This is a genomic window from Mucilaginibacter glaciei, from assembly GCF_014773245.1.
GTDB lineage: Bacteria > Bacteroidota > Bacteroidia > Sphingobacteriales > Sphingobacteriaceae > Mucilaginibacter > Mucilaginibacter glaciei.
This window is the reverse complement of sequence record NZ_JACWMX010000007.1, coordinates 57,531-172,873: the sequence shown is the minus strand read 5'-3', so window position 1 is coordinate 172,873 and position 115,343 is coordinate 57,531. Positions and strand designations below refer to the sequence as shown.

The 115,343-nt window shown below is 43.5% G+C and carries 107 protein-coding genes and 1 tRNA gene (2 of these 108 cut by a window edge); 58 read left to right on the top strand and 50 right to left on the bottom strand.

The genetic code is table 11. The features are described from left to right. Positions 1-1,809, bottom strand: the 5' portion of a protein-coding gene (locus IDJ76_RS17065; RefSeq protein ID WP_191164804.1) for a BamA/TamA family outer membrane protein. The gene continues 765 nt to the left of window position 1, outside the view; 1,809 of the gene's 2,574 nt are visible here — the first part of the coding sequence; it begins with the start codon at positions 1,807-1,809; its stop codon lies beyond the left edge, outside the window. Positions 1,810-2,019: 210 nt separating this feature from the next. Here IDJ76_RS17065 and IDJ76_RS17060 point away from each other — a divergent pair, with 210 nt between their 5' ends. The 8 genes from IDJ76_RS17060 (at position 2,020) to IDJ76_RS17025 (ending at position 12,595) form a co-directional block, all read left to right on the top strand. Beyond that, entirely contained in the window at positions 2,020-2,943 is a 924-nt protein-coding gene (locus IDJ76_RS17060) for a ChbG/HpnK family deacetylase (protein WP_191164802.1), read from the top strand. Positions 2,944-3,120: 177 nt separating this feature from the next. Next, positions 3,121-4,023: a helix-turn-helix domain-containing protein gene (locus IDJ76_RS17055; RefSeq protein WP_191164800.1), complete on the top strand. Its 903-nt coding sequence runs from the start codon at positions 3,121-3,123 to the stop codon at positions 4,021-4,023. A gap of 81 nt (positions 4,024-4,104) precedes the next feature. Further along, entirely contained in the window at positions 4,105-4,944 is an 840-nt protein-coding gene (locus IDJ76_RS17050; protein WP_191164798.1) for an SDR family NAD(P)-dependent oxidoreductase, read from the top strand. Between the two features lie 151 nt (positions 4,945-5,095). Next, positions 5,096-6,139, top strand: a complete 1,044-nt coding sequence (locus tag IDJ76_RS17045) for an NAD(P)-dependent alcohol dehydrogenase (RefSeq protein ID WP_191164796.1) — start codon at positions 5,096-5,098, stop codon at positions 6,137-6,139. A 184-nt stretch (positions 6,140-6,323) separates the two neighbouring features. Beyond that, positions 6,324-8,714, top strand: coding sequence for an ABC transporter permease (locus IDJ76_RS17040; protein WP_191164794.1), 2,391 nt, complete (start codon positions 6,324-6,326; stop codon positions 8,712-8,714). A 53-nt stretch (positions 8,715-8,767) separates the two neighbouring features. Further along, positions 8,768-8,929 (top strand): hypothetical protein, encoded by a 162-nt coding sequence (locus tag IDJ76_RS17035; protein WP_191164792.1) that lies wholly within the window; start codon positions 8,768-8,770, stop codon positions 8,927-8,929. Between the two features lie 3 nt (positions 8,930-8,932). After that, complete coding sequence (locus tag IDJ76_RS17030) at positions 8,933-9,601, top strand: NAD-dependent epimerase/dehydratase family protein (RefSeq protein WP_191164790.1); 669 nt, start codon at positions 8,933-8,935, stop codon at positions 9,599-9,601. Positions 9,602-9,736: 135 nt separating this feature from the next. Further along, entirely contained in the window at positions 9,737-12,595 is a 2,859-nt protein-coding gene (locus IDJ76_RS17025) for a M16 family metallopeptidase (protein ID WP_191164787.1), read from the top strand. Between the two features lie 72 nt (positions 12,596-12,667). Here IDJ76_RS17025 and IDJ76_RS17020 read toward each other — a convergent pair whose 3' ends face one another. The 4 genes from IDJ76_RS17020 to IDJ76_RS17005 all read right to left on the bottom strand — a co-directional run bounded on the left by IDJ76_RS17020 (position 12,668) and on the right by IDJ76_RS17005 (position 14,820). Further along, a complete protein-coding gene (locus IDJ76_RS17020) occupies positions 12,668-13,312 on the bottom strand; it encodes an START domain-containing protein (RefSeq protein WP_191164786.1) in 645 nt (214 codons plus the stop codon). A 62-nt stretch (positions 13,313-13,374) separates the two neighbouring features. Then, the gene (locus IDJ76_RS17015) at positions 13,375-13,818 is read right to left on the bottom strand and encodes a hypothetical protein (protein ID WP_191164784.1); all 444 of its coding nucleotides are present in this window, start codon (positions 13,816-13,818) and stop codon (positions 13,375-13,377) included. 18 nt (positions 13,819-13,836) lie between these two features. After that, the gene (locus IDJ76_RS17010; protein WP_191164782.1) at positions 13,837-14,280 is read right to left on the bottom strand and encodes a KTSC domain-containing protein; all 444 of its coding nucleotides are present in this window, start codon (positions 14,278-14,280) and stop codon (positions 13,837-13,839) included. A 174-nt stretch (positions 14,281-14,454) separates the two neighbouring features. Further along, positions 14,455-14,820 (bottom strand): DUF1304 domain-containing protein, encoded by a 366-nt coding sequence (locus tag IDJ76_RS17005; protein ID WP_191164780.1) that lies wholly within the window; start codon positions 14,818-14,820, stop codon positions 14,455-14,457. A 169-nt stretch (positions 14,821-14,989) separates the two neighbouring features. Here IDJ76_RS17005 and IDJ76_RS17000 point away from each other — a divergent pair, with 169 nt between their 5' ends. Beyond that, on the top strand, positions 14,990-15,562 hold the full coding sequence (locus IDJ76_RS17000; protein ID WP_191164778.1) for a sugar O-acetyltransferase: 573 nt from the start codon (positions 14,990-14,992) through the stop codon (positions 15,560-15,562). Positions 15,563-15,600: 38 nt separating this feature from the next. Here IDJ76_RS17000 and IDJ76_RS16995 read toward each other — a convergent pair whose 3' ends face one another. Next, the gene (locus tag IDJ76_RS16995; protein WP_224746382.1) at positions 15,601-16,134 is read right to left on the bottom strand and encodes an OmpA family protein; all 534 of its coding nucleotides are present in this window, start codon (positions 16,132-16,134) and stop codon (positions 15,601-15,603) included. Between the two features lie 328 nt (positions 16,135-16,462). On the opposite strand from IDJ76_RS16995, the gene IDJ76_RS16990 reads away from it, so the two are divergent. Both IDJ76_RS16990 and IDJ76_RS16985 read left to right on the top strand, forming a co-directional pair. Beyond that, positions 16,463-18,865: a PAS domain-containing protein gene (locus tag IDJ76_RS16990; protein ID WP_191164776.1), complete on the top strand. Its 2,403-nt coding sequence runs from the start codon at positions 16,463-16,465 to the stop codon at positions 18,863-18,865. 71 nt (positions 18,866-18,936) lie between these two features. Further along, on the top strand, positions 18,937-20,184 hold the full coding sequence (locus IDJ76_RS16985; protein ID WP_191164774.1) for a sensor histidine kinase: 1,248 nt from the start codon (positions 18,937-18,939) through the stop codon (positions 20,182-20,184). Here the strand turns inward: IDJ76_RS16985 and IDJ76_RS16980 are convergent. Beyond that, complete coding sequence (locus tag IDJ76_RS16980) at positions 20,171-21,055, bottom strand: alpha/beta fold hydrolase (protein WP_191164772.1); 885 nt, start codon at positions 21,053-21,055, stop codon at positions 20,171-20,173. The two genes, IDJ76_RS16985 and IDJ76_RS16980, sit on opposite strands and share 14 nt — an antisense overlap. An 84-nt stretch (positions 21,056-21,139) precedes the next feature. On the opposite strand from IDJ76_RS16980, the gene IDJ76_RS16975 reads away from it, so the two are divergent. Continuing rightward, positions 21,140-22,231 carry a phosphotransferase enzyme family protein gene (locus tag IDJ76_RS16975; protein ID WP_191164769.1) on the top strand — a complete coding sequence of 364 codons (1,092 nt, stop codon included), beginning with the start codon at positions 21,140-21,142 and terminating at the stop codon, positions 22,229-22,231. On the opposite strand, the gene IDJ76_RS16970 is transcribed toward IDJ76_RS16975, so the two are convergent. Further along, positions 22,232-22,456 (bottom strand): hypothetical protein, encoded by a 225-nt coding sequence (locus IDJ76_RS16970; protein ID WP_191164767.1) that lies wholly within the window; start codon positions 22,454-22,456, stop codon positions 22,232-22,234. It lies immediately after the preceding gene. Positions 22,457-22,514: 58 nt separating this feature from the next. Here IDJ76_RS16970 and IDJ76_RS16965 point away from each other — a divergent pair, with 58 nt between their 5' ends. From IDJ76_RS16965 to IDJ76_RS16940, 6 genes are all read left to right on the top strand, one after another. Continuing rightward, a complete protein-coding gene (locus tag IDJ76_RS16965) occupies positions 22,515-23,123 on the top strand; it encodes an alpha-ketoglutarate-dependent dioxygenase AlkB family protein (protein ID WP_191164765.1) in 609 nt (202 codons plus the stop codon). A 217-nt stretch (positions 23,124-23,340) separates the two neighbouring features. Next, positions 23,341-23,814: a DUF4920 domain-containing protein gene (locus IDJ76_RS16960; RefSeq protein WP_191164763.1), complete on the top strand. Its 474-nt coding sequence runs from the start codon at positions 23,341-23,343 to the stop codon at positions 23,812-23,814. Between the two features lie 179 nt (positions 23,815-23,993). After that, the gene (gene uxaC, locus IDJ76_RS16955) at positions 23,994-25,403 is read left to right on the top strand and encodes a glucuronate isomerase (RefSeq protein WP_191164761.1); all 1,410 of its coding nucleotides are present in this window, start codon (positions 23,994-23,996) and stop codon (positions 25,401-25,403) included. Then, positions 25,404-26,444: a sugar kinase gene (locus IDJ76_RS16950; protein WP_191164759.1), complete on the top strand. Its 1,041-nt coding sequence runs from the start codon at positions 25,404-25,406 to the stop codon at positions 26,442-26,444. Next, positions 26,441-27,100, top strand: coding sequence for a beta/alpha barrel domain-containing protein (locus IDJ76_RS16945; protein WP_191164756.1), 660 nt, complete (start codon positions 26,441-26,443; stop codon positions 27,098-27,100). The genes IDJ76_RS16950 and IDJ76_RS16945 overlap by 4 nt, the downstream gene beginning before the upstream one ends. A 74-nt stretch (positions 27,101-27,174) precedes the next feature. Next, on the top strand, positions 27,175-27,405 hold the full coding sequence (locus IDJ76_RS16940) for a VF530 family protein (RefSeq protein ID WP_191164754.1): 231 nt from the start codon (positions 27,175-27,177) through the stop codon (positions 27,403-27,405). A 37-nt stretch (positions 27,406-27,442) separates the two neighbouring features. Here IDJ76_RS16940 and IDJ76_RS16935 read toward each other — a convergent pair whose 3' ends face one another. Further along, on the bottom strand, positions 27,443-28,759 hold the full coding sequence (locus tag IDJ76_RS16935; protein WP_224746381.1) for a DEAD/DEAH box helicase: 1,317 nt from the start codon (positions 28,757-28,759) through the stop codon (positions 27,443-27,445). Positions 28,760-29,140: 381 nt separating this feature from the next. Between IDJ76_RS16935 and fucP the strand changes: the two genes are divergently transcribed. Continuing rightward, positions 29,141-30,421: an L-fucose:H+ symporter permease gene (fucP, locus tag IDJ76_RS16930; protein ID WP_191164752.1), complete on the top strand. Its 1,281-nt coding sequence runs from the start codon at positions 29,141-29,143 to the stop codon at positions 30,419-30,421. Positions 30,422-30,432: 11 nt separating this feature from the next. Continuing rightward, on the top strand, positions 30,433-31,221 hold the full coding sequence (locus IDJ76_RS16925) for an SDR family oxidoreductase (RefSeq protein ID WP_191164750.1): 789 nt from the start codon (positions 30,433-30,435) through the stop codon (positions 31,219-31,221). Between the two features lie 187 nt (positions 31,222-31,408). Here the strand turns inward: IDJ76_RS16925 and IDJ76_RS16920 are convergent, their stop codons facing one another. Further along, positions 31,409-32,623 (bottom strand): BaiN/RdsA family NAD(P)/FAD-dependent oxidoreductase, encoded by a 1,215-nt coding sequence (locus tag IDJ76_RS16920; RefSeq protein WP_191164748.1) that lies wholly within the window; start codon positions 32,621-32,623, stop codon positions 31,409-31,411. Here IDJ76_RS16920 and IDJ76_RS16915 point away from each other — a divergent pair. The 3 genes from IDJ76_RS16915 (at position 32,622) to accC (ending at position 35,399) form a co-directional block, all read left to right on the top strand. Further along, positions 32,622-33,248, top strand: a complete 627-nt coding sequence (locus tag IDJ76_RS16915) for an NADH-quinone oxidoreductase subunit A (protein WP_191164746.1) — start codon at positions 32,622-32,624, stop codon at positions 33,246-33,248. The genes IDJ76_RS16920 and IDJ76_RS16915 overlap by 2 nt on opposite strands. Next, positions 33,238-33,717 (top strand): NADH-quinone oxidoreductase subunit B, encoded by a 480-nt coding sequence (locus IDJ76_RS16910; RefSeq protein ID WP_191164744.1) that lies wholly within the window; start codon positions 33,238-33,240, stop codon positions 33,715-33,717. The genes IDJ76_RS16915 and IDJ76_RS16910 overlap by 11 nt, the downstream gene beginning before the upstream one ends. 203 nt (positions 33,718-33,920) lie before the next feature. Further along, complete coding sequence (gene accC / locus IDJ76_RS16905; RefSeq protein WP_191164742.1) at positions 33,921-35,399, top strand: acetyl-CoA carboxylase biotin carboxylase subunit; 1,479 nt, start codon at positions 33,921-33,923, stop codon at positions 35,397-35,399. A gap of 155 nt (positions 35,400-35,554) precedes the next feature. Here accC and IDJ76_RS16900 read toward each other — a convergent pair whose 3' ends face one another. Continuing rightward, positions 35,555-36,010: an NUDIX domain-containing protein gene (locus IDJ76_RS16900; protein WP_191164740.1), complete on the bottom strand. Its 456-nt coding sequence runs from the start codon at positions 36,008-36,010 to the stop codon at positions 35,555-35,557. A gap of 84 nt (positions 36,011-36,094) precedes the next feature. Between IDJ76_RS16900 and IDJ76_RS16895 the strand changes: the two genes are divergently transcribed. The 3 genes from IDJ76_RS16895 (at position 36,095) to IDJ76_RS16885 (ending at position 38,836) form a co-directional block, all read left to right on the top strand. Next, complete coding sequence (locus tag IDJ76_RS16895; protein ID WP_191164738.1) at positions 36,095-36,592, top strand: SRPBCC family protein; 498 nt, start codon at positions 36,095-36,097, stop codon at positions 36,590-36,592. Between the two features lie 41 nt (positions 36,593-36,633). Beyond that, complete coding sequence (locus tag IDJ76_RS16890; protein WP_191164721.1) at positions 36,634-38,184, top strand: glycoside hydrolase; 1,551 nt, start codon at positions 36,634-36,636, stop codon at positions 38,182-38,184. Positions 38,185-38,251: 67 nt separating this feature from the next. Beyond that, positions 38,252-38,836: a riboflavin synthase gene (locus IDJ76_RS16885; RefSeq protein WP_191164718.1), complete on the top strand. Its 585-nt coding sequence runs from the start codon at positions 38,252-38,254 to the stop codon at positions 38,834-38,836. Here IDJ76_RS16885 and IDJ76_RS16880 read toward each other — a convergent pair. Further along, a complete protein-coding gene (locus IDJ76_RS16880; protein WP_191164716.1) occupies positions 38,833-39,984 on the bottom strand; it encodes a tetratricopeptide repeat protein in 1,152 nt (383 codons plus the stop codon). The genes IDJ76_RS16885 and IDJ76_RS16880 overlap by 4 nt on opposite strands. Positions 39,985-40,074: 90 nt before the next feature. Here IDJ76_RS16880 and IDJ76_RS16875 point away from each other — a divergent pair, with 90 nt between their 5' ends. Beyond that, the gene (locus IDJ76_RS16875) at positions 40,075-40,365 is read left to right on the top strand and encodes a hypothetical protein (protein ID WP_191164714.1); all 291 of its coding nucleotides are present in this window, start codon (positions 40,075-40,077) and stop codon (positions 40,363-40,365) included. Between the two features lie 155 nt (positions 40,366-40,520). Here the strand turns inward: IDJ76_RS16875 and IDJ76_RS16870 are convergent, their stop codons facing one another. Together IDJ76_RS16870 and hscA are read right to left on the bottom strand one after the other, a co-directional pair. Continuing rightward, positions 40,521-41,495, bottom strand: a complete 975-nt coding sequence (locus IDJ76_RS16870) for a hypothetical protein (protein ID WP_224746380.1) — start codon at positions 41,493-41,495, stop codon at positions 40,521-40,523. Positions 41,496-41,556: 61 nt separating this feature from the next. After that, positions 41,557-43,413: a Fe-S protein assembly chaperone HscA gene (gene hscA, locus IDJ76_RS16865; RefSeq protein WP_191164712.1), complete on the bottom strand. Its 1,857-nt coding sequence runs from the start codon at positions 43,411-43,413 to the stop codon at positions 41,557-41,559. 287 nt (positions 43,414-43,700) lie between these two features. Here hscA and IDJ76_RS16860 point away from each other — a divergent pair, with 287 nt between their 5' ends. Continuing rightward, complete coding sequence (locus IDJ76_RS16860) at positions 43,701-46,529, top strand: TolB family protein (protein WP_191164710.1); 2,829 nt, start codon at positions 43,701-43,703, stop codon at positions 46,527-46,529. Between the two features lie 77 nt (positions 46,530-46,606). Here the strand turns inward: IDJ76_RS16860 and IDJ76_RS16855 are convergent, their stop codons facing one another. The 3 genes from IDJ76_RS16855 to IDJ76_RS16845 all read right to left on the bottom strand — a co-directional run bounded on the left by IDJ76_RS16855 (position 46,607) and on the right by IDJ76_RS16845 (position 49,074). Further along, positions 46,607-47,371 carry a copper homeostasis protein CutC gene (locus IDJ76_RS16855; protein WP_191164708.1) on the bottom strand — a complete coding sequence of 255 codons (765 nt, stop codon included), beginning with the start codon at positions 47,369-47,371 and terminating at the stop codon, positions 46,607-46,609. A gap of 101 nt (positions 47,372-47,472) precedes the next feature. Then, positions 47,473-48,495: a N(4)-(beta-N-acetylglucosaminyl)-L-asparaginase gene (locus IDJ76_RS16850; protein ID WP_191164706.1), complete on the bottom strand. Its 1,023-nt coding sequence runs from the start codon at positions 48,493-48,495 to the stop codon at positions 47,473-47,475. 144 nt (positions 48,496-48,639) lie between these two features. Beyond that, a complete protein-coding gene (locus IDJ76_RS16845; RefSeq protein ID WP_191164704.1) occupies positions 48,640-49,074 on the bottom strand; it encodes a putative signal transducing protein in 435 nt (144 codons plus the stop codon). A 56-nt stretch (positions 49,075-49,130) separates the two neighbouring features. On the opposite strand from IDJ76_RS16845, the gene IDJ76_RS16840 reads away from it, so the two are divergent. The 3 genes from IDJ76_RS16840 (at position 49,131) to IDJ76_RS16830 (ending at position 51,049) form a co-directional block, all read left to right on the top strand. Next, positions 49,131-50,087, top strand: a complete 957-nt coding sequence (locus tag IDJ76_RS16840) for a helix-turn-helix transcriptional regulator (RefSeq protein ID WP_191164702.1) — start codon at positions 49,131-49,133, stop codon at positions 50,085-50,087. Between the two features lie 62 nt (positions 50,088-50,149). After that, positions 50,150-50,581: an SRPBCC family protein gene (locus IDJ76_RS16835; RefSeq protein ID WP_191164700.1), complete on the top strand. Its 432-nt coding sequence runs from the start codon at positions 50,150-50,152 to the stop codon at positions 50,579-50,581. A gap of 9 nt (positions 50,582-50,590) precedes the next feature. Next, positions 50,591-51,049: a GyrI-like domain-containing protein gene (locus IDJ76_RS16830; RefSeq protein WP_191164698.1), complete on the top strand. Its 459-nt coding sequence runs from the start codon at positions 50,591-50,593 to the stop codon at positions 51,047-51,049. A 23-nt stretch (positions 51,050-51,072) separates the two neighbouring features. On the opposite strand, the gene IDJ76_RS16825 is transcribed toward IDJ76_RS16830, so the two are convergent. From IDJ76_RS16825 to IDJ76_RS16815, 3 genes are all read right to left on the bottom strand, one after another. After that, positions 51,073-52,407, bottom strand: coding sequence for a dihydroorotase (locus IDJ76_RS16825; protein ID WP_191164696.1), 1,335 nt, complete (start codon positions 52,405-52,407; stop codon positions 51,073-51,075). Positions 52,408-52,410: 3 nt separating this feature from the next. Then, positions 52,411-52,698, bottom strand: a complete 288-nt coding sequence (locus IDJ76_RS16820) for a type II toxin-antitoxin system VapC family toxin (protein ID WP_191164694.1) — start codon at positions 52,696-52,698, stop codon at positions 52,411-52,413. A gap of 116 nt (positions 52,699-52,814) precedes the next feature. After that, a complete protein-coding gene (locus IDJ76_RS16815) occupies positions 52,815-53,045 on the bottom strand; it encodes a hypothetical protein (RefSeq protein WP_191164692.1) in 231 nt (76 codons plus the stop codon). Positions 53,046-53,161: 116 nt separating this feature from the next. Here IDJ76_RS16815 and IDJ76_RS16810 point away from each other — a divergent pair, with 116 nt between their 5' ends. The 8 genes from IDJ76_RS16810 to IDJ76_RS16775 all read left to right on the top strand — a co-directional run bounded on the left by IDJ76_RS16810 (position 53,162) and on the right by IDJ76_RS16775 (position 62,492). After that, a complete protein-coding gene (locus IDJ76_RS16810; protein ID WP_191164690.1) occupies positions 53,162-54,520 on the top strand; it encodes a DEAD/DEAH box helicase in 1,359 nt (452 codons plus the stop codon). Beyond that, on the top strand, positions 54,486-54,797 hold the full coding sequence (locus IDJ76_RS16805; protein ID WP_191164688.1) for a hypothetical protein: 312 nt from the start codon (positions 54,486-54,488) through the stop codon (positions 54,795-54,797). The genes IDJ76_RS16810 and IDJ76_RS16805 overlap by 35 nt, the downstream gene beginning before the upstream one ends. A gap of 12 nt (positions 54,798-54,809) precedes the next feature. After that, entirely contained in the window at positions 54,810-55,139 is a 330-nt protein-coding gene (gldC, locus tag IDJ76_RS16800) for a gliding motility protein GldC (protein ID WP_191164686.1), read from the top strand. A 7-nt stretch (positions 55,140-55,146) separates the two neighbouring features. After that, positions 55,147-55,554 (top strand): hypothetical protein, encoded by a 408-nt coding sequence (locus tag IDJ76_RS16795; protein WP_191164683.1) that lies wholly within the window; start codon positions 55,147-55,149, stop codon positions 55,552-55,554. A gap of 103 nt (positions 55,555-55,657) precedes the next feature. Then, on the top strand, positions 55,658-59,092 hold the full coding sequence (locus tag IDJ76_RS16790; protein ID WP_191164681.1) for a response regulator: 3,435 nt from the start codon (positions 55,658-55,660) through the stop codon (positions 59,090-59,092). A gap of 1 nt (position 59,093) precedes the next feature. Then, complete coding sequence (locus IDJ76_RS16785) at positions 59,094-59,930, top strand: CheR family methyltransferase (RefSeq protein WP_191164679.1); 837 nt, start codon at positions 59,094-59,096, stop codon at positions 59,928-59,930. Beyond that, positions 59,920-60,516: a chemotaxis protein CheB gene (locus IDJ76_RS16780; RefSeq protein ID WP_191164677.1), complete on the top strand. Its 597-nt coding sequence runs from the start codon at positions 59,920-59,922 to the stop codon at positions 60,514-60,516. The genes IDJ76_RS16785 and IDJ76_RS16780 overlap by 11 nt, the downstream gene beginning before the upstream one ends. Positions 60,517-60,545: 29 nt before the next feature. Then, positions 60,546-62,492: a hybrid sensor histidine kinase/response regulator gene (locus tag IDJ76_RS16775; RefSeq protein WP_191164675.1), complete on the top strand. Its 1,947-nt coding sequence runs from the start codon at positions 60,546-60,548 to the stop codon at positions 62,490-62,492. Here the strand turns inward: IDJ76_RS16775 and IDJ76_RS20865 are convergent. From IDJ76_RS20865 to IDJ76_RS16765, 3 genes are read right to left on the bottom strand one after another with little or no spacing between them, the layout of a single operon-like run. Further along, on the bottom strand, positions 62,476-62,826 hold the full coding sequence (locus tag IDJ76_RS20865) for a methylated-DNA--[protein]-cysteine S-methyltransferase (RefSeq protein WP_394367931.1): 351 nt from the start codon (positions 62,824-62,826) through the stop codon (positions 62,476-62,478). The two genes, IDJ76_RS16775 and IDJ76_RS20865, sit on opposite strands and share 17 nt — an antisense overlap. A 3-nt stretch (positions 62,827-62,829) precedes the next feature. Beyond that, entirely contained in the window at positions 62,830-62,964 is a 135-nt protein-coding gene (locus IDJ76_RS21045) for a hypothetical protein (RefSeq protein ID WP_262892232.1), read from the bottom strand. A gap of 6 nt (positions 62,965-62,970) precedes the next feature. Further along, positions 62,971-63,780, bottom strand: a complete 810-nt coding sequence (locus IDJ76_RS16765; protein WP_191164673.1) for an SDR family NAD(P)-dependent oxidoreductase — start codon at positions 63,778-63,780, stop codon at positions 62,971-62,973. Positions 63,781-63,940: 160 nt separating this feature from the next. Between IDJ76_RS16765 and IDJ76_RS16760 the strand changes: the two genes are divergently transcribed. The 5 genes from IDJ76_RS16760 (at position 63,941) to IDJ76_RS16740 (ending at position 68,586) form a co-directional block, all read left to right on the top strand. Then, positions 63,941-64,624 carry a heme exporter protein CcmB gene (locus IDJ76_RS16760; RefSeq protein ID WP_191164671.1) on the top strand — a complete coding sequence of 228 codons (684 nt, stop codon included), beginning with the start codon at positions 63,941-63,943 and terminating at the stop codon, positions 64,622-64,624. An 88-nt stretch (positions 64,625-64,712) separates the two neighbouring features. Beyond that, a complete protein-coding gene (locus tag IDJ76_RS16755; RefSeq protein WP_191164669.1) occupies positions 64,713-65,885 on the top strand; it encodes a carboxypeptidase-like regulatory domain-containing protein in 1,173 nt (390 codons plus the stop codon). Between the two features lie 255 nt (positions 65,886-66,140). After that, the gene (ccsA, locus tag IDJ76_RS16750) at positions 66,141-66,806 is read left to right on the top strand and encodes a cytochrome c biogenesis protein CcsA (protein ID WP_191164873.1); all 666 of its coding nucleotides are present in this window, start codon (positions 66,141-66,143) and stop codon (positions 66,804-66,806) included. 1 nt (position 66,807) lies between these two features. Then, a complete protein-coding gene (locus IDJ76_RS16745; RefSeq protein ID WP_191164667.1) occupies positions 66,808-67,038 on the top strand; it encodes a CcmD family protein in 231 nt (76 codons plus the stop codon). Positions 67,039-67,149: 111 nt separating this feature from the next. Beyond that, on the top strand, positions 67,150-68,586 hold the full coding sequence (locus IDJ76_RS16740; protein ID WP_191164664.1) for a Glu/Leu/Phe/Val family dehydrogenase: 1,437 nt from the start codon (positions 67,150-67,152) through the stop codon (positions 68,584-68,586). Positions 68,587-68,743: 157 nt separating this feature from the next. Here IDJ76_RS16740 and IDJ76_RS16735 read toward each other — a convergent pair whose 3' ends face one another. After that, positions 68,744-69,391: an NAD(P)-dependent oxidoreductase gene (locus tag IDJ76_RS16735; protein WP_191164662.1), complete on the bottom strand. Its 648-nt coding sequence runs from the start codon at positions 69,389-69,391 to the stop codon at positions 68,744-68,746. Between the two features lie 619 nt (positions 69,392-70,010). Between IDJ76_RS16735 and IDJ76_RS16730 the strand changes: the two genes are divergently transcribed. Continuing rightward, entirely contained in the window at positions 70,011-70,421 is a 411-nt protein-coding gene (locus IDJ76_RS16730) for a cytochrome c maturation protein CcmE domain-containing protein (RefSeq protein WP_191164660.1), read from the top strand. Positions 70,422-70,431: 10 nt separating this feature from the next. Next, positions 70,432-72,897: a cytochrome c biogenesis protein CcsA gene (ccsA, locus tag IDJ76_RS16725; RefSeq protein WP_191164658.1), complete on the top strand. Its 2,466-nt coding sequence runs from the start codon at positions 70,432-70,434 to the stop codon at positions 72,895-72,897. Between the two features lie 92 nt (positions 72,898-72,989). Here the strand turns inward: ccsA (IDJ76_RS16725) and IDJ76_RS16720 are convergent, their stop codons facing one another. Together IDJ76_RS16720 and IDJ76_RS16715 are read right to left on the bottom strand one after the other, a co-directional pair. After that, positions 72,990-74,045: a proline iminopeptidase-family hydrolase gene (locus tag IDJ76_RS16720; RefSeq protein WP_191164655.1), complete on the bottom strand. Its 1,056-nt coding sequence runs from the start codon at positions 74,043-74,045 to the stop codon at positions 72,990-72,992. Between the two features lie 159 nt (positions 74,046-74,204). After that, positions 74,205-75,029, bottom strand: coding sequence for a DUF817 domain-containing protein (locus tag IDJ76_RS16715; protein WP_191164653.1), 825 nt, complete (start codon positions 75,027-75,029; stop codon positions 74,205-74,207). Positions 75,030-75,206: 177 nt separating this feature from the next. Here IDJ76_RS16715 and mutS point away from each other — a divergent pair, with 177 nt between their 5' ends. The 3 genes from mutS (at position 75,207) to IDJ76_RS21040 (ending at position 78,790) form a co-directional block, all read left to right on the top strand. After that, on the top strand, positions 75,207-77,816 hold the full coding sequence (gene mutS, locus IDJ76_RS16710) for a DNA mismatch repair protein MutS (RefSeq protein WP_191164651.1): 2,610 nt from the start codon (positions 75,207-75,209) through the stop codon (positions 77,814-77,816). A 216-nt stretch (positions 77,817-78,032) separates the two neighbouring features. Next, positions 78,033-78,635, top strand: coding sequence for a C40 family peptidase (locus IDJ76_RS16705; RefSeq protein ID WP_191164649.1), 603 nt, complete (start codon positions 78,033-78,035; stop codon positions 78,633-78,635). A 32-nt stretch (positions 78,636-78,667) separates the two neighbouring features. Next, entirely contained in the window at positions 78,668-78,790 is a 123-nt protein-coding gene (locus IDJ76_RS21040) for a hypothetical protein (protein WP_262892231.1), read from the top strand. Here the strand turns inward: IDJ76_RS21040 and IDJ76_RS16700 are convergent, their stop codons facing one another. Both IDJ76_RS16700 and IDJ76_RS16695 read right to left on the bottom strand, forming a co-directional pair. After that, positions 78,791-80,704, bottom strand: coding sequence for a DUF3857 domain-containing protein (locus IDJ76_RS16700; RefSeq protein ID WP_191164647.1), 1,914 nt, complete (start codon positions 80,702-80,704; stop codon positions 78,791-78,793). Beyond that, positions 80,704-82,683 (bottom strand): DUF3857 domain-containing protein, encoded by a 1,980-nt coding sequence (locus tag IDJ76_RS16695; protein ID WP_191164645.1) that lies wholly within the window; start codon positions 82,681-82,683, stop codon positions 80,704-80,706. The genes IDJ76_RS16700 and IDJ76_RS16695 overlap by 1 nt, the downstream gene beginning before the upstream one ends. Before the next feature lie 119 nt (positions 82,684-82,802). On the opposite strand from IDJ76_RS16695, the gene IDJ76_RS16690 reads away from it, so the two are divergent. Then, positions 82,803-83,828, top strand: a complete 1,026-nt coding sequence (locus IDJ76_RS16690; protein ID WP_191164643.1) for a 3'-5' exonuclease — start codon at positions 82,803-82,805, stop codon at positions 83,826-83,828. 67 nt (positions 83,829-83,895) lie between these two features. On the opposite strand, the gene queG is transcribed toward IDJ76_RS16690, so the two are convergent. Further along, a complete protein-coding gene (gene queG / locus IDJ76_RS16685) occupies positions 83,896-84,801 on the bottom strand; it encodes a tRNA epoxyqueuosine(34) reductase QueG (RefSeq protein WP_394367930.1) in 906 nt (301 codons plus the stop codon). A 178-nt stretch (positions 84,802-84,979) separates the two neighbouring features. On the opposite strand from queG, the gene IDJ76_RS16680 reads away from it, so the two are divergent. Both IDJ76_RS16680 and IDJ76_RS16675 read left to right on the top strand, forming a co-directional pair. Further along, entirely contained in the window at positions 84,980-85,348 is a 369-nt protein-coding gene (locus IDJ76_RS16680; protein WP_191164639.1) for a SpoIIAA family protein, read from the top strand. Between the two features lie 21 nt (positions 85,349-85,369). After that, positions 85,370-85,660: a hypothetical protein gene (locus IDJ76_RS16675; RefSeq protein ID WP_191164637.1), complete on the top strand. Its 291-nt coding sequence runs from the start codon at positions 85,370-85,372 to the stop codon at positions 85,658-85,660. A 48-nt stretch (positions 85,661-85,708) separates the two neighbouring features. On the opposite strand, the gene IDJ76_RS16670 is transcribed toward IDJ76_RS16675, so the two are convergent. The 16 genes from IDJ76_RS16670 to IDJ76_RS16595 all read right to left on the bottom strand — a co-directional run bounded on the left by IDJ76_RS16670 (position 85,709) and on the right by IDJ76_RS16595 (position 105,443). Further along, positions 85,709-86,182 carry a nuclear transport factor 2 family protein gene (locus IDJ76_RS16670; protein WP_191164635.1) on the bottom strand — a complete coding sequence of 158 codons (474 nt, stop codon included), beginning with the start codon at positions 86,180-86,182 and terminating at the stop codon, positions 85,709-85,711. Positions 86,183-86,263: 81 nt separating this feature from the next. After that, positions 86,264-87,169 (bottom strand): polysaccharide deacetylase family protein, encoded by a 906-nt coding sequence (locus IDJ76_RS16665; RefSeq protein WP_191164633.1) that lies wholly within the window; start codon positions 87,167-87,169, stop codon positions 86,264-86,266. A gap of 97 nt (positions 87,170-87,266) precedes the next feature. Continuing rightward, positions 87,267-88,433 carry a Gfo/Idh/MocA family protein gene (locus IDJ76_RS16660; protein WP_224746377.1) on the bottom strand — a complete coding sequence of 389 codons (1,167 nt, stop codon included), beginning with the start codon at positions 88,431-88,433 and terminating at the stop codon, positions 87,267-87,269. Between the two features lie 4 nt (positions 88,434-88,437). After that, the gene (locus IDJ76_RS16655) at positions 88,438-90,720 is read right to left on the bottom strand and encodes a GH92 family glycosyl hydrolase (protein WP_191164631.1); all 2,283 of its coding nucleotides are present in this window, start codon (positions 90,718-90,720) and stop codon (positions 88,438-88,440) included. Positions 90,721-90,809: 89 nt separating this feature from the next. Next, the gene (locus tag IDJ76_RS16650; protein WP_191164629.1) at positions 90,810-92,309 is read right to left on the bottom strand and encodes a RagB/SusD family nutrient uptake outer membrane protein; all 1,500 of its coding nucleotides are present in this window, start codon (positions 92,307-92,309) and stop codon (positions 90,810-90,812) included. A gap of 21 nt (positions 92,310-92,330) precedes the next feature. Continuing rightward, positions 92,331-95,753, bottom strand: coding sequence for a TonB-dependent receptor (locus IDJ76_RS16645; RefSeq protein WP_224746376.1), 3,423 nt, complete (start codon positions 95,751-95,753; stop codon positions 92,331-92,333). Positions 95,754-96,005: 252 nt separating this feature from the next. Further along, positions 96,006-97,211 carry a FecR family protein gene (locus IDJ76_RS16640; protein ID WP_191164627.1) on the bottom strand — a complete coding sequence of 402 codons (1,206 nt, stop codon included), beginning with the start codon at positions 97,209-97,211 and terminating at the stop codon, positions 96,006-96,008. 101 nt (positions 97,212-97,312) lie between these two features. Next, complete coding sequence (locus tag IDJ76_RS16635) at positions 97,313-97,900, bottom strand: RNA polymerase sigma factor (protein ID WP_191164625.1); 588 nt, start codon at positions 97,898-97,900, stop codon at positions 97,313-97,315. Between the two features lie 167 nt (positions 97,901-98,067). Further along, the gene (ruvB, locus tag IDJ76_RS16630) at positions 98,068-99,090 is read right to left on the bottom strand and encodes a Holliday junction branch migration DNA helicase RuvB (protein WP_191164623.1); all 1,023 of its coding nucleotides are present in this window, start codon (positions 99,088-99,090) and stop codon (positions 98,068-98,070) included. A gap of 97 nt (positions 99,091-99,187) precedes the next feature. After that, the gene (locus tag IDJ76_RS16625; RefSeq protein WP_191164621.1) at positions 99,188-99,925 is read right to left on the bottom strand and encodes a polyprenol monophosphomannose synthase; all 738 of its coding nucleotides are present in this window, start codon (positions 99,923-99,925) and stop codon (positions 99,188-99,190) included. A 123-nt stretch (positions 99,926-100,048) separates the two neighbouring features. After that, positions 100,049-101,542, bottom strand: coding sequence for a POT-type proton-dependent oligopeptide transporter (locus IDJ76_RS16620; RefSeq protein WP_191164619.1), 1,494 nt, complete (start codon positions 101,540-101,542; stop codon positions 100,049-100,051). 108 nt (positions 101,543-101,650) lie between these two features. Then, a complete protein-coding gene (locus IDJ76_RS16615; RefSeq protein ID WP_191164617.1) occupies positions 101,651-102,580 on the bottom strand; it encodes a hypothetical protein in 930 nt (309 codons plus the stop codon). Positions 102,581-102,623: 43 nt separating this feature from the next. Beyond that, positions 102,624-103,802, bottom strand: coding sequence for an acetyl-CoA C-acyltransferase (locus IDJ76_RS16610; RefSeq protein WP_191164615.1), 1,179 nt, complete (start codon positions 103,800-103,802; stop codon positions 102,624-102,626). Positions 103,803-103,887: 85 nt separating this feature from the next. After that, positions 103,888-104,055 carry an Arc family DNA binding domain-containing protein gene (locus IDJ76_RS16605; protein ID WP_191164613.1) on the bottom strand — a complete coding sequence of 56 codons (168 nt, stop codon included), beginning with the start codon at positions 104,053-104,055 and terminating at the stop codon, positions 103,888-103,890. Positions 104,056-104,059: 4 nt separating this feature from the next. Continuing rightward, positions 104,060-104,584: a hypothetical protein gene (locus IDJ76_RS16600; RefSeq protein ID WP_191164611.1), complete on the bottom strand. Its 525-nt coding sequence runs from the start codon at positions 104,582-104,584 to the stop codon at positions 104,060-104,062. 1 nt (position 104,585) lies between these two features. Then, positions 104,586-105,443, bottom strand: a complete 858-nt coding sequence (locus IDJ76_RS16595) for an SPFH domain-containing protein (RefSeq protein WP_191164608.1) — start codon at positions 105,441-105,443, stop codon at positions 104,586-104,588. A 114-nt stretch (positions 105,444-105,557) separates the two neighbouring features. Here IDJ76_RS16595 and IDJ76_RS16590 point away from each other — a divergent pair, with 114 nt between their 5' ends. From IDJ76_RS16590 to IDJ76_RS21030, 6 genes are all read left to right on the top strand, one after another. Next, complete coding sequence (locus IDJ76_RS16590; RefSeq protein WP_191164606.1) at positions 105,558-107,624, top strand: HD family phosphohydrolase; 2,067 nt, start codon at positions 105,558-105,560, stop codon at positions 107,622-107,624. Between the two features lie 81 nt (positions 107,625-107,705). Next, positions 107,706-107,795, top strand: a tRNA-Ser gene (locus IDJ76_RS16585). 301 nt (positions 107,796-108,096) lie between these two features. Next, on the top strand, positions 108,097-108,318 hold the full coding sequence (locus IDJ76_RS21255; RefSeq protein WP_394367929.1) for an Arm DNA-binding domain-containing protein: 222 nt from the start codon (positions 108,097-108,099) through the stop codon (positions 108,316-108,318). A gap of 305 nt (positions 108,319-108,623) precedes the next feature. Further along, positions 108,624-108,761, top strand: a complete 138-nt coding sequence (locus IDJ76_RS16580) for a hypothetical protein (RefSeq protein WP_191164604.1) — start codon at positions 108,624-108,626, stop codon at positions 108,759-108,761. A 126-nt stretch (positions 108,762-108,887) separates the two neighbouring features. Next, complete coding sequence (locus tag IDJ76_RS21035) at positions 108,888-109,148, top strand: ATP-binding protein (RefSeq protein ID WP_317173975.1); 261 nt, start codon at positions 108,888-108,890, stop codon at positions 109,146-109,148. Between the two features lie 2 nt (positions 109,149-109,150). Further along, positions 109,151-109,345, top strand: coding sequence for an ATP-binding protein (locus IDJ76_RS21030; protein ID WP_262892230.1), 195 nt, complete (start codon positions 109,151-109,153; stop codon positions 109,343-109,345). 831 nt (positions 109,346-110,176) lie between these two features. Here IDJ76_RS21030 and IDJ76_RS16570 read toward each other — a convergent pair. From IDJ76_RS16570 to IDJ76_RS16550, 5 genes are all read right to left on the bottom strand, one after another. Next, positions 110,177-111,583: an exosortase Y-associated Wzy-like protein gene (locus tag IDJ76_RS16570; protein ID WP_191164602.1), complete on the bottom strand. Its 1,407-nt coding sequence runs from the start codon at positions 111,581-111,583 to the stop codon at positions 110,177-110,179. A gap of 27 nt (positions 111,584-111,610) precedes the next feature. Beyond that, entirely contained in the window at positions 111,611-112,375 is a 765-nt protein-coding gene (locus IDJ76_RS16565) for a glycosyltransferase family 4 protein (RefSeq protein WP_224746375.1), read from the bottom strand. Between the two features lie 396 nt (positions 112,376-112,771). Then, on the bottom strand, positions 112,772-114,070 hold the full coding sequence (locus IDJ76_RS16560; RefSeq protein ID WP_224746374.1) for a glycosyltransferase: 1,299 nt from the start codon (positions 114,068-114,070) through the stop codon (positions 112,772-112,774). A 10-nt stretch (positions 114,071-114,080) separates the two neighbouring features. After that, positions 114,081-114,839 carry a hypothetical protein gene (locus IDJ76_RS16555; RefSeq protein WP_191164598.1) on the bottom strand — a complete coding sequence of 253 codons (759 nt, stop codon included), beginning with the start codon at positions 114,837-114,839 and terminating at the stop codon, positions 114,081-114,083. Then, positions 114,818-115,343: the 3' portion of a hypothetical protein gene (locus IDJ76_RS16550; protein ID WP_191164596.1), read on the bottom strand. 431 nt of this gene lie beyond the right edge of the window; 526 of the gene's 957 nt are visible here — the last part of the coding sequence; its start codon lies off the right edge, out of view; the stop codon is at positions 114,818-114,820. The genes IDJ76_RS16555 and IDJ76_RS16550 overlap by 22 nt, the downstream gene beginning before the upstream one ends.

Genomic DNA, 115,343 nt, shown 5'->3' with positions numbered 1-115,343 from the left:
ATTAGGGATGGCTTTATTAAGCACGGTTTGATTGCCCAGGCCAAAGAAGTTCAAGGTATTATCGGGCGCTTGGATATTGGCGTTGAGCAACAGATCGGCCTTGCCGATGGCTGCTATCCACTCGCCGTTATATTTAATCCGGAACGCATCTGTAGCAAATGAATGTGTTATCAATAATTGCTGTGTGCTGCTGTAAGGCAACTTGCGGAAACCATCTTTTTTGGTGTATTTGGCACCAACGCCCAGTAAAAACCCATCATCTACGTTCAAACCCGCGGTAGCCAAAGGTTGCCAAATGTTATAAAGGTTGGTAGGTACGAATTTAGTATTCATCGTATCGGCAGATAGGTGGGTGTTTAACCGGCCCGCGTCGCCCTCAATTTTTGTGGCCTTATCATCGTAAATACTCACCGCTTTGTTTGCCGATAGCACGTTGTAAGTATTATTGCCCTTGCCGCCAACTATCCTTATTTTGATAGGCGACCGGTTGCTGTTGATCACAATATGGTCATCGCCATCGCCGGTATAAAGTCTTAGCTCCTGCGTTATGTCGGGGTTATAAGTCAGGGAGAAAAGCGTGTCGCCAACTTGTTTGTTTTTAAACTTGTTGATGGCTACATGCAGGCTACCATTGGTTTTTCCTGTAATAGTTATCTGCTCATCTTTATTAGTAGCGCGCAAGTCGACTATGCGGTATATAAAGTGGTAATAATCGCTCATGGCCCGGGGGATCTGGTCGCGGCGACGTTTTAGTTTGTTCAGTAATTCATTATGCCTAAACCCATACACTTCTTTGGGCAAGCGGCGCAAGCCCTCTTCTAATACCGCATCTGTTTCGGCGGCGGTAAATTCGTTTACTATCTTCATCCATTCGGCATAGCTCATCTGCGCATCGGGCAGTGGGTTTACAAAACGGGTTTTTGCCAGCCAGTATTTTGCTGTAGGAATGTCGGCCTTAAAATCGCCTAACAAGGGGTTGATGAATGACAGTGCTGCAAAATCCGGCAGCAGGCCTTCCTCCAGGTGGAAAACCTGGTCGCGGTCGCGGGGTACACCCGTGTATAATTTTTGTCCCTTGCCCGTTTTCTCCTCCTGCCAGCGCCACTGGTCCTCATGGCGGTCCCAGTCGCCAAGCAGCATATCCAGCATCCGGGCACTTAAAATTGCTTTCCCGTCCAGTCGGTTATCATAATCTTTTGCCAGGTTAGCCAGTGTCTTTTCCGTATTGTCAGATTTTCCCGTTGGCTCCCGTTCCTCCAGCAGGCAAACCGTTCCGGCAAATGCTTTTCTGTATTCGCCAAGTGCGTTATCATCGGCAACCACGCCAATTACAGGGTTGGCATGTGGTACGTTGGCCGCAGCGGCCAGGGGCGGCACCACTAATGCCGAGTAGGGGTGCTGCCCGCTCAGTGCATCATTTATCCAATCAACCGCGAAGGTGTTTTGCAAAGGCAGGGGCAAGAGTTTGTCGGGTGTTTTCTCCACACTGCGCAACACCCATTCTCGGCCGCTTTTATCAACCAGCCTTAAAGATTTAGATTGCATCCCGCCGCCTTCTTTAACAGGTGTCAGCCCTCCGTACAATTCAGATATTTTTATAATGGGCAGTTTAACCGGGGTGGCCCATTCTTTACGATAGTTTGCGCCAAACAGCCAGCGGTGAAAGCTACCAACGTTATTATAAACAGGGTGCACTTTAATAATTGTGCTATCCTTAAATGTTGCCTGGGCGAAAGGCTGTAGTTGCTGCGCCCGACTTAAAAGACTCGCAAAAACCAGAAGTAGCGTACCGGGTAAATTTTTTAACATTGTGCAGGTGGCTTATACAAATATCAGTTTTTAAATAGCTTACAACTATACTTGAACTGAAAAATCTGAACACAATTGCATTTGGTTGACTTAAAACAGATAGCTATTTAGCTGCATTACTTTGTAATTAAGTTTTTATTGTTTTAATTTTCTAAATTACCTCCTGTAATGCTGCATTCAGCGGCGTAATCAATAACAAATAAACTTTATATGAAAATTAAAGGCTTACTATGCGCCGGAGTGTGTTTGATAATGTTGACTGCGGGTGCTGCCAAAGCACAGCGCGCGGGTAAGCTACCACAACTGCTATTGAGGTTAGATGATATCGGCATGAACCACTCTGTAAATGTGGCCATGCAGCAGGTTGCTAAAACGGGCATGCCTTTTTCTGCATCGGTGCAATTTGCCACGCCCTGGTACCAGGAGGCTGTAGAGATCTTAAAGAAAAACCCACAGGTGAGCGTGGGGGTACACCTAACGCTGACATCCGAATGGAAAAATTATCGCTGGGGGCCGATAACCGGGCGTACCGTTGTACCGAGTTTGGTAGATTCGGTAGGCTATTTCATGCAGTCGACCGGTGACTTTGCCAAAAGCGGTTATAAAATGAAAGAGGTTGAAGTCGAGCTATCCGCACAAATAGAGAGGGCATTGAAGTCGGAGTTGAAGATAACCTACATTGATCCGCACATGGGTGTGGCATTATCTACACCGGCAATGCGCACCATGACCGAGCGCTTGGCACGCAAATACAAACTGGCTATATCAACACTAAGCGAAGTTACCTATTATAAAGAAACGTACCTGGAAATGTGGGGCGAACCGGTGGCCACTAAGAAGTCGGCATTTTTAAAATATGTAGCAAGCGGACTGAGCGCTACCCGCCCCAACCTTGTGGTGATCCATGTAGCACAGGTGGGCCCGGAGATGGATGCTCTGTTTGATATGAATGCCAGCGAAATGAATACCAAAGAAGGTAAGCCCCTTACCAGCCTGCACCGACAAACAGAATTGAATATGCTGCTCTCGCCGGAGTTTAAGGCAATGGTTGGCAAGAGGTTCCAACTGATCAATTACGATCAGTTATTGGCAGGGCAGGATCTCAGCATTTTGAAGCCATCAAATAACAGGTAAGCAGACATAATTAAATTTGCTCGTTAACTAAAGTAAATGGCATTATTTAGCCTGATTTTTTAAGTAATTGTCTATTACAATGCCGAAGTTTAGTAGAAAACCTTTAAAAATTAGAGATAATTAAAGATTTTTAGAGGTGTTTTTAGATGTTGATGTTTGAATTGTGTAACTTTGTATATGCCAACTACAGAGACCCTCGAAGATTTTTATAAACAAAAGTTTAACTGGTTACCCGAAAACCTGGGGCAGGAGATAGGACACTTCAATGTTTTCAGGTTAGAGGATTGTTATATGCCCGGCGCTAAACCCATCGTATATGCCCGCAGGGATTTTTACAAAGTCAGTCTGATTAGGGGTAAGAACACTATCCATTATGCAGATAAAAGCATTGAGGTTGATGGCAGTACGCTGGTGTTCTTTAACCCGCTGGTGCCCTACACGTTTGAGCATACCGATTCTGTACGGTCGGGGGCGTTTTGTATCTTTAAAGAGGCTTTCTTTACCGCCATGATGCGTAATAGCATCCATGAGTTGCCTATGTTTATGCCCGGAGGCAGCCCAACATATGCGCTTAATGAAGAACAGGATAAATATGTTGCCGATTTGTTTGATAAAATGTTGAACGAGATCAAATCTGAGTATCGCTTTAAGTATGATCTGCTGCGTAATTACGTTACCGAGCTGATGCACTACGCTTTAAAGATCCAGCCGCAAGAAACGCTTTACAAACACCCCGATGCTAACTCGCGCATAACCGCCATCTTCACCGAGTTATTAGAGCGGCAGTTCCCCATAGAGACACCTGCGCAACGCTTCAGCCTGCGCTCGGCCAAAGATTTTGCCGATCAGCTTTCGGTACACGTTAACCACCTGAACAGGGCTATTCGCCAAACTACGGGTAAAACTACTACTACCCACATCTTTGAACGCCTCACCACAGAAGCAAAAGCCCTGCTTAGGCACACCAACTGGAATGTGGCAGAAATAAGCTACAGCTTGGGTTTTGAAGAACCGGCCCATTTCAATAACTTTTTCAAAAAACAAACCAGTACAACGCCGTCTTCTTACCGAGTTGTTTGAATTTTGTAATAATTGGTTTGAATGATGTAAACGCTCTTGTACCTTGTAATAGTACTTTTGTTGAACAAAAACATCAGTATAATGCAAAGCAAAAAAACATGGTTCATTACAGGCGCATCAAAAGGTTTTGGCCTTAGCCTGGTAACGCAATTATTGGATGCCGGACAAAATGTAGCGGCCACATCACGTAATTTACCGGGCCTGGTTGATGCGGTTGGCATTGCAGGCGATAATTTTTTGCCAATTGAAGTAGACCTTGCTAACGAAGACAGCGTAGGATGCGCGCTTCATCAAACAAAAAAAGCGTTCGGCAGGATAGATGTTGTGATCAATAATGCAGGTTATGGGATAGGCGGCAGTATTGAAGAATTAACCGACAAAGAAACCCGCGACAGTTTCGATATCAACGTGTTTGGTACATTGAACGTTATCCGCAATGTGATGCCTTATATGCGTTATCAGCAAAGCGGGCACATTATTAATATTTCCTCTATTGCAGGTATTGCCCCGGCTACAGGCTGGTCGGTTTACGCGGCTACTAAATTTTCGGTTATAGGTCTGTCCGAAGTTTTAGCGGCCGACGTAAAAGAGTTCGGCATCAACGTTACTGTAGTTGCACCCGGTGCTTTCCGTACCAGCTTTTTAACACCGGAGTCTATCCTTATCGCCAAAAACCAAATTGAAGATTACAAAGCGGTACGTGCCATTAACGAACGATATTTAAAAATGGATGGCCAGCAAGCCGGCGATCCTGAAAAGGCAGCAGCCGCAATTATTGATGTGGCGAATGAAGAAAACCCACCGATGTATTTATTGTTGGGTGGCGACTCTTATGACAGGGCCATGAGCCAACTGGATAAACTGGAAAAGGAATTCCGTTTTAATGAAGAGCTTTCGCGCTCAATGGCATACAGTGCTTGATTATCGATTGACCTTTTAAAACGAGAGTATACCACCCGTAAACGGTCGGTTAGCGAAGGATTTTAATTTTTATTTTGACAAACTCCCGATAGAATTTGGGGTTTGTAAGAATGTATATTTGACACACAAAAACTTAAAAAACAAATACAAAATGATTTCAGTAAAAGGATACGCGGCACAAGATGCCGAAACCGATCTTGCACCATGGGACTTTCAACGCCGTGAGGTGGGGCCGCATGATGTGCAATTCGATATTTTATTTTGTGGCGTTTGCCACTCCGATCTACACCAGATCAAAAATGATTGGTTCCCCGGGATATTCCCTATGGTGCCCGGTCACGAAATTGTTGGACGTGTAGTTAAAGTAGGCGACCACGTTACCAAATTTAAAGTGGGCGATTTAGCCGGTACCGGTTGTATGGTAGATTCTTGCCAGGTTTGCGAAAACTGTAAGCAGGATCTGGAGCAGTACTGCCTGGAAGGTAACACGCAAACTTACAATGGAATGGAGCGTGATGGTTCATCGCCAACCTACGGTGGTTACAGCAATAGCATTGTGGTACGCGAGGAATTTGTGCTGCATATTTCTGACAAGTTAGATTTGGCAGGTACCGCACCGCTACTTTGCGCAGGTATCACAACCTACTCGCCTTTACGCCACTGGAAAGTTGGAAAAGGCCACAAATTAGCCGTTTTGGGATTAGGTGGTTTAGGCCACATGGCAGTTAAGTTTGGTGTTGCTTTTGGTGCAGAGGTTACGGTTTTAAGTACATCTGCAAGTAAAGAAGAAGATGCTAAAAAATTAGGTGCACACCATTTTGTGGTTACGAAAGACCCTGCGCAGGTTGAAGCTGCTAAAGGCACATTCGATTTTATATTGGATACCGTTTCTGCCGAGCACGATTTTAACATGTACCTGGGTTTATTAAGAACTAACGGTGTTCATATTTGCGTTGGCGTTCCGCCTAAACCGGCAGAAATTGCTGCGTTCAGCCTGTTAGGTGGCCGTAAAAGCTTAGCAGGATCTGGTATCGGTGGTATAGCTGAAACTCAGGAAATGCTTGATTTTTGCGCCGAGCACAACATCGTTTCTGATATCGAAGTGATAGACATGAAGGATATTACAGCATCTTACGAACGTATGGTTAAAGGCGATGTACGCTATCGCTTTGTAATTGATATGGCAACTTTATAAGCAGCTATTCCATTGATTAAAAGGCGGGTAACCAACGGGTTGCCCGCCTTTTTTTGTATCAGCACCGCACAGCGGGTGTAACGTATCCGAACAGTAAAAATTTGTTGTTGTTTTAATTAATTGATTTTGAGATGTTTATATTATGGCATAGCTTTGGTAAGCCAAGTTAATCAACTCTAAATATATGATCATCAATCAATTGAGGTTCGCGTTCAGGAATTTGATCCGTACCAAAACCTTTACGGCTATTAATATTGGCGGGCTGGTAATCAGCATTACTGCGGTTATATTAATGTCGTTATACATTGAGAATGAATTGAGTTTTGATAAATACCATAAAAACGCGGCAAATATTTACCGCGTGGTTGATGATAAAAAAACCAACGCGCTCATGCAACATGGTGCCGGCTCTCCGGGCCCTTTAGCACCGGCTTTACTAAATGATTTCCCGCAGATAAAAGAGGCTGTAAGAATCATCAGTGCCGAAGCGCTGGTGAAGTATGAAGATAAGCTTTTTGAGGAAAGGCACTTATACTTTGCCGACCCACAGATATTTAAGGTGTTTGACCTGCCAATGATCAGTGGTAATATAGCGACTGCGTTGGTTAACCCGATGAGTATTGTTATCACGGAGACAACGGCACACAAGTATTTTGGTAATACCGAAGCTGTAGGCAAATCACTTATATTAAATGGGGAAAATTTAAGCGTTACCGGAGTAATTAAAGATGTGCCTGCTACATCACACCTTAGTTTCGATATCCTGATATCGATGGCTACCGCAGTGAAAAAAGACTCGGGTTACGACTGGTTGTTTACCAATTGGTACTCCAATAACTTTTACACCTATATTTTACTGCCTGATGATTATGATGCTAATAATTTGGTAAACCAGTTTGATGCCTTTGCTACCCGGCATAAAGCCAATACCGGCAGTACCACGCACCATTATAACCTGGAAAAATTAACAGATATTTATCTACATAGCGACCGGGAAAACCAGGCTGGTAAAACGGGAAATATAAACAGTCTATACGTTTTTGCGGCCATTGCGCTGTTTGTTTTGCTGATCGCCTGTATCAATTTTATTAACCTTTCTACTGCCCGCAGTGCTGAACGCGCCAAAGAGGTAGCTATAAAAAAAGTGAATGGAGTAAGCCGCGCAGCTTTAATCAGCCAGTTTTATATCGAATCTTTTTTAATGGTAGGTGTGGCGTTAATCATTGCGTTGTTGGCGGCCTACATGATAATGCCTGCATTTAACACTTTCGCGGGCAAATCCATTGTGTTTAACCTGTTAACGCCCATACATATTGCAGCCTTGCTAAGTATTTTGATTACAGTAGGGTTTCTATCGGGTAGTTATCCGGCGTTTGTGCTATCGGGATTTAATCCTGTTGCCGCTTTGAAAGGCACATTGCGTTCATCAACATTTAGTATCGGCATTCGTAAAGGCCTGGTTGTTTTTCAATTTGCTGTTTCCATCATTCTGATCATCAGCAGTATCGTCGTTTATAGTCAACTGCAATTTATGCAAAAGCATGATCTGGGCTTTAAACCATCGCAAACGCTTGTGCTCAATTTTGAAGGTGACGGTTGGGTGAAAAAGCAAAGCCAACTAATAAGTAATGAATTGCTGCGTATAAAAGGAGTAAAGGCGGTTACGGCGTCGTCAGATGTGCCGGGCAATATAACTTCGGGTGGTTGGTCTATGGAATTTGCCAAAAGAACCGGCGACACGATACATGCAGAGTTGCCAATAATTTTAACCGACTTTAATTTTATGAGGCAATATGGCGTACCGATGGTAGCCGGGCGGGCGTTATCTAATCAGTTTGCTGCCGATACCGTGGAATCAATGATCATTAATGAAAGTGCCCTGCGTAAATTAGGCTTTAAAAATGCCGACGAAGCCATTGGCGTTAAGGTGGGGATGTACCCTAATGATGCCCGCGTAATTGGTGTTTTTAAAGATTTTCATTTCGAATCATTACAAAAGCAGATCGGCCCGTTAGCTATGCGGATAATGCCCGACAAGTTCCGGGTGTTTTCTGTTGAAATGAATACGGCCGATGTGAAAACCACGGTACATGACATTGAAAAGCTCTGGAAAAAAATGGTACCGCAAAGGCCGCTGGAGTATAGTTTCCTGAACGAAAGTTTTAACCGTCAATATGAAGCCGAGATCAAATTTGGGCAAATGTTTGGCGTGTTTACAACTCTTGCTATCAGTATAGCATGCTTTGGGCTGTTTGGGCTGGCGCTTTTCAGCGTTAAACAACGCAGAAAGGAGATAGGGATCCGCAAGGTGATTGGCGCATCCGTTATGCAGATAACCGCGCTACTGTCAAAGGAGTTCGTTAATCTGGTATTGATTGCCATCGTGATTGCCTGCCCGATAGCTTTACTCGTAATGAATAAGTGGATCCAGGCATTTGCCTACAGGATTGAGATCGGCTGGTGGATCTTTGCACTTGGCGGGTTCATCGCCATCGTCATTGCTTTGAGTACAATTAGTTATCAGGCAATTAAGGCTGCTATTGCCAACCCCGTAAAAAGCTTGCGGAATGAGTAATTTGTAAAAGAAGTTATTTAGTTATTACATTTGATTTCAAATTAGCAATCAGCATGAGAATATTTGCCGCCCCCATAATGGCTATCATCTTTTTAGGATGGGTATTTTATATTGCCTTTATCACCAAAACGATTAAGAAGCACAAGAACGAAGTGTTTGCCGGCTTCTTTTTTATGGCGATTTGGGCGGTGATCATCGGTTTGATATTCATTTAAAATATGGGAGTTAAACTAATCCTTACCGGCGCAACGGGTTTAGTGGGCGAGGGCGTTTTGCTGGAATGCCTTCAGCATCCGCAGGTTGAAAGTGTTTTGATAGTTAACCGTAAGCCATACAAAGGGGTTCCAAACGCGAAGCTGAAAGAAGTAATAGTGGCCGATTTTTTTAAATTGGAGAATGTTAGCGATCAATTAAAGGGTTACGATGCATGTCTGTACTGTGCAGGTGTAAGCTCGAATGGCGTTAATGAAGCAGATTATACACGGATTACGGTAGATATCCCTTTACACTTTGCCAATGTGCTATTGGATCTTAATCCGGGTATGATATTTAGCCATGTTTCGGGCAGCCATACCGATGGATCTGAAAAAGGCAAAATAATGTGGGCACGTGTTAAAGGCAAAGTAGAGAACGCCCTTATGAAGCTGCCCTTCAAAAACGTATATAACTTTCGCCCGGGTTTTATGAAACCAACCGCGGGGCAGCAAAATATAAAAGGCTATTACAAGGTGATCAATTGGTTATCGCCGCTATTAAAATTGGTTTTCCCGGGCCAGTTAAGCACTATGCGAGAGGTAGGCCTTGCTATGATAAACAGCGTATTAAGGGGCTATGCAAAGCAGGTATTAGAAGTTGTTGATATAAAAGCACTTGCCAAATCAGCATAGCATACACCCTCAGTCACAAATCTGTTACATAAACTTGATTTATAGGTAAACGCTACCAACTAAACGGCTTAATTTCCTAATATTATACCTTTCTTCTGTCAGGGAAGTAAGTTCTCACATATAAAAAAACTATAAATGATCAGATCTTTAAAAATTGCGCTGCTGATTCCGTCGGTGGTATTCATGGCTTTGACCGCCAACGCCCAAACGGCCACCGGGCCCAAGTTGGTAGAAACGGTTACCCGCAAAGGGACCGAATTGGTTATCCCTTACCAAAAGTATGTATTAGCTAACGGTTTAACCGTGATTTTAGCCGAGGATCATTCCGATCCTTTAGTGCATGTGGATGTAACCTATCACGTAGGTTCGGCCCGCGAAGAAATTGGTAAATCGGGCTTTGCCCACTTCTTTGAGCATATGATGTTCCAGGGGAGTGATCATGTTGCCAATGGCGATCACTTTAAAATTATTACTGAGGCCGGCGGTACGCTGAACGGATCTACCAACCGTGACCGTACTAACTATTACGAAACTGTGCCTGCTAACCAATTAGAAAAAATGCTTTGGTTAGAGAGTGACCGTATGGGTTTTTTGCTTGATGCCGTTACCCAGCAAAAATTCGAGGTACAGCGTGCCACTGTAAAGAATGAGCGTGGCCAGAACTACGATAACCGCCCTTACGGCTTAGCAAGCGAATACACCTCAAAAAACCTATATCCTTACGGCCACCCATATTCATGGTTAACTATTGGTTATATCGAAGAATTGAATAAAGTAGGTGTGAATGACCTGAAGAATTTCTTTTTGCGCTGGTATGGCCCTAATAACGCAACCGTAACCATTGGCGGCGATTTAAACCCTAAGCAAACATTAGCATGGGTGCAAAAATATTTTGGCAGTATCCCGCGCGGCCCGGTTGTAAAAAACATGAGCTTGCCTGCGCCGGTATTAACTGCCGACAGGTACGTTTCTTATACCGATAACTACGCCAAATTACCTTTACTATCTATCACTTATCCGGGCGTTAAGCTTTATGATAAAGATATGTCGGCTTTGGATGCCCTATGCGAAATTATAGGCCAGGGCCGTAACTCTATCTTCTACAAAAATTTTGTAAAAACACGCAAAGCTGCGCAAGCAACAATGAGTTCACAGAATTCTGAACTGGCCGGCGAGGTAAGTGTACGCGTGGTTCCTTTCCCCGGCCAGACATTGGCTGATGCTAAGAAATTGGTTGATGAGTCTTACGCTGAGTTTGAAAAAACAGGTGTGAGTGATGACGCATTGGTGCGCTTTAAGGCAAGTGCGGAAGCAAATGCTATCAATGGCCTGTCGAGCGTGAGCGGCAAAGTATCTGCTTTGGCGCAGGCACAGTACATGACCGGTAACCCAAACCAGATAGCCCGCGAACTGGCCGATATCCGCGCGGTTACTAAAGAAGATGTGATACGTGTTTACAATCAATATATAAAAGGCAAACCGGCGGTGTTATTGAGCGTATTGCCAAAGGGCGGTGCCATTGCACCCATTGCTGCCGATAACTTTACTGTAAACACAGCGGGGTACAAAGCGCCTGATTACGGGTACAATGGCTTAAGCTATAAGAAAGCTACCGATAATTTTGACCGTAAGCCTAAGCCGGGTGTAGGTGCTAACCCTGCTATTAAAGTTCCTGCCATCTGGACAAGCACTACAGCAAACGGCATAAAAATTATCGGAACTCAAAACAGCGAGATCCCTTCAATAGCTATGCAGATAGCCATTAAGGGTGGCGGTTTATATGCGGTAACAAACCCTTCAAAAGCGGGTTTGGCAGGCATAGTAGGCCGGATGATGAACGAGGATACTAAAACCTACACTGCCGAGCAGTTTAATTCTGAAATGGATAAGTTAGGCAGCAATATCAGCGTATTTGGGAGTGCAGAGGATATGATCATCAGCGTATCAACTCTCACTAAAAACCTGCCTAAAACAATGACCCTGTTACAAGAGCGTTTGCTGAACCCTAAGTTTACCCAGGATGCGTTAGACCGGATCAAGAAGCAAGCTATCGAAGGTTTAAAACAAGCTAAAACGCAGCCGGCGGTTGTAGCATCAAACGTGTATAATAAAATACTTTACGGGACGGATAATGTGCGTACCTACGCCACCGGCGGTAACGAGCAAACTTTAGCGGCTATCACTTTGCAGGATGTGCAGGACTTTTATGATAACTACTTCACGCCGTCACAAACCCGTATTGTAGTGGTAGGCGATGTTAACCAGGGTGCAGCCCGTGGCAACCTGGCTTTCTTAAACACCTGGAAAGATAAAAAGGTAACCATCCCGGTTTTAACAGAAGGTAAGACGTTTGGTAAAACTACCCTTTACATGGTAGATGTACCAAACGCGGCGCAGTCAGAGATCCGCATTGGTTACTTAGATAAACTAAACTATGATGCAACCGGAGACTATTATAAATTGGGTATAGCCAACTACATCTTAGGCGGCGCGTTTAATAGCCACATTAACCTTAATCTTCGCGAGAAAAAAGGCTGGACCTATGGCGCACGTTCGGGCTTTAGCTCGGGTAATTTTGGTGGCGATTTCACCGCGTCGGCAGGTGTGTTGCGCGCTGCAACAGATAGTTCTGTTGTTGAGTTTATGAAAGAGATCCGTAACTATCAGGCTACCGGTATCACGCCGGATGAATTGAAGTTCACCCAAACTTCGATAGGGCAGAGTGATGCACGCCGCTATGAAACCAACGGACAAAAAGCTGCATTCCTGTCACGGATCTTAGAATATGATCTGAAGCCCACTTATGTAGATGAGCAGAACAAGATCTTATCAACCATTACCCCGGCAGAGATTAATCAGTTAAATAAAAAGTATTTAAATACTGATAACATGATCATATTGGTTGTTGGTGACAAGGCGACAATATTACCCGGCTTGCAAAAGTTAGGTTACCCCATTGTTGAGTTGGATGCCGATGGCAATATGAAAAAGTAAGCAATCGCGATAGCAATAAAAAAAGCCTTCCTGTTAATTCAGGAAGGCTTTTTTGTGTTTATATATCGGGTATTAATTTTTAATAAACGATAGATTCGCATTCCTATACTCAGGTTTTTTGAGTTGGCTACGTAATGCTTTGAAGCTTTGTAGCGGCCCTTCAGACGATAACAAGTTAACCGCCCAGGCGGGAAGGTTACCGGCCGGGTCAACATTCAGCGTATATTCAACTTTCACTTCATTTTTTTCAACAGGGGTTATCAGCCATTTGCCTTTCGAGTTGGCTATACGTACAATGCCGGTTTTAGGGCTAACCATTCCGGGCACAGCGGGGCCGTCAACAATAACCACTTTGGTTGCCGGATCTTGTGTAACGGTAAGATGCGCAACAAAGTCACGGTTCTCTACCGGCCAGGGCAAACTCACTTCAGAGTAATAGTAAACTTCAGATGGCGATACCTGTTTTAGTAGCGTGCATGATTTGGTATGATAAACCCATTCGGTACAGGTTTTAACATCAAGCAGCACCGCAACAATTTGTGATAGGTTTGCCTGGAAATTACACTCCACCCGTAAGGCCTTTACTTTTGAATTCTCTACCGGGCTGGAGTAAACTTTAATCCCGTCGTGGTCGTTCTTTAACGTCCAGGTGGTTTGTGCGCCGGCTATGGAAAAAACCAGCAGCAACAGTAATAATATAGCGGGGCATTTAAACATATAGCATTATATACCACAAAAATAATTATCCGGTTTTAGCGATATGTCATCGGCAAACCATCTTAAAATTTTTCGATCTGCTTGTTTATCCTGCGCGATTGCACATAAAGGATGCCGGAAAATACCAGAATATAAACTGATGCGAAAGCAACGTTTTTGCCGTTAGGGAACTTGTAATCCGTTAAATAGATCTCGCGGGGGAAGTAATTGCGATAGTAAATTTCCAGGTGGTTATTTACGTCGATGTGTTTTTTAGCGTAGTTGGTGCCAATATTATCTACATAGCTTACCACGTTGTTATTTATAAAATCGTTGTGGTAAACCATTGTCGCCTTGTAAGGCTGCGGCAGTTTCTTGTTTACCTCTACACGCACCACCATGGCGGTAGCAATTTGTTTTGTATTAATAAAAACGACGGTGTCTGCCAGGTATAAAATGCCTATTAGGGTAAGTAAGCCTTCTGCGATGAACAGTAATAAATTGCCTCGGCGTTTTAAAAAGTCCATCACAGAAGGTTTTTAGTATTAGGCAGTGGCAACCAAACGGTTAACGCTACGGTAAACATACTCATTATAAATATGCCTGCGGGCAAACCTGCCCGGCGAATCTGCATTTACTAGTTTTACGTAAACGGCCCTTGGCACGTCAAAATATTCGTATGTATTACCGTCTGTAAACACAACCTTTAATACTTGCTTTTCAAATTCAAAATCGGCAATAGCAGCGTTAGTAGTAGTTTCGGTATATTCGGCTATTGACTGCGCACGGGTTTCGGGAGCAATGCTTACCAAAAAATGATAAGCTTCGATAATGGTTTTGCTTTTTTCTTCGGCCTCTACACGGCTTTCGTCCTGAAATTTATCGGGGTGCCAGGTTTTCATCAGGCTGCGGTAAACCAGTTTAAGTTCTTGCAGTTCGGCTGCTTCTGCTACACCTAAAAGCTTGCGGTAATCAACTATTTTTTTCATCTATATTATGCTTATCTTTATTCAATTAGGTTAAATTCAATCAACCGGTCAAATAAGCCGCGAAGTTACGCTTTTCTTAGCAAATATTATTTGAAGTAGTTGTAATAAAAATTTATTGTTTTTAATTTAAAAGTTTTATTTGTCTAAAATGCCCATTCAAACATCCTGATCATATTATAGAATCGCCAACACTGCTATTAAGGCGATAATAGCCGGTAAACTTTGCTTAATTAGTATCGATTTCCCCGCGGTAAACCCGCCGTAAAGAGCCGCAACAACCACGCATCCTAAAAAGAAAAGGGCTATGTTTTTACTCCAAATTAGATCTTTGATCATTAAAGACCATATTAACCCTGCTGCTAAAAACCCATTATAAAGGCCCTGGTTGGCGGCCAGCGAACGGGTCGGCTCAAAAAGCTCGGTAGGGAGAGACTTGAATGTTGCCTTGCCTTTGGTGGTCCATGCGAACATTTCTATCCATAAAATATAGAGATGTTCTACAGCAACTACGGCAATCATTATTTGCGCAAAAAGTTTCATGGTGAATAATTTAGATGCACCAAATTAACACAATTCCTTCAATTATGATGCGGTTTGGGTTGTGATATTGGTGGCCACTACAAAGTAGTTGGACAGGAGGATGCTTACTAAAGATTTTTAGCGGATTGTTTTATACAGAAATTAAAAAATGATTGTAGCTTTAGGGACCATGAAGACCGAAAAACAAAAAATGATCGATGGCGAATATTATATTGCCAACGATGATGTACTGGCCAGTGAACGTGCAGCGTGTAAAGCTTTGCTCAAAAAACTCAATGTTGACGAGTACGTAGTAGGACAAGGCACCAGGGACATATTGGAGCAATTGATACCTAACGCCCCAAAAAGCTTATACATCGAACCACCCTTTCACTGCGATTACGGTTACAACATTACCTGCGGCGAAAATGTATATTTTAATGTGAATTGCGTAGTACTTGATGTAACGCATGTTAAGTTGGGTAATAACGTGTTTTGCGCCCCGGCGGTACAGATTTATACAGCAACCCATCCGTTGGATGCGGTATTGAGGCGCACTAAGGAAAACGGCAAGCCCGTAACTATTGGTGATGATTGCTGGATAGGCGGTGGCGCGGTAATATGCCCGGGTGTAACCATAGGCAACCGCTGTGTAATAGGGGCAGGCTCGGTAGTTATCAAAGATATCCCCGACGATTCATTGGCTGCAGGTAACCCGGCAAGGGTGATCCGAAAAATAGAAACGCAGGATAGGCTGATTTAAACAAAAAACCCTTACCTGCACCGGCTAGGGTTTTTTGTTTATTGTTTTTTGATCTCCACCCGCCGGTTAAGCATCCGGCCAGCTTCGGTTTTATTGTCGGCAATCGGTTTGCTTTCACCAAAGCCCTTTGCGATTAATATATCGGCGTTAACACCCGTATTTACCAGGTAGGTTTTTACCGAATTGGCACGCTCGACAGATAAGGTCATATTGTGCTCATCTGTGCCCTCTGCGCTGCTATTACCATTCAGCACAAATTTAACCGAAGGGTCTTTTTTCATTTCGGCTGCTGCCTTATCTAAAATAGGGTATGCCTCTGTTTTTAAGATGCCGGAGTTAAACTCAAACTGTATGTTTTTAAAATTGTAGTCGGGTTTATCAATGGGCGGCGGAGCGGGTTGCGCCGTAGCAGATTGATCAGGTTGTGGCACAGGTTTGGGTGCGGCAGCAGGTGCAGGTGTTTCTACAACCGGCGCAGCTTTTTGTACTACTTTTTTTGATTTGCACGCCGGTAATGCTGCCATGGCGCATACTACAGCAACCGGGAAAATGTAAGCTCTTAATTGTTTCATGATATGTTTGGTTTGATCAAATATATAGGATTAAACGGTGCAAAGCCCAAATAGGTATAAAAAGCATCGAATATGGATCGGTATCATTAATTTACCAGTTGAAATTAACCCAAGTTCAGCATAGCTATTATACAGTTTAACAGTATACAATATTTTGTTGTTACAACTAACGGCTATTTAAACATTGGCGGGCACAATTGTTGTGCACTAATGTTTTTTTAATAATTTTACGCTCTCTCCCCCTAAAAAATTTAACTATTGCCGTCCGGCAGTAAGAAATTCCTGCTTTTCAATATTTTATTCAAAGATTCACGCATTTATAGAGTTAATGAGCACCTTTCCGAGCAATTTTAGTAACGAATTATTACTTGATATTTTAGCACAAACCAATACCGCTACTGCTATTCACAGTACCGATGAGATGATCATCGAAACGGCTAACGATGCGATGATAGCTATTTGGGGCAAGGACAGGGGCGTTATAGGTCTGCCAATTGAAGAGGCCTTGCCCGAGTTGAAAGGCCAACCGTTTCTGGGATTGCTGCAAAACGTATTGCATACCGGCGAAACTATATCTGGCACCGATACCCGTGCCGATCTGGTAGTTAATGGTGTTTTACAGCCATTTTATTTTGATTTTGAATACCGTGCAATAAAAGATAAGGACGGTAAACCTATATGTGTTTTACACACTGCCCTTGATGTAACCCAGCGCTATCTTGGCCGACAGCGTGAATTGGAACTGGAAAGTGAACTTCAGGCTACTAACGAAGAATTGGCCGCAGCTAACGAGGAGTTGGCCGCGCAGAATGAAGAAATGGCATCAACCAATGAAGAATTGGTGGCTACCAACGAAGACCTGAGTAATTCGAGGCAAAGTTTATTGCAGGCTAACACCAGCCTTGCACAAAGTGAATTGCGGTTCAGGAGCATTGTTGACCAGGCCCCGGTAGCCATATGTGTATTGGTAGGCCGAAATTTAATAATCGAAGCTGCAAATGATACTATTCTTAGTCATTGGGGTAAAACGAAGGCTGTTATAGGCTCGCCTATGGCCGAAGCCATCCCTGAATTAAGTGGTCAGGGATTCTATGGGCTGTTAGATTATACCTATACTACCGGCGAAGTTTACCGGGGTACCGAAGTAAAGGCTGTTTTGAAGCACGAAGGCAAAATGATAGATGGCTATTACAGCTTTATTTATCAGCCGCTAAAAGATTATAACGGGAAAATAACCGGGCTAATCATCGTGTCATCTGACGTTACGGAACAGGTTTTATCCCGTCAGAAGCTCGAACTGAGCACAAACAGGTTAAATAGTATGGTGATGACCGCCCCCATCGGGATGACGGTTATCAAGGGGCGCGACCTCGTTGTAGAAATCGCCAATAAACCCATGTATGATCTCTGGAGCCGCACTCCGGAACAAGCCATAGGCAATAAATTACTCGATGTTTTCCCGGAGTTGAAGGATCAGCCATTCCCTAAAATGTTGTTAAGCGTGTTCGATACAGGCAAACGTGTTTCTGTACCAGAGATTCCCGCCATAATTTCGACGTCTGATGGGAGGATGGAGGAATATTTTGTTGATTTTGCTTATGACCCGTTATATGACCTTGAAGGGAATGTAGAAGCTATTTTGGCCACCGTAATTAACATTACCGAGCAGGTAAAAGCCCGCGAAGAGTTGCAAAAAGCGAAAGATACACTGAAACAGGCGATAGAGTCTGCGGATATTGGTACCTGGAGTGCCGACATGGCTACAGGTTTGCTTACCCTGTCTGAACAAGCTAATCAACTGCACGGCGTACCTGAAGGCAAAACCATTACGCTGGAGCAAGCAATGACCACTGTTACACCTGAATATATTGACAAGGTAAACCATGCGATGAGAGCGGCAATAGATACGCACGAAAGCTTTGATATCGAGTACATCATTAATCCGCTCGATGGCAGTAAGCCAAGATGGTTAAAATCTACCGGTAAAGCCTATTATGATGATGAGGGCCAGGTTATTACAATGTCCGGAACGATGATGGATATAACCCAGAGAAAAGAAAAAGACCAGCAAAAAGACGATTTTATCAGTATTGCCAGCCACGAGTTAAAAACGCCGGTAACCAGCCTGAAGGCAGCCCTGCAATTGCTGGATAAGATGAAAGGTAACCCTTCTCCTGTTATGCTGCCCAAACTGGTAGAACAAAGTAACCGCAGTATGGACAAGATAAGCACCCTGATAGAAGACCTGCTTAACCTGAGCCGTATGAACGAGGGGCAGCTAAAACTGGAAAAATCCAGATTTAGTGTACAGGAGTTACTGGACCAATGTTGTAATCATGTGCGTGTAGCAGGTAAATACGAATTGATAACGCAAGGTGATGAGGATGTTGTTGTATTTGCTGATGAGCATCGCGTAGATCAGGTTATCGTAAATATGGTGAATAATGCGGTCAAATATGCGCCGAATTCGCTGAAAATAATTTTAGACATTGAGAAGCAGGAAAAAGCTGTTAAAATCTCTGTGACAGATACAGGTCCGGGTATCCCAAAAGAAAAACAAGAACACCTTTTTGAGCGTTATTACCGTACTGATGCAGCCGGGTACCAAAACTCAGGTTTAGGTTTAGGGCTGTACATAAGTGCCGAAATTGTACGTAAACATGGTGGTGAAATAGGCGTAGATAGTGAAGTTGGCAAAGGCACAACCTTTTGGTTTACATTGCCATTATAGCAAGTAAATTGGTCGTAATAAAACCATCTGCCCTTTAATTAAGTATATTTGTAAAATTAATTAATCGATACTTGAGTATAACAGCCGCTTACCCATTACCAGAAAATGAAGACGAGCGTTTAGAAGCGCTGGAGTCATATCATGTTTTAGATACCACGCCGGAAGAAGATTTTGATGAGCTTACTTTACTGGCTTCAGAAATTTGCCAAACGCCAATTGCGCTCATCAGCCTGATTGATGATAAGCGCCAGTGGTTTAAATCGCATTATGGATTAGCCATAGACGAAACCCCTAAGGAATACGCCTTTTGCGCCCATGCCATCGTAAACCCCAATGAGGTTATGGAAATTAAAGATAGCCGCCTGGATGCCCGTTTTGCAAATAACCCATTAGTTACCGGCGACCCACACGTTATATTTTATGCCGGTGTACCTTTACTAAACGAAGACGGCCATGCGTTAGGCTCGCTTTGCGTAATAGATAACAAACCAAAAGAACTTACGGCAGGCCAAACCAAAGCGCTGAGGGTTTTGGCCAAACAGGTTTTAGCCCAGATGGAACTTCGGCGTAAAATTGCAAAGGTTGAAAAGGCCAATGCTGAATTACTGGAAACCAACGCTTTTATACAGAAATTCGCATCGACTGCCGCACATGATATTAAAAACCCGTTAAGTAGTATTATGCTTACTTCGCAGGCATTACAGGCACGCTTGGCTACCACCGGCGATACACGCAGCCGCAGTTTGGCGGATATGACCTATAACTCCTCTAAAAAATTGTTGACCCTTGTTGATGAGATGTTGCAGTATTCTAAAGCGCCGGCATCATTGTTATCTAATCAGCAAAGTTTTGAACTGGGTACTTTGCTGTTCAAAGTAGCAGAACTAATCAGTATCCCCCCTGGGTTTAAGTTAAACTATCCTAATGGTGAAAATAACCTCGTTTGCTCATCCGTAGCATTAGAACAGATTTTTCTCAATCTCATTAACAACGCGGTTAGGTACAATGATAAAGACCGTGGTATTATCAATATCACTTTTGAGGAAACCGGCGATTTTTATAATTTTAAGGTAGCAGATAACGGTATGGGTATTGCGGAAAAGAACCTTGCAAAAATCTTTCAGAAAGAAGTGACCTTAAACGTAATAGACCGCTTTAATGCCAAAGGCACTGGCTTAGGGCTGCATACGGTTAAATCTCTTGTAGAAAAACTAAAGGGTACAATCACCGTAACCTCGCGCACGGGCGAGGGTACGACATTCGCTTTTTCCATTAAAAAGAATGTCAATGTCGACGAGGATGAACTTAACGCTTTTTAAGGTCGGCCATTACCTTATCTAATTGCTTATTAAACTCATCGGGTTTCTCAACCATAGGGAAATGCCCGGTGGCATGTACTTTAAATAATTTGAACGGGATCTTTTTTGCACTAAGGCCGGTAGTATCAGTTGGCTGATAATCACTGTTGATCAGGTAAAGCATCTTTTTAGCCTTCAAAAGTTGGTCGCCTTCATTAAAATCATCCCAAGCCAGGCTTTTTATCGCTACGGTGCTATCTGTATGGGCAACGTCATTTAATATCCTTTCTCTTATCGCTTTACTGGTTGTCTTGAAAAAAAGTAACTGATTAAACCATTCAAAGGCAAATTTCTTAAAGTTCTTTTTCATGGCGGCGATGGCTTCCGCATATTCTTTTTTTGCCTTGGAAGTATCGCCGGTTGGTGCCACACCCGCCGATTTAAAATTATCTACACCTACCAGGGCGATAACGTTCTCCGGCGCGTCTATCGCCCCTTGTAAAATAATATCGCCCGCCATGGAGTGGCCTATTAGTACAACTTTTTTGAGCTTTAGCTGATTGATCACATTTTTAACATCCGCACCAAACGCCCGGGTATTAAATTCCTCCCTGTTCTTGTCAGATTGGCCGTAGCCGGGGAGGTCGATCGTGATGACCCTATACCTGCTGCCAAAATGTTTTACCTGGTCGGCCCAGTAAGTTTTATTAATAGCCCAGCCATGCACAAATAGCAGAGTGGTATCGCCGCTGCCGGTATCTGTATAATCTATATTTACATTGTTGCTTACTATGTTTACTTTAGCCTTTGAAACGTTTTGCCGCTGCGGGTTGCCGCAGGTAAATAATACCAGGCCGAGAAGTGATACAAATAGTCGCTTTAATAAATTCATGGTTAGCGTTTTAAATTTCACAACGATACAAAAAAAGGTTTTACAAAGTATAGTTTTAACTTAGTTTAACAGATAATCAGTAATATGCCAGCATCGCCGGATATAGAAAATATCATCAGCCAGTTTAATATTCAAGGTAGCATCGCTCAAATTAAGGTGGTCGATACCGGCCATATTAACGATACCTATCATCTGCAAAACGCCGATGCTATGCAACCCGATTATCTGCTGCAACGCATCAACCACGCCATATTTAAGAACGTGCCAGGATTGATGGATAACATCCGGCAGGTAACCGAGCACCTGAAGGCAAAGTTAGCGCCCGAACAGGCAGATACGCACACTATGACCATTGTTAAACTACACGATGGCAGCCTTTTTCTTAAAGACCACCTGGGTAATTACTGGCGGATATTTCATTTTATAAAAGGCACAAGAAGTTATGATCTGGTAACAACCACGCAGCAGGCTTTTGAGGGCGGTAAGGCATTCGGTAGATTTCAAAGTATGTTAACCGATCTGAATCCCGACCTGTTGCAGGATACCATCCCCGATTTCCATAATATGGAGCACCGGCTGGATCAATTGGAAGAAGCCTTGAATAATAACCTCGCCGGCAGGGCGAAGGGCATAAGCGCCGAATTGGAATTCATTAATGAGCATGCCGACGAGATGTGCGGCATTTTATATTTGGGCAACGCAGGCCGCCTGCCGTGGCGCATTACCCACAACGATACCAAGTTTAACAATGTACTGCTGGATGCCAGCGACCGTGCCCAGTGCGTGATTGACCTGGATACGGTAATGCCGGGTTACGTTGCCTATGATTTTGGCGATGCTATCCGCACCATCATCAACACAGCAGCAGAGGATGAAGTTGATCTAAGTAAAATCGACTTGAATATCCTCTTTTTTGAAGACTACACCAAAGGGTATTTTGAGAAGGCCAGGAGTTTTTTAACCGATATGGAAGTGCAATCATTACTGTTGGGGGTGTTTATGCTGCCCTTTATCCAGGCTGTGCGTTTCATTACCGATTATCTCAACGGTGATATCTATTTTAAAATCAATCATACCGAACATAACCTTCAAAGGGCACGCGCGCAAATACAACTGATTAGGAAACTGGAAGAAAATAAAGAAGATTTAAGAGGAATTATTAATTCATACAGATAATTAATCCCAAACAATATACCACGTGCCTTCGTCGCTTTTTGCATAGCTTAGGCCATCGCTCATCTGATGTACATCCCGGTCTTCTGCAGGGTTAAAATAGTTTTTGCGTTCATAGATGCGCATGCCGCCATTTTCGCGTTGCAAAAAGGCTATTAATGCGTTCATCGCCGGGCCTATTTCATGCAGCCATTGGGCATCGCCCTCCTTTACAAATGCTGAACTCATAATTATTAGTTTTGATCTTTTGATACAACACTTTTTATGCCGAAAACGTTAAATACTAATGGAACAGTTGAGCATTTTTGATGGTGGGCTGCAAAGCCCTAAACTACCTTCCGAATTGATGGATTACCGATCCGGGTTTTTCACAAAAGAGGAGGGGAGCGAATTAGTGCCGCTTTTAAAAGAAAACATTAGATGGAGCCAGGAAACTATCCGGATGTACGGCAAGCTGCTTAATACCCCGCGCTTAACCGCCTGGTATGGCGATAATAATAAAACATACGCCTACTCTGGCAAAAGATACGACCCTTACCCCTGGACTAAAGAATTGCTTTTTATCAAACATCGCGTGGATGCTGCATGCGGCGTCACATTCAATAGCGTGTTGTTGAACCTGTACCGCAACGGCAATGATTCGGTTGCCTGGCATGCCGATGATGAGCCCGAATTAGGCAGCAACCCCATTATCGCGTCGGTAAGTTTTGGGCAGGTAAGGCGGTTTGATGTGCGGCATAATGATGACCGTAAACTAAAGTATTCCGTAGATTTAGAGGATGGCTCATTGTTAATTATGAAGGGCGATCTGCAACACAACTGGCAGCACCAGATCCCTAAATCTGCCAAGGCAATGAGCGAGCGGATCAACCTTACTTTTAGGATAATTAACTAATGACAAGTTGTCAAAACCTTAAAATGGGCATTAACTTAAAAGAAATGTAAATATTTAAGTAATTTATATTCTGTTACTTGTATCGATTATATAAATGCAATGATGAACTATATTAAATTATACTGGCCGATACATGCATTTGGTTCTGTTAGTTAAACATCGTTAAAAATTTCGGTAATTTATCGCTAAGTTTGTATTGCACACTAAAAGAATCAGCATGAAAAAAATAATCCTTTTGGCCGTCGGCCTTGGTTTCGGTACCATAGCCTTTGCTCAAACAACCATCACTCCGGCAGGGGCTGGCATCACTTACGGTAAAACCTTGACCGCAGACAATTCCGTAAGTACCGAAGTGCTCAATTCAACTCTTAGCAAGGATTCTGTTTATACCGGCAAGATCACCGGTACGGTAGTTGAGGTTTGCAAAAAGAAAGGTTGTTTTATGAAGATAGCCCAGGTGAAGGGTGCGCCTATTATGGTGCAGTTTACAGATTACGCCTACTTTATGCCGCAAAACATTGTGGGCAAAACGGTAGTGGTTGAGGGTAAGGCCAAAGTAAAAGAAACCTCGGTAGCCCGCTTAAAGCATTACGCCGCCGACGCCGGTAAAAGCATAGAAGAGATAGCAATGATCAGCGAGCCTAAAAAAGATATATCTATTATGGCCGATGGTGTTTTGGTGGTAAAATAAACCTTCGATTGAAATTTTTGAAAGGCCTGTAAGCTTAGCTTTTGGGCCTTTTTTGTTTACTCATACTTCTACGCTGTGTATTTTGTACAAATCCACTACAACGATTTCGACAATAGTTTTGGGTGCTTTGGCAGATTAATCCTATAATTACAGTTTCCTTGCCAAATTATAAACCCGTTATGAAAAACTTCCTTGACCAGGATTTTTTGCTGCAAACAGAAACTGCTAAACGCCTCTATCATGAGTTTGCAGCCGATATGCCCATTATCGATTACCACTGCCATTTACCGCCCGACCAGATAGCCAATGATATCAATTTTGAAAATATCACATCGGTTTGGCTTAACGGCGATCATTATAAATGGCGGGCCATGCGGGCCAATGGGGTAGATGAAAGTTACATCACCGGCAATAAGAGTGACAAAGAGAAATTTGAGCAATGGGCGGCAACCGTACCCTACACACTGCGCAACCCGCTATACCACTGGACACATTTAGAGCTGCGCCGTTACTTCGGGATCGACTCGCGACTGATGCCGGGTACAGCTGATTATATTTACAACGATTGCACCGCCAAGCTGCAAAGCCGCGACTACAGTGTGCGCAAACTTATTACCGGGCGTAACGTGGAGGTGATCTGTACGACTGACGACCCGCTGGATAGCCTAGAGCACCACCAAAAGATAAAAGAAGACGGGTTTGATTTAAAGGTATTGCCCGCGTTCAGGCCGGATAAGGCCATGTATTGCGACGATACCAAGGCAATGAATACATATATTGCCCAATTAGAGGTGGTGGCTGATACGGTAGTAAACAGCTTTGAAAGCTATCTGCATGCACTGAAGAAACGCCATCACTACTTTGCCGCAAATGGCTGCTGCGTATCCGACCACGGATTGGAACGCATGTATGCCGATGATTATACCGACAATGAGATCGTAGCAATCTTTGCCAAAATACGGACCGATCAGGTTTTAAGCCCGGTGGAGCGCGGAAAATTCAAATCGGCCATGCTGTATAACTTCGCCGTTTGGGATCATGAAAAGGGCTGGGTACAGCAATTCCATATTGGGGCCATCCGCAACAACAGCTCACGCGGCTTAAGGCTTTTGGGGCCTGATACAGGCCGCGATTCCATCGGCGACTTTTTACAAAGCCGCAACCTTGCCCGCTTTTTAGATAAACTGGACAGTGAGGACAGGCTCACCAAAACCATCATCTACAACATTAACCCGGCAGATAACGAAATGATAGCTACCATGGCCGGCAACTTTAATGACGGCTCGATAGCGGGCAAGATCCAGTTTGGTTCGGCCTGGTGGTTTTTGGATCAGAAGGACGGGATGATCAAGCAATTAAACGCGCTATCTAACATGGGGCTTTTGAGCAGGCTGGTAGGGATGCTGACAGATTCGCGCAGTTTCCTTTCCTTTCCGCGGCATGAATATTTCCGCCGGATCTTGTGCAATTTATTAGGTGATGATATTGAGAATGGCGAACTGCCCAACGACTTGCAATGGACGGGCAAGATAGTGCAGGATATTTGCTATTACAATGCCAAAAACTACTTTGATTTTGATAAGAAATAAATGAGCGGGTTACTTCAACAAAACTATAAAGAAGGGGCCGTGCTGTCATTTGGTGAACTGCTGTTGCGCATCGTGCCCGATGCCGGTGGCGAATGGTTAAATGATAACGTGCTGCCGTTTTTTATTGGCGGTGCCGAATTGAATGTGGCTACGGCTTTGGCCTTGTGGGATGTGCCTTCTAAATATTTTACAGCCCTGCCGCAGAATGGCATGTCTGCACAGATCGTTGAATACCTCAGTCGAAAAAATATCGATACTACGCCGGTTTACTATCAGGGTAACCGGGTAGGTTTGTACTACCTTACCAAGGGGAAAGACCTGAAGCATGATGCCCTGATCTATGACCGGGCCAACTCAGCATTTGCCGATCTGCAACCCGGGATGATCGATTGGGATAAGGTGTTAGACGGTGTTACCTGGTTTCACTTTAGTGCGATTTGCCCTGCAATTAATCAGCAGGTGGCGGATGTTTGTATGGAGGCTTCAAAAGTAGCTTCCGAAAGGGGGATCACCATTTCAATCGATTTAAATTATCGCTCCAAGTTATGGCAGTATGGTAAACATCCTAAGGATGTTATGCCAGAGTTAGTGAAGTATTGCGACGTGATTATGGGCAATATTTGGGCCGCCGAACAGATGCTGGGAATAGAGGTATTAGGCGATATACATGAGAGCGGCCAAAAGAGTATTTACCTGAAAGAGGCCTTGTCATCGTCAGAAAGGATCATGGCAGAATATCCAAAATGTAAGGCAGTTGCCAATACCTTCAGGTTTGATGCCACTGGCGATATCGACTACTACACCGCGCTGTATTATGAAGGTGAATTTTACAATTCGCAAGAATACCACGCCACTGAATTTGTTGCCAAAGTAGGCACCGGCGATTGTTTTATGGCCGGGCTGATCTACGGCTTTTACAATAACCTGGGCCCGCAGGAAACGTTAGAATATGCAACTGCTGCAGCTTTCCAGAAGTTGTTCATTGCCAGCGATGCCACCACACAAACTGCCCAGCAAATCACAAACACCATAAAAGCATGAAGAGTAAAGAAACCGTTTTAGACAGCATTTTAACACAGGGGATGCTGCCCTTGTTTTTTTACGAAGATGCCGATGTAAGTTTAGAAGTGATCCGTACGCTTTATAAAGCAGGGGTTAGGGTGCTGGAATATACCAACCGTGGTAAGGAAGCCTTGGGCAACTTTGAGTTTATCAGCAAGATCGTCAAAAAGGAAATCCCCGATCTGCACTTGGGGATAGGCACGATTAAGACTGAAGGAGAGGCAGAACGATTTATTAATGCAGGTGCCGATTTTATTGTGTCGCCGATTATCGATGCCGGTGTAGCCCGCGCTGCCGAGCGCTATAAGATGCTTTACATACCCGGTTGTATGACACCTACCGAAATTAATTTAGCGCAAAGCCAGAAGGCCGCCCTGATCAAGATCTTCCCGGCTAATATTCTGGGCCCGGCCTTTATATCATCTATCCGCGAGCTATTCCAGGGGCAGTTATTTATGCCGACGGGAGGGGTAGAGATAGAGGTAGGCAATATCTCCGAATGGTTCCGTTCCGGGGTTTGTGCGGTAGGCATGGGCAGCAAGCTCATTAGCAAGAACGTGCTGGATAACAGGCTATACGATCAGTTATATAACGATACGGTTAAGGCTTTGGAATTGGTACAGTTGAGTAAATAGCAACAACTTGGCATGGCATTGCCCCCTTGCTTATCCGTTTCATAAAGCCTCAATTAAAATCGTATTTTCGCCCTATGGAGCAACCCAAATCAAAAGATCCGTTACACGGTAAAACTTTAGAAGCTATCCTGAACGCCCTTGTTGCGCATTTGGGCTGGGGCGAAATGGGTTACCGCATCCGGATCAATTGCTTTTTGGATAACCCTAGCGTTAACTCCAGTCTTAAATTCCTGCGTAAAACGCCCTGGGCCCGTAAAAAGGTAGAGGATCTGTATATCGAGTGCAGTAAGGATATGCCTGCGTAACAAAAGAGCCACAATGTCTTGTGGCTCTATAAATTTCTTAATGTTTCTTTTTATTATTCAATTTCGCTTTATATCCCGAGCTAAAATTATAAGTCTTTGAATTTTCAGGCTTCTTTTCGTGGAATGCTGCACCCGGCTCGTATTTGTTAGGGTCGGCTTTAACAGGTTTTTTGGCCGCTTCTTTTTCGGCTTCCTTTTGCTTGCGTTCCTTTTCAATTACCAATTCTTCAGGTAATTCGGCGCGCTGCATTTTTTGGCCGGTAGTATATTCAATTTTAACTACCTGGTCCAGTTCCAGGTCGGTCACAAAGGTCAACGCAAGCGTTTCATCTTCCGCATTAACATCGTGGTTGCTTACATGCTCGATATAAACAGCTTTATCCGCAGGCAAATCCAAATGGATAATGAAAGGGATATTTTGCAGGTCGATGCTTTCGGTGTTTTCGTTCGCTACGATCAGTACGCGCAGACTGTCGTCCGCTTTAAACTCGCTGATATCCTTTACCAGGTTATACTCAAAATCGGTAGGGTTTAATATAGCTACCGCGTTATGGATGCGGTTTTGCAGGCTCTTGTAAACGGTCTCGGCAGTTTGGCGGGTGTTGGCAAAAACTACCGTTTTGGTGAACAGTTCCTCATCGTACATGAACAAGTTCAGCAAGTTAACCTTGGTGCCAAAGTTAGGCACATGGTATAACATCTGCGGATGCATAGGTACTTGCTGGTCAGGTAGTTCTTCTACTTCAATTGTAGTAGGCAAATGCATGAAAGGGGCGATCATTTTCTCCAGCTTGTCATGCAAAACCTCGCTAAACACCAGATGTTGCGCCCTACCGATGCTGTTGGCTAGTTCCACTACAGGTAACTGTAAACCTTTCTTTACTATCTGGTGGGCATCGTCTACAACCAATAATTCAACCTTGTTCAGGTTCAAGCCTAACTTCAGGTAAATAGCACGTGCACGGTCGGGCGTTGCAATTACGATGTCGGCACCATCGGCCAGTTCGTCCATCTGCTGCTCGGTACCTGTACCGGCATGCAGCGTAACAATGGTCAGTGATTTATTTTGGTTCAGCCTGTCAAACTGGGCTACAATTTCAAAGATCTTTTCCTGGTCGGGTGCTAAGATCAGCACGCGCGGTACACCTTCGGCATCGTGGTTAAAACGGTTGATCGTGCTGATCACGTAGGTGGTTGTTTTGCCACACCCTTCAGGGCCGATGCCGATCACATCCTGACCGCCGGTAATGCGGCCCAGCGTTTTTAACTGGATCTCTTTCGGGGTATCAAACCCTGCTTCAACAACCGATCTTACTAATAGCTTTTTAAGCTTAAACTTTTCTGCCCACACCATTTAAAAAATATAAAGAGTGCAAAGATACCAAAACCATATTGCTTTTAAGGAATGAGGCTCAATGCGCCAACACGGCGGCCTCACGGAGATTAAATTGTTACTCAGCTTGTAACTATCCAACTCACACAGCCTGCTTTTCCTAAAATCAATGCTCTTTTTTATGTAAACCCATGTATTTTATAATTTATTGATTATCAAATATATATGAATTTAATTTATTGAAATATGTAAACCTTTGTAAACCCAATTTCGGCAAAATGGCTTCAATGACATTCGCTACTTAACTGACAGTCACTTTGTTTTCTGTAAGATGCCACCGAAATACAGGCTGGAAATAAATTAAAGTGCTATATTGAGCGCACCAATTTATGCTTATAACTAATGTCTAAAAATAACACGTTCACAGCGGTTGCACTTATAACCTCGCTGTTCTTTATCTGGGGTTTCGCATTGAATTTGAACCCGATCCTGATCCCGCACCTCAAAAAAGCCTGCCAGTTATCAGATTTTCAGTCATCGTTGATCGACTCTGCATCTTATATCGCCTACTTCCTGCTACCAATCCCTGCGGCGCAATTCATGAAAAAATACGGGTACAAAGGTGGTATTATTATTGGCCTGCTGCTATTCTCGGTGGGTGCATTATTGTTCTACCCGGCTGCTGCGGTTCGTAATTACGCTTTCTTCCTGTCGGCCTTATTTGTAGTATTCTCGGGCATGGCGTTTTTAGAAACTGCCGCTAATCCGTTGATAACCTTAATTGGCGACCCCAAAGGCGCAACCCAACGGATTAACTTCTCGCAATCGTTTAACGGACTGGCGGCTACCGTAGCACCCCTAATGGGTGGTACCTTTATCCTGTCGGGTAAAACGCTTACAGCCGCCGAAGAAAAAGGCATGTCGGCAGCGCAACTTAATGAATATTTAAATAAAGAGGCATCATCCGTTCAGGTTCCTTTTCTTGTGATCAGTATCGTAGTGTTTTTGGTTACCATAATGGTTTGGCGCACTACCTTCCCGGTTGTCAAGGAAGAAAGCAGCGACGAAGTTTTGGACGAAAAACGTTCGTTAGGATCGCGCATTGCGGAGTTATTAAAGGATAGGAAGCTCATGTCGGGCGTGTTGGCTATATTCTTTTATGTGGGCGGGCAGGCCTGCGTAACCAGCTTTTTCATCCGCTTTAGCGAGAAGGTTGCGCAGATCTCTGAAAAGGATGCTTCGCAAATTTACCTGCCACTGGCTTTTGCAGGCTTTATGGCGGGCAGGTTTATCGGCACCTTTTTGATGAAGTATTTTAGCCCTGTAAAATTGCTGGTTACCTACAGTATTATAAATATATTTCTGATCATATTGGCTGTTAATTTAAGCGGCATGGCGGCGGTTTACACGCTGATGGCGGTTTGGTTCTTTATGTCTATTATGTTCCCGACGATATTCTCGTTAAGCATCCGCGATTTGGGTGCCAAAACCAAACTGGGCTCGTCGCTGGTTATCATGGGTATAGTTGGCGGTGCGATTATGCCGCCGGTTATGGGGCGAATATCTGACGCATCTAACATCCAGCTGTCTTACCTGGTGCCGGGCGTTAGTTTTATCATGATCTTATGGTTCGCTGTAAATAATTTGAAGGTGAAGAAGGTGGCTATTGTAGCCGGCCATTAATCAGAATAAAAATGAACTTGAATTTAACTGATAAGATATTTATAGTAACAGGTGGTGCTAAAGGCATTGGCGAAGGAATTGTACATGCGTTAGCTGCCGAGGGTGCTATCCCGGTGATCATTGGCAGGAGCGAGGCAGATAACCTGAAAGTAGTTAACGAGATAAAAGCCCTCGGGTTTAAATCCGATCAGGTTGTTGCAGAGTTAACTGACCCAAATGCGTGTGAAAGATCTGTAAAGCAGATAAGTGATAAATATGGCCGTATTAACGGCGTGGTAAATAATGCCGGCGTTAACGATGGCGTAGGTTTAGAAAGCGGCGATTACGACAGCTTTATAGCATCCCTGCATAAAAGCATGGTACATTACTACCTGATAGCGCATTACTCTTTACCAGCCTTGAAAATATCAAAGGGCAGCATTGTCAATATTACATCAAAAACTGCCGAAACCGGCCAGGGAAACACGTCGGGCTATGCGGCATCAAACGGTGCCCGTAATGCGTTAACCCGGGAATGGGCGGTAGAATTGCTCAAATATGGCATCCGCGTAAATGCGGTTGTTGTTGCAGAATGCTGGACACCCTTATACGAATCATGGATAAGTACTTTGCCAGATCCTGATGCGAAGCGAAAAGAGATAGAGGCGAAGATCCCACTGGATAACCGCATGACCACTACAGAAGAAATAGCTAATACCGTAGTATTTCTACTGTCCGACAGATCAAGCCATACAACCGGGCAATTAGTTTATGTCGATGGAGGATACGTGCATTTGGACAGGGCGATAAGCGCGTTGTAATTAACTTCAAAGCCACCATGTCATTGTTAGGACATGGTGAAAATAAGTAAACATTCTGTCATTGCGAAAAGCGCAGCGAATGTGGCAATCTCAGCATATCCGTTTGTGCTCTGAGATTGCCGCGCTATCGCTCGCAATGACAAATAATCTTAAATGTTCGTTTGTAAAAACTACCGGGCGACTTACCCTATAAATTCTGCGCTATCACAAAGCCGCTTGCCCAGGCCCACTGAAAATTGTAGCCACCCAGCCAGCCGGTAACATCCACGCATTCACCACCGAAAAACAGCCCCGGTACTTTTTTAGCTTCGAGGGTTTTAGACGATAGCTCGTTGGTATCAACACCGCCGGTCATTACTTCGGCCTTATCGTAACCTTTGGTGCCGGCTGGCTTTACCTTAAACTCGTGCAGTAACAGGCTGATGTCTTCCAGTTCCGTTTTGGTTAATGATGCCAAGTTTTTATCTGCCGGGATATAATCAACCAACGCCTCGGCAAACTTGCGGGTAAACAAGCCGGAAAGGTAGGCTAACAGCATTTTTTTACCGTTTTGTTCGCGTTCCTGCAAGATCAAGTTCACTATATCTTTTCCGGGGAGCAGGTCGATGTAAATATGTTCGCCGGGTTTCCAGTACGACGAGATCTGCAATACTGCCGGGCCGCTTAAGCCCCAATGGGTAAACAAAATATTTTCTTCAAAGCTGGCCCTGTCATTCCATACCCGGCAAAAGATACTATTGCCCGATAGTTGCTCATACCAGGGCAGGTCTTTACCCGTAATGGTTAACGGTACCAGGGCAGGAGAGGTTTCGGTTACCTGCATAGCAAATTTACGGGCCACGCGCAGTCCAAAATCTGTAGCACCCATCTTTTGGATGGGCAGCCCACCGCTGGCAATGACCACTTTTTGGGCGGATAATATCTGTTGTTTATCGTTACGGGTTACAGTTACGCTAAACCCATCTGCCGTTTGCTCAACAGCGGTAACTTCGCTGTCACACCAGATCTCCTGGTCCAGATCGGCACAAAGCTCGGTAAAAACGTTCACTATATCTTTGGCCTTATCACTAACCGGGAACAGCTGGCCAAGCGTTTTCTCTTTACCCTCAATGCCGTACGTCTCAAAAAAAGTCACTGTATCATCCACCGTATATTGTGCTAATGCCGACCGGGAGAAATGTTCGTTTTGGGAGATGAATTGTTTGTGCGTAGCATACAGGTTGGTATAGTTACATCGGCCGCCGCCGCTTATCAGTATTTTGGCGCCCACTTTGTCGTTCTTTTCCAGTATCAGGGTACGCTTGCCTAAAAAGCCTGCCTGTACCGCGCACATCAGTCCGCAGGCGCCGCCGCCAATTATTATAGCATCAAAGTGTGATTGTTTTGTTAAATTTGCTGTCATGGATGATGTTTCGCAAATATCAGAATTTGGAAAGATACTTATCTTTTTAATTACAGGTATCATACTGGTGTGTTTACTGTTTGTAACCAACAGGATATTAGCGCCTAACCATCCCAATTACGAAAAGCAAACCACTTACGAGTGCGGCGAAGAACCTACCGGCAGCGCCTGGTTACCCTTCAACTCGCGCTTTTATGTAATCGCACTGGTGTTTTTACTGTTCGATGTCGAGATGGTGTTTGTCTTCCCCTGGGCCACGGTTTTTGGTAACCGCGAGTTATTACAGATAGATGCGCGCTGGGGTTGGGTAGCACTAACGGAGATGTTCATTTTTTTAGGCATCCTGATCTTGGGCCTGGTTTACGTTTGGCGCAAAGGCGACCTGGACTGGATAAAACCGAATGTGATCACCCCGAAAACCGATACGCAAGTACCGCAATCCTTATACGAGCAATTAAACAGGGAGCAGAGTGATTTTAAGGTGCGCAATTTTAGTTTAGAGTTAGCGGCACCGGTTGCTGTTAACGCTCCGGTGGTCGCTGCTGCGGCAACGTCCGAAACTGCGACCCCGATCAAAAAGCCTATGTTTAAACCATCATTTAAAAAGCCAACTAATGACGCCTGACCTGACTAATGAAAGCGGTGGTATAGTGATCACTAAAGTAAACGACCTGATGAATTGGGCGCGTTTATCATCTTTATGGCCTTTAAGTTTTGGGATTGCCTGCTGCGCGATAGAAATGATGGGTTCAATGGCATCAACTTATGATCTGGATAGGTTTGGCGTTTTCCCGCGGCCATCGGCACGCCAGGCAGATGTAATTATCATTGCGGGCACGGTTACCTTTAAAATGGCCGAACGCATTAAACGCCTGTACGAGCAAATGCCCGAGCCTAAATATGTGATCTCGATGGGCTCATGCTCTAACTGCGGCGGCCCATACTGGCAGCACGGTTACCATGTGGTAAAAGGTGTTGACAGGGTGATCCCCGTTGATGTATATGTACAAGGCTGCCCGCCCCGCCCCGAGGCTTTGATCGGCGCTATCTTAGAACTCCAAAAGAAAATTGAACAGGAACAGTTGATAGGGTAGGTAAACCTTCTACCGGTTGCTAACAACTGTAAGTAAACTTATGGTGGCGCGATCGTTTCAGCGTCTGAAAATCAACACACTGGTTAGCAAGTGTTCATGTATGTTCACGGTGTTCATGGTGTGAACGTAAACACTATTGCCATAATTCCGCGTCCCGCAAAGAGCATTTCTTTTTTGCACTTAATCCGTTACATTTGTTACCTATGCAAAAAATACTTGTAGCCAACAGGGGTGAGATCGCTTTACGCGTTATGCGTTCAGCGCGCGAAATGGGGATCAAAACAGTGGCCGTCTATTCGGCTGCCGATAGGAACGCCCTGCACGTCCGTTATGCCGATGAGGCCGTGTTTATCGGCGAAGCACCATCTAATCAATCCTATTTGGTCGGAGATAAGATCATTGCCGCCTGTAAACAAACCGGCGCCGAAGGTATCCATCCCGGTTATGGTTTTTTAAGCGAGAATGCCGCTTTTGCAAGGCAGGTGCGCGAGGCAGGTTTGATCCTGATCGGCCCCTCGCCCGAGGCGATGGAGGTTATGGGTAACAAACTATCCGCCAAGGCTGCTGCCTTAAAATACAACATCCCGATGGTACCCGGCACCGAAGAAGCCATCACCAACATTGCTGAAGCAAAACTTCGCGCGGTAGAAGTCGGTTTCCCTATCCTGATCAAAGCCGCCGCGGGTGGTGGTGGTAAGGGGATGCGCATCGTGGACACCCCTGCCGATTTTGAAGAACAAATGAACCTTGCCGTATCTGAGGCTACATCCGCCTTTGGCGATGGTTCGGTATTTATAGAGCGTTACGTATCATCGCCAAGGCATATCGAGATCCAGGTGCTGGGCGATACGCATGGTAATATCGTACACTTATTTGAGCGGGATTGCTCGGTACAGCGCCGACATCAAAAAGTAATTGAAGAAGCGCCATCATCTGTATTAACGCCCGAAATTCGCGAACGGATGGGCAAATGCGCCGTAGATGTTGCGCGTTCGGTTAATTACACCGGAGCTGGTACCGTGGAATTTATAATGGATGAAAAGCTCGACTTTTTCTTCCTGGAAATGAATACCCGCTTACAGGTGGAGCATCCGGTTACAGAACTGATCACGGGTATCGACCTGGTGAAGGAGCAGATCCGCATTGCCCGTGGCGAAGCCATCAGTTTTAAACAGGAAGATCTGCACATTAGAGGGCACGCGATGGAGTTGCGGGTATATGCCGAGGATCCCGATAATAATTTCCTACCCGATATTGGCACCCTGCAAACCTACGTTACGCCAAAGGGACCCGGTGTAAGGGTAGACGATGGCTTTGAGCAAGGAATGGAGATCCCGATCTATTATGACCCGATGATAGCCAAGCTAATCACCTACGGTAAAGACCGCACCGAGGCTATAGAGCGTATGATCAGGGCTATTGACGAGTATATCATCACCGGTATCACTACTACCTTGCCGTTCGGTAAATTTGTCATGCAGCACGAGGCCTTCACCTCTGGTAATTTCGATACGCACTTTGTGAAAAAATATTTTACGCCCGATTCCCTGCAAACCGGTAACGAATCAGAGGCTCTAATAGCAGCTTTGTTAATGGAAAAATTACTGGGTACTAAAAAAATGGCAGTTGCTGAAACTGCTGAAGTTGCTGAGAGTAACTGGGTGAAGAACAGGAGGGGGTAAAGACTGTTTTTTTTGATAAATGGGTTTACAAAGGTTTACACATTTTCATAATTTTTATACTTAATATCCTGACTGTTAATTATTTATAAAATAGGCGGGTTAACACTTCTGTTAGGAGTATCGCGTCTGGAAGGCACTCTTAAAACACGATTAAATTAAACTAACTCTTTCAACTCCTCAATCAACCTTACCTGCCCGGGATTGATCTTTATTTTAGCGGTTTCCAGATCGAACCAGTCCGCGCGGTCAACCTCTTCAAAACTGGCTAGTTTGCCAGATTTTGGCGGCCATTCCATTTCAAACAAGTTGCTTTTAATATTGGTATGATCCAAATCGCCGACTACCGCCCAGGCATGTATCACTTTTCCGCTTTTTTGTTTGACGGGTTTTAACGGGACAAAATCGCCGGTAATTTCTTGTCCGGTTTCCTCAGCAAATTCACGCCTGGCAGCCAGCAGGGGTTCTTCATCATCAGTATATTCACCTTTGGGAATGCTCCAGGCGCCATCATCTTTATTTTTCCAGAACGGCCCGCCGGGGTGCACCAGAAAAATTTCTGTTTGGCCGCTTACTATCCGGTATAAGACAATTCCCGCGCTTTGCTTTGGCATATAATTGATTTTAAAGGCAAATTAGCAAAACACAAAGTATATTGGTTAGTTTTACTCCTATAATCCAATAAAAATTTTATTGCTATGCAAGATACCCGGTGGAATGAATTTAGACTCTGCGGCGACTATAATGTGGATCTGCGCAGCCTGTACATGGCCTGGGCCACACCCGCCGGGCTCGAGAAATGGTTTTTACGTAAAGCCGATTTTTTTACCGTTCCGCTGCGCCAGCGTGCAGCCGATGAGCAGATTATGAAGGAAGATACATACACCTGGTATTGGCATGGCTTTAATAACGATACGCTGCAAAAAGGCAGTATATTGGAAGCCAACGGGCAAGACTTAATTAAATTTACCTTTAGCGGCGACAGCGTAGTTACCGTTAAATTTTCTACCCGTAACGGGCTTACCATTATCGATTTGACGCAGGATAATATCCCCGAAGAAAGTGACCCTAAAAAAAATCTGCTGGTGCAATGCCAGATAGGGTGGACATTTTACCTGACCAATCTTAAATCGGTTATGGAGGCCGGTAAAGATCTGCGCAATAAGCGGGTGGAATTGGATAGTTGTTTTAAATAGCCTGCCATACTTGTCATGTCTAGATAAACTGATATTTTTATATGCTTCATCTGCTATTATTGACGTTTTTAACGGCGTTTAATAATCCTAAAGCCCCTGCGGATACGACTATTATCGTTACGATTAATACCGGCAAGCGGGCACAGGTAATTGACAACATCGGTGCTTCGGGATGCTGGTTTTCTGAAGGAATTGGAAAATACTGGCCGGAGCAAAAACGTGAAAAAATAGCACAATTACTATTCAGCCGTAAACAGGATGTAAAGGGCAATCCCGAAGGGATAGGCCTTTCGGCCTGGCGTTTTAATATTGGCGCGGGTACCGCCGAGAAGGGCGATAGCAGTGGTATTAAAGATTTTAGAAAACGGACGGAATCATTCCTGAGTAAGAATGGCACCTATGACTGGAGCAAACAGGCGGGTTATCAATTCTTTTTAAAAAAAGCGCATGCTTATGGCGTAGAAAATCTCATTGCGTTCGTTAATTCACCTCCCGTGCAGTTCACAAAAAATGGCCTGGGTTTTAAACTTGAAAAAGATTATCACTCAAACTTAAAGCCCGGCGCCTATGACGCTTACGCGGAATTCCTATCCAACGTGATCAGGCATTTCGACCGCAAGGGGCTTCATTTCAGCTACATTAGTCCGGTAAACGAGCCGCAATGGGATTGGGCCGATAAGTATATGCAGGCCAAGCAGGAGGGCTCGCCATGGAAAAATGATGAAATATACCAGGTTGTTAAAACGCTTGATAAAAGCCTTACGCAAAACCATCTCGACACAAAAATATTAGTTACCGAGGCAGGGATGCTCAATTACCTCTATTCGGGTAGTACGGGTGCGTCTGCCCAGATACAACAGTTTTTTAAACCGGGCAGTGCGTTATATATGGGCAATTTAGCGCATTTGCCTAAAATAATTGGCGGCCACAGTTACTTTTCGGAAGGTACCGACAGTAATATGGTTGCTGTGCGCAGCCACCTCGCAGATACCGCGAAGTATTATGGCGTTAATTATTGGCAAACGGAATACTCCATGCTGGGCGACGGTTACAAGGATGGAAATAAAGGTAAACGTACGGCAATGGATTGCGCTTTGTTTTTAGCAAAAGTGATCCATAACGATCTTACTATTGGGAACGCTACTGCCTGGCAGTTCTGGAACTCATACGAGCCTGGCGGCGCCGATTTCGATACACGCTATTACCTAATAGCACTAAACCCTAAACCTGATTTTAAGGACGGCGAATTTACGGTAACCAAGAATTTATGGGCATTAGGGCACTACAGCCTGTTTATCCGTCCAGGCATGCAAAGGGTATCGGTACAAACTGATGTAAAGCAGGGGCTAATGTTTTCTGCTTACATTCACCCAAAAACAAAAAAGCTGGTAGTAGTGGGCATCAATTACGGCACATCGTCGGTACGAATAAAACTCAACCTGGAAAATACGGTGAAGAAATATCCAGCTTCATCAGTGTACCTAACTACTTCCGATAAGGCTGTTAACATGCAGCGTTTAGCAGGCAAAATAAACAATGCAAATGGCTTTACCTTACCTGCCCGGTCTATCGCCACTTTAGTAGCACCATAAATATCATATAAATATCTTCTTTATGAACCCGGGCAAAATCAGTGATTAAAAAAGTTAATTTTGCGGCATGTTTACAGGAATTATTGAAACCTTGGGGAAAGTCACCGACCTGCGGCAGGATCAGGGTAACCTGCATATCACCGTGGAATCATCCATCACCCAGGAATTAAAGATCGATCAGTCGGTAGCGCATAATGGCGTTTGTTTAACCGTTATTGCCTTGGGCGATGGTACGCATACGGTTACAGCCATTGAAGAGACGCTGAATAAAACCAGCATCGGCGACCTTAAAGTTGGCGAACCGGTAAACCTGGAACGCTGTATGCAAATGAATGCCCGTTTAGATGGGCACATTGTTCAGGGGCATGTAGATCAAACCGCTATCTGTACGGCATTTAACGAGCTTGAGGGCAGCTGGGAATATACATTTGAATATGATGCAGCGGTGGGTAATATAACTGTCGAGAAAGGCTCGATCTGTGTGAACGGTATCAGCTTGACAGTAGTTAATTCCGGCCCCAACTTTTTTTCGGTAGCCATTATTCCTTATACTTATGAGCATACCAACTTGCACAATGTGCGGGTGGGTACCAAAGTGAACCTTGAATTTGATATTATAGGTAAGTATGTGGCAAGGTTAATGCACCGCTAACGTGCCAGCATCGCTATCCTGCTTTTTGAATAATCTATAAAGCTCTTTTGTTTCTCAACAGGTGGTTTGGTAGCTAAGTATAGCTTATAATACTTAACCGCGTTCTTTTTATCCTTTAAGTTTACATCATAAAGGCTCGCCATCGAGTAGTAGATCATCGCATTTTTATCATCAAACTGTATGCTTTTCTGATATGCTAAAGATGCTTTTTTATATTTAAACAACTTCTCGTTACTATCGGCAATTTCACCATAGTAAGCCGCTACATTAGGAGACACGCCTTCGTTAATAGCCAACCCCATTTTTGCTATAGACATTTTAAAATCTTTTAATGCCTTATAGGCTAACGCCCAATAATAGTAACTGGTTTCGTTATGGGCTATTGCCGCCATATCGGCAAAGATAGAAGCACTGCAGTCGTAATTTTTAATATTATAGTAGGCAACCCCCAGTTTGGTCATCACCATGCCCGAGTTGTTACCCGCCTTAACAAGTTTCAACCCGGTCTCAACGGCTTCGGGCCATTTTTTTTGCGCATATACTAACCGGAGTAAACTATTTAGCAAAATGATATTTTCTGGATCGGTGGCTATAGCCGCATTCAAAACTTTTTCTGCATTGCCCGTAAATTTCATATCCACGTAAACGTCGCTCAGGTCCGATGCTACATCTGCCTCGGCAGGGTTAAGTTTGTTGGCCCTTTGTAAGTAATTAATAAACTGCGGAATGTCGGCTTTATCTTTAGCAATGCCTGCCAGTTGCTTATATACCATAAAGTTGGTTGTATCACGCTCAATAATTTTTTTATAAAATGTTTCGGCTTTTAAGGTATTGCCCCGGCGCAGGTTTAAACTACCCAGACTGTATAATACCGAAGTATTGGTAGAATCGGCATTATATATTCGTTGATAATACCCTTCCGCATCTGCCAAACGCCCGGCCATGTTTGCTGTATAAGCTAATTGGGCCAGGGGTTTTAATTCGGTAACCGGCTCGGCATATATTTTTTTGAGATAATCTGCTGCCTCTGCAAAACGCTGGTTCTGGTAATAATCTAACAGTAAAGCGTCGTCGGCTTTAGGGGCTTGTTGCGCAAAAGCACCAACAGAAATTAAAAAAAAGAGCAGGGTATAAAAGATAGATCTCATCTAACTAAGTTATTAGTTAGATGAGATATTTCCAAATTTTAAACAATTTTATATTTAATGCGTTAAGGTTATATAAAAATTAAGATACCTATGGATAAGTTAAGAAAATTTGAATTGATGGAGAAGATCGTCCATGAATTAGAAGATCTGAAAAATAGTAACCAGGCGTTAATACAGAAGATTGCAAAAATCGAAGTAGATAACATCGATCTTGGAAATAAGAGATTAGAAAAGGACCTGCCGGATATGCACCAGCGTATTGCAGATAACCTGGATACTATTGCAAGTATCCTGGAAGATTTTGCCAACCAAACTGAAGAGTACAGCGACAAGAACAATATCGCTGCATTGAAAGAACAGGAAGAGATCAGCAAGCTGTAATAGGTTTCGCTTAAATAGGAAAGCCCTTCAGTAATGAAGGGCTTTTTTTATGGTATTGTGTCATTGCGAGCGATAGCGCGGCAATCTCAGCATATCCGCTTGTCCTATAAGATTGCCACGTCGCTTCGCTTCTCGCAATGACATTGTTATAAGTTTTATTGATACTGAATATACATAGGCGCCGGCTTTAAGTCTAACACTTCTTTGGGTGTCATCATTCGCTTAGGGGCATTCTTGATATCGTTTTTGTAGAATAATTTAAAACCAGTAAACTGAACCGGTTCACCGGCTACGTAATATTTGTAGGTGCCTTTCTTTAACTCCGGGCCGCCCCAGCCATCCATATCCATCACGAATTGTACATTGTTGCGAAGTTTCACATCCTGGTAGTTGGTTACCATGCGTTTGGTAAAGCGGTGCACCACAAAGATCTTGGGCGGCAGGTTATATTTTACGCACAGGTCGCTTAAATATTTACTTACAAAGTTAATATCTGCCGCATCAAAAGTGCCAATCCGTTTACCGGGCACGCTGCCTTCTTTCATAGAGAATTCTGGGTCGATACCGAAATGCACGTTAGGCATCTTAAGATATTTTTCCAGCATCGGCAGTTCCTTTTCTACGGTGCTAAAACCAACCTGTATATCCAGAAATACCAACGCATTAATCGGTTTAGCCATCTCTATCACCTTATCTAATTGGCTGAAGGGCATTCGTAGGCTATGTAAACCATTACGGCCGGCATCTGCCTGCGCGGTGATGCATACATAATGTAATGCAGGTTTGACCGGTGTAGCCGGGTCGGCAGCTTGCCAGTTCTTTACCTCGGCCATTAACTTATCGCGCATTACAGATGGCTCGTACTGGCCAAGTGCCCCCATGTTTTTCGAGTACATATTACCGTAGTAAGCCACAACCCGGTAAAAGGGCAGGATGGCACCCGGCAAAGGATACGGTGCTTTTTTTACCGGCCATTTGCCTGTTTTATCGCCATTTGCCATACGTTTCATTAACGAATCGTAGCGGGCGGTATCAAGGGTGGTTCTTAAAGTGCTGTCTTTTTGTGCGGATGCTGTTAGCGATGAAGCACAAACGGATAAGAGCAGGGCAATACGGAGAGTGTTTTTCAAGTAAGTTGGGTTAGATGTTGTAATAACTTTGATCGGCAAAATAAGTTTCTATCAGTGCCATTTATTCTATACTCTTACCCTTCATGGCGGTAGCTATCGCTACGTCCATCACACGCTCGGCAAATGGGCGGGTATAGTTATTAAGATTGTCTATTTTATTATGGATCAGGTCTTTATCACCGGTACTTAAAGCAACTTTTAAGGCCTCTACATGGATATTGGTTTCGCTTATTTCTTCTGCATTCAACAAGGTGCCGTTCTTTTCCATGAAACGCTCTACCTGGTAAATGATCTGTTCGGCTTCTGTTTTAGCTTCGATGAGCATACGGGCGCTAACATCATCCTTAGCGTGGGTGATGCTGTCCATCAGCATTTGCTCCACCAGGTCGTCATTTATACCGTACGCCGGTTTTACTTCAACTTCTTGTTTAACGCCGCTCCGCAGCTCTATGGCCTGGATCTTCAAGATCCCGTCGGCATTTAGTATGAAGTTGATATCCACCTTAGGGAAACCTGCAGGCATCGATGGGATGCCCTTCAATTCAAATTCGGCCAGTTTACGGTTCTCGCTGATCAGGTCGCGCTCGCCCTGGTAAACGGCAATTTTCATATTTACCTGCCCGTCTTTTGATGTGGTGTATTGCCTGCCGGCTTTAGTCGGGATCTTAGAGTTACGGGGGATAATAGTATCCATTAAACCGCCCATTGTTTCGATGCCCAAAGATAACGGGGTAACATCTAACAATAAAATATCGCTGCGGTTACCGGCTAAAACATCAGCCTGAATGGCGGCACCTAGGGCAACAACTTCATCAGGGTTAACCGCATCGTGCACCGGGCGACCGAAAAATTCTGACACCATTTTTTTAACCAATGCGGTGCGGGTACTGCCGCCTACCATGATTACTTCGTCTATCTGGTCGATGGTTAGCTTTGCATCCTTTAACGCGTTTTGGCAACTATCGATGGTTTGCTGTACTTTGGGCAGGATCAGGTCCTCGAAAGTGTTTCGGTCAATAGTACACCAGATCTCGCCAATTTGCTGGTTAAAGATGCTTTGGTGGGCGAATGACTTTTTAGCCTCCTCCGCCTTTAAACGGAGTTGCTGGGTCAGTTCGCGGTTTTGCGCTAATTCGGTTTTATCTATGTTGTTTTTTTCTATCCAGTAATCGGCAATGGCACGGTCGAAGTCATCGCCGCCTAAAAAGGTATCACCATTGGTGGATAGTACTTCAAAAATACCGTTTTGGATCTGCAGGATAGAAACATCAAAGGTGCCACCGCCCAGGTCATAAACCGCCACGGTTTTTGTTTCTTCGGGGTTTAAGCCAATGCCATAAGCCAGGCTGGCGGCGGTAGGCTCGTTCACAATACGTAACACATCCAAACCGGCAAGTTTACCTGCATCGCGGGTGGCTTGGCGCTGCGAATCATTGAAATAAGCCGGCACAGTGATCACCGCGCGATTAACCGGTGTTTTTAAGGCATGCTCGGCACGTTCCTTTAATTCTTTCAGGATAAGGCCGGACAGTTCGATAGGTGTATAAAATTTATCGCCTACCTTTATCTTCACCAGGCTTTCGCTATCGTCATCAATGATTTTATAGGAGAAAAAGTTCTGGTAATTCTTTACATCTGCATAGGAACGACCCAAGAGGCGCTTAACCGAGAACACGGTATTTTGCGGATCGGTAATTAAAAAATCTTTAGCCTCGTTACCAACTTTTATCTCGCCTGTACTTCCAAAATGGACTATCGAGGGTACCAAAACACCTTTGCCCGTATCATTTATAACTTTAGGGTTTTTGTCGGGATCTATAAAAGCAACCAGCGAATTGGTAGTCCCCAGGTCAATGCCTACAATAATATCTTCTTTTTGTATAGAACCCGTTGCCAGGTTGATGGAAACTTTAGCCATAATAATAGTGCAAAGCGCAAATGTACTTAGTTTTAATAACGCGAATGTCATCTGAATCAGAATTTTCAGGATTGAAAAATTACAGGATGTTATTCTGAGGAACGAGGAATCTTCTGTATCTATTCGTTGCGTACTACTCATTGGAAGATGCTTCGCTATCGCTCAACATGACAACCTAATTAAATTAAGCTATGTAGCATCTATTCTGAAAATTATAAAATTCTGTAAATTTTGATTCAGACAAAATTCCGTAAATTCTGATCTGTATTTATTACTTTCATATCCTGATGAATAACCCCGCCTTATTTAAGCTGTTACTGCCGTTTTTGTTGGTTTGTGCTACTGCCGTTAAGGCGCAGCAATTTGGGGGCAACCCGCCATCCATCAAATGGCAACAGGTAAATACACTGGCGGCCAGGGTGATATTTCCGCAGGGGTTAGATACCGCTGCATTACGCGTTGCAGATGTGATACGGCGCTTAAACCCCGTAATCAAACCTACTATTGGCAGCAAACAACGACAGATCAGCATTGTACTGCAAAACCAAACTACGGTATCAAACGGTTATGTGGGGCTGGCACCATTTCGCAGTGAGTTTTACTTAACGCCATCGCAAAATAGTTTATCTATAGGCAGCCTGCCATGGCCCACCCAACTGGCCATTCACGAGTTCAGGCATGTGCAGCAATACAATAATTTCAATATAGGGCTATCGCATGCTTTGAAAGTTGTTTTTGGCGAGGGCGGACAGGCCCTGGGGAACGATCTTACCATTCCCAACTGGTTTTTTGAAGGAGATGCGGTTTATAATGAAACCCTCGTAAGCGAACAGGGCAGGGGGCGGCTGCCTTATTTTTTTAATGGTTATAGGGCTTTATGGACTAATGGGCGCAATTACAGCTGGATGAAACTGCGCAATGGATCATACCGGGATTATGTGCCCGATCATTACCCGATGGGTTATATGCTGGTGGCTTATGGCCGCGAGCAATACCCCGCCACGTTTTGGAAAAATGTTACCCATGCAGCCGCCTCTTTCGACGGTTTATTTTACCCTTTTCAAAAAGCTGTTAAAAAATATTCGGGTGATACTTACAGCCGCTTCCGTAACAAGGCCTTCGACCATTTCAAAAAGGAATTTAAAAGTGACGAGGCCGATAGCAGTTATCAAAAAAATCAGCATTTTATAGCTAACCAACAATACCCGGCCTATGTGAATGACAGCACGCTTGTTTACTTAAAAACAACGTACAGAGAGATCCCCAAATTTGTGTTGCAAACCGGACGTATTGAAAAGGACATCAGCGTGCAGGACATCGTTACCGATAATTATTTTACCTACCGTGGCGGTAAAATTTTATATGCTGCCTACCGGCCCGATGTGCGTTGGGGATACCGCGATTATAACGAGTTGGTGGTGCTGGATGTAAACACCGGGAGAGAACGCCGCATTACCCGCAAAACCAAATACTTTGCACCGGCCTTTAGTAACGATGGTAAAACGATTGTGGCCGTACAGGCAAACACAACGGGCAAAAGTGAACTACATTTATTGGATGCGGTGAGCGGTAAACTTTTAGCCGTATTACCCAATCGTGACGGTTTGTTTTATACCTATCCCCGGTTTTACGGTGATGGGCACGTGATCTCGGCGGTGCGTAACACCGATGGCAAGATGTCGCTTGTGCTTACGGATATAAAAACAGGCGCAAATAAATATTTATTGCCATTTAGTTATGCGCCTATTGTTTACCCAACGGTACAGGGCGATTTGGTTTATTTTACCAAAACATCCGGCGCAGCCGATAAGCTATACGCCCTGTCCCTAAAAAGTAATCAGCTGTTTGCAGTAACAGGCCTGCCGCAAAAAGATGCAATCGGTTTTTATCAGCCTGCTTTAACACCAAACAAACTGGCCTGGGTGGGTTTCACCGCTTTTGGCTATCAAATTAACCAGATCAATAATGACAGGATCCAACTATCATTAATAAATAATGATGTTGCAGCACCACTGTCTGATATCGGGATATCCAGATTGGAAAAGGATTCGGCCACTAATTTATTGGCTAAGGTAACCGACACGCCGTTGCCAATTACCAAATACAGTAAAGCGCACGGCTTGTTTAACTTTCACAGCCTTATCCCCAATATTAACGACCCTAACTACTCGCTGGCCATAGTAGGCGAGAATGTTTTGAATACTTTTCAATCGCGCCTTGCTTTTAATTACAATCGTGACGAAGGTTATAAAAGGGTAGGCTATAATGCGGCCTATGGCGCGCTGTTCCCTTATATCGTCGCCGGTGCCGATTATACCTTCGACAGACGGAGCTTTTTCAAAGGCAACAGTATTTATTATAACGAAACCGACCTGCACGCCGGCCTGCAGGTGCCCCTTAACTTTACAGCGGGCAAGCAGGTTACGGGTTTAACTTTAGGGAGCGATGTTTATTTTAGCCGTAATAGTTTCCAGGAAGCTTTTCGCAGCCAGTTTAAAGACAGGCAGTATACTTACCTGAATAATTACCTAAGCTTTAGTAACCAGATCCAACAGGCCAAACAGCAAATAAACCCCCGCTTTGCCCAAAGCATCAGCTTGAACTACAAAACGGCGATATCCAGCATTACCGCTAATCAGTTTTTAGCTACGAGCGCGTTTTATTTCCCGGGACTGGCTATCAATCATAGTTTGGTGATCAGTGCCGCGCACCAGCAAAAGGGGCAAAGCAATGCCATCGGTTTTTCTAACGATTTCCCGTTCTCAAAAGGTTACGGAGCCGAGAATTTGACCAACATGAACAAAGTTGGGCTGAGTTATCATTTCCCTATTGCTTATCCTGACGCAGGCGTAGCCAACCTGGCGTATATACTGCGTTTACGCGGATATTTGTTTTACGACCATACCCATGCCACAAGTAACCAGTTCACGCTTAACGGGGCGCCGTTCAAGGCAAATTTTCGTTCGGCGGGGGCGGCGGTGTTTTTTGATACCAAGTGGTTTAACCAGCAGTCCATTTCGTTTGGGGTAAGGTACAGTTACCTGTTAGATCCTGATTATTTTGGCGGGAACGGCAAGAACAGGATAGAATTGGTATTGCCGGTGAGCATATTTTAGTTAGTGAATTAGCGGATTAGTTAAATCGTGATTGGTAAACTGTGTCTGACTAATTGTGTTTCACTACTCACTACTCACTAACTATTCGCCGCTTCAATTATAGCTCTTACCCGCTCTGCGCTGGTTACATCTAAAGCATATTCATCGCCAATGCCGTCACTTAGTAGGATGTGGTCATTTTTGTATTCCATATTGCCGGGGATGCTGATCCGGGCCGACGAGTGCACCTCAGTAACGCCGGTAAAATGTACCAGGTCAGCAACGTTATTTTCGCTTACGCCACTGCCGGGCATAATAATAATGCGGCCTGCTGCCTTCTCAACCAAATGTAATAAAGTGGTAGCCCCTTCCATAGCAGTGCTTTTGCCGCCCGAGGTAAGTATGCGGTCGCAACCCAGTTCAATAACGTCTTCAAGGGCCGTATATTGATTAGCACACATATCAAACGCCCGGTGAAACGTAACGCTTAACCCGCCCCGTTTGGCAATGCTCAATAACTCCGCGCAGCGGGGCTTGTCAATTGTTCCATCTGCGTTAAGCATACCTATTACTACGCCATCGCAACCTGCATCGATACAGTTTTTGATGTCGGCCTTCATGATCTCAAACTCCAGGCCGGTATATAAAAAGTCGCCCCGCCGCGGGCGGATCAGTGCAAACAGTTTAATGTGCAGATTTTTACGCGCCAGCACCAATTGGCCGTGTGATGGGGTAGTGCCGCCCTCGGCCAGGTTTTCGCACAGTTCTACGCGTATGGCGCCCCCATCTTGCGCTGCTATGGCCGATGTTACCGAATTGGCGCAAACCTCGAGCTGTACAGCCGCTTTTTGTTCATTGTTCATAGATGAAATCGTGTTCTTGCAGCAATGAAACTACAATTTGAGTAATATGTTTAGCGCAGCTATTGTTTTAAACTGAAAGCTATTGAAGGTTAACTGCAGTGTTATTTCTTTTCGTCTTTGTAAAAGCTTTTGCCGGGAATCAGCGTGTCCTGGCTTTTTGAATCGCAAACGGCAAAACTGAAACCTTCCTGTATGGCATAAGCGCCGTATTCACCTTTTTTGTTAATAGCTAAAAAGCCTACCTGGATCTCTTTCGCAGTAGTCGGTTTCTTTTTAATGATGCGGTTAACGGCCTCTTTACAGGCATCCTCGGGCGAGTAGCCTTGGCGCATCAGTTCCACCACCAAAAAGCTGCCTACATTACGGATAACCTCTTCTCCCACACCGGTTGATGTTGCGCCGCCTACTTCGTTGTCTACATATAAACCTGCACCAATGATTGGGCTATCGCCCACACGGCCATGCAGTTTAAAGGCCATGCCGCTGGTAGTACAAGCCCCGCTGATGTTACCTTTCGCATCAATCGCCAACATCCCGATGGTGTCATGGTTATACTTACCACCCGGGCGGTGTTGTGCATTCTCTATATTCATTTTAGGCGAATACTCTGCCTTTAACAGCCATTTTTTCCACTCTTTTTCAGATTCGGGGGTGAGTAATTTTTCACGTTTAATACCCTGCTCCACCGCAAACTGCGATGCGCCGTCGCCCACCAGCATTACATGCGGTGTTTTTTCCATCACCAAACGGGCAACGGTTATCGGGTGGGCTATATCTTCCATTGCCGCTACCGATCCGCAATTACCAAACTCGTCCATAATGCAGGCATCTAAGGTTACACGCCCATCGCGGTCAGGATAGCCTGCACGGCCTACGGTATGATTTTTCATATCGGCCTCTGGGATCTTTACCCCGGCTTCAACTGCGTCTAAAGCGCGGCCGCCTTTTGACAGTGTTTTCCAGGCTTCTTTATTGGCCTGGATGCCAAAATCCCAGGTGGATATCACGATGGGCAGGTTGGGTGCAGCAACCAGATCGGCAGCTTTTACTGTGTTGTATTTAGACAGAGCAGTGACCGAGGCGGTTACAGCTGAAAGTTTAAGAAATTTACGGCGATTAAACATGGGGCTAATATAAAGGTGTGGCAATATACAAGTTTTAATGTATCAGCTTTGATACAAAAATGGGCAACAGCCAATCCCCTCTAATCTCCCCCGTAAGAGGAGATTTCTTTTAAAAGCGCTCGGGGAGGGTTTAGGTAGCGCTCTCTATTCAAAATCCTTACCGCAATTAAAGCAGTGCCAGGCTTTGTTAGTATAAAATGGCCAAACTGATAACAACAATATAAAAATGGCATTAACCCAATGTACTTTCTTTTCGGTAGCAGAGCCGTAACGTACATCTGTAGAGCCGCAATAAGGGCAAATAACCGGGCTATCGCTGGTATCTTCCTCGTGCGATTCTGCTATCAGCGCATCATCTTCTTCCAGTATCTCGCGGCAACGCTCCAGGTCGCGCTCAAATATCTTAAGCTTAATGCCACCTGCTGCCTGGTTGTAAATGGGGTTGGCGCTCAAAAAGTTTTCGTCGGCTATAAAGCAGGGGATATCGTTATCCTCCAGTTTGCTGCGGATAGTTTGGGCCAGCATTGGGTCGTAGTAGCTGGCGTAGGTGATTATCTTGTCCTGTGGTTCTGTTGCCATGGGTTTTATATTCAAAAGATATACGAAGGTAAAAGGTTTTTTATTTAATTTGAGGCATGAACCGCATCGACCGCATCTCTGCCATATTGATCCAGCTGCAATCGCGCAGGGTGGTTAAGGCAAGTGATATCGCCGCGCGGTTTGATATTAGCCTGCGCACGGTTTATCGCGATGTTAAAACGCTGGAAGAGGCAGGCATCCCCATAATAGGGGAAGCCGGGGTGGGCTATTCTATTATGGATGGTTACCGTTTGCCGCCCATAATGTTTACCCGCGAGGAAGCCACCGCTTTTTTAACTGCCGAGAAGTTTGTAGAGAAATTAACCGACGAATCTACAGCGGCGCAGCATAAATCAGCCATGTACAAAATTAGGGCGATATTGAAAACCGCAGAAAAGGATATGCTGGAAAGTATGGATCATAACATCCAGGTGCTGAAGAGCCGCCCGCAAAGCGCAATCAATAATAACGACCATATCCAAGCCATCCTAAACTGTATCTCGCACAAAACTGTGATTTGTATCGACTACCTGGCCGGCTACACTCAGCAGCAAACCAAGCGCGAGATAGAACCGGTTGGCATTTTTTACCTGGATAGCTTTTGGCACCTGATAGCCTACTGCCGCATGCGTGCCGATTACCGTGACTTCCGGACGGACAGGATCAGCTCTCTTACCGAATTAGATAAAAAGTTTGAAGGTAAGCATCCAACTTTAAAGGCCTACATTGCCCAAACTGCGCACGAGAAAAAGCTGGAAACGGTAGTAATGAAAGTTAACAACAGAGTACTGCCTTACATAGCCGAACAGCGTTATTATCACGGTTTCGTGTCCGAAAAGAAGATCAGAGATCAGGTAGAGATGACCTTCCTGACCACGTCTATCGAGGGCTTTGCACGCTGGTTCATTATGTTTGGCGATGAGGGGGAAATTGTTAGTCCGCCGGAGCTTAAGGAGCGGGTAAGGATAATTGCCCAAGGCATCCTCGATAAAACAACCAATATTTCCCTTTAAAATTTCCTGCTGACATACTGTTGTCATTAAGCTTTGTTTTTTTGCAGCAAACAACATTCACAATGGAAAAATTAACTTTATCAACCGAGGTAACTTTCAACGCTACCGCAGCCCAGGTTTGGAAAGGCCTCACTAATTACGAGATGGTGAAAACCTATTTCTTTGGCACCGAGCTCAGATCCGACTTTAAAAAAGACAGCCCTATTACCTTTAGCGGCGAATGGGACGGTAACAAATATGAGGATAGGGGAATTATCTTAGAGGTGATCCCGGAAGAGTATTTAAAGTATACCTACTGGAGCAGCATGAGCGGCACAGAAGATAAGCCGGAAAACTACGCGAACGTGAGCTACGCGCTTAACGAGGCAGACAGCGTTACCATCCTCACCATCACTCAGGATAATATTAAGGACGAAAATGCAAAAGAGCACTCCGAAAATAACTGGCAGATGCTGATGGGCGAATTGAAAAAGTTATTAGAACTACCAAGCTAAACCCACACCATGCAAAACGAAACAGAATATCTGCCTATGTTTTTTGTGGCCGGGTTAGCGGTGCGTACCCTAAATAAAGATGGGCAGGCCGGAAAAGATATTGGCCAGCTTTGGCAAAAACTGATGCAACCCGCTATTGCCGATAAACTACACAAGAAGGAGGGTAACGAGGTGTATTGTGTTTACACAGATTACGAATCTGACCATACCGATTACTATACCGCCATTTTGGGCTACAAAGTAAGCTCGATAGCGTACTTGCCCGAGGGCTTTATAGGTAAAGCCATCCCGGCAAGTAAATACGAAGTATTCACAGCTGATGGAGAGTTCCCTGCAAATATTGGCGCTACGTGGCAGCATATTTGGCAAAGCAATTTAAACCGCACCTATACCGCCGATTTTGATGTTTATCAGTTAAAAGAGAAATTTGAGGATACCGAGTTTAAGATCTATGTGGCGGTAGATTAATCAGCTAACTTTTAAAATAATGATTAGCGGGCAAAGGTTATCCTTTGCCCGCTTTTGTCGTTTGCTAAAGCACCATTCTCATAAGCCAGGTTGCCGGATACGATGGTGCTTACCACCTTTGATTTAAAGGTACTCCCCTCAAACGGCGACCAGCCGCAACTATACAGGATATTGCTTTTCTCTACATGCCATGGTTTGTTTAGGTTAACCAGCACGAGGTCAGCATAATATCCCTCACGGATAAAGCCACGCTTTTCTATCTGGAAAATGGTGGCTACGTTGTGCGCCATCTTCTCGGCAATTTGTTCTAATGTTATTTTACCGTGGTGATAAAGTTCCAGCATAGCGGTTAACGCGTGCTGTACTAAGGGGCCACCGCTTGGTGCTTGCAGGTAGGGTAATGATTTTTCGGCAATAGTATGTGGGGCATGGTCTGTTGCTATCACATCTATGCGTCCATCCAGTACGGCGGCTAAAATGCCGTTGCGGTCTGCTGCAGTTTTAATAGCCGGGTTCCATTTGATCAGGTTACCTTTTTCAGCGTAATCCTCATCACTAAACCATAAATGATGGATGCAGGCCTCGGCAGTTATTCGCTTGTCAGCCAATGAGATATTATTGCTGAATAAATGCGTTTCGCGTTCTGTCGAAATGTGCAAAATATGCAGGCGGGTGTTATGCTTTTTAGCCAGTTCTACCGCCATAGATGACGACAGATAGCACGCCTCGGCACTTCGGATCTTTGGATGCAACCTCACCGGGATATTATCTCCCAGCAGTTGTTTGTAATGGCTAAGGTTGCTTTGTATCGTGGCCTCATCCTCGCAATGGGTCGCGATCAGCATGGGGGAATTGGCAAAAAGGTGTTCCAGCGTGGTGGGATTATCTACCAGCATATTCCCGGTTGATGATCCCATGAATACCTTGATACCGCAAACGTTCCTGATGTCCGTACGTAACACCTCGCTCAGGTTATCGTTGGACGCCCCCATAAAAAAGGAGTAATTAGCCAGCGAGTTACGGGCGGCAATGTCATATTTATCCTGAAGTAACTCTTGTGTTAGCGCATTAGGCATCGTATTGGGCATCTCCATAAAGGAAGTTATCCCACCCGCTACAGCCGCGCGGCTTTCGGAATGGATGTTACCCTTGTGCGTTAATCCAGGCTCACGGAAATGTACCTGATCGTCTATACAACCCGGGAATAGGTGAAGTCCTTCTGCATTGATCTCTTTATCAGCCTTTAAATCTATAGAGCGCTCGATCCGATCGATCAAACCATCCGTTACCAATACATCGGCAATAAATTGTTTGTTTTCGTTTACAACTGTAGCGGCTTTGATGAGGATGGTAGGCATAGATCAAGGTTTTATTCTTGGGGTAGAATTAGCGGTTAATTGTTGTGCGTCGTACGGGTTGAATAATCTAAGACCAGCAACGCGTTTAAAATCTGCAGTATCTCGGGTAATTAATGTATGATCATAAACCAATGCTGTAGATGCTATTATGGCATCGGGCATTTTTATTTTCATTAATTTTGTAATCTCGATTGTCTTATCCACAATGGCTTCATCAAGATTAATGATTTGCGAGTAATAAACGAATTGTCCCATTTTCTTTTCTTTTTCAGGTTCTCCGTTATATCCCAAAACTTCGATTTTGGTAACTACCGAAAAAATTAAAGCCTAATAAAATATCGTGTCGAGAACTTTAAGTTGTGCGTTTTCGAAATGTTCTGCCAAATAATCGATTAAAACATTGCTATCTACAATGTATCCCATTCGGCTCTGCTTTGGTTAACATGATCATGCATCAATTTCGAACTTTTTTCAGATAAAAATCCGCGTAGCTGCGATGGTTTAGGTTTACTTACAAGATCACCATTCTTCACGTCTTCAATCTCAAAAGCAATAACCTCTATAAGCTTACCCACAAGGTCGTCCGGTAAGGAAATTGTCAAGTTATTTTGATCCGATTTAAGTATGGTGCGTATCATAACACAAATATATTCATTATTAAACGAATAGTAAAACCTGCCGGTTTTTATCTATTACTCTTTCATCTTTCCATCCTTAATCCATTGTCCTCAACAAAAACCTTATCTTTGCGGCTATGGCTGTAACTTTTGAAGATTTTAATTTTAACCGGCAGATCCTGAACGCCATTGCTGATGCCGGTTATACCGAAGCTACGCCGATACAACAAAAAGCCATTCCGCCGATAATGAACGGGCAGGATGTGATGGGCATTGCACAAACTGGCACTGGAAAAACTGCCGCCTATGTCTTGCCTATTTTAATGAAGCTGAAATATGCGCAGGGTAGCAGTCCGCGGGCGTTAATCGTATCGCCAACGCGCGAACTGTCCATGCAGATAGAGGAGAATATTCGTGCATTTGCTGCCAATACCGATTTAAGGGTGGTGGTACTTTTTGGTGGCTTAGGCCCTAAAACCCAGATAGAGAACATCAACAAAGGTGTTGATATCATAGTGGCTACCCCCGGCCGTTTCCTTGATATTTACATAGCAGGGCACATCGTTACCAAAACTTTACAGGTGTTGGTATTGGATGAGGCTGATAAGATGATGGATATGGGTTTTATGCCGCAGATAAACCGCATTTTAGAGGTAGTACCTGTTAAACGTCAAAACCTGCTGTTCTCGGCTACTATGTCTGACAAGATCCAGGAGCTATCGCATAACTTCCTGGAATTCCCTACCGTTATTGAGGTTACCCCGCAGGCTACCACTGCCGAAACCGTGAGCCAGCAGCTATACCATGTGCCTAATGTAAAAACAAAGATCAACCTGCTTAAAACGCTTTTAGATAAAGAAGGCGACATTAAAAAGCTGATGATCTTTTGTAAGACCCGCGTAGCTGCCGAAGATGTTTTCAAATTTCTTACCCGTAAGTTTGGCGAAAAGGAAGTAAAGGTGCTGCACGCCAACAAGGGGCAAAATACCCGTATCAATTCTATCAACTCGTTCAAAAACGACGAGGTGAAGATACTGGTAGCTACCGATGTAGCCTCGCGCGGGATTGATGTGAGTGATGTAAGCCATGTAATTAACTTTGATGTGCCCGTGGTAATCGAAGATTATGTACACCGTATTGGCCGTACCGGCAGGGCGTATAACTCGGGGGTGGCCATTACCTTTGCTGTACCTTCTGAAGAGTATTACGTTAACAAGATACAGAAACTTATCCGCCAAACCATCCCGGTTTATAACATCCCTGATACTGTTTTTATAGAAGAGACCGGATATGATGAGCGCCAGGAGCAGGCTAAAGAAATAGATTTGCAAAAGCGGAAAGAAGACCCCGACTTTAAAGGGGCGTTCCACGAGAAGAAATCACTTGCGCAGATCAAAAAATTCGAGGCTAATAAAGCCCGTAAAAATCCTAATCACCCAACCAACAAGAAACCCGTAAAACATGGCGGACAGAAACGATCTGGCAGAAAGCGTTGATCAACCCACAAGAAAATTCAGGATTAGTCCTTTAAATTTTGCCAGTGCGGGCTTTTTTATCCTGGCAGGCTACATATTTTTAAACGGAGCCAAAATTACCGGCAGCCCTTATGAGCATTGGAGCGGCACCATCAGCTTGATATTTGTGCTGTTTGGAGTAGTTGTGTCATTGCTGGATATAATTTTCCGTAATTTCTTTGCCGAAACTAAAAAACTATGGCTTATAGAGCTAAGCTTTATAACTTTGGTGGCAATTATATTTTTACTTGTTAAATAATTTTTCTTTTAGATGAAGACCGCTGAAATAAAGCTGACCGTACAACTCGACGATAATAACATCCCTGAAAACATATTGTGGGAATCTACCGATTCCAAAAACGATGAAGCCCTGCCAGTGCAGGCCTTTATGCTATCGTTATGGGATCAAAGCTATAAAAATACTTTGAAGATTGACCTTTGGACAAAGGATATGCCGGTTGATGAAATGAAACGTTTCTTTTATGAAACCCTGCAAACCATGGGCGATACCTTTTTACGCGCCACCGGCGAAACCAACATCGTTGAAGACCTGCGCGATTACTGCGCCCACTTTGCCGATAAAATGGATATCAAACAATAATTACCCAATGCGTCCCTCATCACTTTTAGCCACTACAGGCTTTTTTTTGCTGATAGCTGCAACGTTTTGCCCATTGCTGCGAGTGTTTCATATTGTTACCTGGAATGTTTACAAGCTTAACCAGCCTTACGGCATGCTGTTAATGCTGGTAGGGGTAATTGGCATTGTATGCACAGCATTAAACCAGGCTAAGGTTACGCGCATAGCTGCATGGTGCTCCCTTATTTTAGTAGCGTTGCTTTATATTGCCGCCGTACTTAAGGTAAAAACTACGTTTAGCTTTATTCCCTTTAAAGTATTGAATGGGTTTTTAACCCGGCAAATTAACTTTAAGTGGGGCTGGTTGGTGCTTTTTGCAGGTGCTATTATGGCAGTTTCCGGGTCGGTTTTGGCCAGAAGGAATAGTTTTAAATAAGCCTAATAAAAATCTATACTACTTATCTGTTTATTACGTACATGGGAGTACAGCAATAAGTTTTTTTAAACATATTTGTACTACATAAACCTTACCATTTTTTATGATTAAACTTTCTTTTCGTAATCAGGTGTTGGCAGGCTTCGGCGTGTCGATTGTCCTTGTTTTATTGGTTGGGATACTTTCTTACAAAAGCATCAACCAATTAGAAGACGATACCGTTTGGGTTGATCATACCCAAAAGGTAATAAAAACCACCAACAGTTTACTGCAATCGCTTATTGACGGCGAAACCGGGATGCGTGGCTATGGGGCCACTGCCAACAAGCAGTTTTTAGATCCATATAACGTTGCTATACCGCGTATAGGTGAAACTTTAACTGAGTTAGGTAATCTTATACAAGACAACCCCGAGCAGGTTAAGCGTATAGATTCGCTAAAGTTGTTAGTTGCCCGTCAAATGGCAATCCTTAAGTTAAACATAGACACCCGCGAGAAATTCGGGTTGGATTACATGGTGCAACGCCACATGTTTTTGGCGGGGAAGGGCAATATGGATAGTATCCGTGATATTAATAAACGGGTAATAGAAAATGAGAATAACCTGCTCGTTCAGCGTAAGATAAATTCAGAAAAAGCTTCAAGGGAAGCGATATTGGTGATTGTAATTGGTTCTTTAATATTCTTGGGGATCATCATTATCATGTTCTTTTATATCCAGGGAACCTTTAACCGCCAAAAGAAGATCGAAGAAGAGGTACGCGTGGCCAACCTTGAGCTGGAAAAGGTATTGGAAGAAAATCGCGCGAAAAACTGGTTGCTTACAGGTACAGGCGTGCTAAACGAAAAAATGCAGGGCCAGCAGAGCGAAAAAGAACTGGCCGAAAATATATTGGCAGAAATTAGCAAATATACCCAGGCCCTTACCGGTACGTTTTATTTGTACGATGAAAACCTTGATCGCCTCGATTTGCATGCTTCTTATGCCTTTAGTAACCCGGCTGCCTTAAAACAGCATATCAACTTATCTGAAGGGTGGATAGGCCAGGCCGCAAAAGACGAACGTGCGGCAGTGGTTAAGGGCAAACTGAACGATAAACTGGTTGTGGGCTCATCAATGTTAGAGAGCGACCTTTTAGAAACCTTTATCGTGCCTTTCTTTTTTGATAAAAAGTTAAAGGGGGTGGTTGAGATAGGTTATCTGAATGAAGTGCACCCCGCTGTAAAAGACTATATTTTATTGGTGGCAAATGATATTGGTATTGCGGTAAACACCGCACAGGCCCGTACCATTATGCACGACCTTTTTGAAGAAACCCAGCAGCAAGCCGAAGAACTGGAAGCGCAGCAGGAAGAAATGCGTGTGACTAATGAGGAACTGATGAACAAAACAGAAATGTTACAGGCATCAGAAGAGGAGTTACGAGTGCAGCAGGAAGAGTTACGTACCACTAATGCCGAACTGGAAGAGAAAGCCAGTTTGTTAGAAGAAAAGAACCAGGCGATTGAAGAGGCCCGCCAATCCATCACAGCCAAGGCAGATGAATTGGAAACTACCGGCAAGTATAAATCAGAGTTTTTGGCCAATATGAGCCACGAGCTGCGTACCCCGCTTAACAGCATATTGGTTCTGGCGCGCATCCTGAAAGATAACAAGCCTGCCAACTTATCAGAAGACCAGATCAAATATGCCAGCGTGATCTTTAATGCGGGTAACGACTTGTTAACGCTGATCAACGATATTCTCGACCTTTCTAAAATCGAATCCGGTAAGCTGGAAATGCAGAACGAGGTAGTGAAGATTTCTGACATCCTTGGAGATATGCAATCGTTATTTGCTGAGTTTGCGATTAACAAAAAGATCAATTACAAAACCAGTGCTATCGATGTACCTCAAACCATTTTTACCGACAAGGTAAGGGTGGAGCAGGTGATCAAGAACCTGTTATCAAACGCGTTTAAATTTACGCCCGAGCATGGTTCCATCACTATTACAGCATCGCCGGGCCACCGTGACAATACGGTTAGCTTTAAAATTAAAGATAGTGGTATTGGCATCCCTGCCGACAAGCAGAAGATCATCTTTGACGCCTTCCAGCAAGCCGATGGCTCCACCAGCAGGCAGTACGGTGGTACGGGTTTAGGGCTATCTATCAGCCGCGAATTGGCAGGCCTTCTTGGTGGTAGCATTTCTTTAAAAAGTGAACCGGGCGTCGGTAGTGAATTCACGCTTACGCTGCCTTTTGAAGCCGTTGAGGTAGCCGTGGCCGATGTACAAACTGTAGAAAGCTTTACGCCAACCACATCAAACTTTTTGGGTGGTATCAAAAAGCCAAGCACACCAGATCGCGATCCGTTAGTGGTGATTGTTGAGGATGATAAAAACTTTGCAAACATACTGGAAGATTACGCCCGTGACCATGGCTACACGTCTGTAATGGTTAATGAAGGTACCAACGCTGTGCAAATTATTAAAGAAAAGCAACCAGATGCCGTGATTTTAGATATTATGCTGCCGGACAAAGATGGCTGGCAGATATTAAAAGAGTTAAAGGAAGATAGCGAAACCGTACATATCCCTGTTCACTTAATGTCGGCCGGCGAGGCTGCGGCCAACCGTGTGCGTAAAGAGGGGGCTATCAGCTTCCTGAAAAAGCCGGTGAATACAGAAACGCTTGATAAGCTGTTTGGTGATATCATGGCCAATAGCGGTACAAAGTTTACCCAGATTTTATTAATAGAAGATCATAAGGCGCAAAGCCAGGCCCTTAAAGATCTGATGCAGAGCCAGGGGATAACGGTAGACCAGGCGTTTGATGGCGAGTCGGCATTTAATATGCTTTATCAAAACGAATATCAATGTGTGATACTCGATCTCAATTTGCCCGACATTTCGGGGTTAGACCTGCTGGATAAGATAAAAGAAGTAGATCGTTTCGCATCACTTCCGGTAATTATTAACACCGCAATGGAGCTTGATAAAACGTCTGTTAACCGGTTGATGACCTACGCAAACGCCATGGTTGTAAAAACAAGCAAATCGTCTGACAGGTTAATAGATGAGGTGAACCTATTCCTGAATAAGATCAGCGAAACAGGCATTCAGGCAACCGGTACAAGTAATACCGGCAAAACAAAGGCTATTACCAAAGGTAAAGATGCCATTAAAGGTAAAAAGGTGTTGATTGTTGATGATGATATGCGTAATATATTTGCCCTTAGCAGCGCTTTAGAAAGTTACGACCTGAATGTAGTTATTGCCAACGATGGGGAAGAGGCCATTACCCGGTTAGAAGAAATTGCCGATATTGATATTGTGCTGATGGATATTATGATGCCCAAAATGGATGGTTACGAGGCTACAAGGCATATTCGTAAGCAAAACAAATGGGCAAAACTGCCTGTTATTGCATTAACCGCAAAAGCCATGAAGGATGACCGCGAAAAATGTATAGCAGCAGGTGCTAACGATTATATAACCAAACCTGTTGATATGGACCGGCTGATAGCTTTGATGCAGATGTGGTTGGATAAATAATATGGATACTGCAAGTAGCAATTTTACTTTAACACAACCGCAAATTAGCGAGATAATAGATCTGGTAAAAAAAATTCATGGGTTTGATTTTAGTGAGTATACAAAGGCCTCATTAAAACGGCGCATGGACAGGATTGTAATGCTTAAAAAATTAAGCTTCTATGATCTTAAACATGTATTAGTAAACGACCCGGCTTTTTTCCAGGAATTTTTGGAAGAAATCACGGTAAACGTTACCGAGATGTTTCGTGATCCTACTTTTTACAAAGCCTTGCACAGCCAGGTTTTTCCATACTTGTCAACTTATCAGCATATCAAAGTTTGGTGCGCAGGGTGCTCCTCAGGCGAGGAAGCCTACTCATTAGCCATATTGCTCAACGAAAATAAACTGTCGAAAAAATCCTTCATTTATGGTACCGATGTTAATACCGAGGTTTTAAATGAAGCACGTAAAGGTATCTACAGCCTGCGCAAAATAAAAAGCTACGCCGAAAACTACTTATTTACCGGCCTGCCGGGTTCAATAACCGATCATTTTACCGTAATGTACGATGCCGCCGCCGTGCACAGTGAGCTAAAGCAAAACACTCTTTTCTCTGTACATAACCTGATATCTGATACCGTTTTTAACGAGTTTCAAATGATAACTTGCCGTAATGTTTTTATTTACTTTGAAACCGACCTGCAGGAGCGGATCCTCGACCTTTTTTACCGCAGCCTTTGCCCACTGGGCTATCTGTGCTTGGGTAACAAAGAAACCATCCGTTCAGACTCTTTCCGCAAAAAGTTTAAGGTGATCAACCAGAAAGAAAATATATACCAAAAAATTGGCGCTTAATATTGAACTCATCACGCGGTGGCAAAACTCAAAAATTTTGCTGATAGGTGGCTCCGCGGGGTCATTCAAACTGATTTTTCGGATGGTTAAATCGTTTCCTCACGATCTGAATAAAACGGTAGTGATAGTAATGCACCGTAAGAAGAACTTTTTTAGTGAGATAGAAAAACTATTCGCCGAAAATAGTCGTATGTTGCTGCGTGAAGTTAGCGACAAGGAAAAAATAGAAGGTAATGCAATTTATATTGCCCCCGCTAACTACCACACCCTAATAGAAAGTGACGGACTTTTTAGCCTTGACGTTTCTGAAGCTGTTTGGTATTCAAAGCCATCTATTGATGTAACCTTTGAAAGCGCTGCCGAAGTATACAAGCAAAGTTGCACGGCAATATTGTTTTCGGGGGCAAACCAGGATGGTGCGGAGGGTTTATTAAAATTAAGAAATTGCGGCGCATTGACTATAGCACAAAGCCCCGTTGACGCAGAAATGGCCGAGATGCCACAGTCGGCTATTGATAGAGAGGCTGCAGGATACGTTTTAAGTAATAATGAAATTTTTGAGTTGATACAAAGTAGTATATCCTGAATTGGCCCCATACCTTAGAGACAAATAAAATGACCCCAATAAATATCCTCATTGTTGATGACAGAGAGGAAAACATAATAGCGCTCGAAGCCCTTTTAAAGCGGCCAGATATCAGGTTGTTTACTACTACCTCACCTAATGACGCCCTCAAAATTGCCTGGGAAAATCAGATCTCTATAGCTTTGGTAGACGTTCAGATGCCCGAAATGGATGGCTTTGAATTGGTAGAGATGCTGAAATCAAACCCGCGCACAAAAGATATTATGGTAATTTTTGTTACCGCTATATCAAAAGAAAGTAAGTATGCGGTTAAGGGCCTTGGCGCAGGCGCTGTTGATTATTTATACAAACCGCTTGACCCTTATATTACCTCCGCAAAGGTCGATTCGTTTATTACGCTTGCACGCCAGCAGGCCGAGATCTTAGAAAAAAACGAAGAATTACAAGCCTACGCTATCGTGGTAAAAAACAGTGCTGATATAATCTGTTCTGTTGATGCAGGTAACCTGCGTATAACCACCATAAATCCGGCCGTTGAACAAATACTGGGTTACAAGCCTACCGAACTGATCGGCAAGAGCATAATTGACCTGGCTATCGATGCCGAACACGATACCTTGCGGAAAACGTTGGGCGGTATTATCAAAGATAATCTGTCGTTCGCCTCATTTGAATCGCAATTCAACACATTCGATAAGCGGAGCATATGGACAAATTGCCGGGCATCATACCGTAACCGGATGATCTTTTTAAATATCAGCGACAATTCGCCGCAAAAAAGCTACCAGCAGCAATTGATCAAATCAAAAGAGGCTGCCGAATATGGTAAAAAAGTAAAGGAAACCTTTTTGGCTAACATGAGCCATGAGCTGCGCACACCTGTTAACGGCATCATTGGGTTAACAAATATGCTGCGCAAAAGCGGTGTTACCGAACAGCAGGCCAATTTGCTGGAGATGATGGAAACTTCTTCGCGATCTTTATTAGGCGTGATTAACGACGTGCTCGATATCTCTAAAATAGAAGCGGGTAAATTTAATATCGTCCGCACGCCAAGCAACCTGCGCGAAATTGTGACAATGGTGCACGGTCTGCTTAAATTCAACGCCGATGAAAAGGACATTGATTTTACTTTACAGATAGACAAGGATGTGCCTGAGACCTTGATGGTAGATTCATTGCGGCTTAACCAGATTCTGATGAACCTTTTAAGCAACTCCATCAAATTTACATCGCATGGCTTTGTGAAATTGAAGGTTGCGGTTATACAGCAATTTGATCATAAAGCAAAGCTAAAGTTTAGTGTTGAAGATAGTGGTATAGGCATCCCGGCCGATAGATTATCAAAGATCTTTGAATCTTTTGAACAGGCCGAAGATGATACTGCCAGCAAATATGGCGGTACAGGATTGGGATTGGCCATTGTTAAAAAACTGGTTGAATTGAAAGGCGGCGAACTATCTGTTATCAGTGAAGAAGGCCAGGGTAGTGAATTTAGTTTTACAAACTGGTTTAACGTGGCCGATAGCCCCGATGTGAAATTAGAGCCTAAAAAAGGCAAGTTACTGGCGCCGTTTGTAAATATCCATGTGTTGGTGGCGGAGGATAACCTGATCAATCAGTTTATGCTTTCTAAGATGCTGAAAGACTGGAATGTTACCGTTGATGTGGCCGACAATGGTACCAGTGCCATAGAACGTTTGAAAGAGAATGATTACGACATGGTGTTGATGGATACCCACATGCCCGGCCTTAATGGTTACCAGGCGGCCAGGATAATCCGCATGGATTTTGACGAGCCTAAACGTAGCGTACCTATCATTTCCTTATCTGCAGCCGCTTATGAGCACGAGCATCAGGAAGCATTGTCTGCCGGAATGAATGATGTTTTGCCGAAACCATTTGAACCGCATGAACTGCACGCAAAAATGGTAAAATTGCTAAATGGCGGACGCCGGTTTAAAAAGGTAGTGTAGTTTGGCCTACTCCCGTCAAACGGGCCTCGTGATCCAATAACCATTTTTTGCGCCATAAGCCACCTGCGTAGCCGGTAAGGCTGCCGTTGCTGCCAATAACCCGGTGGCAGGGTACAATTACCCACAAGTTATTTTTTCCGTTGGCTGCCGCAATCGCGCGGATAGCCAGCGGATTTTTCATTTGATGTGATTGCCTGCTGTAAGTAATGGTGTTGCCATAGGGTATAGTCAACAACTCTTGCCATACCAATTGCTGGAAATCTGTACCTCTTTGTTTTAACGGCAGGTTAAATTCCTTGCGCTCACCTTCAAAGTATTCTTTCAGCTGTTTGATGGTTTATAAGAGTACGGGTACGTTGGTATCGGTCTCTTCCAAACCGTCCTCATCCCTTACTGAAACTGTACATAAATAGCCGTTGTCTGCAACCAGCAGGGCAGTACCTAAGGGTGTACGATAGTAAACCTGCTCCATATCAGGCTATTCAGTTTCGGCCTTTACCAACGATTTTAAGTAAACCTTGCTCATATTCCCGGTAAGGAAGCGTTTTGGCAAAAAGTTCATCATTACGCTGCCAACCCTGTTTAAAAAGCCCGGCACATAATTATACTTACGGCTTACAAAAGCATGGATGCCCTCTTTAGCAGCCTGGCTTACCGGCATTAGCCAACTCTTGAGCTCATTGAATTTATTACCGTCGGTCATTTCGGTAGCAATACCGCCCGGCGCAAACACGGTTATTGAAAAGTTAGGATTGGTTAATTCATAATGCAGCGCACTGCCAAAGGCCGTAATAAATGCCTTGGTAGCAGAGTATGCGGCCTGGTAAGGCACCGGGAAATAACCGGCCATACTTGATACCAGCATCAGGCTGCCTTCTTTACCGGGCTGTTCAAAATATGTCACCAGGCTGTTGGTCATGCGCACTACACCTATAACGTTGGTTTTAAGAATGCTTTCAAAACTGTCCCATGGTAGTTGGGTATGCCTGCCAAAATAGGTAACTCCCGCATTTAAAAGGGCACCCGATAAGTCACCGCCGGCAATACATTCGGCAATAACACGGTCGGCTTCTTCAGGGATGGATAGATCAGCAGTGATCACCTTTACCTTGATCCCGGCTGATGTTTCCAGTTCGGTTTTAAGCTGATCGAGTTTATCGGCGCGGCGTGCAGCGATAATGAGGTTGGCCTTAAAGTTATGCGCCAGCTGGCGGGCCATTTCCTGCCCAAGGCCAGATGATGCCCCCGTAACCAATACCCACTTACCGTTTAACTGCAATTGTTTCATGCTGCTAAGTTATATTTTTAGACCGGAAGTCGAAAAGTCGGGAAGTCCGAAAAGATAATAGGAAATACTGATCAGTCATAAGAAGAGGGTTTTTTAGTAATGTGAGTTTTTGGTTAACTTCTATCTTTCTGATTACCGGACTTTTGACTTTCTTTGCAAGATGAAACTCATGGGGCAAACCTTTGAATTGTTAAAGAAAGAAATAGTGCTGGAGTGGCGCTCCAAATACGCTTTTAACGGCATCCTGCTTTACATCGTATCTACAGTATTTGTATGCTACATTTCTTTTAACCTAAACCCGGGTTTCAAGGGTAGCCAGGGTTATCCCATCGTTTGGAACATCCTGTTCTGGATTATTATGCTTTTTGCATCGGTTAATGCAATTGCCAAGAGTTTTTTGCAGGAGAGTAAAAGCCGTTTACTCTACTATTATTGCATAGCACATCCGCAGGCAATCATACTTTCAAAAACCATTTACAACACTTTGCTGATGGGGCTTTTGAGCATATTGGCTTTTATTGTTTACTCGCTGTTTTTTACCAATTCGGTTAATGATCTGTTGTTTTACTTTGTTATCGTACTGTTGGGCAGTACCAGTTTCTCAACCGTATTTACGATGATATCGGCTATTGCATCAAAGGCGGGTAATAATGGCACGCTGATGGCGATTTTGAGCTTTCCGGTGATCATCCCGGTGATCTTGCTGCTGATAAAAGTGAGCAAAGCTGCAATGGATGGAATTGACAGGGGGCTAAGCTTGGGTAACATCGGCGTATTACTGGCCATCAATGTTATCGTTATCGCATCTTCATTAATACTGTTCCCATTTTTATGGCGCGATTAAATTGTGACACAAATTTTCATTTGCACTTCATAAATTTGTGTTTTATTAGCATTCTGTAAAATCCTCTAATTTGATAATGCGCCGCTGGTTGTCTATTCTAACTTGTTTGTTTTTGCCGGTCATCGTATTGGCGCAGGGTGGTACAATTACCGGAAAGATAATTAGTGCCGCATCTAAGGCTCCGGTGCCCAAAGCCAGCGTTTTTTTGAGCAATGCTACGTTCGGCACTGCCACCGATGACGAAGGTAACTTTAGCCTGCGTGGCGTAAAACCCGGCCAGTACGATCTGGTTGTAACTACCTTAGGTTTTGAAGAGTATTCTAAGAAAATACTGGTAGGTGCACAAGCTATCACCCTGAATATCGAGCTGACGCCAAAGATCATGATGATGAAAAGCGTTACCATCATCAGCAACGCCGATTGGAAAAAGAACTACGAGCAATTCAAAAAGGATTTTATCGGCACAACAGATAATGCTAAAGAGTGTAAGGTGATCAACCCGAGGGTATTGGATTTGATCTATTACCGTAAAAAACAGGAATTGCAGGCGTCTGCCGATGAGTTCCTGATCATGGAGAATTACGCGCTGGGCTACCGGGTAAAATACTTGCTTAACAATTTTAGCAGTAATAATATCTCGAGAATGATAGAGTATTCAGGTAAAATATTATTTGAAGAACTCCCCGGTAGCGAATCGCAAAAGAAAAAGTGGAAACAAAGGCGCGAGGATACCTATTATGGTTCTGCACAGCAATTTTACCGGTCATTGTACAAAAACACACTGACGGAAGATGGCTTTGTAATCTACAACTTTAGCAGAGTACTTAATCAAGATCGTTTCCCGGAAGAATTTATTCAGAAAAAGTTTAAACAGTTTAAGGATATTAACCGCGACTCGGCCGTGTTTTGGCAACGTCAAAACGATGTACCCAAATGGGCGCAGGAAAACCTGATGAAACCACCACTGGCTGCTAACCGCGTTTTACGCAGTACCGAGCAGGAAGGTTTGTATGTAGTTACCTTTCCATATTTGCTATACGTAATTTATACTAAAAAGAGAGAAGAAACTTATTTTAGGGATATATACAGGCCGCTGGATATGGAGAATTACGAAACCAGTGTGATCACTTTGCTGCAACAGCCCTATATACTTTTTGACAGGAATGGATCGGTTTTAGGCAACGCCCCGCTTTACGAAGGTACATGGTCAAAAGCCAAGCTGGCCAATATGCTTCCGGTTGATTATGAACCGGGAGATTAGGTTCCCGTACTAATCCTTATATCTCCCATTTTTGCCTCCTCTTTTGTCTTCCCTTCGTCATCAATCAAATAACTTTTAGCACTAAACCATTAAATTATTAGCCATCAGCGAGTTTAATAAGCAAAATAATAATACAACAAACACATAAATAAAACATTGGTAATTAAGGCCGAAAAGACACAAATCATAGACGCCTGTTAGCGATAATGCTTAAGTAAATTATTACCTTTGCCGCATAATTTATATATGAAATTCATTTATCAAACATGGTGGAAGGTATTAGCCGTTGTAATGATATTTTACACCCTGATTGCCGGTTTACTGCTTGGCGTACCAAGGTTAGAGATATTGCACGAAACTATCCGGAATACCTACTTTCACGTACCCATGTGGATAGCCATGTTCACGGTGTTTACAATCTCTGTTATCTACAGTATCAAATACCTGCAAACAGGTAAGGAGGAGTATGACCTGATATCGGTAGAATGTGTAAACACAGGGATGTTCTTTTTTGTGGTAGGCTTAATAACAGGCATGCTTTGGGCAAAATATACCTGGGGCGAGTATTGGAGTAACGACCCTAAACAAAACAGTGCGGCTATTGCCTTTTTGCTTTACTGTGCTTATGGCGTGCTGCGTAACTCGATAGACGAGGAGCAAAAACGCGGCAAGATCTCGGCCATATATAACATTTTCGCTTTCCCGGTGATGGTAGTACTCATAATGGTTTTACCACGCTTGACCGACTCGCTACACCCTGGTAACGGTGGCAACCCTGCCTTTGGAAAATTAGATATGGATAACCGCATGCGTGTGGTGCTCTATCCGGCATTTATTGCCTGGGCTTTAATGGGTGTTTGGATAGCTACCTTACGCTACCGCATCCGTTTAATTGAATTTAAAAAGAACGCAATAAATTAATATGAAAAAACTGATTCTGTTAGCTGCCATACTATTTTGCTTTTTGGCAGCCAATGCCCAAAACGGGCAGGATGTTACAATGGGTGATGTAATGCGCAGCGAAGGTAAAATTTATGTGGTTGTAGTTACTATGGTGATTGTTTTTGCAGGTTTAGCCATTTATCTTTTTAGTATGGACAGGCGTTTGAAAAAGATCGAGAAAGAAAATAATGAAACCAAGCACCTGCTTTAAGCCTATTCAAAAGTAATTTAAGTTCTATAATTTTAAATTTGCATTATTGATAAAAAATATACCAAATTTGTGCACTTTTTTAAGAGATTAATTTTTTATCCAATTTAAATTATGAATATCAATAATCCGACTGCAAATCAAGATACTCACTTTTTTGGTGATGTATGTAAAAACTTTGATCATGCAGCGCAATTCACCCAACATGATGCCGGTTTGTTAGATCAGATCAAATCATGTAATAGCGTTTACCGTTTCCGTTTCCCAATACGCAAAGGCAATGGTTTTGAAGTCATAGATGCATGGCGCGTAGAGCATTCACATCACCAGTCGCCAACCAAAGGCGGTATCCGTTATAGCGAAATGGTTAACGAGGATGAGGTGATGGCTTTGGCCGCCCTGATGACTTACAAATGTGCCATCGTAAACGTACCATTTGGTGGTGCAAAAGGCGGTATCAAAATCAACCCAAAAAATTATACTGTTGGCGAACTGGAAAATATCACCCGCCGCTACACGGTTGAGTTAATAAAGAAAAACTTCATTGGCCCCAGCATTGACGTACCCGCGCCGGATTATGGATCGGGCGAGCGCGAAATGAGCTGGATCGCTGATACCTATGCTACCATGAACCCTGGCCAGCTGGATGCTTTAGGTGCTGTTACAGGCAAGCCTATTGCATTACACGGCATTGCAGGCCGCCGCGAGGCTACCGGCCGTGGTGTGGCAATTGCCATCCGCGAGTGTGTAGGCGTTGGCGAGGATATGCAGAAGATAGGCTTAACAACAGGTTTATCTGGCAAGAAGGTAATTGTACAGGGCTTAGGTAACGTGGGTTACTACTCGGCTAAGTTTTTATCAGAATTTGGCGCGTTAATAGTTGGTCTTTGCGAGTTTGAGGGCGCAATTTACAATGAAGACGGTTTAGATGTCGAAGCAGTGTTTCAACACCGCAAGGCAACCGGATCTATCTTGGGTTATGCCGGTGCTAAAACTGAATTCAAAAATACGATGGACGGTCTGGAGCAGCCATGTGATATTTTGGTGCCCGCAGCATTAGAGAACCAGATCACTATCCAGAATATTGGTAGTATAAAAGCAAAAATTATTGCCGAAGGTGCTAACGGCCCGACTTCGCCGGAAGCAGAAGCGGCTTTTTACAAAGCAGGTGGTATGATCATCCCGGATATGTATGCTAACGCCGGTGGTGTTACGGTATCGTACTTCGAGTGGTTGAAAAATCTGAGCCACGTAGCATTCGGCCGTATTAACCGCAGATTTGAAGAAAACTCAAACCTAAATTTGGTTAACATGGTAGAAGGTATTACCGGCACGGCCTTAACGCCGCTGCAACGCTCAACCATCATTAAAGGCGCATCGGAGTTAGAGTTAGTAAATTCAGGTTTGGAAGATACTATGATCCGCTCTTATCATGAGATTCGCGAGATCTACAAGAACAATCCAAAGGTAGAGACCCTGCGTAACGCAGCTATGGTGGGCGCTATCAACAAAATAGCCGTATCGTACATGAACCTTGGTGTTTGGCCGTGATCAATTGGTTTCAAAATTTATAAAAAAAGGTTGGAACGTTATGTTCCAACCTTTTTTATTTAATAACCAAATGTGTTAAAATGTTCATGCTCGTGTTCATGAAAACTATGAACGCCGTGAACAAACGTGAACGCTTTATTATCAGATAATTGACTTTTTATGGATTTTGTTTATTGGCGATAAATGGTGACTGTTTCACAAATTCCGCGCTTTTTATCTGCGCTATCATAAACAGCGCCAGGCTGGTAGCACTGATGTTACTGCCGGGGCAATCCTGTAGGCTTGTGGTTATTTCAACAACCTCATCTGTTTGGTCTATCAGCGGTAGCCGCACCATCGTCCAGTTAATATCCCCGTCTGCCAATAACTGATATTCTACCTGCCGGTCGGCGGTGGTCTGCGGGAAATTTTCATACATCCATTTGGTGCCGAATTGCGCCTGCGGGCCTTTGTTATCAGTAGGGGTGTCTACATTCAGGCCGGCTGTTGTAATGTAGCGGGGGATGCGGTGCGATTGCATGGCCGTAAGAATATTGCGCGTAGCGTCGCTAAAAATGGTAGGCTCGCCTATGGGCTGACTTAAACAGCTTAATACTACATCGCAACCTGTTATAAGAGAAAGGATGGCTTTTAAATCGCGCGCATCACCTTTAGTAATTTCTATGAGTGGGTTGTATAATTGCAATAATTCCGGTTTACGGTGCAGGAGTTTGACCGGGAAGTTTTGAAGGAGTAGTTGTTTAACCAGGTATTTACCGGCTTTGCCGGTGCCGCCAATAACGGCAACCTTAATTTGTGGGTTCATTGAATCTCTTGATTGATAAATTATAAAAACGTTGATTTAAGCCTCATGCAACCTGGGTTAAGTGCATAAGCGATACATTGGCCCTGTGGAGGGCTTTTGTAGATTTTTTAATATTTATAGAGAGATTTTAATAGCACTAAGATAGGAGAATTATTTTCTAAGCCGCAAAGCGATGTGTTATGGTAGTTTTTTTTCACGCAAACGCGCTAAGTCGCAAAGGTGTGTTTTATGTTATAGGATTTTTTTAACGCAACGGCGCTAAGTCGCAAAGTGGAGTTTTGCGTTAGGGATAGGAGTGGATACCGGCCCTGTGCGTAAGGCCTGCAGGCGTATGAACGGATAGCCCGGGCCGCAGGCAACGCCCGCATCGTGATTAGAGAATTGTGATTAGTTAAATATAGGATAGTAATTAGTTTAAAAGCCAAAACAATCCAGTCTTAGTAGCATTCTACTCACTACTCACTACTCACTACTCACTACTCACTACTCACTACTCACTACTCACTACTCACCAATCTAATCAATAATAATTCTAAATAACATATATCCCTTGTAATAAAGTTATTTAGCTGTGCGTTTTGTATTTTTGTAATCTGATATAACAGGATTAAACCAATTAATGAAAAAAAGCTCAATATTAGGGATTGTCGTTATAGCTATTGCCATAGCGGTTATCATCAGCACTTATTCAAGCACAAGCACTTACGGATCTTTTAACGAAGCAAAAGAAACCAGGAGCGAACTGCACGTTGTAGGTAAGCTTAACAAACAGAAAGAACTGTTTTACGAGCCTACCAAAGATGCCAACTACTTTTCTTTTTACATGAAGGATAATAAGGGTTCGGACTGCAAGGTGGTTTACACCGGCACCAAACCCGAAGACTTTGAACGGTCGGAGCAAATTGTACTTACCGGCAAAATGGTAGGGAATGAGTTTCACGCATCAAGCATCCTGATGAAATGCCCCTCTAAATACACTCAGGATAAGTTAGAAACCAAAGAATACAAAGCCACACAGGCCAGTATATAACAATTTTTTAATGGATATAGATTTTAAAGGGGAGCACCTTTTACCCGGGCAAATTGGCCAGTTTTTTCTCGTACTTTCTTTCGGCGCATCATTAATATCTTTTTTAAGTTACTATTTCGCTACAACAGATAAAGTGAGCACAACCGCAGCCAGCTGGCAAAAGATCGGTCGCGTTGGCTACTACCTAAACTTTGTTGCCCTGTTAGGTATCGGGGTTTGTTTGTTTTACATTATCCGCAATCATTATTTCGAGTATCACTACGTTTGGGCGTACACATCACGCTCGTTGCCTGCGCGTTATATTATTTCAGCATTTTGGAACGGCCAGGAGGGTGGCTTTATTTTATGGCTGTTTTGGCAGGGTGTTTTAGGTATTTTTCTGATCAACAAAGCTGGTAGCTGGGAGCGCCCGGTGATGACGGTTGTCGCCCTGTCGCAGGTGGTATTGGCTACCATGGTTTTAGGTGTCGAGATATTCCATGTCCGTTTGGGCAGTTCGCCTTTCTTATTATTAAGAAACGATATGGAGGGGCCTATTTTTTCTAACCCTAACTACTTGTCGTTTATAAAAGACGGGCAGGGTATGGTGCCTTCGTTACAAAATTATTGGATGATCATCCATCCGCCAACCCTATTTTTAGGCTTTGCTGCAATGGTGGTGCCTTTTGCCTATGCAACTGCCGGCCTTTGGCAAAAGCGTTTAACAGAATGGGTACAACCTGCTATTTCTTACGCACTGTTTGCCTGTATGATATTGGGCACCGGTGTGGTAATGGGTTCCTTTTGGGCGTATGAGTCGTTAAACTTTGGCGGCTTTTGGGCCTGGGACCCGGTAGAGAATGCCTCAATCTTTGCCTGGATCACCATGGTTGCGGCGTTGCACGTGCTTATCGTATTTAAAAATACAGGACACTCATATTTTACTGCCACGTTTTTAGTCATGATCAGCTTTGTATTGACCTGGTATTCGTCGTTCCTGAACAGGAGCGGTATTTTGGGCGATACTTCGGTACACTCGTTTACCGATCTGGGGATGTTTTGGCAGCTGGTTATCGGCATCCTGATATTTTTGGCTATAACGGTTTGGTTGCTGGTAAGCCGCTGGAAACAAATGCCGATCACCAAAAAGGACGAAGAGACCTACTCACGTGAGTTTTGGATGTTTGTTGGTGCAATCTTTTTAGGTTTATCTTGTTTCCACCTGATCGTGGTAACTTCTATCCCGGTATGGAACGCTATTTTCCATACCAATATAGCGCCGCCCGCAGACGCTGCCCGGATGCGGCATTATAATGTGATCCAGTCGTCATTTGTGTTTGTGATAACCATTCTTACCGCGTTTACCCAGTTCTTAAAATATAAAAAGACCGATGTAACCCGCTTTTTTATCACCACTGCGGCTTACCTTGTTTTTGCGGCCTTTATTACCGCCTTAATTGTTTACGCTACGGGCCTCTACAAATTGAATTTTGTGTTTGTACTGGTAATGTGGGGTTCGGTTTACTCGGTAATTGCCAATGGCAAAATACTGGCTGATGCACTTAAAGGTCAGTTTAAATTGGCTGGTTCGGCAGTAGGGCATATCGGTTTTGGTTTGTTGATGGTTGGAGCGCTGATATCTGCCGGCACCAGCAGTGTGATCTCTGTCAATAACACAGGCGAGGCTTTTTCGGCAGAGTTTGCGAAAGAACAAAACCCGCGCGAAAATATTTTGGTTTACCGTAACCAGCCCCTGAAAATGGGCGATTATATGGTAACGTATTTGGGCGATTCTCTTTCCGCGCCCGATCATTTTTATAAAGTGAATTACAAGGAAATGGATGCTGCCGGTAAGGTAAAGGACGATTTTACCTTATACCCCAAGGCGCAGGTAAATAAAGGTGCCTTAGCGGCATCGCCGGATACAAAGCATTACCTGTTTCATGACCTTTATACACACATCACCATGACTAACTCTATCAGTATGACCGAAGATGCAGGTACCGAAGCTGATGAGCATAAAACGGAGGATGATTCCAAAGCTTATGACGCACCTATAGCGCACGAAGTGGCCGTAGGCGATACGATACCTTACCGTGAAGGTTACATCGTTGTAAAGAAGCTTAACAAAGGCGTGAAGGTTAAAAATATTCCGCTAAACCCGACTGATATTTCTGTTGGCGCCGAATTGGAGATAGTGGCGCACGGCAAAACCTATACTGCAGAGCCTGTTTATATGATCAAAGGTAAAGGCGTTTTTGATTTTGCTAAAAAAGTTGAGGATGCAGGTTTAAAACTACGTTTCTCTAAAATATTACCGGATAAGAATAAGGTAGAGATCACCGTTTATCAGCAACCGGAAAGCCAGAAAAAATACATCGTGATGAAGGCGATCAAATTCCCTTACATCAACTTCTTTTGGGCAGGTACCATCATTATGGTAGTAGGTTTTCTACTGTCTATCTTCCGGAGAAACAAAGAGTTAAAGACAGTATAAGTCAAAATTAAAAAGTAAAAATTAAGAAAGCGACAGGCGGTAACCTGTCGCTTTTTGGTTTTATAAAGGTTTGAGGGGATAAGTTCAATGCGCTACAAAGCGACTTTCTTTTCCCCGACGTTTACACCTTTTATAAATTTGATAAGCCCTGTCATGTAAGTTTCCTGGTCGTCGTACATGCTCATATGGCTCCCTTTGGGGCAGTAAAGGTAACTTCCGTTTTGTACCTTGCCTGCAACCATTTGCATATGTTTAGGATCCATGGTGTCAAATTCGCCGCCTATACTTAAGGTCGGGACGGATAGTTTAGGCAGATCGGCGACCCTGTCCCACTTTAATAATTTACCTGCAATACCAAATTCACTTGGCCCCTGCATAGTTACGTACAACGACTGATTGATCTTGCCGAAAGAGCGGTTCAACGGCTCCGGCCATTTATCCAGCGGGATCCTGCAAATGTGCTTGCCATAAAAGTTAGGCATTAATAAGCCCATGTATTCGGGATTCGTAAAGTCGCCTTTGGCTTCAATAGCCCTGATACGTGCCAATACCTTTGGGTCGAATTGTTTGGCCAGTACTTCATTTGCATATTTGCCGTAATCCGGGCAGCTCATCATCATGTTAGATATTACCAAGCCCTTTAAGTTTTTTTGATATTTAAAGGCATATTCTGCAGCCAGTATCCCGCCCCATGAATGGCCTAACAGGTAAAAGTTGCTGCTGTCTAACTTTAAGGCCTGGCGTACCTGTTCAACTTCCTCCACATAGCGTGGCAAGCTCCACATAGCGGTATCTTTTGGGTTGTCAGAATTGCCGCATCCTAACTGATCGTAGTAGATAAGTTCGATACCTTCGGCCGGTAAAAAGCTTTCCATACATTCAAAATATTCATGGGTGGCACCCGGGCCTCCATTAAGCAATAACAATTTTATTTTCGGGTTATTGCCTATCTTTTTTGTCCACACGTTAAATTTACCTTTTGGGGTGCTGATCTGTACCATTTGGATGCCCCCTGTTTTTACTCCGGCAACGGAGTCCTTAAAAAAAGTACTTAAAGCAATTTCGGGCGATGCAGATGTTTTATCGGCCTGTTTGCACGCGAAAAGGCAGGTTGATAGAGCGATAATGATTAAGGCTATCTTTTTCATGGACAGTGGATTGGTTACGGAAAGATAAAGATTAAAATGCATGTGTTACCGCTACATCAAAATTTATATTTGCAAATATGGGTAATACCCCCAAATGGTTTGCTTGCTGCCAGGTTAACTAAATTTAAATGTATACCGGCAAATGGACGGTAGTGTAGATCACTCCGTTATTTGTCCTTCAGTGTTTTTCTTCAGCATCTTTAATTCTGCAATGATGATAAAGCTCACGATCACCAGAAAGCCCCACGAACTGATCTTTTGGTAATTGACCATTGCCCAGGTTTTATGCTGATAGGCATATTTCCAGGCCCCTAATTTTGTGGCAACATTTTCTGCCAGCCAAATGAAAAAGCCAATCAGGACAAATGATAAGATGACCGGCATTTTGTATATGCTGCCCTGAATATTGAATTTGACCACCGACCGCCGAAAAAAGTAAAGAATAAGTAACCCGATGTAGTAACGCACATCAATTATAAAATGATTGGTAAAGAAGTTAAGGTAGATTAAGGCACCGCAGACGCGTGCAGGCCAATGGCCGGGCCAGTCTATTATCTCAAGGTCAAACCGTCGCCATGCCTGGCACATATAACTGGCAACGCTGGCGTACATAAACCCGCTATATAAGGGTACACCGGCAAATTTACTATATGCCGCTTCAGGATACGACCACGAACCGATATGCACTTTGAACAATTCCATCATTAATCCCAACAGATGAAAAACACATATTACCACAACTTCATCTTTTGTCTCTAAACCGCCAAAAAACATTGCAGCTTGGATTGCAATACAGGCAATAAGCATAAAGTCGTACCGCGGAATAAACCCCGAAAATAGGTGGGAAAGTGCCAGCATGCTAAATACCAGTACAGGGAAAATGCAGGATAATGCCTGTTGGGTGGTGAAAATTGCGAGATGGCGGATAAATGTTTTCAGAAGGTTAGGATTTAGATCACCAAAATAGCAATCTAATTTCTTCATTTTTTATAATTTAAATTTTCGCTGAAATATAGCTTAAGGGTTATGCTTTATCTTGTCGCCCGATGACCGGTTAGTTACTTCCGGTTTGCACAACAATCCACATTTTTTAACTTTTCAACAAATCCCGTAAACTATTGCCAATAGGTTAACTTTACCTGATTAATAACATCCTTAAAATTGGCTAAAAGCGAGACGAAAGAAACCCCTTTAATGCAGCAGTATAATGCTATAAAAGCCAAGTACCCCGGTGCTTTGCTGCTGTTTCGCGTTGGTGATTTTTACGAAACCTTCGGCTCTGACGCTATCAAGGCAGCAGGTATTTTGGGGATCACCCTTACCCGCCGGGCCAATGGCGCCGCCACGCATATCGAGCTGGCGGGTTTCCCGCATCATTCGCTGGATACTTACTTGTCTAAATTGGTGCGTGCCGGCCAGCGTGTGGCCATCTGCGATCAGCTCGAAGACCCCAAAACCACCAAAACCATTGTTAAGCGCGGCGTTACCGAATTGGTTACACCAGGCGTTGCTACCAGCGACAACATCCTTCAGCAAAAGAGCAATAACTACCTGGCATCACTCTATTTTGAAAAAAACAGTGTAGGGATAGCCCTGCTTGATATTTCGACCGGTGAGTTTTTGACTGCACAGGGAAATACGGGTTACATAGATAAACTTTTGCAAAGCTACGGGCCAAGCGAGGTAATCTTCCCCAAGAGCCGTCAGCACGACTTTAAAGATACCTACGGCGACCGCTTTTATACCTATACGCTTGACGAGTGGCCTTACAGCGGCGATTACGCGCAGGAAACGCTGCTGAAGCATTTCGGTGTAAAATCGTTAAAGGGCTTCGGTATTGATAAATTGAATTTAGGCATTATTGCTGCCGGTGTTGCGCTGCATTATCTGAATGAGACGGAGCATCGCAACCTGCAACATATCTCGGCTATTGGCCGGATAGAAGAGGACAGATACCTGTGGCTCGACAGGTTCAGCATCCGTAACCTGGAGCTGGTAGGCTCGGCTAACGAGAACGCCCTTACCCTGGTTGATGTGCTTGACCATACCTGCTCTCCCATGGGTGCGCGTATGTTGCGCCGATGGATAGTAATGCCATTGAAAGAAATCAAACCGATACAAGACAGGCTGGGCGTTGTAGAATACCTGATAGCCCAGGAAGAACTGCGCGAAGATTTTCAGCACCATATTCGCCAGATAGGCGACCTGGAGCGTCTGATCTCGAAGATCGGTTTGCAAAAAGCAAACCCGCGCGAAGTTTGCCAGCTTAAAAAGGCGCTGGTTGCTATCGAAACGATCAAGAAACTCGCGTTAGAATCGGCCAGTGAACCTTTAAAGGCCATTGGCGAGCAGCTTAACCCGCTCGTATCGGTAAGCGAAAAAATAGGACGCGAACTGCACCCAGAGCCGCCCGTAATGATGGTAAAGGGTTCGGTAATGCATGAGGGGATCAACGAGGAACTTGACCGCTTGCGCAAGATCGCTTTCGGTGGGAAAGGGTATCTGTTAGAGATCCAGAAACGCGAGGCAGAGATTACCGGCATCCCATCGCTCAAGGTATCGTTCAATAATGTATTTGGGTACTACCTGGAGGTTACGCACAGCCACCGGGATAAGGTGCCTACCGAATGGATCCGTAAGCAAACGCTTGTGAATGCCGAAAGATATATCACACCCGAACTGAAGGAGTATGAGGAGCAGATATTAGGTGCCGAAGAAAAGATCCTGGCGTTAGAAACCAAGCTGTATAACGATCTGCTTTACGCCCTGGCCGAATATATTAAACCTATTCAGCTTAACGCCAGCCTGATAGCAAGATTGGATGTGCTGCTCAACTTCGCGCACATCTCCATCAAAAACTATTATGTTAAACCCGAGATAAACGATAGCCGCGTATTAGATATTAAAGGCGGCCGCCACCCCGTGATAGAAAAGAACCTGCCGCTGGGCGAGGAGTATATCACCAATGATGTTTTCCTGGATTCGGAGTCGCAACAGATCATCATTATTACCGGGCCTAACATGGCGGGTAAGTCGGCATTGTTAAGGCAAACAGGCTTAATCGTACTAATGGGGCAAATGGGTTGCTTTGTGCCTGCAAAAGCAGCATCGATAGGGGTGATAGATAAGATCTTTACCCGGGTTGGCGCGTCAGATAACTTATCATCAGGCGAATCAACCTTTATGGTAGAGATGAACGAGACGGCCAGCATCCTGAACAATATATCCGACAGGAGTTTGATCCTGCTGGATGAGATTGGCCGGGGTACCTCAACCTACGACGGAATTTCCATCGCCTGGTCGATAGCCGAGTACCTCCACAATCACCCCATCGCTAAAGCCAAAACACTTTTCGCCACGCACTATCATGAACTGAACGAGTTAAGTAACAGCTTTAACCGTATCAAAAACTTCAATGTATCGGTAAAGGAAGTTGGCCAGCAGATCATCTTTTTACGCAAACTGGTCCCCGGCGGCAGCGAGCATAGCTTCGGGATCCACGTGGCTAAATTGGCGGGCATGCCAGCCAAGGTGTTAAGCCGCGCTAATGAAATACTGAAAAAACTGGAGCATGAGCGCACAGGGGGGGAGCATATTAAAGAGAGCATCCGCAAGGTGCAGAAACAGGCCGTGCAGATGCAGATGTTCTCGATAGATGACCCGGTGCTGGTGAAGATTCGCGATACTCTCAATAACCTCGATGTCAATACCTTAACTCCTGTTGAAGCCCTCATGAAATTGGACGAGATCCAAAGGGTGATAAAGGGGTAGCATTTTCAGATGTGCTGATATGCAAATGTGCGGATGTGCAAATGAGAAAACGAGAAAACGATTTCAATTGCGTAAAGTAGGAGTGACGTGGCAATCTTAGCATATTCGCTCTTCTTCTGAGATTGCCGCGCTATCGCTCGCAATGACATTTCGGGTTTGTTAATATGTTTAAAACATTTGTGGTAAATTTTCATCGTCAACATATAACTTTAACTTATGCCGATATCCCGCCGTATTCAGGCCCTTTTTATAATCACTTCTATCATCCTGTCCTCCTGCCATTCCCGTAAGGTTGCTATGCGAAATGATGCCAACGGTAATACCGAAGTAACAGTGATTAAACGCGGGCCTTATGTAATGGTGAAGCCGGATAAAGAAACCGCTGAAAAGTATGCCACCTTGATGGGCATTAAACGCGGCGACATTCAAAACGGGCGTTTATACAGTTTTATTGATGAATGGTATGGCGCGCCGTATCGTTTTGGCGGCATGGGTAAAGATGGTGTGGATTGCTCTGGCTTTGTTTTTCTGTTACAGCTACAGGTGTATGATCAGCCTGTACCGCGTACCTGCGCCACGCAGGTTAATGTGGTTAAGCGCAAATATGAAGAGGATTTGCAGGAAGGCGATCTGGTGTTTTTTGATTTTGACGGTAAGCAATACAGCCACGTAGGGGTTTACCTGCAAAACGGTTATTTTGTACATGCAAGTACCCGCAAAGGTGTGATGATTGCCCGCTTGCATGATAACGGTATTTATAAATTCTTCTCGCGGGGCGGCTCTGTTACCGACCCTGCTACCTCTGCGCAGAACGATTAGGCTTTGGCTGATAAAATCGCTAATTTCGTGTTATGTCAAAACCAAAGGAAGACTATTCTTTTTGGACCAAATACAAGCGTTACGCAGGTACAGAAATTATGCTTTATGCCATCATGATCATCGGTATTATATTAGGCATCATCATATTTAGCTGATCAATTCTTCACCAGTGCAACGTTGTAATTATCGGCCTCTACTATGGCCTGGTAAAAATCAACCAATTCATGGTAGGCCTCTTTGCTGTAATTACCCTCAATTATTTGCAATGTGCGTTTAAAAACAAGTTGATCGCCATTTAACACCATACTGGCTTTAAAAGTACCAAACGGTTTTTCAATAGCTACATCCAACGGTGTACGATCGCTTTTATAACCCGGCGGGATGGTAAAGGTTATCTCATCCTCGTCGGTGTATCCGCTATTAATATATAACGGGGTGGTTCGGCTGCGTACGTCGCGCAGAGGGCGGATGCTACGGTTAAGCGGGTTGATGGAGAAGTATAATTTGCCATTCTCTGTAGTCGCAAAATCGCGTGCATTTAATTTAATATTCTCGGTCGCTACAGGTAGTTGCTGTTTATCTTGTACATAGCTGCATTTCTCTATGTCCAGATTGCTGATGGCGTTGTAGCGTTTTTGTAAAATCTTTACCTGCTCCTTAAGTGGCTCGTCTACAAGGGCTTCATGGTTATCAAACTGGGTGCCTTTAAAAACTGTAGTTACATTGCCGGTAAGTTCGCCTTTGTTATCGATAGTAAAGCCGGCCTTGCGTGCCTGTGTGTTCACTTTGGCCGTATACTTTGGGGTGCGCATTAGTTTGCCGCCGGTAGGGGTGCAGGCCAATACGGTGCGGTCGTCTGTAAAATCGCTCAAAAAGCCAAACGGCATTTTTTGGCTGGTGCATTCCAGAAATGTGGTGTCGTTTTTTAGCGGCAGGCAAAGTATGACATGGTCGCCCTGGTTCATGCTGGCAAAATCGGCCATCATACTCACTTTACGGCTGCCCGATTTTACCACGCAATACCACGAATCTATATCTGCCGCTTTCAATAAAGCCTGAGTGTAGTTAACCAACCCTTTACAGTCGCCGTAGTTTAGGTTGTCAACATCTGCTGCTAAAAAAGGTTGGTAGCCGCCAATCCCTACCTGCACGCTTATGTAGCGTGTTTTATTTTGCATGTATTCATATATCTTTTTGGCTTTCAACTTGTTATCGGTGATACCAGCGATAAGCTTATTTACTTGTTGTATAGTCGTGGTGGGCAGGGCCTGGCGGTTAGCCAGTAGCTTATCATAGTTCCACTTACCCAATTCTTGCCAGTTAGTGAACGATCCGGAAATACCTTCGTATTTAAAATTCTCCGGTGCTATTTTAACGATACTTAGATATTTGTCAGCATTGGGGCTGTAAGGCTCATCTTTTATAGCTTTTAAATTAGCCACCTGCCAGTAATAAGTTTTAAAGCCATCTTTATTAGTACCCATGCTTACGCTTGTTGGCATGTTGATCTCTTTGTGGCGGATCTTAAAATCGGGTTTGCATATAAACGTAAAAGAGCTTTTCTCTACCGCCAGGCCTACAGTTTCGTTAGGTTCCCAATCATTAAAATTGAGCGATTGTTTTGACCTCATCTCGTATTCGTACTCTATAGTATAAGGGTAGGAGCCTGTAGATGGGCTGTAATGCTTCACGCGTGAATCCTGAAAAAGCGTTAAGTTGTCATTCGCTGCATTTACGTCAGCAAAATCCCGCTCGGTAAACTTTCCGATAGGTTGGCCAAATTCGTTATAAATGCTTCCCTTTATGGACCGGATGGTGTTGCTTTTATTGTGCCACACCACTATATGTGCTATATCATCGCCATTTTTATTCAATACGGTGATGGCCGTTTTTATGTGGTAAATGGTATTGTCAAGATCTTTAACCTCGATGGTCACGTCTTTATTGCGGATAACCGCACTGGCATACGGCAGCAAATCTTTTGAGATGCGGTCTGCCTTATAATCTGCCTGCGCCAGCACAATGGTATTCAGCAACAGTAAAAAAAACAGTGTATAAATTATTCTCATTATTTTTTTCTGAATACAATCTCGGTTTTGCCTGCCGCTATCATTTTGTTATAGAATTCTTTCAGGTAGGGGTATTCCTCGGGCTGATACACCGATTTTGTGAACTGGGTAAGGTTAGAAAATTTAAACTCATTGCCCTCACCCTGGAAATCGGTGACAAAACTACCACCTTTGTTGGGTAAGCCTATCGCTATAGGTTGCAACGAATTTTCTATGACATAATCGGCCGGCAAGTGCACCATCAATGTAAAGCGGCTATCGGCAGGCATACCCCAGTCTACCGGGTAATTACGATCGGTCAGTTTAAACGGGTTAACGGTTAGCCTTTCAAATATGAAGGGGTTAAATGATAAGCGGTTGTGGTTAAGGTTGTCAAACGCGTTTATTTCTACCTCGTAAACCTCTCTCAGCGGCATATCCAGGCTGTCGAGGTTATTGATAGAAGAAGTAAGGATTCTGATCTTAGTTAAGCGTTCGTCAAGATTTTCTACGTACTCGTCAATAGTATTGAATTTTTTAATGGCTTTGCGTTTTTCATAAGCCTGATATCCGCTGGAGTAGGTGATAATAGTTCCCTTTAGTTTGCCGTCGCTTTGCAGCGTAAGGTTTAAAGTGCTGCTGCTTTTCTTTTTTTGATCAACAACCAAGTCTATCCAGTATGACGGCTTATCCAGGCTCATTACACGGCCCTGGTCGTTAATACATTTTAAGGGGAGCATACCAAATGACAGTTCCGGGTCCGTAGCATCTAAAAAATAAGCTTTGCCGCCTATGGTGGCACGTGCAATTACATAATTAAACTCATTTTCTACCGGGTAAAGTTTGTTGATCAGTCCGTTTGACCGTGTAGACAACAGTACCGCTTCGGTAGCTATATTGGCCGAATTTAAGGCGGTTACCAAAGTCAGGTTTACATCGGCAGCATTACCTGTATGGTTATCGAGCGCTTTACGGATGCCATCGTCGCTTCCGCGCGAATTAATGCCATTCCATTTAATATTTTTTTGGATGTAGGTATAAACGGCCTTCGCCTTGTCCAAATCTTCCGTTATGCCCGCTATCGCCACGGCGATATAAGGTTTGACCGCATCCTTTTTGCGTAATTGCGAGCCAAAGTAATCTGCATGTTTAAGGTTGTAATCAATATCCTTCCAATCTTTGGTTACCATAATTTTAGCACCGCTGGTCAGGTTAGTGTACTCAGAAAGGTTAAAATAAATAGCCGATAGAAAGTTTTTTGGCGATGTCATGTAATCCTCTTCCACAAAAGCGGGGATATCATCCATTGCGTAGGTGATGTGCGAGCAGTCGCATGTGGCGCCGTGCCGGGTAAAGCAAGCTCTCTCCACTTCCGAGGTATTTCTGGTAAGCCTTAACTGGCCCCTTAATAAAACATTATAGCTCCAAAAAGCGGGGATATGCACCTCATAAGTCGATTTTATCTTCGGTATATCATCCTGAAAATGCCAGGGTTGGAATTTGTCCCAAAATGGAGTAGCCAGCCTGTATTTATACTCGATGATTGCGCCAGCCCGCAGGTTAGGCAGGGCGAATTTTTTATAGCTCCAGTACTTGTTTTCGCGCACGGTAGCAATTTTGGTCACATCCAGATCTGCAGATTTTGGGTTGCCATAGTCGTCTATATAGGTAGTAACGCCCTTAATTTCATCAAGATCCTCCCAGTTTTCGTTACCGGCAGTATAAAAGGGGATCACCACATTGCCTTTATCAAAGCCTTTGCTATCTAAAATTTTGATTTTAACATGGTACTCATATACAATTTTAATTTGGTCATCGGTTACCACATTCATGCTTGACGTTCCGTATTCATTCAACACCACTGCGTGTGCGCTCGTGTCTGCATCGTAGCGTTTCATATCTATTTCTTTCGGGCTGTATTCACCATACGGAAAGTTTTGCGCGGATGCTGCCGTCGTGATCAGGGAGATGAATAATGCGGCAAGTAAAGGTTTTATCATAGATTTTATCGTGTTATCAGGCGGGTATGAATTTAATAATTTTACCAATACTTTGGATGAGAAAATATACTTCCGATTATTTTTTAGACCTTTGCCAACTGCATCCCTGATCTGTAACCATGAAACTTATATTAAAACGCCCTCTTGCATTTTTTGACCTTGAAACAACAGGTACAAATATCGGTACCGACCGTATTGTAGAAATATCTGTGATAAAACTACATCCTGACGGTACCGACGAGGTTGGCACCTGGCGGGTACATCCCGGCATCCCTATCCCGCTGGAATCATCATTAGTGCACGGAATTTACGAGGAGGATATTAAAGATGAGAAACGATTTAAAGAGTTAGGTGATCATATTGCAGAATTTATTGGCGATAGCGACTTGGCCGGCTATAACTCTAATAAGTTTGATATCCCGATGCTGATGGAGGAATTTTTGCGTGCAGGCGTTCAGTTTGATCTGGAGAACCGCCACTTTGTGGATGTGCAAAACATTTTCCACCAGATGGAGCAACGTACCCTGAAAGCTGCCTACCAGTTTTATTGCGATAAGCAGATCGTAAATGCACACTCGGCCGAGGCAGACACCCGTGCTACGATGGAAGTACTGCTGGCACAGATTGAAAAGTACGAAGGCCATGAGTGGGAAGACAAAAAAGGTAATAAAAGCATCCCTGTGGTAGGTGACGTGGAAGCCCTGCATAAATTTACCAACCTGAGCCGCCCGGTTGATTTTGCCGGCCGTATGGTTTATAACGAAGAAGGTGAAGAGCTGATAAACTTTGGTAAGCACAAAGGTAAAAGGGTAGAGGACGTGCTGAATGCCGAACCAAGTTATTACTCCTGGATGATGCAGGGCGATTTCCCGCTTTATACCAAACGTAAACTGGAAGAGATATACAAGCGTTGGAATGGTAAACGGGTAGCCGAGCGGCAGCAGGCAAGGCCTGCACAGCAACCTCCAGTAGCTGCAAGCCCGGCAAATGAAGCACAGCCTGCAGAACCAGCTTTTCAAAATAATAGCCCAAAGAGCAGCCCGCAGATAAGCGGTAACCAACCTTATAAGAAGAAGGAAGAGCCCGCAAAACCGGTTGATGACGATATGCTGAAACAACTTGCCATGAAGTTTGGTAAATCATAGAGTTAAGATTCAATAACCAGGAATGAGATTTAAGAAGCCTGTCCGTTTGTGGATGGGCTTTTTGTTTTTACATCGGCTTCAAAAACTCAATATTTCTTTTCAAGCCGTCGAACTTGGTTCGCTTGACGGCGGAGTTTTTAAACACCTTTTGGAAAACATCGGTTGTAATTTCCTCCCAATCGGCCTTTTTTAAACCCTGCAAATCGGGGTGCGGTTGAAAAGCAGGTTCGGTGTGCAGTACCGAAAACTTGTTCCAGGGGCATACGTCCTGGCAAATGTCGCAACCAAACATCCAGTTATCCATTTTGCCCTTAAACTCTTTTGGTAACTCTTCTTTTAGTTCAATGGTAAGGTAAGAGATACAGCGGCTGCCGTCAACCACATAGGGGCCAACAATAGCTTCGGTAGGGCAGGCATCAATGCAACGGGTGCAGCTGCCGCAATGGTCGGCGGTGGGTTCTACATCATATTCCAGTTCGATATCTACAATCAATTCGGCCAAAAAGAAAAAAGAACCAACCTTTTTGTTAAGCAGGTTGGTGTTCTTGCCAACCCAGCCTAAACCCGCTTTTTTTGCCCAGGCTTTATCTAAAACCGGTGCCGAATCTACAAAGGCACGGCCGCCAACTTCGCCTATTTTGTCGTTTATTACCTGCAGCAACTGCTTCAGTTTGTCTTTGATTACGGTATGATAGTCGGCCCCGTAGGCATATTTTGATATTTTGGGGGCAGTAGGGTCAAGTTGGATATTATCGTTATAATAATTAAGGCCAAGGGAAATCACGGAACGGGCACCATCTACCAATAAGCGTGGGTCGAGCCGTTTATCGAAGTAGTTCTCCATGTAAGTCATCTTACCATGCATGCCCTTTTTTAACCACAGTTCCAGCCGCGGCGCTTCACTTTCTAAAAAATCGGCTTCCGAAATTCCGCAAAATAAAAATCCGAGGTTTTTAGCCTCGGTTTTAATCATTTGTGCGTATATCGACTTGTTTTGATGCATTTTTAAGCAAAGATACGAATAGTAAAATCTTTTAGCCGGCTTGCTTTAAGCCATACTTTTTAAATTATTTTGTTAAAATACCACATCTTTTAAAAAATTGGTATGGTTTTCTATAATGTATCGCTGTAAGATATTTAATACCCCCCAGATGCTCCAATATATTAACGACCTGCCTAAGCATGTAATAGGAATACATGCCACAGGCGAAGTAACTAAACAAGACATTGAAAATGTACTTAACCCCCGAATCGAGGAACTGACAGCCAGACAAAACGAGATAAACTATCTGCTTCTGTTAGAAACTGACATTCAGAGCTGGACTACCGAAGCCTGGTGGGAAGATTTAAAAATAGGCCTGAGGAATTTTGATAAGTGGAACCGGATAGCGGTAGTAAGTGATCAAAAAAGTGTTGAATGGTTTACTGATGCATTTCGTTTTTTCATCCCCGGTCAAACAAAGTGTTTTGAATTATCAGAACTGCGACAAGCCATTGACTGGGTTTCAAAACAAGATTAGCAACTCAAATGTATATATACTATGGAAAGTACACTTGAAGGATTTGACAGGGCCAATGGCCAGGGCAAAAATCATGACATTAAAGGGAACGTGGAAAACGCAGGCAACGATATGGTAAAAAGGGAGGATGATAATTCAGATAATAAAGATCTGGCTAAAGAAATTCTAACGGTAACGCCTGAGACAGAATCGGCAGATGGTGACGAATCACCGGCCGATACGACTCCACCAAATGATACGCCGGAGTTAGAAAACCCGACTGACCAAACCGCTTCTAATAAAGGGCAAGGCCCGGCAGGCGAAGATTTATAAAATAATAGAGCCCCCTACAAAAAAGAGGGCTCTTTTATTTTAACGTATTTATTTGGTATGGTAAATCTTTGGATTTGAATAGGTTGCTTCGCTTACAATTTTGTTGTTTTTGATCTTAAAGACACTACAATTTCGCAAGTCGTAACGGATAGGGCTATCGTGGCTTTCCTTTAACCCAACTACATCATATTCCACTACGGCGGTCGAGTCATTTACAATCGTATTATCAACCAAGTATTTGGCATCGGGCGATAAATAGAACGATTCATGAAAAATTTGATCTGCGCCTTGTGGCCCAAACGCTACACCATAAAAATCTGGCGTGGTGATATGGGCCTTGACTTCGTATTGTGTAGATAAACCTTTTAAATCGTGTGCGTTAAGCATTTGAAAGTGCTCATTGATCACTTGTTGAGTAGCCGCTTTCGGGTCAGGTTTGTTATCTGCCGGTTCGGAATTACAACCGCCCAGTGTAGTTAGGCTTAATGCCGAAAATAAGATCAATCGATTGCTGAAAGTCATGGTTAAATATAGGTAATTAGTGTAAAAAACAAACCCCCTTTTGATCGCCAAAAGAGGGTTTTATTATTTAAGTTGAGTAGCTTAAAAGCTATTCCGCATGCTATTAGCGAATGTTTTGGTTGTCCAGTAACCGCTGTCCAGTATGCGGCGAACGGTCATCAGCGGATAGTCCGGGTCGCGTTTATCAGCTAACTGGAAAGCTATTTTAAAACCGCGTTGCTGAATCTCTGGCAATACCGGTTTTTTCCAGATCCCAAATGGATAAGCGAAATATTCTATCTTTTTACCGGTTATCTCTTCCAGTTTTTTAGTTGGTTTATCAATCTGGGTAACCCAATCGTCAACTGGCCTTTCGGTAATTTTACCGTTTTTACCAATGATCTTCAGGCTGGATGTGTGCGAATATTTATCAACGCGATGATGATCCCAAGTATGACTGGCAATTACTTGACCATCGTCAGATAGCTTTTTAACCATCTCGGCAGTCATGTAATGAGGGCGGCCGATAGATACCGTCATGACAAAGAAAACACCTTTAAAACCATATTTCTTCATCTCGGGTGCTGCGATGGTAAACTGATCAAGGTCGGTGTCATCGAACGTTAGCATGATGGGTTTTTTAGGTAAAGGCGCACCGGTAGTTAAATAGTTATACAACTGATCGGGCAGGATGGTGTGATAACCACTATCAGCCAGCATCTTCATATGATCCTTAAAGGCCTGTATTTGTACGATGTAATCTTTAGCCCCTTTTGAATCGGTTGATTTCCAGTCGCGGATTTGGTGATAACAAACAATCGGCACCTGTTTACGCGCCAAAATAGCGGCCCTATCTATTTTAACATTCTCTAACCGTGCAACAGCAGGGGTAGAAGCCGGAGCCGAAGAATCAGTTTTAGCGGATGTGTTTTTATCTGATGGCTTGCTTTGGCATGATGTTATGCCCACAACGCCAAGTAAAGAGAGGGCAAGAATTTGCTTTAACATACTTGAATAGGTAGATTTTTATAAATGTAATTACAGGCCTAAAATACCATTATTACGCAGCAAATGTCAAAGCGTTGATAAAAAAGTGAACTTATAATTAAAGCACGATGCGCTTACCCTCGGCGATAGATCTTTTGGCCGCATCTAATATAACCATTACCATCATATTGTATTTGAGCGATGATCTGTCGGTTAGCCCGACCAGCCGGTTTTGCAGTACGGTTTGCAGGTAACTGATCGGGTTATCCATTGGCGGGATAATATTATTGGCCACTTTTAGGGTAGATACATTTTGATTTAATCGGGATACAATGTTTGTGTTATCTAATGCGTGCATGTAGCCGTCATCACCAAAAACTTCCAGATCTTTGATAGAAAAAGGCCAGTTCCAGGAGGCTTCTATTATACCGGTTGCCGTTGGATATTCAATAATTACACTTACATCATCCTCAACCTTCGGGTATGCCTGCAACTTAAAGTGGCGGGCAACAGCCGTTACAGCTATAGGTCGCTGGCCTTCCATCAACCAGGTCATCAAGTCAGCACCGTAGCAGCCAAAGTCAATCAGGGCGCCTCCGCCGTTCAGTTCAGGGTCGGTTAGCCAGCTTACAAACTCTTTACTGCATTTAATCTCTTTTGGCCCTTGGTGGCCGTCATGTACTACAATTTTACGAATAGTGCCCAAGCTATCGTTAGCAGCCATGTTATAAACATGCTGGTAGGATGGGTACCAGGTAGTTTCGTAATTGGTAAGCAGTTTAATATAATATTTAAGTGCTAAAAACTCCATGCGCCTGGCCTGGGTCAGGGTAGCGGCGAGCGGTTTTTCGACCATAACCGAGATCCCCAATGGTGCGCAGATCTCTACTACATCAATATGTTTTGCAACCGGGTTAAAGCCCAACACAGCGTCGGGCTTTCTTTCGGATGCCATTTTTTTAAGGTCGTCATAAAATAATGAATCGGGTAACTGGTATTGCTTTTGAAAACGCGCGCGGAGTTCTTTGTTCGCCTCGGCAATACCTACAATATTTACCAGGCCCTGCTTGTACTGGTTAAGTACATTGTGTACATGGTCATGTGACAGGCCTGCTATTCCTATTTTAAGGTTACTCAGCATCACCGGCTTAACTTGTTTTTTGGACATATCAGGGGTTAGCGTAGCCGTGTCTGCTTTAAGCGCAGGATGTGTTTGGGCTATTGAAGCTGATGAAAGAGCACCCGATGTTAGCAGCAAGATTGATAATAACCTTAAAAGTTTCATTATCTTATTTCTCTAATGATAGTGAATAGGGTACATCTGCCGCTTTAACACCTCTTGTTTTATTTGGCGCTGCCGACATATTAAAGTTGAGCACTTCGCCTTGTTGTAAGGCCTTGTGGCTTAGCCAGGTATAATTGTAAGGTTTGCCGTTTACATCCAAAGTGTTAATGTATTTATTATCGGCACTGTTGTTTGGTGCGTTGATCACCACCTTTTTGCCATTCTCTAAATTGAGGGTGATCTTTTTAAACAGGGGAGTACCTAACACATACTGATCGCTGGCCGGGGTTACCGGATAAAAGCCCATTGCCGAAAAAACATACCAGGCTGATGTTTGGCCGTTATCTTCATCGCCACAGTAACCATCAGGTGTCGGTTTGTATAATTTGTTCATTACATCGCGTACATGCAGCTGGGTTTTCCATGGCTCGCCTGCATAATTGTATAGGTAGGTCATGTGTTGGATAGGCTGGTTACCGTGCGCATACTGGCCCATGCCGGCTATCTGCATCTCACGGATCTCGTGAATCACTTCGCCGTAATAGCTATCATCAAATGTTGGCGGTAACGTCCAGATAGAATCCAACTTGGCTACAAATTTAGGTTTGCCACCCATCAGGTCAATCAAACCTTGTATATCGTGGAAAACGCTCCAGGTATAATGCATACTGTTACCTTCGGTAAAGGCATCACCCCATTTATACGGACTGAACGGGCTTTGAAACTGGCCGTCCTTATTCTTTCCACGCATCCAACCGGTTGATGGATCGAACAGGTTTTTGTAGTTCATGCTGCGTTTTTTGTAAACGTCGGTTTCTGCAGCAGGGCGACCTAAAGCTTTTCCTAATTTGTAGATGGTGAAATCGTCATAAGCGTACTCCAAAGTACGGGCAGCGTTCTCGTTAATCTTTACATCGTAAGGAACATAGCCTAATTTATTATAATAATCTACCCCATCGCGGCCTGTTGCATTTGGGCCGTCGTTATTGGCGCCGTGCGTTAAAGCCGTGTAAAGGGTACTGATATCGTAACCGCGGCCACCTTTCAAATAAGCATCAGAAACTACTGAAGCTGAGTTATTACCCACCATCACATTAGAGTAACCCGGGCTGCTCCATTCCGGCAGCCAGCCACCTTCTTTATAGTCGTTAACCAAACCCATCTGCATTTCCTTGTTGACAGAGGGGTATACCAAATTCAGGAAAGGGTAAAGTGCACGAAAGGTATCCCAAAAGCCTGTTCCTGCAAATTTGTAACCCGGCATAATTTCGCCGTTTTGCGCGCTCCAATGTACGGGCTGATTTTTAGCGTCAAGCTCGTACACCTTGTTTGGGAAGAAAAGCATCCGGTAAAGGCAGGAGTAAAATGTTCGTATCTGATCAATACTGCCACCTTCAACCTGTAAGCGGTTTAAGGTATTGTTCCAGATAGTTTTTGCTTTTTGTTCAGTGATATCAAAGCTATCGGTACCAACTTCCCTTTTCAGGTTCAATTCGGCCTGCGCTTCGCTAATGAATGATGAGGCAACGCGCAAATGCACCTTTTCTCCTTTTGCGGTTTTAAAACCTATCACAGCCATTACATGTTTGGCGTTTAGTTCCTGGCCATTTGCTACGGTTGTATCGTTATAAACCTGTGATGTACTGATCGGTTTATCTACATAGATCACAAAGTAATTCTTGAAATTCTTTAGCGGACCGCGGGCGTATTTGGTAGAGTAACCTACAATTTTGCGCTCGCCCGGGATAACTTTTATATAAGAGCCTTTATCAAAAGCATCCACAATGATAAATGAGCTATCGGCTTTTGGGTAGGTGAACCTGAATTGTGCCGCACGTTCGGTAGCGGTCATTTCAGTGGTTACATCATGATCAGCCAGGTAAACGCTGTAATAATACGGTTTAGCAACCTCGGCCTTGTGCGAGAACCAGCTGGCGCGGCCGTTTTGCGATACCTTTAATTTACCGGTCACCGGCATTATGGCAAACTGACCGTAATCATTCATCCAGGGGGAAGGCTGGTGGGTTTGTTTGAAGCCGTTTATTTTATAAGCATCATAGGTGTATTGCCATCCATCGCCCATTTTGCCGGTTGTGGGTGTCCACATATTCATGCCCCATGGCACGGCAACGGCAGGGTAGGTGTTACCATTACTCAGGTCGTATTTAGATTGAGTGCCCATTAAAGGGTTAATCCATTCTACAGGATCAGTTACTTTGTTTACGTTTTGTGCGAAGGTTTGCGCCGAAAATAGAATAGCGGATAAAAAAAGGAAACTTTTTTTCATAGAAAAGGAACTTAAACTTGATTTTAGATACAAATCGACCGTAAATATAAAAGACTGGCGGTTATTGCCAGTCTTTTATAATCATTTTGTTACCAACCTGTATTTTGTGTGAGGTTTTTGTTGGTGTTGATCTCGCGTTGCGGTACCGGCCACAAATAATATTGTGACTTGAAGGTTACACCCTGCTCGGTAGGCGTAGTTGTTGCCTCGCCAAAGGTGTTGTTAACCACATTGTATGCTTTGTGGGTACGCTGTATGTCGAAATAAGCTTTGTCTTCGTAGGCCAGTTCGTGGTAACGCTCTTTCCAGATTGCTTCACGGAACTGATCTTTAGTTAAAGCGGCAGTAAGTGAAGATAATTTAGCCCTCGTCCTGATCGCATTAACTTGCGCTAATGCCTTTGTATTAGGACCGCCAACCTCGTTACTTGCTTCTGCATAGATCAGCATAGCTTCGGGTAGCCTTAAGAAGGTCCAGTTTTCATCGCTGATACCATTACCCAAAGCACTTTCCAGGTGAAAGTATTTGTACAGCGCGTGTACACCAAATGTTATAGTATTAGCTGGTGCGCCATTTTGGGGATAGCTGGAGAAGTAGAATTGGCGCTCCTGTGTGCGTAAGTCGCCTGTTTCATAGCTATTAAAAAACTGGTTTGTCGGAATCATTGCACCAAGGTGATCGCCGTAAGCACCTACCGGTAGATTAAACGGTACCGTAAGCTGAGGAATGGCGTTATCACGAACACCCACCAAATACTGGCTCTGAAAAATTAGTTCGCCCTGGTTTTTATGTGCATTGTCATGCAGGTAAAGGTAATTGTCAAACAAGGTATAAGATGGTAACACCAACTCTGCCGTAGCGGCCGCCTTAGCGTAGTTCTCCGTTTTATTCAACGGGAAACCAGCAGTAGTTAAATATACACTTGCTAATAAAGTGTTTACAGCGCCTAATGATACTTTACCGGTTTGGTCGGTAGCTGCTAAACCAGAGGCCTGTGCTAAAGTTAAATCGGCTATGATCAGGTCATAAACAGAAGCAACCGGGCTGCGTGAAGGATAAAGGTCAGCATCAGATACACCAACCGTTTTTGTAACTAATGGTACATCGCCATACAGTCTAACCAGGTGGTAGTAAAAGAATGCCCGCAGAAAGTAAACTTCGCCTAAAAGCTTTTTCTTGTCCGCATCAGGCATTGCCACATTTGGTATTTGCTCTAAAGCCAGGTTAGCATTGGCTATAGCGTTATAGCTGCCGCGCCAAACGGTTTCAAAACCGGGGTTAACAGCATCTGTACGCTGGTTGATTACATTGCCATTGTTAACGCTTTGACCCAATGAGGTAGCGTGGCCGGCAAATAATTCAATGGTGATAAACGGGCTTTCGCCGTAGGCATCGCCGTTTTGAAAAAAGTATAAAGAGGTGTAAATACCATTGACAAACGTCCGTGCCTGCGAAGCATTCTGAAAGTAGGTGTCTTTAACGAAATTACTGTTGTTCTTCTCGTCAAGATATTTTTTACAGCCGCTTGAGCATATCGTGAGGATCAGTATTAAAGAACCGATCCCGTATTTTTTTAAGTTAAATTTCATAATATATATGCTAACATTTAATTAAAAACTTGCGTTTAATCCCAACAAGAATACCCTTGGCTTTGGATAATCAAAGAATTGGATGTTTTGGGTAAAGTTGCTCGGTGCCCCTTGGTTAAAAGCAACGTTACCGTTGTAGGTAGAAACCTCTGGGTCATAACCTGAATATTTAGTAATTACAAATAGGTTCTGAGCTTGTACGTAAAGCCTTAAACGGCTCAGCTTGATTCTTTTAACCAGGTTGTCTGAAAAGTTGTAACCCAAAGTTACAGCACGGCCCCTGATGAAGTTGCCACTCTCCACCTTGGTAGAGTAGATCTCTGTTTGGTAACGCACATACGCCGGACGGCTTTCTGCAATGTTTGTGTTTTGGTTGGTTGGTGTCCATGCGTTTAATACGGTAGCATAGCTGTTTGCCTGGCCAATACGATCCTGTGCAGAGTGCTGCGTTAAGTTCATGATCTGGTTGCCGTAGTTAAATTGCAAGTCAACACCCAAATCAATATTTTTGTAGGTAAACGTATTACTGAATGTACCGTAACCTTTAGGGATAGACCTGCCCAGGATGATTTTATCAGCAGCAGAAACTTTACCATCATTATTGGTGTCCTGTATCTTCAGATCGCCTGGTAGCAAGCCATAAGTTGCCGCCTGTGCTGCTTCTGCAGTACCCCAGGTGCCTAACACTTTGTAACCGTAGAATGAGCCGGCCGGTTGCCCAACCCGCATCAGGTTAAACTGAGAGAGGAACGTGGGGTCAAGGAAAATATCGTCGTTTGCTGAACCTAATGCCAAGATTTTATTGGCTAAGAAAGAAATATTAAAAGATGAGTTCCAGGTGAAATTATCACTTTTAACATTTACCGTATTAATAGTCAACTCCAAACCTTTGTTTTCAAGCTGGCCTATGTTTTTAAACACGCTGGTAAAACCGCTTGTTTCAGGTAAAGGAGCATTTAGCAAAAGTGCCTTTGTTTTCTTCAAATAAGCATCAGCTTCTAAGGTAACCCGGTTGTTAAATAAACCGAATGATACACCTAAATCGTACTCTTCAGTCTTTTCCCATTGCAAATCCGGGTTGCCAATGCTGGTTAAGTTGGTGCCAATTGCCTGGGTTCCGCCAAACACATAGTTAGTGGTATTGATGTTGGCTAAAGAACGATACTGACCTATTTCTGAGTTACCTGTTAAACCATAACTCAACCTTACCTTAAGATCAGATATAGTTTTGTTGTTTTTCAGGAAATCTTCCTGAGACACCCTCCAGGCTAACGCAGCAGATGGGAAGAAACCATATTTAACATTCTGACCAAAACGGGATGATCCATCTGTACGGCCTGTAAAAGTTAGCAAGTATTTTTCGTTGTAATTGTAGTTAACACGGCCGTAGTAGGATTGTTGCTGCCATGCCGTGTAATCTGATGATGGTTGGCCAGGAATACCGCCTGCACCTAAATTATAATATTGATAAAAATTATCAGACAAACTGCGGGTAGATGCCCCCAGACTTAACTGCTGGAAATTTTGACGCTCTGTACCTACTACAAAGTTTAAAGTATGTTTATCAAACTTGGTGTTGTAGGTAAAGTAGTTTTGCCATTGCCAGAAGGTGTTGTTGTTCTCACTAATAGAAGCACTGCTGTACGATTGATCGGCAGTAGGGCCGCCTACTAAACCACTGCTTGAGCTTGGGTAGTAGTTAGCGGCATTAGTAACACCTATTACTGTTTTAAACTCCAGCCCTTTTAACAAATTGATAGTGGCATAACCATTACCGCTAAATACACGCACACGCGCCAAGCGCTGAATTTCTAAAGCCTGTGCAACCGGGTTGTCGCCACCCTCTAAGTTAGGGTAATCGGTTCTTTTACCGTATGTGCCATCAGGGTATCTGACAGGGATGAATGATGGCATCTCTATCATGGTACGCGGGATATTGTTACCGCCTGTACCATAGCTGCCTAAGCGTTGGTCTTGTGTGTTATAGTTTAGTGTAGCGCCAATTTTTAACCATGGTTTTACCTGGTTATCAAGTGTTAAACGAGCGTTGTAGCGTTGCAGTGAACTATTAAGGATGATACCCTGATCGTTCGCGTAATTCAGGAACAAACCAAAATTAGTATTCTCAGATCCGCCTGTTACTGACAGGTTATGGTTTTGGCTGTAAGCCGTGCGGGTAGTTGCCTTTTGCCAGTCTACATCGTATAATGGGTTAAGGTTACTATCAAACAGCTTGCCTATCAACGCTGTTCTTTGCAGTACAGGGTTACGGCTGGCATAGTTACCGGCTGCCCATCCGGCAGGGTCGTATTTTTGGATGTTGGCATATGCCTGATCTTCAATAGCCATAAACTGCTTTGAATTGAGCACCGGAATTTCTTTTGCCATACGGCCCACGCTTACGTAAGCATCATAGCTTACTGTACTTGGGCGGTTTTTAGCACCACGCTTGGTGGTTACCAAAATAACACCGTTTGCACCACGTGTACCGTAAATGGCTGTTGATGAAGCATCTTTCAGTACGTCGATACTGGCAACATCGTTAGGGTTAATTGCGTTACCGCCTGCAGTCCACACTATACCGTCCACAACATATAAAGGATCTGTATTGGTATTGATAGAGCTGTAACCACGGATGCGGATCTTGGTATCGCCACCCGGTTCGCCCGAGTTTGATGATACGTTTACACCGGCAATTTTACCACCCAATTCTTGTTCCAGGTTGGTTTGGGGGCGCTCCTGTAGGGTTTTTGCGCTAATGCTACCTACAGAACCGGTAAGGTCTACCCGTTTTTGGGTACCGTAACCTACTACAACTACCTCGTTAAGTGCTTTTGGCACTTCGGCCATTACCACATCAATTGTGGTACGGCCGCTAACAGGTAATTCCTGCGTGGTGTAGCCAATAAAGCTAAACACCAATGTTCCGTTGCCGTCAGGTAAAGTCAGCTTGTATTTACCATTAGCATCTGTAGTGATACCTGTTGTGGTACCTTTTAACTTTACATTTACACCCGGCAGCGGGCCTTTAGCGTCTGTGACTGTTCCGGTTACATCAACGGCCGCAAACTGCGTGGTGCTGGTCTCATCTTTCTTTTTAACCACGATGGTTTCGTCGAAAATTTTGTAGGTGAGTGGCTGATCCTTAAATGCTTTATCTAAAGCATCGGTTAACGGTACGTTGGTAACATCGATATTAAATGCGGTTGCCTTTGACATGTCACGTTTGTCATACATGAAATGGTAACCTGTTTGCTTCTCTATCAGGCGTAAAACTTTAGCAACAGATGTGTTCCGTTCTTTGAGAGATACCACCTGGCTGTAGCTTTTTGCGCTAACGTTTGTGAGGGCTGCAATTATTAAAATAGCAGTGAGTTTCATAACCAAAATAATTTTGGAAAGTTTAGACCATACCACAGGCACGGTCTTAGAATTAAAATTCATAAGTTTGTTGAGTTTGGGTTAAACATTAAGTTTCAATTCGTCTATTGCGATGGTTGGTGAACCCAGATATATAGCCGGGAAAGTGGGTCGAAACACTTCCCGGTTTTTTTTATCTAAAAGATGTGCCTGTATGAATTGAGTACTGCACAACCGGGCTCGCCATTGGTTAACTTGCTCCGTGTATCTCTTCCGTCATAATGTGTTTTTTAAGGTGAATAATTGGTATATATAGATGTTATTTTTTGGCTTAATTTATTCTACAATGATATGCTTACCTTCAATATGCAGGTTTGCGCCACTATAGTTTAGCATGCTTAATAATGCCGACGCTTTTACGTTGCGGGATATCCTTCCATTTAATTCCTTCGTCGTTAGCTTTCCTTTGTAGGTGATATCGATATCATACCAGCGAGATGCCTGGCGCAATATCACATCTATACCCGCATCACGAAACTGAAATATGCCGTTCTTCCACGCAACTTCATCGTCAACGTCAATATTATTGGTTACGTTGGTATTGCCGGTCGCGTTAACCTGTGCCTGCTCGCCGGGTTTTAACTTGTAGGTTGATGTGCCACTTTTTATATTTACGGCACCCTCCAATAAGGTTGTTTTCATCAGGCTTTCGTCGTCATAAGCCATTACGTTAAAATGGGTTCCCAAAACCTCAATCTCTGCGCGGTTGGTTTTTACTTTAAAGGGCATTAATTTGTTCTTGGTTACTTCGAAGTATGCCTCTCCGGTAATCTCAACATCGCGGGAATTTCCTGTAAACCGGGTAGGGAATTTTAATGAAGATGCAGCATTCAGCCAAACTTTGGTACCATCGGGTAAAATAATCTGGTACTCACCACCACGTGGGGTTGTTATGGTATTGATAGATACGGCAGCGTCTTTATCGCCAATATTGGATAGGTTGTAAACCAGTTTGCCATCATCGGTTTTGTTAACCAATGTATTGCCTTGTTTAGCCAGTGTGCCGTTTTTAGCATTATCCAATATAATGGTATTGCCGTTGGCAAGGGTTAACAGCGCTTTACTGCTACCCGGCAGGGCATCATGCAGTGCTACTTTATTTTTGGCTACAAGGGTTTTGACGGGTGCTTTTGTTTGATACAGATATAGATAAGCTCCAAAACTTAAAAAGAAAAGAACTATAGCCGCCGCAGCAAGTTTGGTCCAAAGGAGAAAGGTAGGATGTGGCCTTGCGTTAGGTATATTACCAACAGGTTTTGCAGCAGTTAAAATATTTTGAAGAATTTGATCTGTTTGGTTAGTGGTAAACAACGGGGCAGTTAAATGGAGGTCGTCCCAGGCGGTGCGGATGAGTTCAGATAGTGCATCATCTTTTTTCCCGGCTGCTATTAAAGCAAAAAGTTCGTCGCGCTCCTGCAGAGTGGCCGTTTTGCTGTAATAGCAGTTAAAAAGGTACGATAACCTTGATCGGGATGTGTCCATTCTAAATGTTGTTCAATAATTGGTAGTTGTAGGGCCGGGAGCCGTATTAACTATAAGACACAACAGGGGATGAAAAAGGGGGTATAGGTTTGTCGATTTTTTTAAAAAAATATTCCGGCAACCAAAATTATCACCGCGGCATTGTGGTTTGCCTGTACAAAGTTGGTAATAGAGTGTGTAGCTACCTGCAAATATTTTTTAACGGTTTCGCGTGAGATGCCCATTTTGCTGGCTATCTCATCATACTTTAACCTGTCATGACGGCTTAACAGGTAAACCTTTTGTTGCTGCGGCGGCAGGTGGTCTATAGCCTCGTCAAGCAAGTTATAATAATCGTTATTCTCAATTACTTCGGGCGTATTTGAAATTAACTCAATATTCTCAATACTTTTTTGAACTATGCGCTCCTTAGCTAATTTGCGTAAACAGTTTAGCGCGTGATTTTTGGAAACCACAAATAAGTAAGCCTTAAAATTATTTACAGAGGTAAGTGTTTCGCGGTTAAGCCAGATCTTTAAAAATGCATCCTGTACCACTTCTTCGGCAAGTTCTAACGAATCGGTGATCCGGAAAATATGGGTACCTAAATGATGGTGGTAGGTGTTGAAAAGCAAACTGAAAGCATGCTCATCACCACGGGCCACCTGCAAAAGCAACTCTTTTTCGCAAGGTAAAACCAACTCAGACATAGGTAGTATTTGGTGAATGCAAGTACAGCAAAAAATGCAGAAGTTGCAAGCCAAAAATATCTAAATGTTAATAAATTTTCGTTTCGTGTAATTTTTACACGTTTATAATGCGCTGATTAATAATTGTTTAACAATTATTAATCATTTTAAGAACATGCCTATTCTTTTTAAAATAACGACGGATTGCCTCCCAATTTTATCTTACCTAAGTGCCTGTACGCGCTTTCGGTAGCTTCGCGGCCGCGTGCCGTGCGCATTAAAAAGCCTTCTTGTATTAAAAATGGTTCGTAAACTTCTTCAATCGTTCCTTCTTCTTCGCCAACTGCTGTAGCAATTGTTTTTAAACCTACAGGTCCACCCTTGAATTTATCGATGATTGTGCTGAGGATCTTATTATCCATCTCGTCCAGTCCGTGTTCATCCACATTCAGGGCGTTCAAAGCATATTTTGCGATGGCAGTATCAATATTACCATCGCCTTTTATCTGGGCAAAATCGCGGGTACGGCGTAGCAAAGCATTAGCAATACGTGGCGTACCACGGCTGCGGCGCGCAATCTCATAAGCACCCTCGTCGCTGATAGGTGTACGCAAGATAGCTGCCGACCGTAATACAATAGTAGTTAATAATTTTGCGTCGTAATATTCCAGGCGGCTATTGATGCCAAAGCGCGCACGCAGCGGTGCTGTTAGTAAACCCGAACGGGTAGTTGCACCCACGAGGGTAAAGGGGTTAAGCGAGATCTGTACAGAGCGAGCGTTAGGTCCACTTTCCAGCATGATATCTATCTTAAAATCCTCCATTGCCGAATAAAGATACTCTTCAACCAGCGGGCTTAAACGGTGTATCTCGTCAATAAAAAGGATATCGCCGGTTTCCAGATTGGTCAGTAGGCCTGCCAGATCGCCTGGTTTATCTAATACCGGGCCGGATGTGATTTTGATACCTACACCCATTTCATTGGCGATGATGTGCGATAGGGTAGTTTTACCTAAACCCGGAGGGCCGTGCAACAGCACATGATCAAGCGCCTCGCCACGCTGGCGCGCTGCCTGTACAAATATGCGCAGGTTGGCTAATATTTTATGCTGGCCGGTAAAATCTTCAAATGCCTGTGGGCGCAACACTTTTTCTATATCACGTTCGGCAGCAGAGAGGTTTTCCCGGTCGGGGTCAAGATTTTCATTCATTGCCAACGAAATTAGTATTTATTTGGAAGACCTGAAATATGAGGTGTTAGATTTGAGACAAGAAACTTAAAATTCGACTGATCTCACATTTAAAGTCTTATATCTTTTGTATGGGGTATTTTCTAAACCAGCTGTTGATCTTCATTTGCAGTACGCCGAAGACGGCTTCTTTGAAGATCCCTTTTGACATTTTGGAGGTGCCTACCGTACGATCGGTAAAGATGATTGGTATCTCGACCACGTTAAAGCCATGTTGGATCGTAGTAAATTTCATCTCTATCTGGAAAGCATAACCTACAAATTTTACCTTGTCCAGGTCGATAGTTTCGAGTACCTTACGGCGATAACACATAAAGCCGGCGGTTGAATCCTGGATAACGATACCTGTGATAAACCGAACGTATACCGATGCAAAATAACTCATCAGCACCCTGCTCATTGGCCAGTTAACTACGTTAACACCTTTAATATACCTTGAACCTATAGCCGCGTCTGCACCCTCAATACATTCCTGGCGTAACCGCAGCAAATCGTCTGGGTTGTGCGAAAAATCGGCATCCATCTCAAAAATATAGTCGTAATGGCGTTCGATGGCCCATTTAAACCCGTGGATGTACGCGGTACCTAATCCCAGTTTACCAGATCGTTCCTCCAGAAACAATCGCTCAGGATAATCACGCTGTAAGGCCTTAATGATGGTGCCGGTGCCATCGGGAGAGCCGTCGTCAACTATCAGCAAATGAAAATCATGAGGTAAAGAGAATACCTTATGAATCATCCGCTCAATATTTTCTTTTTCGTTATACGTAGGTATAATTACAATGCTATCGGGCACTTAAGGCAGAATTAATAGATGTACAGTTAAAACGTTCGCCGCTAAAATAATTTAAAATAGTACGGCTTTAAAATAAAAAAGCAGGAAAGTGGATTGCTTCCCTGCTTTATCGGTATTTTTTATTTACAAGCTATTCGCTTCTGCTGCGGCTTTGTTATCGACGTAAGGATCGGTAATGTAGTTTCGCTCTTTAAGTCTTGGTGAAATAATCAAGAATAAGATGATGAAAACTAAAATAAATCCTACAAAAAACCACTCGTAGTTTGCACCTTTTAAGTTTGTTGCCCACCAGCCGCCGCCTTCAATAAGCCCGTTTACAACGGCGGTGATCAAATTTCCAAATGACACAACCAGAAACCAGATACCAGACATAGTGCTTTTCATAGATTTTGGCGAATGCGTGTAAGCATATTCTAACCCGGTAATAGACACCAGTACTTCGGCGGCTGATAATATCAGAAAAGCCAGTACCTGCCACCAAATAGATGGCGAACCACCGTGATCAAGGCTGGTATGTATAACGCCGATTACTATGAATGATATAGCTGTCAGCACAAGGCCCGCACCAAGCCTGCGTAATGGAGTTGTTTTTAGGCCCCGTTTATCAAACCATGGATATACTACATAATTAAAAAATGGTATAAACAACAGCAGGAATATGGTGTTGAAAGTTGACAGCTGACCAGGGTATATGGTAAATTGGGTAAAACCAAGATTAATAACACGATCCATCTTCTCTGCGTATAGCGTCCATTCAGATAAGCATTGATCCCAAACTGCCCAAAATGCAAGCGCGAAAAAGAATACTGTCATAACTCGATACACCGCTTTTACACCTTCAACGCGTTCAGGGTCATAGGGGCCTTTGGCAATATCCAATATGGGTTGCCCCGGTTTGCGTTGGCTTAAATGTGTTAGCGCATACCAGGTTATAAAAACCAGGTTGTTACGGTTAACGCCTTGCGGCGGAACTTTCACATATTTTTTGCGGCCCGAGAAAAATATAAGGGTAGCCAGCGCCATCAAAAGTCCGGGAATACCAAACGCCCACTTAGGCCCAAAATGCTCATAAGTCCATGGAATAGCTACGGTCGAGATCATAGAGCCTGCGTTGATACTAAAATAGAACCAGCCATAAACTTTAGAAAGCAGATCCTGATTGGTGGCATCAAACTGATCGCCAACGTTAGCCGATACGCATGATTTAATACCGCCGGCACCAATGGCAACCACAAGTAAACCTAATTCAAAGCCACTAAGACCGCCGTCGAAAGTTGCCAGCATTAAATGGCCGATGCAGTATATTATAGATACATATAGAATAAGCTTGTATTTACCGGTAAACCAGTCGGCCACCATGCCGCCAACAAATGGCAAGGCGTAGGCCACCATCACGAACAGATGGTGTAGCTTATTAGCGTGAGCATTAGCTTGATCGGTTAATAGCGGATTATCTGTCGGATTGAAAAATTGTTTTACTAAAAACAGAGTGAGTACAGAACGCATCCCGTAAAAGCTAAAACGCTCTGCCGCTTCGTTACCGATGATAAACGGAACACTACTTGGGAATCTTGATTTTTTTTTTGCCGGGACTGTTGTTTGTAGGTTTTCTACCATACTTTTAAAACTATTTTTTTGCCTAAAATACTATAATTAACTTAAACCGAAATTTTATACCGAAATTATTACAAGCCTCGCTGTAATGTTTGGATTTGAGCAGCGTAATTACTGTTTAATTCTTTTTGATACAGGTACTTCGCTTTTGTCAATAAGTGCCTGTTTTTTAGGGTCAACCAGTTCAGCGTCCCTATCTTCAGGGATGTTGCGCATGTCCAGGTTCTCTACAAAGGCCCATTTGCCATTTTTTAATTGGTAGCCGTCGTAGCTCAGATCCGGGCCGAAGGTTTCGGGCTGATCTTTCATCTTTTTATCGGGAGGGGACAGGTGATCAAAAACGATTAACTGCTGCCCCGGTATATAACGCAACAGCATCGACGCCTGGCGGGTGTATTCAAAAATTATCCGTTTACGCGTTTTGCTGTTACCATCAAAAACAGGCATGCCCAAAAGAGGTTTGTTATCGGCCCCGAATGAAAGTACTTCGATCACCTTTTTAGTAGACTTGACAGTGTTTCCTTTCCAGCCTAACAGTACGTAGTAAGGTTTTGCGGGATTGCCCGCGCTTGTGATCTTGTAATATTGCGCGCCATACCATTTATGGTTATCGGTAACAGAATCTTCCGGGTTTTTTAACAAAGGCGAGTAATCTTCCAACGGATACATTAGCAATTTGTCGCCGTTATTCATTTGGATAGTACCGTAAAAACGGTAGCTACCATCCTGATTCATAATGTGCCAGCTAAATATGCGGAACTTATTATCCGGCGCATTCATCACACTAACGCTTTTTACCGAATCGAAAGAGTAATTAAACGAATTTGGAACCATTAAAGCACTAACCAGTGTTTTAATAAAGGCATAGTTGGCGCTTTTTCGTTCCAGATCTACCGTGTCATTGATAAATTTTTTACCTAACAAGATCAGGCTGTCGCGGTAGATGTTTAACTGTTTAGTGTTTTGATTGCCCGCCGGATTCTGAGCAAACGAAACACCGCATATAAAAAAACAGGCAAGGGCTAAAAAGAAACTTTTCATTAATATTTATTACGATAATTAGGGCGACTTATTGCAAATGCAATTATACTAAGTTTTCGATAACCATTGCGCTGGCCCCGCCGCCGCCGTTACAAATGCCGGCTGCCCCAAACTTCCCATTGTTTTGCTGCAAAACATTTATGAGGGTTACAATGATACGCGCGCCCGAAGCCCCCAGCGGGTGGCCGATAGCCACAGCGCCACCATTAACGTTAACCTTTGCAGGGTCTAACTTCAATATTTTGTTATTGGCTACAGATACTACCGAGAATGCCTCGTTGATCTCAAAAAAGTCTATTTGTTCTGAAGCTAATCCTGCTTTATTTAAAGCCAGCGGGATTGCTTTAGACGGAGCGGTAGTAAAATATTCGGGTGCTTGTTGTGCATCGGCGAATGATACTATCCTGGCTAAGGGTTTAATACCCATAGCTTCGGCTTTTTCTTTACTCATCAGCACTAATGCAGAAGCACCGTCATTTAAGGTTGATGCATTAGCTGCTGTAACGCTGCCATCTTTCTTAAATACCGGTTTCAATGTAGGGATCTTATCAAACTTTACAGCCGCAGGTTCTTCGTCAGTACTGAATAAAGTAACCTCGCCCTTTTTATCCTTTAACTCAACCGGTGTTATCTCATTATTGAACTTGCCCGCGCTTTGTGCAGCTTGTGCCCGTTTGTATGATTCTATGGCGAATGCGTCCTGCTCTTCACGGGTTACATTGCAATCGACCGCGCAGAGCTCGGCAGCAGACCCCATGTGGTAATCGTTATATACATCCCAAAGCCCGTCTTTAACCAATCCGTCGGTAATTTGACCGTTCCCTAAGCGGTAGCCGTTACGGGCCTTATCTAAATAGTAGGGTACATTGCTCATGCTTTCCATACCGCCGGCTAAAACAATCTCGTTATCGCCATTGGCAATGCTTTGGGCGGCCAGCATAATGGCCTTCATTCCTGATGCGCACACTTTATTAATCGTAGTAGCCGGTAAATAAGGAAGGCCTGCATAAACAGCTGCCTGGGTTGCGGGTGCCTGGCCCAAATTAGCTGATAGCACATTACCCATGTACACTTCCTGGATATCGGTAGGTTTCAATCCGGCCTTTTCAACCGCCGATTTGATAACAACAGCGCCTAACTGCGTTGCTGATAATGCTGCCAAGCCGCCACCAAAACTGCCAATAGGTGTACGTGTGGCTGATACGATATGTACTTCTTTCATGAAATTGTCTTAAATAATTGGTGGCCAAATTTAGCTTATTTGTTTAAAGCTTAACGAGAAAAGGCAAATTTATTATGCATGCATATCAAATTTGTTTTTTCTTCCGGGCAGATTTCTTCCGGTCATTCAGTGCCTGCTGCAGCAAATATTCTATTTGCCCATTGGTGCTCCTGAACTCGTCGGCACCCCAGGCCTCAATTTCTTTGAGCACATCGGGGTTGATCCTTAATACAAATGCCTTTTTCTCTGCCATATTTTTAGCTTGCAGCCTGCGCTTGTCGTATCAGTGTTAAATGCAACCCAATTAATGCTAATAAAGGGATGGGTGGCATATCGTTTGTTTTTACGGAAGGATCATACGTTACCGTGAACGGTTTACTGAAACTCCACCATTCCTGCTTCAGATTGATGATATCACCGTACATGTCGTGGCTCAAAGTGAGCGAACGGGCAAAAAACTTTTTGTACAGATAAGTAGCTTTAAAGCCGTTCTCCATTTCGAGTAATATGTCCCTTTTCCAGGTAGCAGGTATTAATGTACCAATGGTTTCATCGTCGCCCTTGTTAATTAATAAATTACGTTTTAAAAGGCCTTTCATCTTAATGGTCCAAAACCCATCGGCTGTTTCTATTATCGCATAGCGTTTATAGTTGTTTTTATAACTTAATTTACCATAAACAAACTGCCCGTCTGTTAACTCGAAATAGGGAAAAAACCACTTGTGCCTTTTAACAAATAGCTCAGCGGTTTTTACCTGGTCGAAATTTCTGAATTCGTTCATCTTAGTGGTATAAAGTGCCTGTATTTACAATGGGTGATACACTTTTATCACCACAAAGCACTACCAGCAGGTTGCTTACCATGGCTGCTTTACGTTCTTCGTCCAGCTCGATAATATTCTTTTCCTCCATTTTAGTCAGTGCCATTTCAACCATCCCTACAGCTCCTTCTACAATTAACCTGCGGGCTGCGATTATGGCCGACGCCTGCTGGCGTTGCAGCATTGCATGGGCAATCTCGGGTGCGTAAGCGAGGTGCGAGATGCGGGCTTCTAAAACTTCAATCCCCGCACGGTCAAGGCGTTCATTCAGTTCCTTTTCCAGTAAGATACCCACTTGGTCAGATCCGCCGCGCAAAGTAATGCTGGCATTTTCATCCTCGATATGGTCATAAGGGAAAGAGTTAGCTAAATGCCTCACCGCTGCCTCGCTTTGTATGTTAACATATTGCAAATAATTCTCTACAGAGAATACCGCTTTGGCCGTATCTTTTATTTGCCATACAATAACTGCAGCAATCTCGATAGGGTTGCCCACGCTATCGTTCACTTTAAGCTGCTGTCCGTTCAGGTTAAACGCCCTCAGTGACACCTTTTTCTTTACAGTGAAAGGGTTTACCCAAAAAAAGCCGTCGTGCTTAACGGTGCCGGTGTATTTACCAAATAAGGTAAGCACCTTAGATTCATTAGGGTTGACAATAGCCAGCCCTGGTAATATAAAAACAAAGTTGATGACACAAATAATGGCGCCTATAGCGGGCTGTTCTGCCCAGAAACAAAGGGCTGCGCCTGCAATAAGTACTAATACTAATACAAAGGCTAAATAGCCCGATGGTGCTGTGATAACTTTTTCGGTATTCATGGTTTTGATTGATTTAAAATGATATCATAAAGATATCAACTTTGATTTGATAAAAACAAGAAAAAACGCATATAACCGAAACTTATATTATTTTTACCATTGAGATATATATCAATGGCAAAACTTTCAACGTCAAGGCAAAAGGCATTACTGCGCAAATACGCACTTAATGTTAAATATTTTATGATGCTGGTGAGTATATCCGTAATTGTATATGCTTTACCAAAGCAGGCCAAATTTGGTTACGAGTATGAGAAAGGGCGCATCTGGAGCCAAAAGGACCTGATATCGCCCTACAACTTCGCCATACTAAAAACCAACCAGGAAATTGAGGCTGATAAGCGCGCCGCGCTTGCCACCATTACCCCAATATATCAGCGTGATAACTTAATGGTTGCTCAATTAACCGAAGGTTTTAAAAACGACCTTGAAGTTAAATGGCATAATGCTGGTATTAATGATAAGCTTAAACCCGAATATCTGCGAAAGGGAGTAGAGCTACTTGCCTATGTATACGATAAAGGCGTGCTAAAACTGAATGCAAAATACCAGGTCAAAAGCCCCAATTACCCTATAACCATACTTGACCACAACGTTGCTGTAGAAAGAAACACTTCAGACCTGTTTACGCGCGAGCGCGCTATAGCTTACTGCGATTTTATAATAAGTAAAACACCCGGCCTTGATAAGGCCTTTTTACTTAACCTGGTGCAAGACAGGGTGCAAACTAACCTTACCTATGATTCTAAATTAACAACTCATTTGGAAGAGGAGGTGACCGACAACCTTTCTATAACAAGAGGGATGGTGCAAAAGGGGGAGACGATTATTGGCAAGGGGTCGGTTATTAATGATGAAGCTTATCAAAAGCTGGCTTCGTACAAAAAGGCTTTTGAAGATAACGCCCGAATAAACGGTAACCGTAAATTGGTATTGCTGGGTCAATTTTTATTGGTTGGTATCGCCATTACCTTATTAATGGTGTTCCTTTACCTTTTCCGTAGGGACATTTTTGATGATAACCGGCTGGTGAGCCTGATACTGCTGGTAATAACGGCCATGCTGGCAACACTTTCGCTGGCTTTAAAGCTACAGTTGCCCAATTTATATTACATCCCTTACTGTATTGTGCCAATCATCATCCGGATATTGTTTGATACTCGTTTAGCCCTAAACATTCATTTGCTGGTAGTACTAATTGCAGGCTTTTTTGTGCCAAACAGCTTTGAGTTTGCCTTTTTCGAGATCACAGCGGGTATGGTATCTATTTATAGTATTAAAAATCTTATCCGCAGAGAGCAATTCCTGATCTCGGCACTTATTATCACCTTTACTTACTTTGTATCCTTCCTGGGCATTTCATTAACCCGCGAAGGATCTTTTACCAGTATCGATTGGGTTGATTTTGTGCCATTTGCTGTAAGTGTAATGTTAACGTTGCTGGCTTACCCGCTCATTTACGCGTTTGAAAAAGTGTTTGCCATTACATCAGATATCACCCTGATAGAACTGACCAATACCAACGCGAAGTTATTGCGTGATATGGCATTTAGCGCTCCCGGTACCTTTCAACATTCATTACAGGTAGCCAACCTGGCCGAGAACGCCATATTTGCAATTGGAGGTAACGCATTATTGGTGAGGGCAGGGGCTTTGTATCACGATATCGGTAAAATGGAAAACCCACTTTTCTTTATCGAGAATCAAAACTCAGGGTTTAATCCGCATGATAAACTGCCTTATGAAGAGAGCGCTCAAATTATTATTCGCCACGTAAGTAAAGGCATAGAAATGGCCCGGAAGGCTAACCTGCCCGAAATTGTTATCGACTTTATCCGCACACATCATGGAAACACCCGGGTTGATTATTTTTACCAGTCGTTTTTGAAAAATTTCCCTGAAAAGTTCGTCGATGAGAATATTTTCAGGTACCCGGGGCCGGTTCCGTTCTCAAAAGAGGCGGGTGTTTTGATGCTTGCCGACTCGGTTGAGGCAGCATCGCGTTCCTTAAAAGAGCCCGACGAAGAATCGATAGGTGTACTGGTTGACCGCATTGTTAAATACAAGCTCGATCAAAACCAACTGAAAGACAGTAATATAACTTTAAAGGATCTGGAAACCATTAAACAGATCTTTAAGCGGATGTTGATGAGTATTTACCACGTACGGATTGATTATTAAAAATCTGATTTATTTTTTTGACAGCTTAAGCGAATTACTATATTTGCAATCCCTGAAAAAAGGGAAGTGTAGCAAAAATACGGTGAGGTGCCTGAGAGGCCGAAAGGATCAGTTTGCTAAACTGACGTACGGGAAACTGTACCGAGGGTTCGAATCCCTCCCTCACCGCCAGATTGATAATCAAAACACATCAAAAGCCTGTAATTCAATGAATTACAGGCTTTTTTCGTTTCCGGGAATCGTTAAAATATGTTAGAATTCGAAAATCTTTAGTGCGTCGTTTTTTTCGAAAAAAAGACGAGTCGAACATGTTGTAATTTATTGACATACAACATGTTCTTGCGCTAAACGTCTTGATTTTTATTAGCCGAATTTCGATATTTATTCACCTTTTAAATGTGTCGCTATGTTAGAAAAAAGTATAGGCCTGTTGTTTTTTTGAAACAACCTCGAAATTACACTGGGTGGCCTTATGTACGTGTATCTGCGAGTTACAGTAGATGGAGTTCCAAAAGAAATGTCAGTGAAGAGGTCATGGGAACCCAGCCGCTGGAGTGGCATGGCAAATCATGCGATTGGAAACAAGGAAGATGCCAGAGCGATAAATGAATATCCGGACGTATTACAAAATAGAGCCTATGAAGCAAGGAGAAAATTAATCAAAGGTGGAGGGTTATCACAGCCATGGCGATAGTCAATATTTTAAGCGGCGCAGAACAGCGACAAAGAAATTTGATTGTGCTTTTTAAAAAAGCACAATGATGATATACAGGAAATGATAGGTAAGGGTCTGGCAAAAGGGACCTGGATCCCATTTGATACATCCTACAAGCATATTGTACAATTTTTAAGGTCGGAGTATCAAGCAGACGATATCAACGTTCTGTCTCTTGATTTGGAGTTTATCAAATAACTGCTTCACTGGTGTCGTACAGTGAAGAATTTGAATCACAACTCGACCCTGAAAAATATTACTAATATACCATCGATTAAGACCACATGGCTACTACACACCGCTTTGTAACTGACTGGACACCTGATAAGTTCTTAGATTGGGCAGCCTCAATCCATGAGGATGTGCGGCTGTATATACTTAAGATCCTTGACCGGAAGCAACACCCGGAGAAGGCCTATTAAATCCTGCTTGGGAGTGCTGGGCATCGCCAAGAAAGCCGGGAACGAGCGCTTAACGATGGCCTGCCAGCGTGCGCTTAGCTACTGTATCCATAACTTGCAGAATGGGACGGCCGGCAAAATGGGCGTATAGAATGGCAGATACAATATGCCAAGTTCCGCTATAAAGCCTTTGTAGAGGACGTTTATTACTATGCCGACAGGAGTATTGACCGTAACCGGATCATGCGCCTGGCAGACTGTACCTTTGTTGATCGCAATAAAAAGATACCGGTTACTGGCAGCACCGGTATCTGTAAAAGCTATGTGGCTTTTGCAATCGGCTATCAGGCCTGTATGCTCGGCTACAGATTGTTTTATGCCAGCACGCCTAAGTTATCACTATACTAAAAATGGCTAAGGCAGACGGCTCCTATAGCAAAGAACTGGCTAAACTGGAAAGGACACAGCTGCTCACACTGGATGACTTCGGTATCCAGCCTTTTGACGCACAAAGCAGGGCTGCGCTGATGGAAATGATCGAAGATCGGCATGGCAAGACCTCGCTGATAATAACCTCACAGCTACCGGGTAAGCAAATGGTTTGAAGTGATCGGTGAAAAAACGGTTGCTGATGCGATCCCGGACTGGATCGTTCACGATGCGCACCGCACCGCATCGAACTGAAGGGAGAATCTATGAGAAGAAAACGTAACGTTGAACCGGAAACCAGCTACTAATGAAAATACCTTTTAAATAACAATTTTTGTACACGCTGTTATAGCGTTTGCTGCACGCCCCGCGTCAGCTAATTGCCTGGTAAGTTTGGCCCGGAATCAGGTGTTCAACATCTCCATAACATACACCTACAATCAAAGATGTCGATATTATGAACGTTTTTTCTTCCGTTGACTTTTTTTTAATAAAGAGAATTTTAAAAATAGGCTATTTAATCTACCGTTGAGCAATACTCAACTCAAACGGGCGATGGCTATTTCGGACGTTTTGACAATAGTTCTCAATTGTTGCCGAATCTGTAATTTAGCAATTATATTATCAAAAACAATTTTCATCATTTGCCTTATCTCGTTTTTTTGGATTTTAAACTAAACTCCCTGTTGATTGATCAGTTATATAAATTTCTCAATGAGTTAATTGTCATATCTGCCGTAAAACAGGTTATAGCACTGTTGGTATCGATCTGGTCAGTAACAATATTGTTACTCGTCTGTTATTGTTATTTTACAAGCTTTTGATTATCTAATAATTTATTAAGTCTTGGATGTGAAAGTATATTTCTAAGCGGGACATATGGTCTTATTTTTCAAAGTGGGTTGGGAATACCTTCTTGATTGGTAGTAAATAGCTGACCAAGTTAGTCGGGGCAACATTAGCAAAAAGGCAGTGCTTAGCTAGGAAGTTGTGATTGTTTGGGTGAGCTAAGCAGGTTTTAATATATTCTTGTAACGTAAGAGCCAAGCGACGATAAGCATAGTTATATAACTCCAAAAAACTGTGTTGATAATGAATTCAAGACTTAAGCCACGCCAAAATACCTGAAACAATCCGGCGAAAATAAGGGCTGTGCCCAGCAAGTATCCACCGAATAAGCGCTCGGCTTTGATGGAAATAGATTGTGCAACCGCCCCGTAGATAAATAGAAATAACCATACTCCAAAACCGCCATAAGACAAGTAAGCATCAACAATAAAAGCTGGTTTAGCAGACACGGACGATGCCCGGTTGACTACACCAGCATCGTACACTCTTTCCATTATCACAGCCTCTGTATTCGGTTTTTTGGGCCAGAATATTCTGGGAATAAGAGCGGTGAGTGATTGACTCATTAGCATTGTTTTATAAAAGGGTATTTGTTGCGGAGTAGACTGTACAAAAGTAGTAAACATGTCTATTTCACTTAATCGATAAACAAGAAAGCCCCAATTAGTTTCGTCTATTTCGTCACCGGAATTTAACACTGCATGAAGCGCTAATTCGCTAGCCTCATCGGCAGACGCATCACCTGACCACGCATTCGCCCGAAATGTAGTGGCATATGTGGGCAATAAAAAGAATAGCAAAAATATGACTGGTATAAAAACAGCTAGCACAATTTTCTTATAGGTTGGATATAGAAATATAGCTAGTACTAATATGCTGATTATGATAGGCTCCTTAAATCCGGATGTTAAGGCAGTATAAAAGTTCGAAAAATATAGACCTAAAGAAACTATCGTATACCATAGTTTTTTTTGTGGAATGGCAAATGCAAGGGCTAAAGTTCCAGCTATAAAACTGAGTGAAATTAGTTGGTTTGAAAATTGGGACAAGCCTGGTATTTTGGTAAATAGTATAGATAACGGTAGGCATATAATAGCAAAATGAAAAATTAAATCACTTTGACTACGCGTTTCCACACGATATTTTAGTTTTATGGGATAATTCATAAAGCATAGCATACCGCTGACGAAAGCTGCATGCCCCAGACAATAATATCGCTGGCATTGCGCAATTATGTATAGCTTTTCACTGTCCAGCCCAAAAATACTTTTTACAGTGCTCAAATTATTATATCCCAATTCATTCAAGAAATAAAATATGGAGGTGCAACAGGTATAGCCGGCAAAAATAATTTGTACCGAGAATATCGGGCGCATCAATTGCGAAGCAATAGGCATGTCCGTTGGTAAAGCTTTTACCCAACCCGTTAATGTGGCAAAAAATATAAAAAACGAACCAAGCCAAGCGATATAGTATGATACCAATGGATCCGATTTTAGCAATGTCGCCAATATCCAGGGTACATTCAATAGAATTAAACGTTCAAACGACAGATTCTTGTTCATTAATTACATGTTATACGCAAGATAGATTTAATGTTGCGTAAATTGAGTTTCGATGGCTGTCGCAATTGATAGAAAAGTATAATTACGGATAACTTGTGCTGATCGGGCGCCCATTTTTAAAAGCCGCGTTTTGTCAGCAGTAAGCGTTTTTAAAGCGGCTGTCAATTCAGCTGTATTTTCGCTTCGGAATGTAATACCATTTGATTGTTTTATTAAATCAACTGCGCAGCCCACTTTATCACTTGCAACAATTGGCTTACTGCATGCCATGGCTTCGTTTACAGCAAGTCCCCAGGTTTCTCCGGGGCCTTTTGAGGGCAGACAAAAAATATCGCAAGCTTGGTAGATTACAGGCATATAAAATTGATTTTGAAACCCAGCAAAGTGCACGTTTTTATTAGTTGCGGCCTTTTTCTGAAGAGCACCGCTTAACTCACCGCTACCTGCAAACAGCAAATGTACATGTGGCATGTTAAGCTTTAAAAATGCGTCTAACAAAATATGCGGCGATTTTTTAGTTTCCAATTTGCCGGCAAATAGTATAAGTATTTCATCCTTGTTGATTTTTAGATTTTTTCGTAATTGGTCAACTTCCGTTTTTCTGCTTTCAGCAAAACGTTCGTTAGCAACAGCGTGCGGCGCAAACAATAATTGCCTCTCGGCTAAGCCATGTGCTCTAAAATAGGCTTTATTGTTTGTACCGACATAAAAGGCAGCGCTTACGTGTTTATAAACCCACTTTAAAAATAGTACCCTCAGCAGAGATTTAATGCCGGTTTGGTTATCCAACATCGTCGAATCACCCCTGAAATATATGGGTACCTTGCCTTTAAAATAACGCAATGCTTTTAAATGGCTGTGATAAGCCCAGCCGAAGACAAGTATGGCCTCGGGCTTCCATTGGCTAATATCATTTATCAGGTTAGGGTTGACAATCCCTCGAAAATGGTGCGAACCTGAATTGGTAGCGGTGTTTTTAACCCATACATAAGGATAACCTTCTAATAGTGGAATGTCCCAGGTTACTGGTTTGCCGAAACCTGGATCAAACTTTTGTTGTGCGCCTTCGCCCCAGGTATAAAATACCTTGATGCTGATTTTTTTCCGCTCATGCAGCATTTTAAACACAGGAGCATAATACTGGATTGGATGAGTTACTATTACGGCTAACTTTTTCATAAGTTATCGCTATGAAGCATGATATAGCGCGTACTGACAAAGCACCTGATCAAATAAGAGGCATTCTTGGCGTGTCATTTCCAATGCTGAATACTTATCAACGGCATTAGTATTGTAGTCAATGTTGGCCGTATTCCCATTTATAAGCTGATCAAAAAAAATATTCAGATTTACCGTGCTTACTTCGTCATAATTATAAATGTGCTTTACACCATATTCCTGCAGGATGGGTATGGCCGAACTTGCTTTGTTGAAAATGGCCAGCACCAGTTTCCGATTTAGCAGGTAGGGGAATATTTTTGATGCTGTATATTGAGGATCGTCTGAACCAGGAATGAATAGTGCATTGGCTTGTTGTAAGGTTAGCAAGACATGGTAATAGCTAATCCTATCAGTAACTTCAATAACATGGTGCCCGATACCAAATCGTTGTGCCAGCGGCAAAATGGTTGCAGTGCCCTTCCCGGTGGGTGCATAGCTAGTACCGATAAAGTAAAATTTTATTTTAGAAAAGCCTTCCATATTGTTTTCTAACCCTAATTTGAAGGTCTTGAATACCGGGGCAATAGCCTTGTGCAAATCCTCGCCTCCGCGACCTATGTATACGATATTGATAAACCGATCGTCCAATAGTGAGGGGAACATTGGGCTATTATCTTTAGCAATTTTCAGGTCGGGTTCAAAGGCACCGAAAGTTATTACCGCCGCCGGAATATTTTTAATGACCGAGTAACGGGATTTGAGTTCATCGATATAGCTCAATGACACGCTAATCAATCCATCAACATTTTTTATGGCGATGGGTTCAAGGTATTTGTTGAGTCTATAAGCAAACCAATACTTTGGTGGACGCCGGTATTTGGGCTTGGTCATGTAATAATCAGAATGCCATGGATCCTGCATGTCTATCACATAAGGTACATTAAAGCGCTTTTTCCAATATGCGCCTAGAATGCAAAGCGGGAACTGGGTTGTTGAAAAGTAAATAAGATCAAATTGATCGTTTTTTAAAATTTGGGTTACCTGCTGTTTATAAAACCATAGCGATCGTACAGCAATACTGCCTAAGCCAAATTTTGAAGTAAACTTTTTGCTAAATGCTTTAACCTGGTGTATGGTGGTAGAGGGAGGCACACTTTGCTGCAACAGCTCGTCGGTTGCCATATCTGAATAAGTTCCGGCTACGGTAACCACTTCAACCTGCCATCCCATACCCTCAAAATAAGGTAGGCTCATGCGTACCCTATGCATATCAGCTGCGTTTACGGGCGGGAAATAAGGTGAAATGATGAGCAGTTTTTTAGGCATTTGATTAAATCTATTTATAAAGGCGACGAAAGAATTTCGGGTAAAGGCCCATGGTCATATGCAAGCCATAACTTTGGTTCAATAGCCTTTTGTTTTGGCTGAAGGGTATTAGTAGCGAGATATAGAAGCCAATACGATAGACTCGGCTTTGTGTCCATTTGTGCCAACCCTTACCACGATTAACGTAATAGTCAACCACTATCTGGTAGTTCCATCGCCAATCAAGTTGATGAACAAGGTTTTTTTTGAATACCACATTGTTCAAGGCTGCCTGATCATGAGAGCCCCATATTCCCTGGTCGCTATTATCCCAGCAATTGTATGGATATGATCCGTTGAGATAAGCTTCTTCCAAAAGATGCAGCGATTTTTGATAGGCTATAATGAAACCTGTATTGGCTGTCCATTTAACATGGGCCGCCTGGGTATTTGACTGAACAGGATCTTTACAAAGGCCAATCTTGGTTTCATCAAAACCTTCTATTGGGGGGCTTCCACCTTTTAACATGAGGTCGTCATCAACAATTATATACCGTTTAAAACCGGGTACTAAACGATGGACGATCAGTTTATTGAAATGCGGGGCTCTGTCTTCGCCTGCCATCTGCTTTTTCACCAGCATGCATGAATACCCGTGTAGTGAAGCCCATGCGGCAAGGCCAGGATAGGTAAAATTACTTAAATGTGAACGTTTACCTATCGATACCATCAGAACTATTGTATCTGCCGATTCTGTTATTACCTGTTTTATGGCTGTCGTTTCCACCATTTGTTGTGCTTAAATTTTTCTCTGGCCTCCGTCCAGTCGCAAACCTCATCAATAATATCATAAAATCCCCGTTGATTTTCGGGCAAGTTATTGGTCTCAACATGATTGATGATGGCCGGTAATTGCCCATAAAACGATTTGGTACGGTGGGGAGGATGTAATGACCACATCCCTTCGCCCGATCCTAAAAAATCTATCCGTTTCAGATTATGCTTTTTTATAAAAGTGCTGATTAGGTGTTCGGGTAAATCGGCATTACTCTGCCCGTCAATGATAGCCTTTACTTGGTTGCGAAGCGAGGGTTTTGTTATAAGGAGCTTGTTATTGTTGAACTTAGATTTATCAATTAAAAAAATCCGGGTGCTCATACCGGCAAGCTGCCAGGTAAAGGGCGCTATTTTGTTCATGATATGTTGCCCTTTTAAAGTATCGTTATGATCGGGCGGCCCTGGCAGCGGAGCCATTACAAAGCACGTTGGATCGATATTAAAATAACTCACGGCT

Bases quoted from the DNA above. Each gene is read 5' to 3' on its own strand.
- IDJ76_RS17020 (WP_191164786.1), bottom strand. From the start codon at position 13,312: ATGTTTAAATGCCCCGCTATATTATTACTGTTGCTGCTGGTTTTTTCC.
- IDJ76_RS16880 (WP_191164716.1), bottom strand. From the start codon at position 39,984: ATGAGATCTATCTTTTATACCCTGCTCTTTTTTTTAATTTCTGTTGGT.
- IDJ76_RS16830 (WP_191164698.1), top strand. From the start codon at position 50,591: ATGCAAAACGAAACAGAATATCTGCCTATGTTTTTTGTGGCCGGGTTA.
- IDJ76_RS16790 (WP_191164681.1), top strand. From the start codon at position 55,658: ATGATTAAACTTTCTTTTCGTAATCAGGTGTTGGCAGGCTTCGGCGTG.
- ccsA (WP_191164658.1), top strand. From the start codon at position 70,432: ATGGATATAGATTTTAAAGGGGAGCACCTTTTACCCGGGCAAATTGGC.
- IDJ76_RS16765 (WP_191164673.1), bottom strand. From the start codon at position 63,780: ATGAAACAATTGCAGTTAAACGGTAAGTGGGTATTGGTTACGGGGGCA.
- IDJ76_RS16695 (WP_191164645.1), bottom strand. From the start codon at position 82,683: ATGATAAAACCTTTACTTGCCGCATTATTCATCTCCCTGATCACGACG.
- IDJ76_RS16705 (WP_191164649.1), top strand. From the start codon at position 78,033: ATGCCGATATCCCGCCGTATTCAGGCCCTTTTTATAATCACTTCTATC.
- IDJ76_RS16935 (WP_224746381.1), bottom strand. From the start codon at position 28,759: ATGGTGTGGGCAGAAAAGTTTAAGCTTAAAAAGCTATTAGTAAGATCG.
- IDJ76_RS16595 (WP_191164608.1), bottom strand. From the start codon at position 105,443: ATGAATACCGAAAAAGTTATCACAGCACCATCGGGCTATTTAGCCTTT.
- IDJ76_RS17010 (WP_191164782.1), bottom strand. From the start codon at position 14,280: ATGAAAAAAATAGTTGATTACCGCAAGCTTTTAGGTGTAGCAGAAGCA.
- IDJ76_RS16650 (WP_191164629.1), bottom strand. From the start codon at position 92,309: ATGAAATTTAACTTAAAAAAATACGGGATCGGTTCTTTAATACTGATC.
- IDJ76_RS16915 (WP_191164746.1), top strand. From the start codon at position 32,622: ATGGATGATGTTTCGCAAATATCAGAATTTGGAAAGATACTTATCTTT.
- IDJ76_RS16610 (WP_191164615.1), bottom strand. From the start codon at position 103,802: ATGAAAGAAGTACATATCGTATCAGCCACACGTACACCTATTGGCAGT.
- IDJ76_RS16900 (WP_191164740.1), bottom strand. From the start codon at position 36,010: ATGCCAAAGCAAAGCGCGGGAATTGTCTTATACCGGATAGTAAGCGGC.
- IDJ76_RS17025 (WP_191164787.1), top strand. From the start codon at position 9,737: ATGATCAGATCTTTAAAAATTGCGCTGCTGATTCCGTCGGTGGTATTC.
- IDJ76_RS16555 (WP_191164598.1), bottom strand. From the start codon at position 114,839: ATGGTGGAAACGACAGCCATAAAACAGGTAATAACAGAATCGGCAGAT.
- IDJ76_RS16635 (WP_191164625.1), bottom strand. From the start codon at position 97,900: ATGTCTGAGTTGGTTTTACCTTGCGAAAAAGAGTTGCTTTTGCAGGTG.
- IDJ76_RS17040 (WP_191164794.1), top strand. From the start codon at position 6,324: ATGATCATCAATCAATTGAGGTTCGCGTTCAGGAATTTGATCCGTACC.
- IDJ76_RS16850 (WP_191164706.1), bottom strand. From the start codon at position 48,495: ATGTTTAATCGCCGTAAATTTCTTAAACTTTCAGCTGTAACCGCCTCG.
- IDJ76_RS16815 (WP_191164692.1), bottom strand. From the start codon at position 53,045: ATGATACGCACCATACTTAAATCGGATCAAAATAACTTGACAATTTCC.
- fucP (WP_191164752.1), top strand. From the start codon at position 29,141: ATGTCTAAAAATAACACGTTCACAGCGGTTGCACTTATAACCTCGCTG.
- IDJ76_RS17050 (WP_191164798.1), top strand. From the start codon at position 4,105: ATGCAAAGCAAAAAAACATGGTTCATTACAGGCGCATCAAAAGGTTTT.
- IDJ76_RS16805 (WP_191164688.1), top strand. From the start codon at position 54,486: ATGGCGGACAGAAACGATCTGGCAGAAAGCGTTGATCAACCCACAAGA.
- IDJ76_RS17060 (WP_191164802.1), top strand. From the start codon at position 2,020: ATGAAAATTAAAGGCTTACTATGCGCCGGAGTGTGTTTGATAATGTTG.
- IDJ76_RS21030 (WP_262892230.1), top strand. From the start codon at position 109,151: ATGGCTAAGGCAGACGGCTCCTATAGCAAAGAACTGGCTAAACTGGAA.
- IDJ76_RS16655 (WP_191164631.1), bottom strand. From the start codon at position 90,720: ATGAAAAAAAGTTTCCTTTTTTTATCCGCTATTCTATTTTCGGCGCAA.
- IDJ76_RS16840 (WP_191164702.1), top strand. From the start codon at position 49,131: ATGAACCGCATCGACCGCATCTCTGCCATATTGATCCAGCTGCAATCG.
- IDJ76_RS16645 (WP_224746376.1), bottom strand. From the start codon at position 95,753: ATGAATTTTAATTCTAAGACCGTGCCTGTGGTATGGTCTAAACTTTCC.
- IDJ76_RS16660 (WP_224746377.1), bottom strand. From the start codon at position 88,433: ATGAAACTTTTAAGGTTATTATCAATCTTGCTGCTAACATCGGGTGCT.
- IDJ76_RS16665 (WP_191164633.1), bottom strand. From the start codon at position 87,169: ATGTTAAAGCAAATTCTTGCCCTCTCTTTACTTGGCGTTGTGGGCATA.
- IDJ76_RS16970 (WP_191164767.1), bottom strand. From the start codon at position 22,456: ATGAGTTCAGCATTTGTAAAGGAGGGCGATGCCCAATGGCTGCATGAA.
- IDJ76_RS16995 (WP_224746382.1), bottom strand. From the start codon at position 16,134: ATGAAACAATTAAGAGCTTACATTTTCCCGGTTGCTGTAGTATGCGCC.
- hscA (WP_191164712.1), bottom strand. From the start codon at position 43,413: ATGGCTAAAGTTTCCATCAACCTGGCAACGGGTTCTATACAAAAAGAA.
- IDJ76_RS16560 (WP_224746374.1), bottom strand. From the start codon at position 114,070: ATGCCTAAAAAACTGCTCATCATTTCACCTTATTTCCCGCCCGTAAAC.
- gldC (WP_191164686.1), top strand. From the start codon at position 54,810: ATGAAGACCGCTGAAATAAAGCTGACCGTACAACTCGACGATAATAAC.
- IDJ76_RS21045 (WP_262892232.1), bottom strand. From the start codon at position 62,964: ATGGAGCAGGTTTACTATCGTACACCCTTAGGTACTGCCCTGCTGGTT.
- ruvB (WP_191164623.1), bottom strand. From the start codon at position 99,090: ATGAATGAAAATCTTGACCCCGACCGGGAAAACCTCTCTGCTGCCGAA.
- IDJ76_RS17035 (WP_191164792.1), top strand. From the start codon at position 8,768: ATGAGAATATTTGCCGCCCCCATAATGGCTATCATCTTTTTAGGATGG.
- IDJ76_RS17005 (WP_191164780.1), bottom strand. From the start codon at position 14,820: ATGAAACTTTTTGCGCAAATAATGATTGCCGTAGTTGCTGTAGAACAT.
- IDJ76_RS17045 (WP_191164796.1), top strand. From the start codon at position 5,096: ATGATTTCAGTAAAAGGATACGCGGCACAAGATGCCGAAACCGATCTT.
- IDJ76_RS17000 (WP_191164778.1), top strand. From the start codon at position 14,990: ATGAAGACCGAAAAACAAAAAATGATCGATGGCGAATATTATATTGCC.
- IDJ76_RS21255 (WP_394367929.1), top strand. From the start codon at position 108,097: ATGTACGTGTATCTGCGAGTTACAGTAGATGGAGTTCCAAAAGAAATG.
- IDJ76_RS16860 (WP_191164710.1), top strand. From the start codon at position 43,701: ATGAATAACCCCGCCTTATTTAAGCTGTTACTGCCGTTTTTGTTGGTT.
- IDJ76_RS16980 (WP_191164772.1), bottom strand. From the start codon at position 21,055: ATGAATTTATTAAAGCGACTATTTGTATCACTTCTCGGCCTGGTATTA.
- IDJ76_RS16605 (WP_191164613.1), bottom strand. From the start codon at position 104,055: ATGGCAGAGAAAAAGGCATTTGTATTAAGGATCAACCCCGATGTGCTC.
- IDJ76_RS16640 (WP_191164627.1), bottom strand. From the start codon at position 97,211: ATGGACACATCCCGATCAAGGTTATCGTACCTTTTTAACTGCTATTAC.
- IDJ76_RS16680 (WP_191164639.1), top strand. From the start codon at position 84,980: ATGCTCCAATATATTAACGACCTGCCTAAGCATGTAATAGGAATACAT.
- IDJ76_RS17030 (WP_191164790.1), top strand. From the start codon at position 8,933: ATGGGAGTTAAACTAATCCTTACCGGCGCAACGGGTTTAGTGGGCGAG.
- IDJ76_RS16925 (WP_191164750.1), top strand. From the start codon at position 30,433: ATGAACTTGAATTTAACTGATAAGATATTTATAGTAACAGGTGGTGCT.
- IDJ76_RS16960 (WP_191164763.1), top strand. From the start codon at position 23,341: ATGAAAAAAATAATCCTTTTGGCCGTCGGCCTTGGTTTCGGTACCATA.
- IDJ76_RS16895 (WP_191164738.1), top strand. From the start codon at position 36,095: ATGCAAGATACCCGGTGGAATGAATTTAGACTCTGCGGCGACTATAAT.
- IDJ76_RS16565 (WP_224746375.1), bottom strand. From the start codon at position 112,375: ATGTTGGATAACCAAACCGGCATTAAATCTCTGCTGAGGGTACTATTT.
- IDJ76_RS16835 (WP_191164700.1), top strand. From the start codon at position 50,150: ATGGAAAAATTAACTTTATCAACCGAGGTAACTTTCAACGCTACCGCA.
- uxaC (WP_191164761.1), top strand. From the start codon at position 23,994: ATGAAAAACTTCCTTGACCAGGATTTTTTGCTGCAAACAGAAACTGCT.
- IDJ76_RS16810 (WP_191164690.1), top strand. From the start codon at position 53,162: ATGGCTGTAACTTTTGAAGATTTTAATTTTAACCGGCAGATCCTGAAC.
- IDJ76_RS16675 (WP_191164637.1), top strand. From the start codon at position 85,370: ATGGAAAGTACACTTGAAGGATTTGACAGGGCCAATGGCCAGGGCAAA.
- IDJ76_RS16775 (WP_191164675.1), top strand. From the start codon at position 60,546: ATGACCCCAATAAATATCCTCATTGTTGATGACAGAGAGGAAAACATA.
- IDJ76_RS16945 (WP_191164756.1), top strand. From the start codon at position 26,441: ATGAAGAGTAAAGAAACCGTTTTAGACAGCATTTTAACACAGGGGATG.
- IDJ76_RS17055 (WP_191164800.1), top strand. From the start codon at position 3,121: ATGCCAACTACAGAGACCCTCGAAGATTTTTATAAACAAAAGTTTAAC.
- IDJ76_RS16975 (WP_191164769.1), top strand. From the start codon at position 21,140: ATGCCAGCATCGCCGGATATAGAAAATATCATCAGCCAGTTTAATATT.
- IDJ76_RS16785 (WP_191164679.1), top strand. From the start codon at position 59,094: ATGGATACTGCAAGTAGCAATTTTACTTTAACACAACCGCAAATTAGC.
- IDJ76_RS16580 (WP_191164604.1), top strand. From the start codon at position 108,624: ATGGCTACTACACACCGCTTTGTAACTGACTGGACACCTGATAAGTTC.
- IDJ76_RS16740 (WP_191164664.1), top strand. From the start codon at position 67,150: ATGAATATCAATAATCCGACTGCAAATCAAGATACTCACTTTTTTGGT.
- IDJ76_RS16670 (WP_191164635.1), bottom strand. From the start codon at position 86,182: ATGACTTTCAGCAATCGATTGATCTTATTTTCGGCATTAAGCCTAACT.
- IDJ76_RS16950 (WP_191164759.1), top strand. From the start codon at position 25,404: ATGAGCGGGTTACTTCAACAAAACTATAAAGAAGGGGCCGTGCTGTCA.
- IDJ76_RS16795 (WP_191164683.1), top strand. From the start codon at position 55,147: ATGCGTCCCTCATCACTTTTAGCCACTACAGGCTTTTTTTTGCTGATA.
- queG (WP_394367930.1), bottom strand. From the start codon at position 84,801: ATGATTAAAACCGAGGCTAAAAACCTCGGATTTTTATTTTGCGGAATT.
- IDJ76_RS16590 (WP_191164606.1), top strand. From the start codon at position 105,558: ATGGCAAAACTTTCAACGTCAAGGCAAAAGGCATTACTGCGCAAATAC.
- IDJ76_RS21040 (WP_262892231.1), top strand. From the start codon at position 78,668: ATGTCAAAACCAAAGGAAGACTATTCTTTTTGGACCAAATACAAGCGT.
- IDJ76_RS17015 (WP_191164784.1), bottom strand. From the start codon at position 13,818: ATGGACTTTTTAAAACGCCGAGGCAATTTATTACTGTTCATCGCAGAA.
- IDJ76_RS16890 (WP_191164721.1), top strand. From the start codon at position 36,634: ATGCTTCATCTGCTATTATTGACGTTTTTAACGGCGTTTAATAATCCT.
- IDJ76_RS16715 (WP_191164653.1), bottom strand. From the start codon at position 75,029: ATGAAGAAATTAGATTGCTATTTTGGTGATCTAAATCCTAACCTTCTG.
- IDJ76_RS16570 (WP_191164602.1), bottom strand. From the start codon at position 111,583: ATGAACAAGAATCTGTCGTTTGAACGTTTAATTCTATTGAATGTACCC.
- IDJ76_RS16845 (WP_191164704.1), bottom strand. From the start codon at position 49,074: ATGGCAACAGAACCACAGGACAAGATAATCACCTACGCCAGCTACTAC.
- IDJ76_RS16690 (WP_191164643.1), top strand. From the start codon at position 82,803: ATGAAACTTATATTAAAACGCCCTCTTGCATTTTTTGACCTTGAAACA.
- IDJ76_RS16965 (WP_191164765.1), top strand. From the start codon at position 22,515: ATGGAACAGTTGAGCATTTTTGATGGTGGGCTGCAAAGCCCTAAACTA.
- IDJ76_RS16990 (WP_191164776.1), top strand. From the start codon at position 16,463: ATGAGCACCTTTCCGAGCAATTTTAGTAACGAATTATTACTTGATATT.
- IDJ76_RS16745 (WP_191164667.1), top strand. From the start codon at position 66,808: ATGAAAAAACTGATTCTGTTAGCTGCCATACTATTTTGCTTTTTGGCA.
- IDJ76_RS16760 (WP_191164671.1), top strand. From the start codon at position 63,941: ATGAAACTCATGGGGCAAACCTTTGAATTGTTAAAGAAAGAAATAGTG.
- IDJ76_RS16825 (WP_191164696.1), bottom strand. From the start codon at position 52,407: ATGCCTACCATCCTCATCAAAGCCGCTACAGTTGTAAACGAAAACAAA.
- IDJ76_RS16615 (WP_191164617.1), bottom strand. From the start codon at position 102,580: ATGAAAAGTTTCTTTTTAGCCCTTGCCTGTTTTTTTATATGCGGTGTT.
- IDJ76_RS16885 (WP_191164718.1), top strand. From the start codon at position 38,252: ATGTTTACAGGAATTATTGAAACCTTGGGGAAAGTCACCGACCTGCGG.
- IDJ76_RS16875 (WP_191164714.1), top strand. From the start codon at position 40,075: ATGGATAAGTTAAGAAAATTTGAATTGATGGAGAAGATCGTCCATGAA.
- IDJ76_RS16735 (WP_191164662.1), bottom strand. From the start codon at position 69,391: ATGAACCCACAAATTAAGGTTGCCGTTATTGGCGGCACCGGCAAAGCC.
- IDJ76_RS16600 (WP_191164611.1), bottom strand. From the start codon at position 104,584: ATGAACGAATTCAGAAATTTCGACCAGGTAAAAACCGCTGAGCTATTT.
- IDJ76_RS16940 (WP_191164754.1), top strand. From the start codon at position 27,175: ATGGAGCAACCCAAATCAAAAGATCCGTTACACGGTAAAACTTTAGAA.
- IDJ76_RS16720 (WP_191164655.1), bottom strand. From the start codon at position 74,045: ATGAAAAAGATAGCCTTAATCATTATCGCTCTATCAACCTGCCTTTTC.
- IDJ76_RS16700 (WP_191164647.1), bottom strand. From the start codon at position 80,704: ATGAGAATAATTTATACACTGTTTTTTTTACTGTTGCTGAATACCATT.
- IDJ76_RS16855 (WP_191164708.1), bottom strand. From the start codon at position 47,371: ATGAACAATGAACAAAAAGCGGCTGTACAGCTCGAGGTTTGCGCCAAT.
- IDJ76_RS16620 (WP_191164619.1), bottom strand. From the start codon at position 101,542: ATGGTAGAAAACCTACAAACAACAGTCCCGGCAAAAAAAAAATCAAGA.
- IDJ76_RS16910 (WP_191164744.1), top strand. From the start codon at position 33,238: ATGACGCCTGACCTGACTAATGAAAGCGGTGGTATAGTGATCACTAAA.
- IDJ76_RS16920 (WP_191164748.1), bottom strand. From the start codon at position 32,623: ATGACAGCAAATTTAACAAAACAATCACACTTTGATGCTATAATAATT.
- accC (WP_191164742.1), top strand. From the start codon at position 33,921: ATGCAAAAAATACTTGTAGCCAACAGGGGTGAGATCGCTTTACGCGTT.
- IDJ76_RS16730 (WP_191164660.1), top strand. From the start codon at position 70,011: ATGAAAAAAAGCTCAATATTAGGGATTGTCGTTATAGCTATTGCCATA.